Here is a 115,343-nt window from a genome sequence, read left to right on the forward strand (position 1 = left end):
GATAACCCATTGCTAATGCCGTGCCAGAAAGCCCGAACGCGACAAAATAAAATTTATGTACATGATTTTTAATTGTTTTAATAAAAAAACAGACCTGCGCATTGTCTTAACCCGTGATGAAACTTATCTTTACGGATAAGTTATTTATCTTATGGGATAGGCATGAAAGCGAATGTTGTGATTGGCGTACTGGGCACCGTGCTGGATAGACGTGGCAAGCGGGAAAATCGCTGGAGCAAATGGCGGCCTACCGTTGCGCTTTGTCAGCAGGAGGATCTTCGGGTCGACCGGCTGGAACTGATCTGTCAGCCTGATGACATCAATATGGCAAAGCGGGTAGTGGAAGATATCACCCAGGCATCACCTGCAACCGAAGTGGTGCTGCACAGCATTAAGCTGGATGATCCCTGGGATTTCGAAGAGGTGTACGGCAGCTTCCTCGACTTTGTCAGCCGCTATCCTTTTAATACCGACGCCGAAGAGTACCTGGTGCATATCACAACAGGCACCCACGTGGCACAAATCTGCTGGTTTTTACTCACCGAAGCCCGCTATCTGCCCGCACGCCTTTTACAGACCTCCCCAGCCAGCAAAGGGTCAGAGAGGCCAACCGCCCTCGGTCACTACTCCATTATCGATCTCGATCTGAACCGATACGCCACGCTGACCAGCCGTTTTCAGCGTGAACAGCAGCACTCTACCTCGTTTTTAAAATCTGGCATCGAGACGCGAAACCCTACGTTTAACAGCCTGATTGCGCAGATTGAACGTGTTGCACTGCGCTCCAGCGCACCGATATTACTGACCGGCCCAACGGGCGCCGGCAAATCTTTCCTTGCTGAACGCATCTATCAACTGCGCCATGCCCGCCACCGGCTGGCGGGTAAATTCGTGGCGGTTAACTGCGCCACTCTGCGTGGCGACAATGCGATGTCCACGCTTTTCGGCCACGTTAAAGGGGCTTTTACGGGTGCACAGCAGGCACGCGGCGGCCTGTTGCGGGAAGCCGATGGCGGCATGCTGTTTCTGGATGAGATCGCCGAGCTGGGTCTGGATGAGCAAGCGATGCTGTTGCATGCCATAGAGGAAAAACGTTTTTTCCCTTATGGCTCGGATAAAGAAGTGAGCAGTGATTTCCAGCTGGTCGCCGGTACGCATCGGGACATGCAGCAGTGGATAGCCGAAGGCCGCTTTCGTGAAGATCTGTTTGCCCGCATCAACATGTGGACGTTTCAACTGCCGGGTCTCGCCGAGCGCCGCGAAGATATTGAACCCAACCTGGAGTTTGAGCTGGCGCGTTACAGCCGGGAGCAGCAAACGCAGGTAAGATTTGATAAAGACGCAAGAAGCCACTTTCTGCGCTTTGCCTGCTCGGCAGAAGCCTGCTGGCGAGGCAATTTCCGTGAGCTGAGCGCTTCCGTGACACGTATGGCGACCCTTGCGGACCAGGGCCGCATTTCACTGGCGCTGGCAGAAGAAGAGATCGCCCGACTGCGTACCAACTGGTGCTCACAGGCCCGACTGGCTGTTCAGCCCACCCCCTCTTCAGCGCAGTACGATCTGTTTGACGAATGCCAGCTACAGACAGTACTCAGCGTCTGCCGCGCGGCAGATTCGCTTTCCGAAGCCGGCCGACGCCTGTTTGCCGTATCCCGACAGGAAAAAAAACAGCCCAATGATGCCGATCGTCTGCGTAAGTATCTGGCACGGTTTGAGCTGAAGTGGGAAGACATCAAAGGATAACGCGCCTGCCAGCCTTCGCATACTCATCCGGCATTGAAAACGCGGGTTGTTCATTTCAGGATCGCGCCAGGACTCAACGCTGCGAACATCGGGGTTAACAGTAAGAGATTTGTCAGGCTCCTCGCCTGGTGCAGTTATTTTGCTCTTTTTCGCTTCTTTTCCGCTTTGATCCTGGCTTTTTCCTCTTGGGCACGTACTTTGAGAATTTTACGCATCCGAAAAGCCAGCTTCATCAGACGCAGGTCTGTGCTGATCGGCAGGCTACGCTGAGAAGCATTAGTCCATAACACGATCATCATCACTGCCGTCATAACACCAATATAAATTAATGCCCCGACTTTATCATGACCCAGGAACAGCATTAAAAACAGCACAACATAGACGGGAATAATCCCTCTGATTTTGCTGGTGTCTTCTGCCATTTGAGTAATGGCTTCGGGCATATCTATATGCGCCGTCAGATCCGGGTGATACAACTTTTTTACGGTCTTCATATTTCGTTTAAAGACCGAATAATCTTTTCGCGTGAAGTTATTGGTAAGTATTTTTTCCCGAATAGCCGCTCGATTATCCATGCGTCAACAATCCTCAGAATTTTCATGCCTTACGTGGCCGTCTGGTAGCGGGCTGATGGTAATATCTTTTGAAAATTGACGCCAGGCGAATGTATAGCCTGTAAGGAATTGCTGCTTAAAGCCAGGGAATGATCCATATTCAGACAACGTGGCCTGCGAAGCCTTATCCTCTTATTTTTTCTTTATTTTTCAGGATAAGCATGTTTTTATGTTATCCGATGACTATACAAAACCCTTCACGGGACGACGCTGTTATCAAAACCTGCACTGGTCCTGTTGATTTCTCTTATTAAAAGACGCTATCCCTACCCCCACAAAAAAGCCAACCTTGCGGTTGGCTTCTTCGTGCATGCTCAGCATCGGGCATTGCCCTCAGCGCCTGTTGTCAGGGTTGGCGCCTCAGTGCGAATGGTCGTAATCACGATGATGCAGCTTGTTTTCAACCTTATCCTTCACTTCGCTGGCTTTCTCGCTCACCTTCTCCGTCAGGCTCTCTTTGTGGTCGCGGTTCTGCACGCCGGGTGAGGCCGTGCCTGCGGTTGCCGGTTTGCCTCGTGCCGCTGAACCCGGCAGTTCGCTATCCAGACCGCCGCGGGCATGGTCGATATCCACTTCCTGACGACGCACCGTATCATTGATAGTCTCGGTGCGGTCACTGCCATCGGTTCGCACCACCACTTCTTCTTTCACATGAGCCGTTTTGTTGATCACCGGCTGCTCATGGGTCTCCGCCACTTCGACGGTTTTCTCGGACCAGTCCACCTCTCCGGCCAGCGCGGGTTCATTTACCGAGCGGCGGAAGATGTCAGCGTGCTGCTCATGCAGCGAAATCTCTTCAGAGACGGTATCGGTCACCGTATAGCGGCGTACACGGGTAGAGCCTTCGCTGACCAGACGTTTACCCACTTCAATCTGCTCTTCAGCCAGACGCAGAATATCGGCTTCGCTCTCGTCACCGGTCAGCGAGGTGCGTCGCGGCTCTACCTGACGGTCGTTAGTCTCACCGGCAAACTGCTTACCCGCCGTCGGGTTAACGCCCGGCGCGGTTGTGCCGTTATCCAGGGTGCTCTGCATACGTGACGGGACATCCACCGAGTCATGTGAATGGAGAATCGTCATGGCGCGAGCCAGCTTCTCCTCTTCGGTGCGCAGCGTCAGAACCACGCCGCCTTTATCCATCGCCCGGGTATAGACATCCGCCTGATCTTTATCGACGGTATGGCCAAACAGGCGCTGCCAGAGGCTCGGATGGCGGACTGACTGCCCTTCCTGCTCTAAACGCTCTCCACTGATAAGACTGATGTCCCGATCGGAAAAGCCTGCTTTCACGAGATTTCTTTTCGCGGCCTCTGCCTGATTTGCAGAATCGAACAGTGTTACGATTTTTTCCTGTGCCATGATAGGTTCCTCTCTGTTAGCGGGTTTGATCGTCATCTCTCTCAACGTTCACCTGCTGCTCCCGTCGGGTCACCACTTCCTGAAAAGGAACATGTTCCTGCACTTTTCGGATGTGGATTTCCTCTTTAAGCACCAGTTTTCTGACGATTTGGATTTCTTCTTCAACTACCGGGACAATCAGTACACCGTCTTCTTCCCTGATATCGGGCATCGTCTCTACGGGTTGTGCTTTTGCTACATGCTCAACCTCAACCTTATCCCGGTTAAGCAGTGTACTGATGACCTCGTCATGCTCGGTTGTGGAACGGGTAACGCGGACATGTCCATCCACAATCTTTTGCTTCGTCAGAGCTATTTTCTCTTCAGCGAGTTTAAGCGCGACCTCTGCAGAGTTATTGTGTTCTGGCTGCCCAGCCATATTGACTCTCCCGTTAAGATTAAATATCTGCCACAACTGCCTGACACAGTGATTAAGCATGAACACTCTCGCTGATTTCGCAAGCCGGAATAATAAAATTTCCGGCGAATGAAATTTATATTCAGCCCCCTCGATTAACATCAATCAAAATAAACTCACAGTTTTTACCGCTGCGCTAAAAATATAAAAACCAGTAAAAACAAAATCCTGAAAAGAACTGGTTTCACTGGTAAATAGTTACCATTGGTTATGTGCCATCAGGATTTATGCCGATAAAAAGGCCACAAAAATTAGCGGTAACCAGGAATATTCCTGCCATAACGGGCGAGAATATTAAATAATGTTTCAGCGCCAAATCTTTATTTACACAACCATCAGGCTGCATCGGGAAATAACCCAGGCCGCGCTTTACTTCATTATTCAGCGCCATGATTACAGAAGAGTCTTAAAGTAAAATTAAATAAAAAAGTTCAGGAACTTTCTGTGCCTTTGCCTCTCTTAGCAAAACTGAATAAGCAGATACCGAGGTTGAGATGAAACAGGCACAACGCAGTGTGTGGGGATGGGGACTGGCCGCGCTTCTGGTCGCAGGCAGTGCATCAGCAGCAAGCTGGCAGGATCAGCTGAGCAGTGCAGCGTCGCAGCTCAGCCAGCAGAACAGCGGTAATACCACCAGCACCACGCAGCAGAATGGCGGGCTGTCGCTCTCCTCCATTACCAGCATGCTGGGCGGCGGCGACAAAGCGGTCAGCGCCAGTAGCATGACGAACGCGGCCGGCGTGATGCAGTACTGCGTCGAGCATAACGTGGTGAAAAACAATGTGCAGTCGGTGAAAGATCAGGTGCTGAGCAAGCTGGGCCTGACCACGCCCGCCGCGCAACAGCAGCAGACAGACTACACCCAGGGCCTGGCAGGCCTGCTGAACACCGGTAACGGTCAGCAGCTCAATCTGCAGAGCCTGAGCAACTCGCCAATGGGTGAGAAACTCAAAACCAAAGCCTGCGACGTGGTCCTGAAGCAGGGTAAAAACTTTATCTCCTGATCCTTTCTCTGCCTCCCTCTCCTCGCGGTTCAGCGGGGAGCGGGAAACTCCCCCGTGCTGTGATGCCTGACATTCCCTTAACCTGGGGTTGAGCGCTATAGTGTTGTTTTGGTTTCTACAGGACAGCACGCATGAAAGGCATCAACATCGCACTTTACTTCGACCCCGATCAGATCCAGGCCTGCGTCCACCAGCAGGACGGCAGCTATCTCAGCAAAAAATTCGAGTATGACGATGGCGTGATTGAAGAGATCTATCAGTGGCTGGATCAGTACGAACCCAACCGCACGCATATCTGTCTGATAGAAAATGAAACCGCCGAACTGCTGGCCGATGAGCTGGTCGACAGCGGCTATCGTGTTCACCAGGTCACCATGCACCAGCTGCTGAGCTGGTTCGCAGCCGAACCCCCTGCTTCCCCTGATGGCACGCCGATGCGCGCCATGCTGCGCTTCCTGGAAGAGGAGCATCCGCGCGAATATGAATCCCGCACGCCGCAGACCGAAGCGCTGATGGAGATGTTCGATGAGCTGGACGCGCTGGAGATGGTCGATGACGGCGACGACGAAGACGCTCTGCCGGGCGATCTGTTGCGCGCCATGAAGAAGCATAAAATCACCGCCAGCGCCGCGGCCCAGCGACTGCTGCCGGAAGTCAACGAACGCATCCGCGAACACCTGATGCAGTATCCCGAACTGATGACGCCTGAAATCCTGCAGGACTTCTTCCCCGAGTTGCTGGAAGCGCTGGAGCGCCCGAAACATTAATCAGGGGGATCTGACATGCTGGAGCTGATTAAAGCGGTAAGCCTGGGGCTGGTCGTGCTGCTGCCGCTGGCGAATCCGCTCACCACCGTGGCGCTGTTTTTAGGGCTGGCGGGTGACATGAACTTCCAGGAGCGCAACCGTCAGGCGCGGCAGGCGTCTCTCTACGTGTTCGCCATCATGCTGATGGCGTGGTACGCGGGCAATGCGGTGCTGAACACCTTTGGCATCTCGATTCCCGGCCTGCGTATCGCCGGTGGACTCATTGTCGCCTTCATCGGTTTCCGGATGCTCTTTCCGGCGAAGCCTGCCAGCCATTCGGTGGAAGCAAAGCAGAAACTGGATGAGCTGGACGAGGCCAAAGAGCCGGTGAACATCGCCTTTGTGCCGCTGGCGATGCCGAGCACGGCCGGGCCGGGAACCATTGCGATGATCATCTCTTCCGCCTCGACGGTGAAAAGCGGGGTCGATTTCCCCGCCTGGGTGCTGAGCGTCGCGCCGGTACTGACCTTCCTGCTGGTGAGTGTGATTTTGTGGGTCTCGCTGCGCAGCTCCGGAGCGATCATGAAGCTGGTCGGCAAAAGCGGCATTGAGGCGATCTCGCGCCTGATGGGATTTTTGCTGGTCTGCATGGGCGTGCAGTTTGTGATTAACGGCGTGCTGGAAGTGGCGCGCACCTTCCACTGATCCGGGCGTTCCCCTCTCCTGACCGGCCGGGGGGAAGCCCTTCTTCGTTACTTCAGCGTTTTACGCACTTCAGCCACCTGATCTTTACTCACGGCTGGCGCGCTGTTGCTCCAGCCCTGACGAATAAAGGTCGCCAGCTGCGCCACTTCATCATCACTCAGCCGTCCGGCAAAGCCAGGCATCGCCAGTTTTGACGGGGCCTTAGCGACAGAGGGTTGCTGCGCGCCCGCCAGGATCGTATGGATCAGACCGGTGGGGTCGCTGGCGTTGACGATCGTCGCCTGATCCAGTTCCGGAAAGACGCCCGGTGCGCCTTTGCCGGTCACGAAGTGACAGGCACCGCAGTTATCCAGATAGAGACGCTCACCTTCGCTGAGGTTTTTCGCCGCGGTAAGTTTCGCTTCCGTTGCCTGCTGCGCCTGCACGTTATACGCCTGCAGGGGCGGATTGCCGCCCAGGAACTTCAGGTAAGCGGCGATGGCGTTGAGATCGGCATCGGTCATGTGCGAACTGCTGTGCTCAATCACAGAGGTCATCTCGCCGCCCACCGCCGCCTTATCGTTACGCCCGGTCTGCAGATAATCCACGATCTCCTGCTGGCTCCAGTGCGGCAGGCCACGCAGCGACGGCACTGCCCAGTGGTTCAGGCTGCCACCTGCCAGGAATTGTTCGTCACCGCTGTCGAGGGCTTTCTCGTTCATGCCCAGGCCGCGCGGCGTATGGCAGCTGCCGCAGTGACCCAGGCTCTCCACGATATAGGCACCGCGGTTAACCTCGGCTGATGCGCCACCGATTGGCCGGAACGGCTTATCGGACGCGAACGCCCAGTTCCAGAAACGCATGCCCCAGCGCTGGCTGAACGGGAAGCTCAGATCGGTTTCGGGTGGCTGCGCTGCGCTCGGCTTTACGCCCTTCATAAAGTAGACGTAGAGCGCGTGGATATCGGCATCGCTGATTCTGGCGTAGTCGGGGTAAGGCATCGCCGGATAAAGACGGGAGCCGTCCGGCAGGATGCCTTTACGCACCGCGTCAGCAAACTGCTGCTCGCTGTAGTTACCGATGCCGTGTTGCTTATCGGGCGTGATATTGGTGGAGAAGATGGTGCCGAGGTTCGAGTTAATCGCCAGTCCGCCCGCATAGTCAGGCTTGCCCGGCAGCGAGTGGCACGCCATGCAGTCACCGAGCCGGGAGAGGTATTCACCCTGCTTAATCAGTTGTGCCTCATCGTCGGCGTGAACCGGCAGCGCAGAGAGGCTGCCCAGCAGCAGCGCGCTGCTGGCGATAAAAGAGTTAAGTTTCAGCTTATTCATGCGCTTATGCCTGTACCAGTGGGCCGGGGTTTTTCAGGTAGTGATCTTTGATCGCCTGTGCGGCCATCAGGGTAATCGCACCGATGGTGTCGGTCGGGTTCGCCTGGAAGTTCTGCGGGAAGGCGTTGCCGCCCGGCACAAAGACGTTATGCACGTCCCAGCTCTGCAGGTATTTGTTCAGCGCCGAGGTTTTCGGGTTATCGCCCATCACCGCCCCGCCCACGTTGTGGGTCGAGACATATTTGGTGATATCGAAATCCGCGCCCATCGGCAGGAAGCTCATGCTCATGCTGTCGGGGTTCAGCTCTTTAGCGATATTGCCGACGATCCCTTTCAGATGTTGCTGCAGCTTCAGCTCATTCTCTTTCCAGTTGAAGGTCATACGCAGCAGCGGCAACCCGCGGTGATCGTTGTAGTTCGGATCGAGATCCAGATAGATATCGCGGTAAGACTGACAGGTAGTGGTGATACTGATCTTCATCGAATGACCGTACCACTCCTCCAGGCCTTCCTTGTAGCCCATGCCCCAGGAGGGCGTGCCTTTTGGCAGTGCGGTGCTGATGGGCGTGCCGGTCGCTTGTGAGCTGTGGATCTTCGCGCCGCCCAGGAAGCCCAGTCCGGGGCCATCGAAGTTGCCTGGCGAGATATCGTTAAACATCTGCCCGGTCGCGCCTGCGGTGGCGTAGGGGTTAAAGTTTTTATCTTTGAAGAAGAGGGTCGCGCCGCCGTTCGACAGGAAGGCGTAGTTACGGCCGACCACGCCCTCTTCGGTTATCGGGTTGTAAGGCTTGCCGATGCCGGAGAGCAGCATCAGACGCACGTTGTAGAGCTGGAAGCTGCTCAGCACGACGATTTTCGCCGGCTGGAAGCACTCATTGCCCTGCGCATCGATGTAGATCACCCCTTTGGCGGTTTTCTTATCATCGTTCAGCACCACCTTAATCACTTCCGCGTTCACTTCATAAGAGAAGTTCGGCATGCGCTTCAGCGCATCCATCACCGCCGTCTGCGGCGACGCTTTGGAGTAGTTCAGGCAGGGATATTTGCTGCAGTAGCCGCAGTAGTTGCAGGGGGCGATCTGGTTGCCGTAAGGGTTTTTCCACGCCCGCGACACACAGGCCGACGGGTTCGGGAACGGGTGATAACCCAGTTTTTGCGCCGCCTCTTTGAACATCACATTGTTCAGCGTGTCTTCCAGCGCCGGCAGCGGATAAGGTTCAGAACGTGGCCCTTCAAACGGATCGCCGCCCGGCAGGATTTCGCCGCGCAGGTTGCCGGTGTTGCCCGACTGGCCGCAGATCAGCTCGAATTTGTAGTAATAAGGCTCGATCTCTTCCCAGCTGAAGGGGAAGTCCATCACCCGCATATCTTCCTGCAGAATGCCGGGCTTATACGCCTCGTCGACATAGGTTTTGAGCTTGATATCGGTCGGAGTGGGACGGATCAGTACCGCCGTCCAGTGCATGCCTGCGCCGCCAACGCCGGTGCCCGGCGCAAATGCGCCCCATTTACGGGTAGGCAGTGCGGTCTGGCTGCTGTTGTAGCGCACGGTGACCGCCACTTCCGCCGGGGTGGCGAACACTTTGTTGCGCACCGCATAGGCATATTCATCTGCCGGTTTCGGATAGGCGAACTCGTCATAATCGCGATCGCCGCCGCGCTCCAGGGCGCGCACCTCCAGTCCTGCCAGCGCCAGCTCAATACTCATCAGTGAGCCTGCCCAGCCGAGGCCGCAGACCACGACGTCGACTTCTTTTTTAGTAACCTGTGCCATGATAATCCTGTTTACCTGATGTGGAAGCGCCTCAGGCGCGTTCACCTTTGATGCTGACCGGGCCGAGCGGATAAGGCATGTTGTGCTGTTTGACCCACTCGGTGAAGCTGGCACGCGCGCCGGGGAAGCCGATGGCGATCCAGGCTTTCATCCCTTTATTGCCGCCATACATCGGGTCGGCCAGATAGCCATGTTTGGTATCGGAAAGCAGCTGGCTGAAGAAATGTGACGGTCTGAGATCGGCTTCGCCCAGCGCGGCAAAGTCGATCTGGTTTTTATTCACCTGCGCCAGCACCGCATCCTTCTCCTCCAGCGTCAGCGCAGCAAACGCTTTCTGATGGGTGTCATGGCACCACTGATTGAGCAGCTTTATGCCGGTCTGGTAGATCTGCTGGGGACGGAACGGGATCTGATAGCCCAGCGTCGCGGGAGCCTGGGTATTGAAAGGCCCCTGCAGGTAGATCTCACTGCCGAAGGCTTCGCTGTGCAGCTGCTGATCGATAAAGATCGGCACATTGGTTTCCAGCGCGCCCGGCGCTTTGCCTTTGCCGCCTGCCGGGATCAGACGATCGGTGGCCGCCAGGATGAACTGCCACTCGTCGGCACTGAAAAAGATCGGCCTGTAATCGGCTAACTCGGGGGCCGCCATCTCTGCCGCCTGTGCCGCCGTGATGCCCTTTAACACCAGCTCACTTAATGGCAGCGCCAGCAGTGAACCGAGCAAAAATTTACGCCTGGTGGTGGGTTTTTCTAAAAGCATATCCGCACGACTCTCATCTGCTGAATACCCCTCTTAATCGCTGATGACGCTGAAAGGCGATGCGCAGAGGGGTATTCCCCGCCGGTATTCACGCACACGGCACAGACGACGGCAGAACGGTTAAGGGCGGGTAGAATTATCTATCGGTGACAAAGAAAATATATCGGTTAAAGACCTGACAATCTTAGGGATATAAATGTGTCTGAATGTAAATTTAAAATTTACGCGCTGTCACAGCAGAAAAAGGTTATCAGACGGCACCCATTCAGCGGGCAGAAAAAAGCATCACCGGAAGAGGGAATACCGGGAAAAAACGATAAAAATCGGTTGATTAGCCATTACCCGGCAGCTATGCGGCGGGATATTTTCATATTGCCATTATCACGTTCATTGATTGATAAAAGAATTACACTTCCCTGGTTGCTGCCTTTTCTGCACGTCACGCTTCAAACAGGCCGCTTTTTTCAGGTGGTCAGTTACAGATAATGGGCTTTTGCTTCGGTGAGCAGGAATAATATTTCCGGAGCGAAAAGAATATTAAAGAAATAATCACCATCCGCCATTATATTCACCTTCCTGTCCGTCTGAACCTGACACGAATATTTGTGCAAAGCTCAGAACAAACCGGCATTTTGAGATTATCGGGCGCCCGCTAGAGTAGAGCCATTACCGACTCAGGATAACCCTCTATGCGAAAAACGCTTTTGTCCCTGTTAACGGCGCTGACTCTGGTTCATTCCGCACACGCCGCCACCCCCGCCGATACACTGGTGGTGGCCGTTCCGCTGGATGGCATCATCAGTTTTGACCCGGCGGAAAGTTTTGAAGCTATCAGTAACAGCAGCCTGCGTAATATTTACCAGCTTCTGCTGGAGCCGGATCATCACAATCCGCAGCAGCTTTCGCCGCTGGCCGCGACCCGCTGGCAGGCGGGCAAAACGCCGCACAGTCTGGTGTTTGATCTTAATCCCCAGGCCCGCTTCGCCAGCGGTAATCCGCTGACCGCTCAGGATGTGGTGTTCTCCTTAACCCGCGCGGTGAAGCTGAATAAAGCACCCTCTTTTATTCTGGGCGAGTTTGGCTGGACGCCAGAGAATATCGACCAGCAGTTCACGGTGATCAGCGACCACCAGCTTGAGCTGCGCTGGCCGGCGGGGATTGGTCGCGACCTGGCGCTGCGCCTGCTGACCGCGCCGGTTGCCTCGATTGTCGACAGCAGGCTGGTCCAACAGCACACCAGTAACAGTGACTACGGCAACGGCTGGCTGAAGGTGCACTCGGCAGGCAGCGCCGCCTACGCCATCAGGCAGTTTGTGCCGCTGCAGGCGCTGGTTCTGGAGGCCAATCCCTACAGCACCCAAAAACCGCATCTGAAGCGCGTTCTGCTGAAAGGGGTGGCCGATCCGGGCAGCCGCCGGCTGCTGATCCAGCAGGGAGATGTGGATGTCGCCTATCAGCTCGGCCCGGACCAGATCGCCGCGCTGAAGAACAGGGCGGGGGTGCGCGTCGAGGCCTTCCCGTCGAGCCTGGTTTACTACCTCGGCTTTAACACCCAAAGTCCGCAACAACCGGCGCTGGGCAATCCGGCGCTGTGGCAGGCGGCGCGCTGGCTGGTGGACTATGAGAGCCTGGCGAACCAGCTGCTGAAAGGTCAGTACCGTATTCACCAGAGCTTCCTGCCGGACGGATTTGACGGCACCCTGAATACCACGCCGTTCCACTACGATCTGAAAAAGGCACAGGAAATTCTGCAGAAAGGCGGCATTAAACCGGGCACGCATATCGCGCTGACGGTGGTCAATCAGCCGCCTTACATCGACGTGGCGCAGGCGCTGCAGGCGAGCTTCGCTAAAGCCGATGTGCAACTCGATCTTCAGCCGGTGGCGGAATCGGAGCTGTGGAGCAAAATGCGCAGCCGTGACTTCCAGGCGATCTTCTCTTACTGGGGCGCGGACTATATCGATCCCAACACCAACGCCAGCGCCTTTGCTTATAACGTGCCCGGCGGCGGCAAAACCCTGGCCTGGCGCGTCGGCTGGACGATCCCTGAACTCAGCGCGCAGACCCGCGCCGCCGCCGGGGAGAGTGACGCCGCAAAACGTCGCGGCCTTTACACGGCCCTGCAGAGCCGCGTCCAGCAGGATTCGCCGTTTGTTCTGCTGCTCCAGGGCGCAACTCAGGTCGCCGTGCGCAGCAACCTGAAGAGCCTGCAGCAGGGTATCGGCGTCAGCCTGCTCAATTTTGAAGAGGTGCAGAAGTAAAAAACCCGGCAGGGATGGCAGCCTGCCTGACATGACGCCAGTAAAAGCGAGGCCGTTGCATGACAGCGCAACGGCCCCGCTTTTGACGAATTGTTCTCCTCTTCCCTGCCCTTCGCTTGCTATCCTTCAGGCATAACCCGTTGCCCGAGAGAGGAAAATCATGACATCTCCGCTACTGATTGCCCGGACGCCTGACGTCGAACTCCATCTGTTACCGCAAATGGCGAACCGCCACGGCTTAATCACCGGCGCAACCGGCACCGGTAAAACCGTCACGCTGCAGAAGCTGGCCGAATCCTTCTCCGCCAGCGGCGTGCCGGTCTTTATGGCCGACGTGAAAGGCGATTTAACCGGCGTGGCGATGGCCGGTCAGTCCGGCGAAAAGCTTCAGGAGAGACTGGCGAAGATCGGCGTCACCGACTGGCAGCCGCAGAGCAATCCGGTGGTGCTGTGGGATATCTTCGGCGAGAAAGGCCATCCGGTGCGGGCAACCGTCTCCGATCTCGGCCCGCTGCTGCTGGCGCGCCTGCTGAACCTTAATGAGGTGCAGAGCGGCGTTCTGCAGATTATCTTCCGCATCGCCGATGATCAGGGGCTGCTGCTGCTGGACTTCAAAGATCTGCGCGCCATGACCCAGTACATCGGTGACAACGCGAAGAGCTTTCAGACCCAGTATGGCAATATCAACAGCGCCTCGATCGGCGCGATTCAGCGCGGTCTGCTGACGCTGGAGCAACAGGGTGCAGAGCACTTCTTTGGCGAACCGATGCTGGATATCGCCGACTGGATGCGCGTCGACAGCAACGGTAAAGGCGTCATCAACATCCTCTCCGCTGAAAAGCTCTACCAGATGCCGAAACTCTATGCCACCAGCCTGCTGTGGCTGCTGTCAGAGCTGTATGAGCGTCTGCCGGAAGCGGGCGATCTGGATAAGCCTAAGCTGGTCTTCTTCTTTGATGAGGCGCACCTGCTATTTACCGACGCGCCGCCGGTGCTGCTGGAGAAGATCGAACAGGTGATGCGCCTGATCCGCTCCAAAGGGGTCGGCGTCTGGTTTGTTACCCAGAACCCGGCGGATATCCCGGATCGGGTGCTGGGCCAGCTCGGCAACCGCGTACAGCACGCCCTGCGCGCTTTCACCCCCAAAGATCAGAAGGCGGTAAAAACCGCTGCAGAGACCCTGCGCGCCAATCCGGCTTTTGACAGCGCAGAGGCCATTCAGGCGCTCGGCACTGGCGAAGCACTCATCTCCTTCCTGGATGCCAAAGGCAGTCCGTCGGTCGTCGAGCGCGCCATGGTGATTGCGCCTGGTTCGCGCATGGGGCCGGTGACAGGCGATGAGCGCAACGGTCTGATCAACCATTCGCCGCTGTATGGCAAATATGACACGGAAATCGATCGGGAATCGGCTTATGAACGGCTGCAACAGGGCGTGCAGGCCGCCAGTGACAAGGCCAATGCGCCTGAAGCCAAAGGCAACACGGTGGCGGTCGATGACGGGATTCTGGGGGGATTAAAAGAGATCCTGTTTGGCAGCACCGGTCCGCGCGGCGGCAAGCGGGATGGTGTGGTGCAGACCATGGCGAAGAGCGCCGGGCGTCAGATTACTCACCAGATCATTCGCGGCGTGCTGGGCAGCCTGTTTGGCGGTCGTCGCCGCTAAAGGTGAGTGGCAGCCGGGCTGCCACCTTAACGCTACTGATGTTTCCAGTGGGTGGAGACCGGGTTGGTGACCGTGTTCTTTTCCTGCGTGTAGGTGCCGTTCTGCTGGGCAATCGCTTCACCGATATCGACAATCGCGTTCTGGATAAACACATTCTGCTTATCGCCGCGCACAAAGGTCAGCTGATGGAAGGCAGTCTTGTTACCCCAGTCGCTGGAGGGCAGCGAGATAAAGCGCACCGTGAAGGTCTCATCATCGAATTTGCCCTGCATCACGTAGACGCCGTAATGGTTTTCACCCTGCGAGATGATTTTATAGGTGCCATTGTCGTAGTAATAAATTTCGGCATCGGGAAAGGGTTTTTTGTCGTACATTTTACGGTAATGCAGGACCTGCTTAATGGTGGGCTTGCCGAAGCTGACGGTCAGATTTTTTCCATCAGCAGAGGTGGTCAGCCCTTCGGCATGCGCGCCGATACCACTCATTAACATCAACAGACTGGCGGCTGCCGTTGCGATTGCTTTCACGTGAATTCTCCTGGTCTGGTTCCATGGATAGGGTGCGTCAACGTAAGGAGACTGCCTCCGGAATGTACACCGCCGTAACTGTTTATCAGAGTGGTAATTTTTAAGGTGATTAGTTTTTAGGAACAGTCTGGTCAGCGCCTCATCCGTCCGGTTAAGACCGCATAAATCCGTGCCAGACTTAACTGTGTTTTTCGACCGGGAGAGGAGAACGTTGACCTGTTAAGCAGGCAAACTGCTAAGATCAGGATTATGGATAAACAACGCGAACTCAAACGGACCAAACGCCTGGCGCTTTCGCTGCTGCTGCTGGCCGCCCTCACCTTTGTCGTCACACTGTTTCTGCCGCCCAACTTTTACGTCAGCGGCATCAAAGCCATAGCGGAAGCCGCGATGGTCGGCGCACTGGCCGACTGGTTTGCGGTGGTGGCGCTGTTTCGCCGCGTGCCGGTGCCGTTTATTGCCCGTCATACGGCCATTATCCCGCGCAACAAAGATCGCATCGGTGAGAATCTGGGGCGCTTTGTGCAGGAGAAGTTTCTGGATACCGATTCGCTGCTGAATCTGATCCGCCGCTACGATCCCTCCACCCTGCTGGCGCAGTGGCTCAATGCGCCAGGTAACGCCGACCGCGTGGGCCGCCATCTGCTGCAGGTGATGCGCGGCTTCCTGGATCTGACCGATGACACCCGCATCCAGACCTTTATGCGTCGTGCGGTGCATCGCGCTATCGATAAGGTCGATCTCAGCCAGACCAGTGCCCTGGTGCTGGAGAGCCTGACGAAGAACAATCGTCACCAGGCGCTGCTGGACGCGGCAATCGACCAGCTGCTGAAGCTGCTGCACAAACCCACCACCCGGGAATTTATCGCTAACCAGCTGGTGCGCTGGCTGAAGCGCGAGCATCCCATCAAGGCGAAAATGCTGCCGACCGAGTGGCTGGGCGAGCACAGCGCAGAACTGGTGGCGAACGCGGTGGATTCCCTGCTGGATGATGTGGCGCTGGATCAGGGCCATGAACTGCGGCTGGGCTTTAACCGGGCGGTTGAGAAGCTCATCGTGAAGCTGCAGAGCGACCCGGAAATGACGGCCCGTGCCGACGAGATCAAAGGCTGGCTGAAAGAGGATGCCTCCTTTAACCGCTATATCGGCGAGCTCTGGAATGATATGCGCAGCTGGCTCAAGGCAGATTTCAGCAGCGAAGATTCACGCGTGCAGGAGAAAATAGGCGATGCGGCACGCTGGCTGGGCGAAACCCTGGCCACCGACCCGGCGCTGCGCGACTCAATGAATCAGCACCTGGAGCAGGCCGCCCGCAGCGTCGCGCCGGAGTTTGCCCGCTTCCTGACGCGCCATATCAGCGACACGGTGAAAAGCTGGGATGCGCGGGATATGTCGCAGCAGATAGAGCTGAACATCGGTAAGGATCTGCAGTTTATCCGCATCAACGGGACGCTGGTGGGCGGCACCATCGGGCTGATCCTCTACCTGCTGTCGCAGCTTCCCGCCGTACTGCCGGTAGTGAAAGGCTGGCTGGGCTGACGTAACCAAAAAACCTCGCCTCCCTGCGGGGTGTTTTGTTCTCTGCGTCAGGCAATAAAGAGCGGTTATGGCTGTTCCAGCGCAGGCTGCGCGACCGCCATAAACGCTTTTACCCTCTCCCGATCCACATCGTTCCACCAGACACCATCGACTTTGAGCGCACTGGCCACAATCACGGCCTGCGTGCGCGCCAGAATCTGGCAGACGTTGGCGGGCGTCACGCCCGACCCCACCAGCAGCGGTAAGGTGGTGGCGGCGCGGATCTCGTCGATTTCCTCCAGCGTGGCGCTGTCGCCGGTGCGTTGTCCGGTGGCGATAACCGCATCCGCTTCGAAGAAGTCGACATCGCGGGTCAGTTCCCGAATGGAGCGATCGGCCACTATCGCGTGGCTGCCGTGTTTAACATGGCTGTCGGCGAATACCCGGATATGTTCGGCCCGCAGCTGGCTACGGTAGCGCAGCGCTTTCGCGGCAGCCCCTTCAATAAAGCCTTCGTTGGCGATATAAGCATTCGCCCACTGATTGACGCGGATAAAATCCGCCCCGCCCGCCAGCGCGGTGGCAAAGGCAGGCAGCGCGGCATTCGCCAGCACGTTAATGCCCAGCGGCACGCCGAAACGCTCCCGCACTTTTTCCGTAATCACCGCCATCAGCGCCGGCGTTTCCGGGCCAATATCCTCAGGTTTTGAAAAAGGAATATCGCCATGATTTTCCACAATCAGGCCGTGAACCCCGCCAGCAATATAATTTTCCGCATCGCGTAATGCGCGATCAATTATCGCGCTGACAGGTTTGCCCCGATATTTTGGTGAGCCCGGGAAGGGGTCACAGTGAATAACGCCAATAACCGCTTTAGGGCGTGAAAATATCGCTTGTATTGCATCAATTTTTCCTGCTGATATAGCAACCATCGCTTCTTTATCCTGTTCGGGAAAACACTATGCGTGTTTATGTGGCTGGAAATATTACTGTCGATGAAACCTGGTCTGTTACCGATATTCCGGCTAAGGGCGCCTCTGTTCACGGTTATCAGCGATCGCAGGATATCGGCGGAAAAGGCGCGAATCAGGCGATAGTGTTATCCCGTTGCGGCATTGAAACCTGTTTAATTGCCGCGACCGGTCACGACAGCAAAGGAAAATGGATCCGTCAGCAGCTCATGAACGAGCCCGTGACGTTACTGCCCACGCAGCCCATGACCGCGTTGAGCGACACCTCGCTTATTCTGCACAGCGCCGATGGCGATAACGCCATTATTACCAGTACATCGGCGGCAGATGCGCTGGATATCAATACGCTTGGCCACCATCTGGCCAGCGCGCGTCCGGGCGATCTGCTGGTGCAGCAGGGCAATTTCTCGCCCGAAAAAACCCATGCGCTGTTCAGTCTGGCCAAATCCTGCGGCCTGATAACCGTATTTAACCCCTCACCCGTGCACGCCGCTTTTGCCTCCTGCTGGTCGCTGGTCGATATCGCCGTGGTCAATCAGCACGAAGCGCAGCAGCTGCAGCCCCGCGCAGTGAAAACGTTAGTGACCACACTGGGCAGTGCGGGCGCCTGGCTGACGCAGGGCGACCAGCGAACGTTTTGTCCGGCGCAACCCGTTAATGCCACAGATACCACCGGCGCAGGCGATACCTTTCTTGCCGTGATGCTGGCTTCCGCGATCCTGCGTGGGGGGGAAATCGATGCATTAGCACTGACGCATGCCAGTCAGGCTGCGGCGCTGACTGTCAGCCGTCATGGGACACGTCAGGCCTTCCCCACCGCAGAGGAACTCGCCGCGCTGCTCCAGTCAGGCGGCGAGCCAGCGGTTATTTAAACATTGCGCGATAACTGTCCACGTTGGCTTTGGTCACCACCGTGGCCGGGACCAGAATGGTTTTCGACACGGTTTTGCCTGCGGTAATCGCGTTCAGGGCTTTTACCGCCTCTTCACCCATCTTTTTCGGGTCCTGTTGCAGGACAGCCGTGACATAACCGCCATCAATCCCGCTGATGGCTTTGGACGTCAGATCCCAGCCAAAGACTTTGATCTCTTTCTGGCGGCCCTGGTTTTCCACCGCCGCAATCGCGCCCAGCAGTGCCGGCTCGCCGGTCGCGTAGATAGCGGTTAAATCCGGGTTACCGGTGATCAGGTTTTCTGCCGCCGTCATCGCCGTATCCTGCACGTTCTGGCCATCAACCACATCCGCGACGGTGATGCCCGGATTGCTTTTGATGGTTTCTTCAAACCCCTTCTGACGCTGGTTCTGCACGGCCGAATTCAGCGCGCCCACAATGCCCAGTCGCGCTTTGCCGCCCATATTTTTCGCCACGTAGTCGACAAAATAGTGACCAATAATTTTGCCGCCTTCCAGGTTATCCACGCCCACCTGTGCCGCCTGTGGGCCCGCCGGTAATACCGCATCAATGGCAATAACCGGTATTCTGGCGGCGGCCGCTTCTTTAATCGCTGGCATAATGCCGTTGACGTCAATCGCGTCCACCATAATGCCCTTCACACCCTGCTGAATATAGGTTTCAATGGCGTCGTTTTGAGACACTGGATTATCGTTAGCGTTAAAGATCACTAAATTTTTACCGCTGGCTTTCGCTGCTTCCTGGGCGCCATTATTCATCTGATTAAAAAACAGGGCCTGCTGATTGATCTGAACCAGCGCATAAGTGGGCGCGGCTTTCGCCAGTGAAAATAATGAACCCGCAGACAGTAAGCCGGTTGCCAGCGCAACAGCACGCAGTTTTCTGGTGTTAAATGCCATCATCTTAAAATTCCTCGTCGGGAATGAGCGATAACCAGTTGATCTCCGCATTAAAATGCAGAGGGAATAGTGTTGGCGGGCAAATATCGTCTGAATGGCTGCTTCAGCCAGAACCTGAATAATCGACTTTCTGCACACCGTCCATTATGGTGCACGTGTGAAAGGAATTAATCGGGTTTGGGAGTGACTCCCGGGTCGTGCGGTAAACTGCCTTTAACATTCGCTTCTGGCTAAATTTTGTCAAGCGATTATTTTATCGTCAGCGGGCATGGAAAAACTGTCTCTGCTGCGCGCAACTGTGTTACTGATAGCCGATTCCGGGCAAGATGGCAGGTGATATGAGTAAAAAACGGGTGCTGTTATCGGATGTGGCAGCGCTGGCCGGGCTCTCTAAAGCGACCGTATCCCGCTATATGAATCAAAGCATTATGCTGCCGCAGGAGACGATTGATCGCATTGAAGCGGCGATTCGTCAGCTGGATTATCGCGGTAACAGCCTGGCGCGTCGCCTGAGCAAGGGCGGCAGCGAAACCCTGGGGCTGGTGCTGCCCGATATTACCAATCCCTTCTTTGCCGAACTGGCAGATGCCGCCGAAGAAGCCGCCTCTGCCCATGGCTACAGCCTGGTACTCTGTATTACCCGCAACCATCCGGACAAAGAGAGTCAGTTTATCCGCTGGCTGGATACCTGCCAGGTGGATGGCCTGCTGTTTACCACCAACCATCCTGATAACGGTCTGTTACGCAAAGAGATTAACCGCCACCAGCGCATCGTGCTGCTGGATGAGGACATCCCTGGCAGCGTCGTGCCCAAAGTGTTTGCCGACAACGTTCAGGGTGGACGGATGGCTACCGAAAATCTGATTGCTGCGGGTCATCTGGATATCGCCTTTGTCGGCGGCCCGGCGGAACTGATGAGTGTACGCGAACGCTACCAGGGGTTCTGCACCGCAATGGAGCAGGCTGGCCTGCGTGTCCCGCCCGAATGGGTGATGTACGGCGAATACCAGCGTGAGTTCGGTAAACAGGCGCTGGAACAGCTGTTCAGCCGCGCAGAGCGCCCCACCGCCGTCTTTGCCGCCAGCGATTTTCTGGTACTGGGATTGATGGATGGCCTGCGCGCGCGTGGGCTCAGTGCGCCCGACGCGCTGTCGCTGGTGGGCTTTGATGATGCCACCTATGCTGACTTCACCCAGCCCCGTATATCCACCATCCGCCAGCCCGCACGTGAACTGGGCCGCACGGCCGTAGAGATCATGTTGCGTATCCTGAATGATGACCTCCCCGTCCCCGCCGAAACCCGTCTGCAGGTTGAATGGGTGGCGCGCGACTCGATACGGATCCGTTAACCACGACCCAGAATGGCGCAAAAGCGCACAATAGTGGCGCAAAAAGTGAGCGCCTTAATTTTTCCGGTTTCTGTTCAGTAAACCGGTTTACCTGAAGTCAAACGGCAAATGTGCTGTATTACAGTGAGTTAGACCCTAAGTGCCACGCCGGGTCACAGACTGGCACGGAAGCTGCACTGTCTCACCCGGCAAACAAATATCGTGTAGCGTGTTGTTCTGTGTGTTGTGGCAAAGGGTTTATCCCGCAGGTAAACCGGTTTACAAGGGCGTAAACCGTGCCGGATAACCCCTTTTTACATGCAGAGTAACGGTCCCGTTAGTGGTGATGGGAGTAATCATATGCAGCAGGCACACACTGCCCTGGCACGGGTAGAGATGGTGAATATTACCAAGACCTATGGCGCGATCCGGTCTCTGCAGGGCGTCAACCTGCAACTGGCTCCGGGTGAAGTGCTGGGTCTGGTAGGCGACAACGGTGCGGGAAAATCCACGCTGACCAAGGTGCTGTCAGGTGCGGTCGTCCCGACCAGCGGCACGATTCGTATTGATGGTGAAGAGCAGCATTTCTCTAACCCGGCGGATTCGCGCCGCTGCCATATCGAGATGGTGTATCAGGACCTGTCGCTGTGCGACACCGTCGATGTGGCAGGCAACCTGTTTATGGGACGTGAACCGATGAAGTCCATTTTCGGCATCCCGTTTCTGGACGAAGAAAAAATGCACACTGACGCGCGGGAAATGCTGAAAGGTCTGGGGATTTCTATCCCGGATACCCGACTGCTGGTGCGCAACTTATCCGGCGGACAGCGCCAGGCGATTGCCATTGCACGCGCTGCCGCCTTCGATCCCAAGGTACTGATTATGGATGAACCCACCGCCGCGCTGGCGGTCGCCGAAGTGGAGGCGGTGCTGGAGCTGATCCGCCGGGTGTCGGCGCGGGGCGTGAGCGTCATCCTGATCACCCATCGCTTACAGGATCTCTTCCTGGTGTGCGATCGCATCATGGTGATGTACGAGGGCACCAATGTGGCGGAGCGCCGCGTGGCCGAAACGGATCTGACCGAGATCGTCAATTTGATCGTGGGTGAGAAGTTTGTCGCCCGCTCGGCCGCCGCGCACTGAGCGAGGTAACAGGATGACTATTATGAATCTGAGCAGTTCCCGTATGACACAGCACTCGCTGCCGCGTCGTCTGCTGCACAACCACTCTGGCGTGGTGAGCATCGCGCTGTTTTTCGTGTTCTGCTGCGTGGTCTTTTCCCTGATCACCGGCAACTTCCTCAGCAGTGCTAACTGGCTGAATATCATTCGCCAGAGCGCGCCGCTGCTGATTGTCGCCACGGCGATGACCCTGGTGATCACCACGGGCGGGATCGATCTTTCCGTAGGATCGACGCTGGCGCTGGTCGGCGCCCTCTCCGCTATCGCGCTGAATAACTGGGGCCTGCCCTGGCCGGTGGTGTTGCTGGGCGGCTTGCTGCTGGGCGCGCTGGTGGGGGCCATTAACGGCTTCTTTATCGCTTACGAAGGCATTCCGGCCTTTATCGTCACGCTGGCAACGCTGGCGGTGGTGCGCGGCGTGGCGCTGCTGATTACCCAGGGCTACTCCATTCCCATCCCTGCCGACAGCCCGTTCGCTTTAATGGGCCGCGCCTGGGTACTGGGCGTGCCGATGCCCGCGCTGATAGGCATCGTGGCGCTGATCGTTGGCCATATCGCACTGAATCATATGCGTTTTGGGCGCTATGTCACGGCGATTGGCGCGAATGCGGAAGGCGCGCGCCGGAGCGGTATTAACACCAAAGCCGTAACCATGAAGGTCTACATCCTCAGCGGTATGGCGGCGGCGCTGGCGGGCATGATCATCACCGCGCGTCTGGGCAGCGGCTCCTCCAACCAGGGCGAAGGCTTCGAGTTGCAGGTGATCGCGGCGGTGGTGCTGGGCAGTACCAGCCTGTTTGGCGGCTTCGGAACCGTTATCGGCACGCTGCTCGGCGCGCTGTCGATTGCCATCATCCAGAACGGCCTGATTCTGTCGCATATCTCCCCGTTTTACACGCAGATCGCCACCGGTACGATTATTCTGCTGGCCATCTGGCTCAACACCCGCATTCTCAACCCGACGCGATCGGCGGCGAAAGGATAGCTGATGAAACACTCTATTTTTCGTCATCCCGATCCGCTGCCGCTGGGCATCAACAGCGGCTATGTGATGACCGTCCTTGGCCCGCTGCCGGTGAGTGAGATGGGCGTGACGCTGATGCACGAGCACATTCTGCTGGATGCCTCCGGCAAGTGGGTTCCGCCCTGCTGCTGTGGCGAGCGTCATCTGGCGGAAATGCCGGTCAGCATCGAAAACCTGGGCGAGCTGTCGCTTAATCCGCTGATCAGCCGCGATAACTGTCAGCTGTTTGATGTGGATCTGGCGATTGAAGAGCTGATGAAGTTCCGGGCACTGGGCGGCGAGACGGTGGTGGATCCCACCAATATCGGCATTGGCCGTGACCCGAAAGCGCTGCAGCGCATCGCGCGCCTGACCGGGCTGAACATCATCATGAGCACCGGGCTGTATCTGGAGCCCTCACATCCCGACTGGGTCAAATCGATCAGCATTGACGCGCTCGCTGACAGGCTGATTTACGACCTGGGCGGCAGAGAGGAGAAACCCGAGGTGCTGGCTGGCCTGATCGGCGAAATCGGTGTGTCCAGCCGCTTTACCCCTGACGAGGAGAAATCCCTGCGGGCGGCGGGCCGCGCCAGTGCCGCGACACGCGTGCCGGTTGAGGTGCATCTGCCCGGCTGGGAGCGCTTAGGCCATCGGGTGCTGGATATCCTGGAAGAAGAAGGCGCTGACCTGCGTCATGTGGTGCTGTGCCACATGAACCCCAGCTTTGCCGATAAGCGCTACCAGCGCGATCTGGCACAGCGCGGCGCCTTTCTGGAATATGACATGATCGGCATGAGCTATTACTACGCCGATGAGACCGCGCAGTCACCGTCCGATGAGGAGAATGCCCGCGCCATTCGCGAGCTGATCGATGACGGCTTTATCGAACAGATTTTGCTGTCGCAGGACGTGTTCCTGAAAACCATGCTGACCCGCTACGGCGGTCACGGCTATGGCTACATCCTTAAACATTTTGTCCCGCGCCTGAAACGCCACGGCGTCAGCGGCGAACAACTTGAAACCTTACTGATTGCTAACCCACAGCGCGTTTTTGGTGGGTAAGGGAGAACCTGAATGCAGAAGAAAATTTTACTGGTCGGCGAGTCCTGGACCAGCACGTCTGTTCACGTCAAAGGCTTCGATCAGTTTGCCACCGCCACCTGGCATAATGGCGCGACCGACTTTATGGCGGCGCTGGCCGACAGCGATTATGCCATCACCTACATGCCCGCCCATGCTGCCGCCACCGACTTTCCTTTAACCCCGGACGGGCTTCAGCAGTGGGATGCGATCATTCTGTCCGACATCGGCGCCAATACGTTGCTGCTGCACCCGGATACCTGGCTGAAGAGCCAGCGCACGGCAAATCGCCTGACGCTGATCCACGACTATGTGGCGGCGGGCGGCGCGCTGATGATGATTGGCGGCTACTTCAGTTTTCAGGGTATCAATGGCGGCGCGCGCTATCGCAACACGGCGGTCGAGAAAGTCCTGCCGGTGCGCTGCCTGGCCTGGGATGACCGCATCGAAACGCCCGAGGGCGTTTATCCCTGCGTGACCGAATCTCACGCGCTGTTCGCCGGTATGCCAGACGACTGGCCATGGCTACTGGGCTATAACGAAGTGGAGATGCACCCGGAAGGTAAACTGCTGGCGACCATCGCCGGCACGTCACATCCGCTGCTGGCGGTGCGCGAGTATCAGCAGGGTCGCTCGCTGGTCTGGACCAGCGATATGTCTGCGCACTGGCTGCCGCAGGAATTTGCTCAGTGGCCGGGTTACCGCCAGCTGTGGATCAACTGCCTGAACTGGTTAACGGTGCGCGGATGATGAGCCAGAGCCAGACGCTGGCGCAGCAGCTGTTGCGCTTTGACACCATTAATCCCCCGGGCAACGAAGCGGCCTGCATGCACTTTCTGGCAGAGTGGCTGGCGGAACGGGGCTTTGAGGTCACCCTGTCCCCCTTCGGTGAAAATCGCCTGAACCTGATTGCCCGCCTCCCTGGCCGTCAGCCCGGCCCGCAGCTGGCGTTTACCGGCCATCTGGATACGGTCCCGCTCGGCAATGCTGACTGGCAGTTCGATCCGTTTGGTGAAATCGTGGGTGACCGGCTTTACGGACGCGGTTCGAGTGACATGAAGGCCGCTGTCGCGGCTTTTGCTGTGGCCTGCGTGACGCATCAGCAGGCGATTCAGCAGGGTTCCGGCGTCGTGCTGATGATCACCGGCGGGGAGGAGACGGGCTGTGACGGCGCGCGGGCGCTGATTGCTGACGCTGACCTGCCCGATGTCGGCGCATTGATTGTCGGCGAGCCCACCGCCAACTATCCGGTTATCGGCCACAAAGGCGCACTCTGGCTACGCTGTGAAACGCGCGGGAAAACGGCCCATGGCGCGATGCCGGAACTGGGCATTAATGCCATTTATCTGGCGGCGGAGGCTCTGGGCAGGATCCAGCACTTCTCGCCTGGCGCGCCACATCCGCTGATGAAGCAGCCGACCGTTAACGTCGGACGCATTTCAGGCGGCCTGAACATTAACTCTGTGCCCGATCGCACCCAATTTGATGTGGATATCCGCAGCGCACCCAATCTGCAGCACGCCACCATTCGACAGCAACTGACAACCTTACTGGGAGAGAGCGTAACGGTGACGACGCTGGTGGATCTGCCGGCCGTACTGAGCGAAGAGAATCAGGCCTGGATTCATTCTGTTTATCAGCATTGTCAGGCGTTACATGACGCTCCGCTGACGCCGCGCATTGTGCCCTACTTTACTGATGCGTCACTGTTGTTGCCCGCACTGGGTACGCCGCCCTGCATTATCCTTGGTCCCGGCGAGCCATCCATGGCACACCAGACCGATGAATATTGCCTGCTGAGCCGGTTAGCGGAAGCGGAGCTGTTGTATGGTGCGTTGATTAACGACTGGATGAGGTCATAGAGGGGTGCCTCAGACGGCTGGACGAACAAAGGGGCGCACGGAGACCGCCATAAAAAAGGCCGCTTGCGCGGCCTTTTTTCATTCACGGTGCTTAGCGCCGCTTAATCAGCATAAACATACTGATCGCAAAGAACGCGAAGCTTGGCAGGATCGCCCCCAGCACCGGCGGCAGTCCGTAAACCAGACTCAGCGGGCCGAAAATCTGATCCAGCACGTAGAACAGGAAGCCGAAGCTGATACCGGTCACGACCCGTACCCCCATCGACACGCTGCGCAGCGGACCGAAAATAAACGACAGCGCCATCAGCATCATCACCGCCACCGACAGCGGCTGGAAAATCTTGCTCCACATATTCAGCCGGTATCGTCCTGACTCCTGGCCGCTCTGCTTCAGATACTTACTGTAGTTATAGAGACCGCGAATCGATAACGCATCCGGGTCGAGCGCCACCACGCCCAGCTTGTCGGGCGTCAGATTGGTTTTCCACTCGCCGCTCAGACTCTGCGAGCCGGTAATCTGCTTCGGATCGGTCAGGTTCGACTCATCGACCTGCGACAGTATCCAGCGCTTTTTGTCTTTATCCCAGGTCGCCGTCGCCGCATAACGCACGCTCTGTAAACGGCGCTGATCGGTAAAGTTATAGATGCTGACGCCGTCAATCTCATTGTCGCCTTTAATGCGCTCAATAAAGATGAAGTTGTTGCCATCCTTCGCCCACAGACCATTCTGCGTCGACACCAGTGCGCCGCCGTAAAGCTGCTGCGCCCGGTAGTTACGCGCCATCTGCTCGCCTGACGGCGCCACAAATTCCCCGATCGCCATGGTCAGCAGCACCAGCGGAATCGCCGTTTTCATCACCGACAGCGCCACCTGCATGCGGGTAAAGCCCGCCGCCTGCATCACCACCAGCTCACTGCGCTGCGCCAGCGCACCCAGTCCCAGCAGAGCACCCAGCAGGGCCGCCATCGGGAAGAAAATCTCAATATCTTTGGGTACGCTCAGCAGGGTGTAATAGCCGGCGCTCAGCGCGCTGTAGCTCCCCTGGCCGGTCTTACGCAGCTGATCGACGAACTTGATGATGCCGGAAAGCGACACCAGCATGAACAGCGTCAGCATTATCGTATTGAAAATCGTTTTACCGATATAGCGGTCAAGAACGCGAAACATCAGACTGACCCTCCGCGTGTAAAGCGGGCGCGAACCCGACGCATCGGCACCGTATCCCACAGGTTAAGCACTATCGCCAGCAGCAGATAGCTGATATTCACCACCCACATCCACACACCCGGATCGAGGCGGCCTTTTGCCCCGCTCGACTTCAGCGAACTCTGCAGCAGGAAGAAGATCAGATAGAGCAGCATCGCGGGCAGCATCGACAGCACGCGTCCCTGACGGGGGTTCACCACGCTGAGCGGCACCACCATCAGCGCCATTACCAGCACCGCGAACACCAGCGTCAGACGCCAGTGCAGCTCAGCCTTAAACTCAGGCGTGTTGTTGCTGAACAGGCCGGTAAAGCTCGACTGCTCTGCATCATTCGGATCGAGCGTCGCCGCCTTATAGCCCACAATCGCCTGATAGTTGGTGAAGTCGGTAATGCGGAAGTCACGCAGCAGGGCCGTGCCCTCAAAACGGGTGCCCTTATCCAGCGTTACCACCTGCGAACCATCTTTACGCTGCTCCATGTGGCCGCTGTCGGCCAGCACGACTGACGGACGCGCATTGCCTTTAGGCCGCAGCTGCGCCAGGAAAACGTTACCGAACTGGTTGCCCTTCACATCCTCGACAAACAGCACCGCGCTGCCGTCGCTGGAGGTCTGGAACTGGCCAGCGGCCATCGCCGCGGCTCCCGGGTTCGCTTTGGCATTCTGCGTTACCTCATCCTGATAGCGGGATGACCAGGGGCCGAGCCAGATAACGTTTACCGCCGCCACCAGCGAGGTAAAGAGCATCAATACCATCGCCGCTTTAACCAGCACGGCCTTACTCAGGCCGCAGGCGTGCATCACGGTAATTTCACTTTCCGTGTAAAGCCGTCCCAGCGTCATCAGGATCGCCAGAAACAGACTTAAGGGCAGTATAAGTTGTGCCATTTCAGGCACGCCGAGTCCTAACAGTGTCAGAACCAGGTTTGTCGGCACTTCGCCATCCACCGCGGCTCCCAGGATCCTGACTAACTTCTGGCAAAAGAAGATGAGTAGCAGGATAAACAGGATAGCCAGCTGGCTTTTGAGCGTTTCCCGAACCAGATATCTAATGATGATCACGCTTAGTACGCCTGTGAAAACTTGTCTTTTTGCAGGAAAATCGCTAGTTTCAACGCTTATCAGCCATTTTTCTTCATCAATGGCCGTCGTCGTAGCTAAAATTGTATGAAAAACGCGTCCGGGTGGTGAAAAAACAACATCTTGTCACCCTGATTCATTATGACCTCCAGCGGCAGAATGTCATGCTGCGACAATGAATAAATGGGTCATGAGCGCGCTACATTCTAGCGGCAGCAGCGGCCGTTGTCTTTAAGATTCAGGAGAGTGCATGGAGTTCAGTGTAAAAAGCGGAAGCCCGGAAAAACAACGCAGTGCCTGCATTGTCGTTGGCGTTTTCGAACCGCGTCGTCTGTCACCGATTGCCGAACAGCTGGATAAAATCAGTGACGGTTACATCAGTGCCCTGCTGCGCCGCGGCGAGCTGGAAGGGAAAGTGGGCCAGACACTGCTGCTGCATCATGTGCCAAATATCCTGTCTGAGCGTATTCTGCTGATTGGCTGCGGGAAAGAGCGTGAACTGGACGAACGCCAGTACAAGCAGGTCATTCAGAAAACCATTAATACGCTGAACGACACCGGCTCCATGGAGGCGGTCTGCTTCCTGACCGAGCTGCATGTCAAAGGACGCAATACCTACTGGAAAGTGCGTCAGGCGGTGGAAACCTCAAAAGAGGCGCTCTACAACTTTGATCAGCTGAAGAGCAACAAAGCCGAGCCACGTCGCCCGCTGCGCAAGCTGGTGTTCAACGTGCCGACCCGTCGCGAGCTGACCAGCGGCGAGCGGGCGATCCAGCACGGGCTGGCGGTTGCCGCCGGTATGAAAGCGGCGAAAGATCTTGGCAATATGCCGCCTAACATCTGTAACGCCGCCTATCTGGCGTCACAGGCGCGCCAGCTGGCCGATGCCTTCAGCAAAAATGTGACTACCCGCGTGATCGGCGAACAGCAGATGAAAGAGCTGGGCATGAACGCCTATCTCGCCGTCGGCGCCGGCTCGCAGAATGAGTCGCTGATGTCGGTCATTGAATACAAAGGCAATCCGGATGCTGAAGCGCGCCCGATTGTGCTGGTGGGTAAAGGGCTGACCTTTGACTCCGGCGGCATCTCCATCAAGCCTGCCGACAGCATGGATGAGATGAAGTATGACATGTGCGGCGCCGCCGCGGTCTATGGCGTCATGCGTATGGTGGCCGAGCTGAACCTGCCGCTGAACGTGGTCGGCGTGCTGGCGGGCTGTGAAAACATGCCGGATGGCCGTTCGATGCGTCCGGGTGACGTGCTGACCACCATGTCAGGCCAGACGGTCGAAGTGCTGAACACTGACGCCGAAGGCCGTCTGGTACTCTGTGATGCACTGACTTACGTCGAGCGTTTCGACCCGGAAGTGGTGATCGACGTCGCGACGCTGACCGGTGCCTGCGTAATTGCGCTGGGCCATCACATCAGCGGCCTGCTGTCGAACCACAATCCGCTGGCGCATGAGCTGATCAGCGCGTCCGAGCAGTCCGGCGATCGCGCCTGGCGTCTGCCGATGGCGGATGAGTTCCAGGAGCAGATGGAGTCCAACTTTGCCGATATGGGCAACATTGGAGGCCGTCCGGGCGGCGCGATCACCGCCGCCTGCTTCCTGGCGCGTTTCGCCCGCAAATATAACTGGGCGCACCTGGATATCGCCGGAACCGCCTGGCGCTCCGGCAAGGCCAAAGGCGCCACCGGTCGTCCGGTGCCGATGCTGTCACAGTTTCTGTTGAATCGGGCAGGATTGAACGGCGACGATTAAGCGCCCTCTTTTCTGACAGCAAGGGCGGATCTGATTCCGCCCTTGATCTTCTGATGAGCAAACCGATGAAAAACGCAACCTTCTACGTGCTGGAAACCGATGCCACTCAGGATGGCCTGAGCGCTGTTGAAGCGCTGGTGTGCAATCTGGCGGAAACACGCTGGCGGGCCGGAAAGCGGGTGCTGATTGCCTGCGAAGATGAACAGCAAGCCATTCGTCTCGACGAAGCGCTGTGGCAACGACCGGCCAATGCCTTCGTGCCGCACAACCTGGCGGGTGAAGGCCCGCGCTACGGTGCGCCGGTTGAGCTGGCCTGGCCACAGCGTCGCGGCAGTTCACCGCGCGACCTGCTGATTAGCCTGCTGCCCCACTTCGCAGATTTTGCTACTGCTTTCCATGAAGTGATAGACTTCGTTCCTTACGAAGACGCTCTCAAACAACTCGCGCGCGACCGCTACAAAGCGTATCGCAGCGTGGGTTTCCAATTGAATACGGCAGCGCCACCACAGCCGCAAACGACATAGCAGAAATGGAAAAGACATATAACCCGCAAGATATCGAGCAGCCGCTTTACGAGCACTGGGAAAAGCAGGGCTACTTCAAACCGAATGGCGACACCAGCCAGGAAAGCTTTTGCATCATGATCCCGCCGCCGAACGTCACCGGTAGCTTGCACATGGGTCACGCCTTCCAGCAAACCATCATGGACACCATGATCCGTTACCAGCGCATGCAGGGCAAAAACACCCTGTGGCAGGCGGGCACGGACCACGCGGGCATCGCCACGCAGATGGTGGTTGAGCGCAAGATTGCGGCTGAAGAGGGCAAAACGCGCCAGGATTATGGCCGCGATGCGTTCATCGAAAAAATCTGGGAGTGGAAAGCGGAATCCGGCGGCACCATTACCCGCCAGATGCGTCGTCTCGGTAACTCTGTTGACTGGGAGCGCGAGCGCTTCACGATGGACGAGGGCCTCTCCAACGCCGTTAAAGAGGTGTTTGTTCGCCTCTACAAAGAGAACCTGATCTACCGTGGCAAACGCCTGGTGAACTGGGACCCGAAACTGCGCACCGCGATCTCCGATCTGGAAGTGGAAAACCGCGAGAGCAAAGGCTCAATGTGGCATATCCGCTATCCGCTGGCGGATGGCGCTAAAACCGCCGACGGTAAAGATTATCTGGTCGTCGCCACCACCCGTCCGGAAACCCTGCTGGGCGACACCGGCGTGGCCGTGAACCCGGAAGATCCGCGCTATAAAGATCTGATCGGCAAATTCGTGATGCTGCCGCTGGTTGGCCGCCTGATCCCGATCGTCGGCGACGAACACGCGGACATGGAAAAAGGCACCGGCTGCGTCAAAATCACTCCGGCTCATGACTTCAACGACTACGAAGTCGGCCGTCGTCATCGCTTACCGATGATCAACATCCTGACCTTTGACGGCGATATCCGCGACCGCGCTCAGGTGTATGACACCAACGGCGAAGCCAGCGATGTCTGCTCCGACGACATCCCGGCCGCCTTCCAGGGCATGGAACGCTTTGCCGCGCGTAAAGCGATTGTTGCCGCGGTGGATGAACTGGGTCTGCTGGATGAGATCAAACCCCACGACCTGACCGTTCCTTACGGTGACCGTGGCGGCGTGGTGATTGAACCGATGCTGACCGACCAGTGGTATGTGCGTACCGCCCCGCTGGCGAAAGTGGCGGTTGAAGCCGTTGAGAACGGTGATATCCAGTTCGTGCCGAAGCAGTACGAAAACATGTACTTCTCCTGGATGCGCGATATTCAGGACTGGTGTATTTCCCGTCAGCTGTGGTGGGGTCACCGCATTCCGGCGTGGTATGACAACGACGGCAACGTCTACGTCGGCCGCACCGAAGACGAAGTGCGCGCGGAAAACAACCTGGCCGCCGATGTGGCGCTGCGTCAGGATGATGACGTGCTGGACACCTGGTTCTCCTCAGGCCTGTGGACCTTCTCTACCCTGGGCTGGCCGGAGAACACCGAAGCGCTGCGCACCTTCCATCCGACCAGCGTGCTGGTCAGCGGCTTCGACATTATCTTCTTCTGGATTGCCCGCATGATCATGCTGACCATGCACTTCATCAAAGATGAAAATGGCAAACCACAGGTGCCGTTTAAAACCGTCTACATGACCGGTCTGATCCGTGATGAAGAGGGTCAGAAGATGTCAAAATCCAAGGGCAACGTGATTGACCCGCTGGATATGGTTGATGGCATCTCGCTGGAAGCGCTGCTGGAAAAACGTACCGGCAACATGATGCAGCCGCAGCTGGCCGAGAAGATCCGCAAACGTACCGAGAAGCAGTTCCCGAACGGCATCGAGCCATCAGGCACCGATGCGCTGCGCTTTACGCTGGCGGCACTGGCCTCAACCGGTCGCGACATCAACTGGGACATGAAGCGCCTGGAAGGGTATCGCAACTTCTGTAACAAGCTGTGGAACGCCAGCCGCTTTGTGCTGATGAACACCGAAGAGCAGGATTGCGGACAGAATGGCGGCGAGATGACGCTGTCGCTGGCGGATCGCTGGATCCTGACCGAGTTCAACCACACGGTGAAAGCCTACCGTGAAGCGCTGGATACCTATCGCTTCGATATCGCGGCGAACATCCTGTATGACTTCACCTGGAACCAGTTCTGTGACTGGTATCTGGAGCTGACCAAGCCGGTCATGAACAGTGGCAGTGAAGCGGAGCTGCGTGGCACCCGCCACACGCTGGTTCACGTACTGGAAGCGCTGCTGCGCCTGGCGCACCCAATCATTCCGTTTATCACGGAAACCATCTGGCAGCGCGTGAAAGGCCTGAAAAACATCAGCGATGACACCATCATGCTGCAGCCGTTCCCGCAGTTTGATGCCGCGAAGGAAGATGCGGAAGCGAAAGCCGATATCGAGTGGATGAAGCAGGCGATCGTTGCCGTGCGTAATATCCGTGCGGAGATGAACATTGCGCCGAGCAAGCCGCTGGATGTGCTGCTGCGTGACTGTTCACCGGCTGCCCAGCGCCGCGTTGAAGAGAACCGTAACTTCCTGTCACGCCTGGCGCGTCTGGAAAGCCTGACCATTCTGCCGGCAGGCGAGAAAGGTCCGGTTTCGGTCACTAAAATTGTGGAAGGCGCAGAGCTGCTGATCCCGATGGCGGATCTGGTCGACAAAACCGCTGAGCTGGAGCGTCTGGCAAAAGAGCTGGTTAAGCTGGATGTGGAAATCGAGAAGATCGAGACCAAGCTGGCGAACGAAGGCTTTGTTTCACGCGCGCCGGAAGCCGTAGTGGCGAAAGAGCGCGAGCGCGTGGCAGACCTGCAACAATCAAAAGCAAAACTGATTGAACAGCAGGCGGTCATTGCGGCACTCTGATTAACAGTTTGCTCTGAAAAAACCCCGCGCAAGAGCGCGGGGTTTTTTATAGGTGAATAAGCAAGAAATAGGGTTATCCCGATTCAGGCTAAAAATAACGCCAGTTTCCCTGCGCCATCTGCACTGCCTGTTTGCGAATTAACGTCATGGCAGCAATATTCAGGTCAGTAAATTCAGAGTTTTGATTTCGGCAAAAGGCGTTACGTGTTAGTTAAATAAGAAAGAAAAAGATCGGGTTCAATCTGTCAATAACCTACAGGCATCGATTTTATTCAGGCTGCATCGTATTATTCAGATGCGTGACAGCCGCATTTAAAACCGTCACACATCTCTCTTTCCAGTACCCCCCGGAGTTGGATTTACTGAGCGCAGCCGTGCTTTTCGCAACATAAAGCGATACCTCATCCGGCGCTGGCTCAATAAACGGCACACCACAAATGGCATTAATATTTTCTTCATTGAGAAACATCAATACCTTTGCAGGGTTTGCAGGCAGGGCATAGGCCATAGCGATGTTTAAACCTTCCTGAAAAGAGGTTTGCCCTAAGAAAGGCGAACGAGTAAGAACCGGGTAGAGTCTTATCCAGTAAGCGCGTCCTTCTGAAAGATAGGCCGTTATCTGTTCATAATCTTTTTCAGAAAGTTGAGTGCTGTCGTTACTGCGCGATGCCGTCAGGACTTTGTCTGCTAAAACTTCCTCTGAGGATTTAATCTCCGCTGATGAACACATCAAAGAGAATAAAGCAATTGCCACAACAAATGGCCATTTCATTTCATAGCTTCCTTTTTTTCAGAATATTATTTTATCGCTTTTTGAAGCGTTCAACTTACCGAAGCAAAGCCAGATAGCGTTGATTTGCATCAACGAATAAAGACAGTTCTCAATACAAAGACAGCCTTATTTTCAGAAATGCGAGAAGAAAGCACTTTTATTCATAAGGCGGGTAATCATTAAAAGTAAAAAGAATTCCTGCATCGTAGTCAGAAATGTAAATGGCATTAAAAGCGTCTGAGGATTATCAGTAATATTGCTTTTAGATGACGATAATGTTACTTCTGGTAAATGTCTAACCGATTCGCATAACCCAACCCCAACATGATTCCTGACTCTCAACACCTCCAGGTGCGGCCGATTACTGCCGCCGATAATCCGCATATTGCTCATGTCATCCGCGTTGTTTCGGCGGAATTTGGCCTGACGGCTGACAAGGGCTATACCGTCTCCGATCCCCAGCTCGACCAGCTGTTTGAGCTCTACAGTGCCGATCAGAGCGCCTACTGGATTGTTGAGTATCAGGGCAAGGTGGTGGGCGGCGGAGGCGTGGCGCCTCTCGCCTGCAGTGCGCCAGACATCTGCGAACTGCAGAAAATGTACTTCCTGCCCGTGGTGCGCGGCCAGGGCTTGGCGCGCGAGCTGGCGCTGCGGGCGATGGATCATGCACGCAGCCACGGCTTCCGTCGCTGCTACCTTGAAACCACCGCCAGCCTGACCCGCGCCATCAGACTCTATGAGTCGCTGGGCTTTGCGCACATCGAGGGCGCGATGGGCTGCACCGGCCATGTGGATTGCGAAGTGCGCATGCTGAAGACCTTATAAGCCGCGCTCCACGTAACGCATATCGTTGATGGACTCGATTTTGAACTGCCCGTTATCGGTGTAGCGCAGCAGCGTCACGCTGGCATTCTTAAGCTGCTCGCGTAACGAAGTATCGCCCAGCGCCTGCAGCAGCGTGGTGATAGCCATACCGTGACTGACCACCAGCACATTGCCTCCGCCCTGCTGCTGCGCCTGCTTCGCGATTGCCGTAATACTCTCCACCATGCGCTTAGCTACCTGCTGATAGGTTTCGGCCTGGCCGGAGGATTTAACCCCTGGCAGCGATGGCGTGCCTGCGGCTTCCGCCTCATGAATCGCATCGATCATCCTGTCCATCTGAATTTTACCGGCGCTGAATGCCTCCAGCAGCGCCGTGTCGGAGGGATAACCCGCCTGAAGGGCGGCAGCGGTAATCAGATTTTTATCCAGATCGCCTTCATAAAGGCCAAATCCCACCTCGCGCAGCCCTTTCATCTCCTTCAGCACAGGCGGATTTTTCCAGTTCTTCATCACCAGCTGCGCGGTTTCTCTCGCCCGACCCGAATCGCTGGACCAGGCCGCGACGAAGGGCAACGGCTGTAAACCCCGCCCCAGTTGCTCTGCAACCGCAGCCCCGGAAGCGGTCAGCGGCGTATCGGCCCATCCCTGAGCGCGATGCACCGTGTTAAACATGGTCTTGCCATGCCGGGTCACATAGAGCATCACATCCGCGGCCCAGGCGGAGCCGGCAGTGCTGACGGAGATGAGGGCAATTAACATCAGGGTTTTCAGTTTCGTTTTCATTTTACTCTCCGGGTTAAAAAAGATTGAATTTATATTGAATGACCACTTCGGCGGATAAACTGCGGGAGCGCTGAACTTTTCCCTGACTATTCAGGCGCGGAGTCTCTTTACTGTTTTTATATGACCAGCCATAACCGGTCAGCGTAAACAGCGTCAGATTTTTAAAGGAGGGATGCTGATTACTGAACTGATTAATTAATGAAACCTCGCCAGTTCGTACAAGATTATTACGATAATGGAACTGACCATAATTAAGCTGTATTCCACTGCTGATCCCCTTTGTGATTTCATACTGACTCAGAGAGACCAGCGCCAGCTCTCTGTCACGCATATAGTCTTTGCCCGCGGAGGTCAGTGAAGTGAAACGTCCCCGGGTATTTTTAGTCAGGGGTCGGGCATAATATCCCACCGCCTGCTTTTTAGGGGCGGAGGTCCAGCCAGCAGCCAGCCTCTGCGTCCAGGCGCCCTGCTTCCAGATGGCCTCCCCGACATAGTGCCATGCCTGGTGATCAAAGGTTCTTTTGCTGGCGGGCATACTTTTATACTTTTCCAGCGCCTGGCTGCCATAGATCTGCGAAGCCAGTGACCAGTGTGGCGAGAGGGAATAGCCTGCCTCAATGACATGACGGCGCTGATAGCGTTCGGCCTCGCCAAACGCATAGGCCAGCGCGTGACCGCTATCTTTGTAGCTCAGCGCCGCGGTGTAAATGGCGTCGATTTTTTGCCGGGCCTGGGTTTGCAGCGCCAGCGTTTTACCCGAGTCGTGCCGTATGGCTTTGTTAACCATGGCAAGATCCAGCCGGGCATTCTGCCACGTCACTGCACCGCTGTAGCCGGCATAGCTGTTGCGCGACAGGCGATCCGTGGTCGTCAGCACACCGATATTTTTCAGTTCCTGCCAGCCCGCCTTCCCCTCGAACCGCAGCGCGCGGTTGCCAAGCTTCAGCTTAAGATAGCGCTGACTGAACTTGCTGAAGCCGTGCGCATCCCGCTTTTCCATGTTCCCGCCGCTGTCATAGAGCAGACCGCGCGTGGAGAAGTAGTCGCTGGCGCCCAGGCGTACGGCGCGGGTATAGGTCGCATCAAACCCGAGCAGGTCCCACTGATAACCGGAACGAAAATCGAACGTCGCGGCCTGGCCCCAGGCGTTGTGAACCGCTGTGGGCTGCGCTTCGTTCTCCTTGAGATACTTCCAGTGGTTGCGCAGTCTGAGATCGAGCGCAGCGTCACGCCATAATCCGGAGGAGGTCTGAATGCCAGACGCATTAACATTTCCCCAGCAAAGGGTCAAAAATAGCGAAACAAATAACAGAGAATAACGTTTTCCTTTCATTATGAAGTCCTTCACCTGGCGATATTAAAAATCCGTCACCCCATGACAATAAGGGTGACCTGGTGCCGTTAACCCATAAAAAAACCCGACCCACTGCCCTCTGTTAAAAAGGGCAGCGAGTCGGGTTTTGCTTAAAAAAATAACAATCCCGCACTGACTCCGGGACTATATTTATTTAAGGGCGGAAAGTCAGCGTAAAAAAGCCGTTATGTGATAGGTGGCACAAAATATCTTTGTCTGCCAGCGTGATTTAAAATAAAGCGTTACACAGCGCGTTATTTAAAACAGCGCCACGCAGGAAATATAAACGCGATCACCCAATCAGAAAAAGAGACACCCCGATCAGGGTGCCCTCAGGGATTCACCAGGCGGGTACGCCGCTGTGAAAACGCAGCTCCGTGTCCGGCTCGCTAATCAGCTTCGCCTCGACCCGGCCAATCGCCTGCACCCGTGGCGCGATATCTTTTGCCGCGATCTGCGCAGCCAGCGTCAGGTAATCCTGATAGTGGCGCGCCTCGGAGCGGAGAAGCGACAGATAGAACTTCGCCAGCTCGTCATCCAGCCAGGGAGCCAGACTGGCAAAACGTTCGCAGGATCGCGCCTCGATGTAAGCGCCGCAAATCAGCTTATCCACCAGCGTTTCCGGCTCATGGGTGATCACCTCACGCAGCAGAGATTTTGCATAGCGGCTGGAGGTGATCTTCTGATAGACCAGTCCGCGTGACTGCATAATCTCCCACACCTGATAGAAGTGATGCAGCTCCTCTTTAATCAGCAGCACCATCTTTTCCACCAGCTCATCGGCCCAGGGCAGCGCATTGCGCACGATGAAGCGTTTGGTCAGATTTTTATGGGCATTGATAAAGTCGCTGTCGCCATCTTCGCGGAAGATGAAGTCTTCATAGGGTTTCAGCCAGGCGAGAATCGCCTCGCCGCTCGGCTTGTCGGCCACATACTTACGGATTAACCATACCGCGGTCTGCGCGGCTTTCAGTTCGCACACCAGATGGTCGGTCAGCAGCAGGGTCAGGTTTTCCGGCTTGCGCGCCTCATCAATCCAGGCTTGCGGCGTGCGGCAGTGCAGAAACTGACAGATCGGTTCGAGTAGCGGTGCGTAATTCATGATGTCAGAACAGAACAGGAGAAGGTAAGAGGCGGAGAGGGCTCCGCCCGGGCGACTTAGTGGCGAACACCATCATCATCTTCATCGTCGATAGCGTCGTCATCTTCCTCTTCGGCATCGGGATCTTCGAAATAGGTGCCCCAGCCGTCATAATCGACGTTGTATTTACCGACCAGGTTAACCAGCTGCTCAACCTGCACATCGATCAGTTCCGCTTTCAGCGCCGATTCGCTGAGGATGTCAACGCACATGACGGTCGTGCCATCTTCCAGCTCCAGCTCTTCCGGCTCGGTCACTTCATAACCCAGCTTAAAGGCGTCAACGGCCGCTTTTTCCAGCGAATCAAAATTATTGCATGAGAGATGGTGCTCGATGGTATAGAGCGCATCGGGATCGCTGCCATCCTCCAGCAGTTCTTCGATAATCTGCCGCGTCTCTTCACGCTGCTCTTCCAGCAATGCTTCATATGCCATAACGATGTTCCTCTCTGAGTTCGGCAATAAACCGCTATTTTCCCACACTGCCTGTCGCGCCACTACACAAAACGACAAGTTTATTGGCACCCGCTCTTGAAAATGCATATTCATACGGTTAGATTGAATTTTAATTCACTTTAATGATTACTGGAGTGTTGTATGAGTCAGCTGTATCAGCGCCATTTCCTCAGGCTTCTGGATTTTACCCCCGCCGAAATGGATTACCTGCTTACCCTTTCCGCTGAATTAAAGCAGGCGAAAAAAAGCGCCAGCGAAGTGCAGTACCTGAAAGGCAAAAACATCGCGCTCATCTTCGAAAAAGACTCGACCCGTACCCGATGCTCTTTCGAAGTTGCCGCTTACGATCAGGGTGCTAACGTCACTTATCTCGGCCCGAGTGGCAGCCAGATCGGCCATAAAGAGTCGATGCGCGACACGGCGCGGGTGCTGGGCCGGATGTACGATGGCATTCAGTATCGCGGTTACGGTCAGGCGCTGGTTGAAACACTGGCGGAACATGCCGGTGTGCCGGTCTGGAACGGCCTGACAGACGAATTTCACCCGACCCAGCTGCTGGCCGACCTGCTGACCATGCAGGAGCACCTGCCGGGCAAAAAACTCAGCGACATGACGCTGGTCTATGTCGGTGACGCACGCAACAACATGGGTAACACCATGCTGGAAGCGGCGGCGCTGACCGGACTGGATCTGCGCCTGGTGGCCCCGGAAAGCTGCTGGCCCGAGGCGCAACTGGTGGCTGAGTGCCGTGAGGTCGCCCGTCAGACCGGCGGTACCATCACCCTCACCGACAACATTGCTGACGGCGTCAAAGGCGCAGACTTCATCTACACCGATGTCTGGGTGTCGATGGGTGAAGCCAAAGAGGTCTGGGCAGAGCGTATCGCCCTGCTGCGTGACTATCAGGTTAACCGGGCGATGCTCGATCTGACCGGCAATCCGCAGGTGAAATTCCTGCACTGCCTGCCCGCTTTCCATGACGATCAGACCACGCTGGGTCAGCAGATGGCGGAACAGTACGATCTGCCTAACGGCATGGAGGTGAGCAACGAGGTGTTTGAGTCGGCGCACAGCATTGTCTTTGACCAGGCCGAGAACCGGATGCACACCATCAAAGCAGTGATGGTGGCCACGCTGGGCCAGCGCTGATCGTCCGTCGGCAGGCGGGCTGACGCCACAGGTTGTCGCCCGCCTGCCGCCCCGGACCTCTCCGCAGCGCAAACGTTTTCCCTTGCTGCGCCATCGCGAACGGGTATAATGCGCCCCAATTTGCCGGAGGAAATATGCGACAGCACAGCGGACAATTTGACGCGCCATCACGCCTGACCGCAGGCGGTGCTGCTGTTTCTTTCGGTCATCGACCCGATCATAAAAAAGCCCCTTAAGCAGGGGCTTTTTTTTGTCCGCAATCCGGCCGCGCAGAGGAGAGAGTTATGGCTAACCCGCTATACCGCAAGCACATCATTTCAATTAACGACCTCAGTCGTGAAGAGCTGGAGCTGGCGCTGCACACCGCCGCTCAGCTGAAAGCCCATCCGCAGCCGGAACTGCTGAAGCACAAGGTGATTGCCAGCTGCTTCTTTGAGGCCTCGACCCGCACCCGCCTGTCGTTTGAAACCGCCATTCACCGTCTGGGGGCGTCAGCGGTGGGCTTTGCTGACGGCAGCAACACGTCACTGGGCAAAAAAGGCGAAACCCTGGCCGACACTATTTCCGTCATCGGCACCTATGTGGATGCGATTGTGATGCGTCATCCGCAGGAGGGCGCGGCGCGGCTGGCGACGGAGTTTTCCGGCGGCATTCCGATTCTGAACGCCGGTGACGGGGCCAATCAGCATCCGACCCAGACCCTGCTCGATCTCTTCACCATCCAGGAGACCCAGAGCCGCCTGAATAACCTGAACGTGGCGATGGTGGGGGATCTGAAATATGGCCGCACCGTGCACTCCCTGACCCAGGCGCTGGCGAAGTTTGATGGCAACCGCTTCTTCTTTATCGCGCCCGATGCGCTGGCGATGCCCGCCTATATCACCGACATGCTGGACGAGAAGAGTATCCCCTGGTCACGCCACGACAGCTTTGAAGAGGTCATGCCGCAGCTCGATATTCTTTACATGACGCGGGTGCAGAAAGAGCGGCTCGATCCGTCTGAATATGCCAACGTCAAAGCGCAGTTCATCCTCCGCGCCGCCGATCTCGCCACGGCGCGGGACAACATGAAAGTGCTGCACCCGCTGCCGCGCATCGACGAAATCACCACCGATGTCGACAGCACCCCTTACGCCTGGTATTTCCAGCAGGCGGGTAACGGCATTTATGCACGCCAGGCTCTGCTGGCACTGGTTTTAAACAGCGAACTCGCCCTGTAAGGAGATCTCATCATGACGCAGGACAACAAATTGCAGGTCGAAGCGATCAAACGCGGCACGGTCATCGACCACATTCCGGCACAGATCGGTTTTAAGCTGCTCTCTCTGTTCCGGCTGACCGAAACCGACCAGCGCATCACCATCGGTCTGAATCTGCCGTCGGGCGAGATGGGTCGCAAAGATCTGATCAAGATTGAAAACACCTTTCTCACCGACGATCAGATCAATCAGCTGGCGGTCTATGCGCCCGATGCCACGGTTAACCGCATCGACGACTATGAGGTGGTAGCCAAGATCGCCCCGACGCTGCCGGATCGCATCGAGCGGGTGCTGACCTGTCCCAACAGCAACTGCATCAGCCGCAGCGAGCCGGTCTTCTCCAGTTTTGCCGTGAAGCAGCGCGCCGACGATGTGCATCTCAAATGCAAATATTGCGAAAAAGAGTTCGCCCGCCACGTGGTGCTGGGTCACTGGTAATCGCCCTGCCCGACCTTATAATGGGCAACACCGGCGGCACCGCCGCCTGACGACATAATTAAAGGAGCCATGATGTCCCGTGAAATCAGTACTGAGAAAGCCCCTGCCGCGATCGGTCCCTATGTTCAGGGTGTCGATCTGGGCAGCATGATCATCACCTCAGGTCAGATCCCGGTTGATCCGGTGACCGGCCAGGTGGCGGATGACATTGCCGCACAGGCGCGTCAGTCGCTGGAGAATGTGAAGGCGATTGTGGAAGCGGCGGGCCTGAAAGTGGGCGATATCGTGAAAACCACGGTGTTCGTGAAGGACCTGAATGATTTTGCCACGGTCAACGCCACCTACGAGGCGTTTTTCACCGAGCATGACGCACACTTCCCGGCGCGTTCCTGTGTCGAAGTGGCGCGTCTGCCAAAAGATGTGAAGATTGAAATCGAAGCGATCGCGGTTCGTCGCTGATTCGTCCATCCGCCTCTCTCCGCCGCGCAGGCCGGAGAGAGGCGGTGACGCGCTTAACGCTTAGCCGGTCGCCACAGCCACAGTACGGCTATCGCCAGCGCAAACAGTACGCCAAACCCGACGCCCGTTGCGACAGCAGGCGCACCCGCCTTTATCGCCAGCGTATAGAGCCCCAGCATCACCAGCATCGCGCTGTTCTCACCGAGATTCTGCACCGCAATCGCGTTGCCGGAACCGACGCTCTCTTTGCCCCGCGCCTGCAGTAGCGCGTTCAGCGGCACCACAAAGAAACCGCCCAGCGCGCCAATCAGCATCAGCAGGAGATAGGCGCTGACCAGCGAATGCTGCAGCGAGAAGACGACGACCATCACGCCAATCAGAACGCCCGCGGGCATGCAGCGGCGCACCGTCTCCAGCGTCACCAGCTTCGCCGCCGCCGCCGCTCCCAGCACAATCCCGATCGCCACCATCGCATTCAGGGTGGTGGGGGTGGTGTTGTCGCTGATGCCCAGCGCCACCGGCACCCACAGCACCAGCAGGAAACGCAATGTCACGCCAGCGCCCCAGAAGAGGCTGGTGCCGAGCAGCGAGAAGCGCGTCTCTGCGTCGCGCCACAGCAGCCCAACGGCATCGAAAAAGCGGCGCACCATGACGCCCGGCCGCCAGCTCTGGCCTGGCCGCGCCGCCTGCAGTTTCGGGATAAAGAGGTTCGCAGCGACCGCAATGCCGTAGGTGAGCGCGCAGATCCCCAGCGCCGCCAGCAGATGCCAGTCCGCCAGCATTCCGCCCGCCACCGAGCCGAGCAGAATGGCGGCGATGGTCGAGCCCTCCATCAGCCCGTTGGCTTTCACCAGCTTCTCGCCGTGGGTAATCTCACCCAGGATGCCATATTTGGCCGGAGAATAGGCGGCCGCCCCCGCGCCGACCAGGGTATAGCCGATGAACGGATTGAAGCCGAAGCAGATGGTCAGCGCCCCCAGCAGCTTCAGGCTGTTGGCGAGCATCATCACCCGCCCTTTTGCCATGCTGTCCGCCACCTGACCGACAAAAGGCGCCAGCAGAATGTAGGCTGCGACAAAGAGCATCTGCAGGATCGGCTGGCTCCAGTCGGGATAGAACTGGCTTTTCAGCAGCGCCAGCGTGGCAAACAGCAGCGCGTTATCGCCGAAGGCGGAAAAGAACTGGGCGACAATCACGGCAATCATGCCGCGTGACATCAGCGGTGCAGTGCGATCAGGGCTCATGTCTGCTCCTCTTCCGCCATCTTTTTCAGCGTCACATAGTCAGGTTTGCCGCTGCCGAGCTGCGGCAGCTGTTTCACCACCCGGATGTCGCGCGGCAGCGCCAGATCCGGCGCGCCCAGCTCGCGGGCCGCTTTCTGCAGCGTGTCGCGCGCCAGTTCAGCGTCGGTGGTGAAGAGCACCAGCGCTTCGCCGCGCTGCCCATCGGGACGCAGTGAGGCGGCGTGCTGTTTGTCCGGCGACGCTTTCAGGGCGATCTGCTCGACGATCTCCAGCGACACCATCTCACCGGCAATCTTGGCAAAGCGTTTGGCACGGCCCTGAATCTGGCAGAAGCCGCCTTCATCGAAGCTGACGATATCGCCGGTGTCGTACCAGCCCGCCTCCATATTGCCTTCACCATCGTCGGCGACCGGCGCTTCGAGTACGCCAGGGTTTTCGACGCGCAGATAGCCCTTCATCACGTTTGGCCCGCGCAGCTGCAGGCGTCCGCCGTTCTCGATGCCCGGCACCGACATCAGCCGTGAATCCATGCCCGGCAGAATCCGTCCGACGGTGTGCGCCTTCGTCGCCATCGGCACGTTGATGGCGACCACCGGCGCACACTCGGTGACGCCATAGCCTTCAAGGATGCGGATACCGTACTTCTCCATATAGAGCTGGCGGGTGTTCTCCTGCAGCTTCTCGGCCCCCGCCACCACATAGCGCAGGCGGGCAAAATCGTACGGCGCGGCAAAGCGCGCATAGTTGCCCAGGAAGGTGGAGGTGCCAAACAGCACGGTGCAGTTGCGGTCATAGACCAGCTCCGGCACGATGCGATAGTGCAGCGGGCTGGGGTAGAGAAAGACCTGCGCACCGGTCATCAGCGGCGTAAACAGGCCGACGGTCAGGCCAAAGGCATGAAACAGCGGCAGCGCCGACATAAAGCGATCGCGCGGCGTGAAGTCCGCCACGGTGCGGATCTGTTCGACGTTCGCCAGCAGGCTTTTATGCGAATGCACCACCCCTTTGGGATTGCCCTCCGAGCCGGAGGTAAACAGCACCATCGCGGCATCTTCCGGCTGCTGCGGCAGCTGGGCGCGGCGCGGCATCAGCAGATGGGCGAGGATCCACAGCTTGTCCTTGCTGGTGACGGTATCTTTGAGATCTTCTAGGTAAATCCACTGCACATCGTCCAGCCCCTGCGGCAGATGCCACAGGTTGCCTTTCTCCAGGAACTGCCGTGAGGTGAAGACCGTTTTAATCTGCGCGGCGGTCAGCGCCGCCCGCATGCCGTTCACGCCTGCGGTGTAGTTAAGCATCGCCGGAACGCGACCACGCAGTGAGGCACCGAAAATCGCTGCGGCCGTCACGGTGGTATTCGGCAGCAGCAGTCCCACCACTTCACGCGGCTGACTGTAGCGCTCCAGAATCCGGCCCACGCCCAGCGACTTTTTCAGCAGTCCGTTGTAGCTGTCAGGTTTGAAACTGACATCTTCGATGCAGCGCTTAAACGCGCCGTAGCGGGTCCGGGCGGAGAGCAGCGCCTCAAACAGGGTTTCACGCGGACGCACCGCCATGCGCGCTTCCATCATGATATGGTGCAGATGCTCCCCGGCCAGCATACGCCGGTCGCGCGCCCGTTTCGCCTCCGGCATCGGAATGCGGGTGGCGGGCAGCACAGAGAGGGTGATGCGCGGGAACAGGCGGCGTTTGAACACGCCCGCCAGGCGACCAAACGGCGTGAACTCTGCGCCTTCAATCCGCATCGGCACCACGTTCGCACCCGAGCGGGCCGCGACAAAGCCCGCCCCGCTGTAGATCTTCATCAGCGAGCCGGTGACGGTAATCCGCCCTTCCGGGAAGATCACTACCGGACGGCCACTGTCGATCAGCCGCACCAGCTGCTTCAGCGCCATCGGCCGGGTCGGGTCCAGCGGCACAAAGTCGATAAACGGCCTGACCAGGCGCATAAACCAGCTTTCGCCGATGGTCGAGTAGATGGCGAAGACCGGTCTGACCGGCAAAAATAGCGCCAGCAATATGCCGTCGAGAAACGACATATGGTTCGGCGTGATCAATACCTTCTGTTTATGCAGTTCGGCGACGTCGCCACGCAGTTCGACCCGCCATAACAGGCGGAAGATGAGGCGCAAGAGTGTGAAAACCATGCCGGCTCCTTAGCATCGGGGAAAAATAGGCCCTCACGATGCAGGATTTGAGGCAGTTCGACAACAGAATTATCGCCACACCGACACCGTATCAGGGTGCCTGCCAGCCGCCGCCAAGGGCGGCAATCAGCGCCACACTGCTGACCCACTGCGTGCTCTGCAGCGTCAGCAAACTCTGCTGGGCACTCAGGCTGCTGTTCTCTGTGGTCGCCACATCCAGGTAGTTAATCATGCCCGCCTCATACTGCAGACGCGTCACCCGCGCCGAGGTCTGCGCCGCGTCGGTGGCACGCTGCTGCGCGGCAACCTCGCCCTGTAGCGTGTTCAGCTCTACCAGCTTATCTTCCACCTCCTGCATCGCGGCCAGCACTGTCTGACGATAGGTCGCGACGCTGGCATCCCAGGCTGCCCGCGCCTGATCGACCCTGGCAGAGGTCGCGCCCGCGTCAAACAGCGTGCCGCTCAGCTCTGGCCCCAGTGACCAGACGCGGTTTGGCAGCGAGAACAGCGAATGCAGCACCGAAGCGCTGACGCCCCCGCTGGCGCTCAGGGTCAGGTCGGGATAGTAACCGGCCACCGCTACCCCCACGGCGGCATTGGCGGCGGCCATGTTGCGTTCGGCGTACGCGATGTCAGGACGGCGCTGTAACAGCTCGCCCGGCAGGGCTGCCGGAATCGCGGGCAGCGTAGCGGTCAGCGGCGCGGCGGTCAGCGTGAAGTCAGCGGGGGCTTTGCCGACCAGCAGCGCAATGGCGTGTTCCATCTGCGCGCGCTGCCACTGATAATCCTGCGCCGAGGCGCTGGCGCTCTCCAGTTGCAACTGCGCCTGAGCCAGAGTCGCACGCGATGCGGTGCCCGCCTGATACTGGCTGTTAATGACGTTCAGGTAGCGCTGATAGGCATCAACGCTCTGCTGATAGCACGCGATTTTCTGATCCATGATGCGCAGCTGGAAATAGTCCTGTGCCAGCTCAGACTGGGCGCTCAGGGTAATATTGGCCAGCTCTGCTGCGCTGGCCGAGGCGCTGGCGCGATCCTCCTCCAGCGTGCGCCGCAGTTTGCCCCACAGATCTAGTTCCCAGCTGGCACTCAGCGCCGCCTGATGGCTGCTGCTGGTGGTGCGAACGCTACTGCCAGTGGCATGGCTGCCGCTGCGCGTCACGCTGCCGTCATAGCCCAGCGAAGGAAACAGTGCTGCGCGAGACTCCGCCGCCAGCGCCTGCGCCTGCCGGTACTGCGCGGCATAAGTCGCCACGTTCTGATTCGATACGCTCACCTGGCTCAGCAGCCCATCTAGCGTGGCGTCATGGTAGACCGACCACCATTTGCCTTTGCTTTTCGCATCCAGCGGCGTCGCCTGCTGCCAGCCCCGGGCCTCTTTATAGTGAACCGGCATCGCCACCGCCGGACGCTGATAGTCGGGACCCACGCTACAGCCAGCCAGCAGCAGCACAATAAACGGCATAAAAGGTTTCATGGTCAGGTTTCCGCATGGCGCAGACGGCGCCATTGACGTTGAGTGGCACGACCCAGACGATCGAGCCACAGATAAACAACCGGGGTGGTAAACAGCGTCAGCAGCTGGCTGAGCGCCAGTCCGCCCGCGATGGCGATCCCCAGTGGACTGCGCAGGTCGGCATCACCGCCGCTGCCCAGCGCCAGCGGCAACGCGCCGAAGAAGGCGGCCAGCGTCGTCATCATGATCGGACGGAAGCGCATCAGGCACGCCTGGGTAATCGCCTGCTGCGGCGACATACCCTGCCGCCGCTCCGCGTCTATGGCAAAATCGATCATCATGATGGCGTTCTTTTTCACAATGCCGATCAGCAGGATGATGCCAATCAGCGCGATCACCGTGAGCTGCGTGTTGGTCAGCAGCAGCAGTAACAGCGCGCCGACGCCCGCGGACGGCAGGGTTGAAAGAATGGTCAGCGGATGGATGTAGCTCTCGTAGAGCACGCCGAGCACGATATAGACCGCCGCCAGCGCCGCCAGAATCAGCCACGGCATGGTGGCGGTCAGCTGGGAAAAGGCAGCGGCGGTACCGGCAAAACCGGCGTGAATGGTTGACGGCAGGCCCAGCTTCGCCATCGCCTGTTTAATCAGCAACTGCGCCTGCTCCAGCGAGACGCCCTCATTGAGGTTGAATGCTACGGTACTGGTGGCGGACTGGCCCTGATGCGCCACCGACAGCGGCGCATTGCCGCCGCTGAAGCGGGCAAAGGCGGAGAGCGGCACGCGGTCACCACTGTCGTTAATCACATAGAGCTGCTGCAGCGTCTCCGGATTGGCGGTGTCGCTATCCTGCAGCGACATCACCACGTGATACTGATTCAGGGTGTGGTAGAGCGTGGCGATCTGTCGCTGACTGAACGCATTGTTCAGCAGCGTATCGAGCATTTTCACATTGACGCCCAGCCGTGTGGCGCGGTCACGATCAATGGTCAGCTCCACCTCCTGACCGCCAGTCTGCGAGTCCGAGTCCACACTGTTGAGCTGGGGGATCGCCGCCAGCGCCGCCTGTACTTTCGGCGTCCAGACCCGCAGCAGATCAAGATCGTCCGCCTGCAGGCTGTACTGATAAGTCGCGTTAGCGCTGCGTCCGCCAATGTGCAGATCCTGCGCCGCCATCAGGAACATCTGTGCCCCGGCGATGTGACTGGTTTTGCGCGTCAGCCGGTTGGCCACTTCGCTGGCCGTGGCATCACGCTGGTCAAAGTCCTTCAGCCGCACAAAGAAGTTGGCGCTGTTACGGGAGCCAAACATCCCGCTGCCCATCGACGACATTACGCTCTCAACCGCCGGATCTTCCTGAATGATTTTGGTGAACATCAGCATTTTTGGCTTCATCGCCTGAAACGAAATGTTCTGATCGGCACGCAGCGCGCCCATCAGCAGCCCGGTGTCCTGATTCGGGAAAAAGCCCTTCTGCACTACGGTGAACAGGAAAACATTGAGCAGCACGGTCAGCAGCAGGCTGAGCATGGTCAGTTTCTGATGGCGCATCACCCAGGCCAGCCCGCGTCCGTAGGCGGCCAGCAGGCGGTTCAGCTGGTTCTCAATAAACTGATAAAGCGGATGCGGCCGCTGGCTGACGGGCGGCTTCGGTTTCAGCAGGCGTGCGCAGAGCATCGGCGTCAGACTGAGCGAGACAAACAGCGAGATCAGCAGCGACACCGTGAGTGTGACAGCAAATTCGCGGAACAGCCGCCCGACAATGCTGCCCATCAGCAGAATCGGGATAAACACCGCGATCAGCGATACGGTCATCGACAGCACGGTAAAACTCACCTCCTGCGCCCCGCGCAGCGCCGCCCGCAGCGGACTCAGCCCGCGCTCAATGTGACGGGTGATGTTCTCCAGCACCACAATCGCATCATCCACCACGAAGCCGGTGGCGATAATCAGCGCCATCAGCGACAGGTTATCCAGGCTGTATCCCAGCAGGTACATCACCGCACAGGTGCCGATCAGCGACACCGGCAGTGCCAGTGCCGGAATGATCACTGCCTGCAGATTGCGCAGAAAAATAAACACCACCGCGATGACCAGCAATACCGCGATCAGCAGCGTCTCTTCAGTGTCATACAGCGAGGCGCGCACGCCGGGCGAACGGTCAACCACCACCTTCAGCTGGCTGTCAGCGGGCAGGCTCTTTTCCAGCCGCGGCAGCTGCGCTTTTATTGCGTCGATGGTTTCCAGCATGTTAGCGCCCGCCTGACGTTTAATGCCGATCATCACCGCAGGCGTAGCATTGAGGAATCCCGCCTGATAGCGATCTTCCACCGAGTCATAGACCGTGGCGACGTCACGCAGCCGCACCGCTTTGCCCTGCTGCCAGGTGATGAGCAGATCGCGGTAGCTGGCGGCCTTCTCCAGCTGGCCGTTGCTGTCCACCAGCCACGACTGGTCACTGCCCTGTAAGATCCCTTTGGGCAGATTGGTGGTGCTGTCGGCGACGGCGGCGCGCACCGTCTCCAGCGAGATGCCGTAGTGGGTCAGCTTCAGCGGCTGCAGATCAATCCGCACCGCGGGTAAGGCGCTGCCCATCAGCGACACTTCGCCGACGCCCTGTACCTGCCCCATCGCCTGTTCGATTTTGCTCTCCGCCAGATCGTAAAGCTCGCCGGGCGTGCGGGTCGCAGAGGTCAGCGCCAGCATCACAATCGGCGCGTCTGAGGGGTTAGCTTTGCGATAAGTCGGCAGCGAGGCCATGGCGCTCGGCAGCAGGCTGCGCGCCGCGTTGATCGCCGCCTGCACGTCGCGCGCCGCGCCGTTGATATCGCGGTCCAGCTCAAACTGCAGGATGATGCTGCTGGAGCCCTGCGAGCTGCTGGAGGTCATCTCGCTGATACCGGCAATCTGCCCGAGTGAACGCTCCAGCGGGGTCGCGACGGTGGCCGCCATGGTCTCCGGGCTGGCCCCCGCCAGGCTGGCGCTGACCATGATAGTCGGGAAATCGACCTGCGGCAGCGGTGCCACCGGCAGCAGCCGGTAACCCAGCGCACCGAGCAGCAGGATCGCCAGCGTCAGCAGCAGCGTCGCCACCGGACGAAAGATAAATAGCCGTGTCAGGTTCATTGCCCGCTCCGCGCCTGCTGCTGACGGCGTTTCACCCAGGCGTTGCCGCGCTGCGCCAGCCCGTCAAACCAGAGGTAGATGACCGGCGTGGAGAAAAGCGTCAGCACCTGACTGACAATCAGCCCGCCGACAATCACCAGCCCCAGCGGCTGTCGCAGCTCGGCACCCGAGCCGGAGGCGAGCATCAGCGGCAGCGCGCCGAGCAGCGCCGCCATCGTTGTCATCAGAATCGGGCGGAAGCGCAGCAGGCAGGCCTGATGAATCGCCTCACGCGCGCTGAGATGCTGCTGATGTTCCGCCTCCAGCGCGAAATCGATCATCATAATGGCGTTCTTTTTCACGATGCCGATCAGCAGGATGACGCCAATCAGCGCAATCAGGCTGAACTCCGTGCCCGCCAGCAACAGTGTCAGCAGCGCGCCCACCGCCGCCGACGGCAGCGTAGAGAGAATCGTGACCGGATGGATAAAGCTTTCGTAGAGGATGCCGAGCACCACATACATGGTGATCAGCGCCGCCAGAATCAGCCACAGCGTGTTGCCGGTGGCGCTCTGGAATGCCGACGTTTCGCCCTGGTAACGCAGCGTGGTGCTCTCTGGCAGCTGCAGCTGCTGCCGCACGTCGGCGATTGCCCGCTGGCCATCCTCCAGCGAGTAGCCTGGATTCAGGTTGAAGGAGATCATCACCGCCGGGAACTGATTCAGCCGCATGTGCATCAGTGATCCGGTTCGCTGACGAATTGTGGCGATAGCGGTGAGTTTTACCATGCCGCTGCCGGACGTGGTGCTCTCCGTGGCTGAGGATGAGGATGAGGTGGTTGATGACGTCGTGCTGCTGGATGACGACGTGGAACTGCTGCTGGTGGACGGCTGCAGATAAACATCATCAAACGACGCCGGCCCTTGCTGGAAGGCCGGCGCCACTTCCAGCACTACCCGATACTGATTCGACTGGGTAAAAATGGTCGAAACCAGACGCTGACCAAAGGCGTTATAGAGCGCCGTGTCCACGTCCGATGCGGTAATGCCGAAGCGCGCCGCTTTGTCCCGGTTCAGCTCCACGTAAGAGACGCGCCCCTGATCCTGCAGGTTACTTACCACGCCATTAAACTCGGGCCGCTGCTGCAATGCCGCCACCAGTTTCGGCGAGGCGCTGACCAGATTTTCACTGTCAGCGTCGTCCAGGGTGAACTGATACTGACTCGGCGAGACCTGGTCGTTGACGGTGAGATCCTGCGCGGGCTGCAGATAGAGCCGGATACCCGGCACGCTGGCGGTCGCCTGGTTCAGCTGGCTGATCACCTCGCTGGCGCTGAAATCGCGGGAGCCAAATGGCTTAAGGTTAATCTGCAACCGGCCGCTGTTGAGGCTGGTGTTGGTACCGTCGATACCGATGGTCGATGAGACACTCTCTACCGCCGGATTTTTCAGGATCAGTGCTGAGAGCGCCTGCTGCCGCGCAGCCATCGCGTTAAATGAGACATCCTGTGAGGCGACGGTGACGCCCTGAATCAGCCCGGTATCCTGGGTCGGGAAGAAACCCTTCGGCACCATCAGATAGAGCAGCGCCGTCAGCCCGAAGGTCGCCAGCGCCACCAGCAGCGTCAGTTTCTGATGATTGAGCACCACGGTCAGCAGCCGGTCATAGCCGCGCACCAGCCGGTCGAACAGCGCGCCGCCCTTGCGGGCAAAGGTAGACTGCTGCTCTGGCGGAATGTGGCGCAGCAGATACGCGCACAGCATTGGGGTCAGCGTCAGCGACACCCCCATTGACACCAGGATCGCCACCGCCAGCGTAATCGCAAACTCCCGGAACAGCCGCCCGACCACATCGCCCATAAACAGCAGCGGGATGAGCACCGCAATCAGTGAAAAGGTCAGCGAGATGATGGTGAAGCCAATCTGCTGTGAGCCTTTCAGCGCCGCCTCCATCGGCGACTCGCCCTGCTCCAGCCTGCGCGAAATGTTCTCCACCACCACGATGGCGTCATCAATGACAAAACCGGTAGCAATGGTCAGCGCCATCAGCGACAGATTATTCAGGCTGAAGCCCGCCAGATACATCACGCCAAAGGTGCCGACCAGCGACAGCGGCACCGCCACGCTGGGGATCAGCGTGGCGGCTACGTTGCGCAGGAACAGGAAGGTCACCATCACCACCAGCGCAATCGACAGCATCAGCTCAAACTGTACGTCGCTGATTGAGGCGCGAATGGTCTGAGTGCGGTCGGAGAGAATCGTCATCTTCACCCCGTCCGGCAGCGCGGCCTGCAGTGCGGGGAGCTGTGCCTTGATGTTGTCCACCACCTGAATCACGTTCGCACCCGGCTGGCGCTGCACGCTGATGACAATCGCGGGCTGGTTGTTAGCCCATGCGGACTGGAAGCTGTTCTCTGGCCCCTGTTCGATATGGGCGATATCTTTCAGGCGCAGCGCCGCACCGTTCTCATAAGTGATGATCAGGTTGCCGTACTCTTCGGCGGTACGCAGCTGATCGTTAGCGTCGATGGTGACCGAATGATATTTGCCATCAAAGCCGCCTTTAGAGCCATTGACGTTGCTGTTGCCGATCAACGTATTCACCGCCTCCAGTGTCAGATGATGCGCCGCCAGCGCCTGCGGATTCATCTGCACCCGAATGGCGGGCTGATGACCGCCCGCCAGCGTCACCATTCCGACGCCGGAAATCTGCGACAGTTTCAGCGCCACCCGGGTATTCACCAGGTCCTGCACCTCGGTCAGCGGCAGCGTGCCGGAGCTGGCTGCCAGCGTCACCACCGCGCTGTCCGCCGGGTTAACCTTTTTGTAGGTCGGCGGATTAGGCAGATCGTCGGGCAGCAGGTTATTTGCCGCGTTGATGGCCGCCTGTACCTCCTGCTCGGCGACATCCAGCGACAGATCGAGGCTGAACTTCAGGGTAATGATCGACGAGCCGCTGGCGCTGGTGGAGCTCATCTGGCTCAGACCCGCCATCTGTCCTAACTGGCGCTCCAGCGGTGAGGTGACCGATGACGCCATCACATCCGGGCTGGCACCCGGATAGAGCGTAGTGACCTGAATAGTCGGATAGTCGACCTGCGGCAGCGCCGAGGTCGACAGGAATTCATAGGCAAAGATGCCCGCAATCAGCACGCCGACCATCAGCAGAATGGTGGCGACCGGACGCAGAATAAACAGGCGAGACGGGTTCATTTTGACACAGCACCGGCAGCAGGCGTCTCATCGGCCAGCGTGACCTTGCTGCCGCTGGTCAGACGATCGATCCCTTCAGTCACCAGCCGATCCCCCGGCGAGACGCCGCTGAGGATCGCCTGCTGGTCGTCGCCGAACGCGGGGCCGGTGGTGACCGCTTTGCGCGTGACGGTGTGATCCTGATTGATCACAAAGACAAAGCTGCCGTCGCTGCTCAACTGCAGCGCCTGCGCCGGGATCACCGTCGCGTCTTTGAGCATCCGGGTCTGCAGCCTGATATTCACAAACTGGTTAGCAAACAGCGCTTCATCCTGGTTGGCAAACACCGCTTTCAGCGCCACGGTGCCGGTAGCCGTGTCGATCTGATTGCTGATGAACTTTACTTCGCCGCTGGCGAGCTGGTGCTGGTTGTCCTGATCGAACAGCGTGGCGGGCAGGCTCTGCCCCTGATGCAGCACGCTGACCAGCGCCGGGAGGTTGCTTTGTGGCACGCTGAAGGTGACGGCGGCGGGCTGCATCTGAGTGATGGTCACCAGACCGGTGCTGCTGGAGCTCTGCACCATGTTGCCGGGATCGACCTGACGCAGACCGACGCGCCCGCTAATCGGGGCGGTAATCCGGGCATATTCAATGCTCAGCCTGGCGCTGGCGATCTGTGCCTGATCGGCGGCGACCGCGCCGCGATACTGTCCGACGGTGGCGATCTGACTGTCGAGATCCTGGCGCGCCAGCGCATCCTGTGCCGCCAGTTTGCGGTAGCGCGCGAGCGTCAGCTCGGCGCTTTTCAGCAGCGCCTGGTTTTCGCTGAGTTCACCCCTGATACTGGTTAAGCGTTGCCTGAAAGCTGCGCGGGTCGATCTGGGCCAGCAGCTGTCCGGCGCTGACCTTCTGCCCTTCGGTAAAGAAAATCTGCTCAAGCTGGCCATCAACGCGGCTGGTGACCGTCACGCTGGCGCTGGGGATCACCGTGCCCAGCGCATCCAGCCACACGGGCACATCGGCCTTACTGGCAACCCCGCTGTGGACCAGGGTTGCACCTCCCCCCATCGTGCCGTGCGCACCCGGTTTATTCCCGGAACCCGATAAGAGCAGACGCCAGAGAATGCCAGCCACTATCGTGGCCACCAGCAACAAAAGCAGCCACTTAAGCCCGGAAGTACGCGCCGGGCGAGAAAAGTGAGTCATCGTTAAACTCTTCAGCTAAGCAAAAAAGAAATCCCGGAATGTGCGGAATGCGGCATGGAGAAACGGCAGTGAAGCGTGAACTGCCCGATTTCAGGGGAGCTATTATCCGTGAAAGGTGACGCGCCTTTCCATTGGCAAACTGTCAGGGTTTCGTTAAGAACGATGAGGATTAGCAGGCGTTTTTACGCTCTCCCTGGCCGCATGCAGGCAAAAAAAAACCCACGCTTCTGCGTGGGTTGGTGTAATAACAGGGTCTCACCGCCGAAGCGGTGTTGTTTTCACACCCATCAATACCTCTGGGATCGCTATCGTCGCACTGATTTACCCTGCGGTGACAGCGTGAAAACGCAACCGAATTCGGGGAAGTGCAACGAGGTGTGAAAATTAGCCACCCCGCGCTTACACTCTGATTTGTCTAGGATTTATCTGAAGAACCGGTGACCGGCTTGCTGTAGATCGCGTCCGGCGCGATGTTCATGTGCTTCAGCACCGGTCCCATGATATTGCCGAACACCGGTGCAGCCACCGAGCCACCGAAGTGATCGCCCGCCGTCGGATGGTTAATCATCACCACCAGCGCCACTTCAGGATGACTGGCGGGCGCGAGACCGGCGGTGTAGTTGACGTAGCCGCCATCATATTTGCCGCTGGTGCCCATCTTTTCCGCCGTACCGGTTTTGGTTGCCAGCCGGTAGCCCGGCACCGCCGCCTTCACCCCGGTGCCGCCCGGCAGCACGTCGCTTTCCAGCATATGGACCACCTCTTTGACCGTTTCCGGATTCGCAACCTGCTTGCCCAGAACCGGCGGCGTCACGCGGGTGATCGACAGCGGACGGTAGACGCCATAGGAGCCGAGCGTGGCGTATTCACGGGCAATCTGCAGCGGCGTGACGCGCAGACCATACCCGAACGAGAAGGTGGCGCGTTCGATATCGGCCCAGCGGGCGCGATGCAGCGGGAAGTAACCCACACTTTCGCCGGTCAGGCCTAAGCCGGTTGGTTTACCCAGTCCGAACGCATGATAGGTGTTGACCAGCGCTTCGGCGGGCATCGCCAGCGCCATATGCGAGACGCCGATGTCACTCGACTTCTGCAGGATGCCGGTCATGGTCAGGCGCGGCCAGTGGCCGACGTCGCGGATCAGGTGCCCGTTAACCCGATAAGGCGTGGTGTCGATCACCGAGTCGGGCCGAACCAGATGGCGCTCCAGCGCCTCCATGACCACTAACGGCTTGACGGTCGACCCCGGTTCGTAGCTGTCGTTGATGGCCGAGTTACGCATCTGCGCCGGCGTGGCCCCTTCATAGTTGTTGGGGTTGAACGACGGATAGGAGGCCATCGCCAGAATCTCGCCGGTGTCGATCTTCACCAGCACGGCGGCGCCGGAATCCGCCTTGTTGAGCAGCACGCCGTCGCGCAGTTTGCTGTAGAGGGTGTACTGATCGTATTTGTCGATGCTGAGCTGCACCGTTGGCGGCTGCGTTGGCGGCTGATAGTTAATCATCGAGATAATGTTGCCCGCCGCATCCTGGCGATAGACCTCTTTGCCCGGCTCGCCCTGCAGCACCTTATCAAAGCCTTTTTCCAGCCCGTTCAGACCGACGTTATCGGCGCCAACGATGCCGATGAGCGGCGCAGAGGCTTCGCTCATCGGATAGAAGCGGCTGTCATCATAGACTTCGCTGATCCCCTTCAGCTTCAGCTCTTTAATATCTTTGGCGATCCCCAGTTCGATTTTGCGCCCCAGGTAGAGAAAGCGGCGTTTCGGGTTGGCGGTGATCTGCGCGGCCAGCACTTCGGGACGGGTATTCAGCGCCGCGGCAAGGTAGGCCCATTTGGCACTGGTAAAATCGGGGTTGCTCTCCAGCACGCGCTGCGGATCGGCGATCACATCGCGCGACGGCACGCTGAGCGCCAGGGCTTCGCCGTTACGATCCAGCAGGGTGCCGCGACTGGTAGGCAGCGTGACGGTTCGCAGCGATCGCTGATCCGCTTCGTGCTCCAGCATCGGCTGATTCAGGAACTGCAGGTCTGCGACGCGCGCCAGCAGCACCACCAGACAGGTCATCACACCCAGGCAGATCAGCCGGAATCGGAAAGGGTTAAAGGGGGCTTTTATCTGGTCTTTTCCCAGTAGTTTTTTAATCCGGGGCATGGCGTTCCGCTGCGCAAAATAAAGAAAAGGGGCTAAGCCAGCAGTTATAAAGAAAGCGCGGTCCGGATAACAGGAAAACTGTGTATCAGTTCGTTATCGGACACCGGTTGGCGGCAAAAAAAAACCTGCGCATCTGCGCAGGTTGGTGTAATCAAGAAAATCTATTGATGTTCACCCATCAATACCTCTGGGACCCTGACTGTAGCAAGGGCGATTGATCGGCTGCCATCACTCAAACGCAACAGTTACCGGCAAAATGTAACCAGCCATGAGATCTTTACGCTATTCTGCAATCCTGATGTTTTTTGATTTCCACCAGGCAACTCATGGCGTTTGGCCCCTGGGTCAGCGACGAGGTGCTGATGTCGAGCGTAAGGACGTTAGGGTTCCCTGCGCGATCGTAAGGCTGCCACGCCTGGCCAAAGCCAGGATCAAACCAGGCTCCGGTGGCGATGATCACCACGCCCGGCGTAACCCCGTCGGTGATCCGCACACCCGCCAGCATCACCCCGCGAGCGTTGCTCACCTCGATCTCATCGCCCTCTGCCAGCCCGCGTGCCGCCGCATCCTGCGGATGCATGTAAAGCGTTTCGTGGCCGGCGGTTTTATTCCCCTGCACCGTATCGGTGGCGTCCAGCTGACTGTGCAGCCGGTCGGCAGGCTGAATGGAGATCATGTGCAGCGGATAGTCGCGGCTGACCGGCGATCCCAGCCACTCCTGCGGCTCACGCCACTCCGGATGCCCGGCGAAATCGTCCAGCTGATAATCCGCAATGGTCTGGCTGAACAGCTCGATTTTGCCGCTGGCCGTTTTAATCGGATTCGCCTGCGGATCGGCCCGGAAATCCTCCATAAACTGATAAGGCTTGCCGCCTTCGGGGATTTCCACAAATCCGCGCTGCCAGAACTCATCAAATTCCGGAAAATCGATCCCTTTACGCTGATGTGCCGTGGCGCACTGCTGATAGAGATGCGCAATCCACTGCATCTCGTTGCGCCCTTCGGTGAAGGTGTCGCGGTACCCCAGGCGCTCCGCCAGGTCAGCAAAGATATCGAAGTCGTTGCGCGCCTGATGCTGCGGTTTAATCGCCTGATGCATTGCCAGCACAAAGCGGTCGCGTGACGAGCCGCCGATGTCGTTGCGCTCCAGCGTGGTGGTCGCGGGCAGGACGATGTCCGCCATCCGGGCGGCAGGCGTCCAGACGATATCCTGCACCACCACCGTATCGGGCCGCTGCCAGCCCGCCACCAGCCGGTTCAGCTGCTGATGATGATGGAAAGGATTGCCGCCCGCCCAGTGCACCATGTGAATGTCGGGATAGTGCAGCGTCTCGCCCTGAAAACGGTAAGGCTGACCGGGATTGAGCAGCATATCGCTGATCCGGGCCACCGGAATCGACAGCCCGGCGGGGTTAGGACCGGTGCTCATCATCGGGGCAGGCCCCTCCTGACGCGGGTTACCGACGCTGTTCATCGAGCCGTGACCAAATGAGAAACCGGCCCCCGGCAGACCCGGCTGACCGAGCATCGACGACAGCGCAATCATCATCCAGTAAGGCTGCTCGCCGCGATGGGCGCGCTGAACCGAATAGGAGCAGGTCATAAAGCTGCGCTTGCCGATCAGCTGCTGCGCCAGCTGCACAATACGATCGGCCGGAATGCCGGTAATGCGGCTGGCCCAGCCGGCGGTTTTCGCCACGCCATCCGTTTCGCCCAGCAGATAGGCACGCAGCTGCGGCCAGCCGGAGCAGTGACTGGCGAGAAACGCCTCATCCACTGCGCCACGCTGGTTGATCTCATACCCCAGCGCCAGCATCAGTGCCACGTCGGTATTAGGGCGAATCGGAATCCACTCGGCGTTTACAAATTCCGGGCAGTCATCGCGCATCGGACTGATGTTAATCACCGGCGTGCCTCTGGCCGCCAGCTGCTGCAGCGCCGGTTTCAGGCTGTGCTGCCCCGCCCCGCCGGAGGCGACCTGAGCGTTTTTCAGCGCCAGTCCCCCGAACGCGACAAAAATCTCAGCATGTTCGACCACCTGCGGCCATTCGGTCACGCGGCCGGTCAGTGGCATATAGGTGCCAATCACATAGGGCAGGAAGAACTGCGCGGCTCCCCAGCTGTAGTTGCCCTGCTGATCGACACCGCCGCCGCCCTGAAAATAGAAGCGACGCACCAGGGTGCGGGCGTGGTTAACGCGACCGGCCGATGACCAGCCGTAGGAACCGTTGAAAATGCCTGAGGCACCGTAGCGCTCACGGACGCGGCGATTCTCTTCCGCCACCAGGTCCAGCGCGGTCTCCCAGTCAACGGCAACAAAGTCTTCACGGCCACGCAGCGTGCGGTCGCTGTTTTCGCGTGACTTCAGCCACGAGCGCCGCACCATCGGCTGACGGATGCGTTTGTCGGAATAGACCAGTTCAGGAATGGTGTGGATCATCGGTGACGGATCGGCATCGGCGAAGAAAGGTTCGCAGCCCGTCAGGCGATCGTTTTCAGTGACGGCGGTAAAGGCGCCCCAGTGCGCCAGGTGTGGCACTTTGGTTTTCATCGTTGTTTTTCACGGTAGCCAGGGGGGACAGGGAGCATAACATGGGGCGGCCTCTCAGCAGAAGATGTGCCTGCGGGTCCGATTTTGCCCCTTTTTGCGACGACGCTGGCATTCTGTCGGGTTGATGTGTCTGCCCTTTTCCGTAACACTGATGCGATGTGTAAACGTTTTCCCCCGGACAGGTCAACGCATGGCTACCATAAAGGATGTTGCGCGACTGGCTGGCGTTTCTGTCGCCACAGTCTCCCGTGTAATCAATAATTCTCCCAAAGCCAGCGACAGCTCCCGACAGGCCGTAGGCCAGGCGATGGAGCAGCTTCAGTATCACCCGAATGCCAACGCACGCGCGCTGGCGCAGCAATCGACCGAAACGCTGGGTCTGATTGTGGGCGACGTCTCCGACCCCTTTTTTGGCGCCATGGTGAAAGCCGTGGATGAGGTCGCAGGCGACACCGGTAACTTCCTGCTGATTGGTAACGGTTACCATAATGAGCAAAAAGAGCGGCAGGCAATTGAACAGCTGATGCGCCACCGCTGTGCGGCGCTGGTGGTTCACGCCAAGAAAATTCCCGATGCGGAGCTGGAAGTGCTGATGAAGCAGGTGCCCGGTATGGTGCTGCTGAACCGGCTGATAAAAGGTTTTGAAAAGCGCTGTATTGCGCTCGACGACCGCTACGGCGCCTGGCTGGCGACCCGCCATCTCATCCAGCTTGGCCACCAGAATATCGCTTTTATCTGTTCGACCCACACCATCTCTGATGCCGAAGATCGCCTGCAGGGCTACTACGATGCGCTGAAGGAGCATGGCCTGCCCTGCAGCGATCGGCTGGTCACCTGGGGCGAACCGGATGAGGTGGGCGGTGAGCAGGCGATGACAGAATTGTTAGGGCGCGGCAGGAACTTTACCGCTGTCGCCTGCTACAACGACTCCATGGCGGCAGGCGCGCTGGCGGTGCTGAGCGACAACGGCGTGCGCGTGCCGGAAGAGATGTCGCTGATTGGCTTCGATGATGTGCTGGTGTCGCGCTATGTGCGTCCGCGCCTCACCACCGTGCGCTATCCGATTGTCACCATGGCGCAGCAGGCGGCTCAGCTGGCGCTGGCGCTGGCCAACGACCAGCCGCTGCCGGAAGTCACCCATATGTTCAGCCCGACGCTGGTGCGCCGCCATTCGGTAAGCGGCCCCGCCTGACGTCACGGCGGCGGGTCCGGCGCATCCGCGCTTCCCGCCGCTCCCCCGCGCCTGACGGTAACCTGCCCTCTCTTTTTATATCCGCCAGCACGATCCACTATGTAGAGCCTTCTTTGTTTCAGGTCAAAACCGCGCGCATTAATTTCCGGAAATCACTACATGTAGGGAATAGAATTCTCAGAACCCCAATATGTGGTTCATGGAGAGAAAAATGGCGACGGTGGTAATCAAACGTGATGGGTGCCGGACAGGCTTCGATGCGCAGCGTATTGAGCATGCGGTGTTGGCGGCGGCACGGGCCGTAAAGGTCGATGACAGCGCCTGGTGCGCGCAGGTCGCTGAGCGCGTCGCGGCGCAGCTGGCCAATCGTCCGGAAGTGGATATCGGTGAGATTCAGTGCGCAGTCGAAGAGACGCTGATGGCGGGCCCCTGGCCGCAACTGGCTCGCGCCTATATTGAATACCGTCACGATCGCGATGTGGCCCGCGATCGGCAGAGCCAGTTGCATCACGCCATTCGCGGGCTGGTCGATCAGACCAACGCCGCGCTGCTGAATGAGAATGCCAACAAAGACAGCAAAGTGATCCCGACGCAGCGCGACCTGCTGGCCGGGATCGTGGCGAAGCACTATGCGCAGCAGCAGATCCTGCCGCGCGATGTGGTGCTGGCGCACGAGCGCGGCGAGATCCACTACCACGATCTCGACTACTCCCCCTTCTTCCCGATGTTCAACTGCATGCTGATCGATCTCAAAGGCATGCTGACCAACGGTTTCAAAATGGGCAATGCCGAGATCGAGCCGCCCAAATCGATCGCCACCGCCACCGCCGTGACGGCCCAGATCATCGCGCAGGTCGCCAGCCACATTTACGGCGGCACCACCATCAATCGCATCGATGAGGTGCTGGCGCCGTTTGTTAAGCAGAGCTATGCCCGGCATCTGGCGATCGCGGAACAGTGGCAGATCCCGCAGGCAGAAGCGTATGCGCGCCAGCGCACCGACAAAGAGTGCTATGACGCCTTTCAGTCGCTGGAGTATGAGGTGAATACCCTGCACACCGCCAACGGACAGACCCCGTTTGTTACCTTTGGTTTTGGTCTGGGAACGGACTGGGCAGCCCGCCTGATCCAGCAGTCAATTCTGCGCAACCGCCTGGCCGGACTCGGTAAAAACCGTAAAACCGCCGTCTTTCCTAAACTGGTGTTCACCATTCGCGAAGGCGTTAACCGGCGTGCAGGCGACGTTAACTATGACATCAAACAGCTGGCGCTGGAGTGTGCCAGCAAACGGATGTATCCCGACATCCTCAACTACGATCAGGTGGTGAAAGTCACCGGCTCGTTTAAAACCCCGATGGGCTGCCGCAGTTTTCTTGGCGTCTACGAAGAGAACGGCGAACAGATCCATGAGGGCCGCAACAATATCGGGGTGATCAGCCTCAATCTGCCGCGCATCGCGCTGGAAGCGGGCGGCGATGAAGCGCGCTTCTGGCAACTGCTGGATGCGCGTCTGCTGCTGGCGAAGCGGGCGCTGATGACGCGGGTGGCGCGACTGGAGAAAACCAAAGCGCGCGTGGCCCCCATCCTCTACATGGAAGGGGCCTGCGGTGTCCGGCTCAACGCCGATGATGAGGTGGGGCCGATTTTCCGCAATGGCCGCGCCTCCCTGTCGCTGGGCTACATCGGCCTGCATGAAACCCTGAATGCCCTCAGCGGCGGCCAGAAGCACCCCTATGATGACGCGGCGCTGCGCGCCAAAGGGGTGGAGATCATCGCCTATCTGCGCGCTGCCACCGATCGCTGGAAAGCCGAAACCCATTACGGCTTCAGCCTCTACAGCACGCCGAGTGAGAATCTCTGTGACCGCTTCTGCCGTCTGGACGCGGCACAGTTTGGTCTGGTGGCGGGCGTGACGGACAAGGGCTACTACACCAACAGCTTCCATCTCGACGTTGAGAAGAAGGTGAATCCCTACGATAAAATCGACTTTGAAGCGCCCTATCCACCGCTGGCGAATGGCGGATTCATCTGTTACGGCGAATACCCGAACGTGCAGCACAACCTCAGGGCGCTGGAGGATGTCTGGGACTACAGCTACGACCGCGTGCCCTACTACGGCACCAATACCCCGATTGATGAGTGCTACGACTGCGGCTTCAACGGCGAGTTCACCTGCACCAGCCGCGGCTTTACCTGTCCGCAGTGCGGCAATCACGATCCGGCGCGCGTCTCCGTCACCCGGCGGGTCTGCGGCTATCTCGGCAGCCCGGATGCGCGGCCCTTTAACGCCGGAAAACAGCAGGAAGTACAGCGCCGGGTGAAACATCTGGCAGAAGGACCGCTGGGATGATGCATATCCATCGCTACTACGATGTGGATATCGTGAATGGCCCTGGAACCCGCTGCACGCTGTTTGTCGCCGGTTGTGAACATCAGTGTCGTGGCTGCTACAACCAGAGTACCTGGCGAACCGACTCCGGCGTGCCTTTTACGCTGGCGATGGAGGAGCAGCTGCTGGCGGATTTGCAGGACACGCGCATTCCGCGTCAGGGATTGTCGCTGAGCGGCGGCGATCCGCTGCATCCGCACAACGTGCCGCACATTCGCCGTCTGGTGAAGCGGGTGCGCCAGAGCTGTCCCGGTAAAGATATCTGGCTCTGGACCGGTTACCGGATGCAGGAGCTGAATGCCGCGCAGCGCGCCGTGCTGATCTATCTCGACGTGCTGATTGATGGCCGTTTTGTCGAAGAGGAGAAGGATGCCTCGCTGCCCTGGCGCGGCAGCCGCAATCAGATCCTCTGGCAGCTACGCTGAGTGACGCGGGATGTCGCCCGACTCAATGATAGTGACACTTTCGCCCGCTGGCGTGAACGCCTGCTGATGCAGACAGCGGGCCACGTCACGTGCGCTCACCGCCCGCCAGTGACCCGGCAGCAGAGAAAAGAGCGGGGCCATCAGGCGCTCCCCCGGACGCGTCTGCGCCCGCTCGCCCAGCAGTAACGAAGGCCGTACCAGCGTCAGGTGCGGCCAGCCCTGATGGCGCAATGCGTTTTCCATTTCGCCTTTCACGCGACTGTACAGGAAAGGTGAGTGACGGCTGGCACCGTGGGCGCTCACCACCAGCATCTGTTTTGCCCCCAGCCGCAGTCCGCTCAATCCGCTGTCCACCACCAGGGTGTAATCGACGTGAATAAACGCCGCTTTGCTGCCCGCCTGCCGGCGCGTGGTGCCCAGACAGCAGAACACCGTATCCAGCGAAGACTCCAACGGCCCGAGCACATCGGTCAGATCGGCCTCCACCGGATTGACCACCTTACGCAGGACAGGCAGCGGACGACGGGTTGGCGCGATAATCTCATCGACGCGCGAATCCTCAATCAGTAAGCGCAGCAGATGCGACCCGACTAAGCCGGTGGCTCCGGTCAGTAATACGCGATTCATCTCAGATTCATCCTTATTTCACTGCTGACAGCTTAAAAGATAGCTGATCTTAACGGTCTGGCTTGCGTTCTCGCCCATAGCGACCAGGCTTAAACCCTGATCCGGAAAGCGCGCCTCGCGCTCCACTGCTTTAAGGAGGAAACAAAATGAGCAAGAAAGTTGCGGTTTTGATTACCGATGAATTTGAAGACTCAGAATTTACGTCACCTGCTGAGGTCTACAAACGCGCCGGGTTTGAGGTAGTGACCATTGAGAACCAGGCCGGAAATGTCGTAAAAGGCAAAAAAGGCGAAGCCGAAGTGACCATCGATCGCAGCATTGACGACGTCAGCCCGGCTGAGTTTGATGCGCTGCTGCTGCCAGGCGGTCACTCGCCGGATTCGCTGCGTGGCGATGACCGCTTTGTCGCCTTCACCAAAGAGTTCGTTGCCAGCGGCAAGCCTATCTTTGCTATCTGCCACGGCCCCCAGCTGCTGATCAGCGCCAACGGCGTGCGTGGTCGCAAGATGACCACCGTAAAAGCCGTTGCCATCGACCTGATCAACGCCGGTGCCGACTTCCATGATAAGGAAGTGGTGGTTGACGGCGATAAGCTGGTGACCAGCCGCACCCCGGCCGATTTACCCGCCTTCAATCGCGAATCTCTGCGTATCCTCGAAGCGCTGTAAATCCGTTGCGCCCTTTTCGCTGAAAAGGGCGTTTCAGCTTTCCCGCCGCCAGCTGATCTTCTTACCAAATCCCAGCGCATTGTCGGTCATCTTCACCTCATCAAGCTGAATCTCCCACAGCGGTGCTGAGACTTTGCGCGACACCGGAAACCGTTTCTGATAGGCGGCTCTGGCGACCTTCTCCGTTTCCTCCTCCAGCCGCACAATCCGGCCACGATACTGCACCCCTTTTATCAGCAGCACGCTTCTGGGCTGGCCATTGACGGTGCCCGCGACCTGCGGATTCTTCAGCATCAACGCCCCGTGACGGGTGTCGGGCTCGGTCATAATCCAGAACACCATGCGCGCTTCATCGAAGACGTAGTAGCAGTTGGCGCACCAGAGTTGGTCGTCGGCGGCAGAGCAGAGAGAAAGCACATGTTGCTTTCGGAGATAGCGAACCAGATGGGCGTGATCGGACAAGGTAAACTCCTGGCGATGCACCGGAGCGTGAAGCGCGCTACACTGCCCGGCACCTTTTTTTGGGAAATGATTGCGAATGAGTCAGCAGTGGCAACTCTACATCGTCCGTACGGCGAAAGGGAGCCTGTACACCGGCATCACCACGGATGTGATGCGCCGGTTTGATCAGCACCAGACCGGACGCGGCGCCCGCGCGTTGCGCGGCAAAGGTCCGCTGGCGCTGGTGTTTCACTGTGATGCAGGTGACCGTGCCAGCGCCTCCAGACTGGAGTATCAGGTCAAGCAGCTGACCCGTCAGCAGAAACTCCAGTTAGTGGCGGGTCAGCCTGTCAGCTTGGAGAGCTGGCTGGGTATTACAGCAGGCGATTAAAGGGCTCAGCGAAGTCGATCTCCCCGTCTGCGCCCTCAAACGCCGTCTCTGCCAGGCGATAGACCTGGAACGTCGCCTCGCTGTCCGGCCAGCGGCTCTGCAGGCCGACGCGGGCGGCCGGTTCAAAGCCAAAGCGGCTGAAGAATGCCGGATCGCCCAGCACGACCACCGCGCTGTAACCGAACTCGTTGAGGGTATCCAGTCCTTCATAAATCAGTTTGCTGGCAATGCCCTGCCCGCGCAGCGTCTCATCCACCGCCAGCGGGGCCAGCGCCACCCAGCCACGATCTTCACCTTTAACGCTGACCGGACTGAATGCAGCATAACCCAGCACCTGTCCCTCATCGTCAGTGGCGACCACGCCTAAGGTTAACAGGCCATCTTCGCGCAGCGACTGCGTCAGTTCCGCCTCGGCGGGCGACGTGAAACAGCGTCTGAGCAGCGTGTCGATGCCTGCGGCATCCACGCCAATTTCGCTACGGATCAGCATAGGGCACCTGCGCGTGCCTGTCCGGCCTTCGCGTCCTGTTTCATCCCGGCGTCGACAAAGGCCGCCATCTGCTGAATTGCCGTGCGTAACGCGGTGGGCATAGCCTCGGGTTCAATAGCATCCATTACGTTCTTCACCTCAAGTCCCAGCTCAGTGTCCCCTTCAATCACCAGACGGCGTTGAAAGAAGAGCATGTCGGGATCTGCTTTACGTGCTGCCACCAGCAACAAATCATTGGCATTGCCCCGAAACCAGACATCCGCTTCGGACTGTTGCAATACCACCAGCCGGCCGTCCTGCAGCGTGGTAATCCATTGCAGATTGAGATCGGCAATCCCGATACCCAGCAGGCGACCTTCCAGAAAGTCTAACTCACCTTCAGCTAAAGCATGACGAAATTGCCAGTTTAAGAGTTGTTGCAGAAGCCGCTTCTTGACCGGGAATGGGGTAAGCGCTGCGGGTAAGCCTAAGATTTCCGGAGCCTTTTTTACAAAATGGGCATGAATCCGCTTTAACACTTTTGTCCCTCCCTTCAGAAAATTTTACGTATATTGCCATATCCGTTTCGACACACCTCATCCGGGATCAATAAAAATCGCGCTCCCGGGAGGAAAAAAAGCCGCACCGGTGGGGAGGAACGGAAAATTCACTGCCCCAAATCAATACGCCTCCCGGCGCAGATGCCTAGACTCGACGCCCATCTGCATGTTGAGAGGAACACCTATGGAACTGCTCTGCCCGGCAGGCAACCTGCCCGCAGTGCGCACCGCCGTCGAGAATGGCGCGGATGCGGTCTATGTGGGGCTGAAAGATGACACCAACGCCCGCCACTTCGCGGGCCTGAACTTCACCGACAAAAAGCTGGCCGAAGCGGCTCGCTATCTGCATCAGCATCGCCGCAAACTGCATGTGGCAATCAATACCTTCGCCCATCCGGACGGCATGGGACGCTGGCAGCGGGCCATTGATGTGGCGGCGCAGAACGGGGCCGACGCGCTGATCCTCGCCGATATCGCCACGCTGGAGTATGCGGCGACGCACTATCCCCAGGTGGAGCGCCATCTCTCCGTGCAGGCGTCAGCCACCAATCTGGAGGCGATTCGCTTTTATCATCGCCACTTTAACCTGCAGCGTGTGGTGCTGCCGCGGGTGCTCTCTCTGCATCAGGTAAAGCAGCTGGCGCGCAGCACGCCGGTGCCGCTGGAGGTGTTCGCGTTTGGCAGCCTGTGCATTATGGCGGAAGGCCGCTGCTACCTCTCCTCCTGGCTGACCGGTGAGTCGCCTAACAGCGCCGGTGCCTGTTCTCCGGCGAAATTTGTGCGCTGGCAGCAGACGCCGCAGGGTATGGAATCCCGCCTGAACGAAGTGCTGATCGATCGCTACGCGGCGGATGAAAGCGCGGGTTACCCGACCCTGTGCAAAGGACGGTATGAGGTCAGCGGCCAGCGTTATCACGTGCTGGAAGAGCCCACCAGCCTGAACACGCTGGAGCTGCTGCCGGAGCTGCTGCGGGCCGGGGTCGCCTCGGTCAAGATCGAGGGTCGCCAGCGCAGCCCCGCCTATGTTGCTGACGTCGCGCGCGTCTGGCGTCAGGCGATCGATCGCTGTCAGGCCCAGCCGGAACAGTTTGAGGTGGCGCCCCGGTGGATGCAGACGCTGGGCGATCTCTCTGAAGGCACGCAAACCACGCTGGGTGCTTATCACCGTGAATGGCAATAAGGAGTCATGATGCAATATGCCGTCGGGCCGGTGCTCTGGTACTGGCCAACCCCCACGCTGGAGGAATTTTACCAGCAGGCTGCCCGCAGTAGCGCGGAGATTATTTACCTCGGCGAAGCGGTGTGCAGTAAACGCCGCGCGACGCCTTATGGCCGCTGGATGGAGATGGCCCGTGACGTCGCGGCCAGCGGCAAACAGGTCGTGCTGAGCACCCTGGCGCTGCTGCAGTCCCCCTCTGAACTGAAAGAGCTGCAGCGTTATGTCGAAAACGGCGAGTTCCTGATTGAAGCGAATGATATCGGCACGGTTAACATGGCCGCTGAGCGCCACCTGCCCTTTGTGGCAGGCCCGACGCTGAACGTCTACAACGCTGACACCCTGCAACTGCTGGTCAGGGAGGGGATGACGCGCTGGTGTATGCCGGTCGAGATGTCACGCGACTGGCTGCTGCAGCTGCTGGAACAGTGCGAAACGCGCGGTATCCGGCAGCAGTTTGAGGTGGAGGTGATGGGCTACGGTCATCTGCCGCTTGCGCTCTCGGCGCGCTGCTTTACCGCCCGCTCGGAAAACCGCGCGAAGGATGATTGCGAAACCTGCTGCATCAACTATCCGACAGGCCGCCGCGTCAGCTCGCAGGAGGGGCAGCCGGTGTTCGTGCTCAACGGCATTCAGACCATGAGCGGCTACTGTTACAACCTGGGGAACGATCTGGCGGGGATGCGGGAGTGGGTCGACTGCGTCCGGCTCTCTCCGCAGGACAGCACCACGCTGGCAGAGATAGACCGTTTCCGGGCCAATGAGAATGGTCAGGCTCCGTTAATGGTCGCGAAAGGCTGCGATTGCAATGGTTACTGGCGCAAACTGGCGGGTATGACGCTGGCATCCTGAGTAAAAGCACATACCGGCTATATTCCTGCTGAGGTTAGCAGTTTTAATATAAGGAATGATGCGTAATACTAAATGATGCAGACTTTAATGCCTGCGCCATACAACGGGAGTAGTCATGTCTGATAAAAAACCTCTTCGCCTGTCCGTGCTGGATCTCGCGCCGATCCCTCAGGGTGCGACCGCGCGGGATGCGTTCCACAATTCGCTGGCGCTGGCGCGCCAGGCTGAAAAACTGGGCTACCAACGCTACTGGCTGGCTGAACATCACAACATGACGGGGATTGCCAGTGCTGCGACGTCGGTGCTGATCGGCTATCTGGCGGCCAACACCGAGACGCTGCAGCTGGGATCGGGCGGCATTATGCTGCCTAACCATGCGCCGCTGGTCATTGCCGAGCAGTTTGGCACACTGGCTTCTCTCTATCCCGGCCGTATCGATCTCGGCCTGGGTCGTGCGCCCGGCTCTGACCAGCGTACGATGATGGCGCTGCGTCGTCATCAGGCCAGCATGCACGCCGACACCTTTCCTGAAGATGTGGCTGAACTGATTAACTGGTTTGATGCGGAAGCGGATGCACAGCCGCCGGTGCAACCGGTGCCCGGCCTCGGCCTGAAGATCCCGGTCTGGCTGCTCGGCTCCAGCCTCTACAGTGCGCAACTGTCAGCCCGGATGGGTCTGCCGTTTGCCTTTGCCTCACATTTTGCGCCGGATCAGCTGTTCCAGGCGCTGCACGTCTACCGCGAAAACTTCCAGCCTTCGGCGCGACTCGACAAGCCGTATGCCATGGTCTGCATCAACGTGATCGCCGCTGACAGCGAGCGTGAGGCACGCTTCCTGTTTACCTCGCAGCAGCAGCAGTTTATTAACCTGCGCCGCGGCAAACCGGGCCCGTTACCAGCGCCGGTTGAGAACATGGATAACCTCTGGTCACCGTCAGAGCAGTATGGGGTTCAGCAGGCGCTCAGCATGTCGCTGGTCGGCGATGGGGATAAGGTGCGTCACGGGCTGGCGTCACTGATGCGTGAAACCCAGGCGGATGAGATCATGGTCAACGGCCAGATTTTTGACTCCGCGGCGCGCCTGCGCTCCTTCGCCATTGCGATGGAAGCCGCCAAAAGCCTGTAGTCAGTTCTGCGGTGGGGGTGCAGTTTCCGCGCTCACCGCCAGCTGACGACTGTCCCTGGCCGGGGATTGCCCATAAAGACGGCGATACTCCCGGCTGAACTGTGACGCACTCTGATACCCTACACGATAGCCTGCCGTCCCGGCATCCAGCTTTTCCACCATCATCAGCCGTCGCGCCTCATTCAGCCGCAGCTGTTTCTGATACTGCATCGGCGTCATTGCCGTGACCGCTTTGAAGTGATGATGCAGCGAAGAGATGCTCATGCCGACGCTGCTGGCGAGCTGGTCAATCTTCAGCGGCTGATGAAAATTCTCCCGCAGCCAGCGGGCCGCCTGCGCCACCCGGTTACCCGGCCGCTCAGCCAGCGCCATATTCAGAATGCGCGATCCTTCCGGTCCGGTCAGGAGCCGATAGAAAATCTCCTGCTCGATCAGCGGGGCGAGCGCCGGGATATCCTCAGGATGGTCAAGCAGCCGCACCAGCCGCGCTACCGCTTCCACCAGCCACGGCGACATCTTGTGCACGGTGATGCCGCGTTCGTTGCGGGCCGTGGCGGGTGACAGCGTCGGGGGAAACTGGTCGAGGTAGCGCATCAGCCGGGATTCATTGATGGCGATGCCAATCCCCAGGTTAGGTTTTTCCGGCGTGGCGACCGTGACGCAGGCGCGCACCGGCATATCCAGCGTCACCAGCAGCAGATCGCCCGGGCCATAATGCAGCACCTCATCACCGATGTGCAGCGCCTTGCCGCCCTGTGCGACCAGCGCGAAACTGGCCCATTGGGCAAAGTGCACGGGCTTCGTTGGTGCGGAGCTGCGCCCAAAGAACAGGTAGTCAATGGCACTCGCGTGCCGTCCATCCTCCGGCGCATGCCGCGCAATCAACCGGGCCAGCGCCTGCCACGTATCATTCTCTGTCACCGGGTCATCTCCCTTCATCATCTCAGCCGATATTACCTGAGCCGGTGCGCCATGCCTGTGTCGCAACGACACTTTTGCAGGATCGGGCAAAAAGCTTGCAGGATTGCGCTACCCGGATGGGTCACCGGCGCGCATAGTCTGTCAACGCAATCATTACGGCGGAGATCAGGATAATGAAGGCACTACAGAATAAAATCGCGCTGGTAACGGGAGCATCAAAAGGCATTGGTGCTGCTATCGCCATCGCCTTTGCGACGGCGGGCGCACGGGTGATCGTCAATTATCAACAGGATGAGGTGGGGGCGGCTGACGTGGTCAGCGACATTCTTGCCCTGGGCAGTGACGCAGTGGCGGTGCAGGCGGATATCTCTGTGCAGCAGGACGTGGAACGGCTGTTTGCAACCACCGTCGCCTGTTTCGGCGCGCCAGACATCGTGGTGAATAACGCGGGCCGCTTTCATCACGGCGCTTTTGAGGCGCTGACCCAGGAGGAGATGCAGCAGCAGATCAACGTTAACCTGCTTGGCACGCTGCGGGTCTGTCAGCAGGCGATTCATCACTTTCCTGCCCATGGCGGTACCCTTATCAACCTCAGCGCCCTGAGCAGCCAGAACAGCACGCCGGGTTCCGTGCTCTGGGCGGCGACCAAGGGCGCGGTGGATACCCTGACACAGGGGCTGGCGCGCGAACTGGGTGCCAGAAACATTCGGGTTAACGCCCTGGCACCGGGAATGATTCTGACAGAGGGATTGCTGGCGGCGAAGAGGATGAGCCCGCAGCTTAAAGCGCAACTGCTGGCCGCCACGCCGCTGGGGCGTTTTGGTCTGCCGGAAGATGTGGCACAGGTGGCGCTGTTTCTGGCCTCGGAGGAGTCCGCCTGGGTCAGCGGCGAGCGCGTCATCATCAGCGGCGGAGCCTGATCGGCATAAAAAAAGGGAAGCCAGTGGCTTCCCTTTTTGTTACGACATGAAGTCGTTATGCGTCACGACGACGTGGTGCGGCTGCGCCATCTTCACGACGTGGACCACGGCCGCCTTCGCGGTTAAAGCTGCGACCGCCTTCACGACCACCGTCACGGCGCTCAGAAGAGAAACGACGACCACCTTCACGGTTGCCAGCGCCTGGGCCATTGCGACGATCGCCACCGGCCGGACGACGGTCACCACGACCTTCGTTTGGCTGAGCATCACCCAGTAACTGCATATTCATCGGCTTGTTCAGAATACGTGTACGGGTGAAGTGCTGCAGCACGTCGCCTGGCATGCCTTTCGGCAGCTCGATAGTCGAGTGGTTACCGAACAGCTTGATGTTACCGATGTAACGGCTGCTGATGTCGCCTTCGTTAGCGATCGCGCCAACGATGTGACGAACTTCAACACCATCATCGCGACCCACTTCGATGCGGTAGAGCTGCATCTCGCCAACGTCACGACGTTCGCGACGTGGACGGTCGCCATCACGGCTGTCACGTGGACCACGCGCTTCGCGGCCGTCACGACGGCCATCACGATCGTCACGATCGCGGTATTCACGACGTGGCGGACGTGGCGCTTCCGGTGGCAGAATCAGAGGACGTTCGCCCTGTGCCATCTTCAGCAGTGCCGCGGCCAGCGTTTCCAGATCCAGTTCGTCTTCTGGCTGCATTTTAGTCAGCAGAGCACGGTACTGATCCAGATCGCTGCTTTCCAGCTGCTGCTGAACTTTCGCGGCAAACTTCGCCAGACGACGCTGACCCAGCAGTTCTGCGTTAGGCAGTTCAACTTCCGGAATAGTCAGCTTCATTGTACGTTCGATGTTGCGCAGCAGACGACGCTCGCGGTTCTCAACGAACAGCAGCGCGCGGCCAGCACGACCGGCACGACCGGTACGGCCGATACGGTGAACGTATGATTCTGCATCCATCGGGATGTCGTAGTTAACAACCAGGCTGATGCGCTCAACGTCCAGGCCACGGGCCGCAACGTCAGTCGCAATCAGGATATCGAGACGACCATCTTTCAGGCGCTCCAGCGTCTGCTCACGCAGTGCCTGGTTCATGTCACCGTTCAGCGCGGCGCTGTTGTAGCCACTGCGCTCCAGCGCTTCTGCAACTTCCAGGGTCGCGTTTTTGGTACGTACGAAGATAATCGCCGCATCAAAATCTTCCGCTTCCAGGAAGCGAACCAGTGCGTCAGTTTTACGACCGTAAGCGGTCCAGTAGCTCTGGCTGATGTCAGGACGCGTGGTCAGGCTTGACTGAATACGCACTTCCTGTGGATCTTTCATGAAGCGTTTCGTGATGCGACGAATCGCTTCTGGCATGGTGGCAGAGAACAGAGCGGTCTGGTGACCTTCCGGGATCTGCGCCATGATGGTTTCAACGTCTTCGATGAAGCCCATACGCAGCATTTCGTCCGCTTCGTCCAGCACCAGGCCGCGCAGGTTAGAAAGGTCTAACGTGCCGCGTTTCAGGTGGTCCAGCAGACGGCCAGGCGTACCCACAACAACCTGTGGTCCCTGACGCAGTGCACGCAGCTGCACGTCATAACGCTGGCCGCCGTACAGGGCAACCACGTTCAGGCCACGCATGTGTTTAGAGAATTCGGTGACAGCTTCAGCAACCTGAACCGCCAGTTCGCGGGTCGGTGCCAGCACCAGGATCTGAGGTGCTTTGACAGAAGGGTCAATGTTGTTTAACAGCGGCAGAGAGAACGCCGCAGTTTTACCACTCCCGGTCTGCGCCATACCTAACACGTCACGGCCCGCCAGCAGGTGAGGAATACACTCAGCCTGGATTGGGGAAGGCTTTACGTAGCCCATGCCATTCAGTGATTCAAGGATGTCGGCGTTCAGGCCAAGGTCAGCAAAAGTGGTTTGAATATCAGTCATGTAGTACACGTGCCTCTTAGATTGCGGCGGCCAGTCTACATAACTCGTCGTGAAAACTTTCAGTCATTTTCATCAAAAAGTGTGAACCGGCTCAAATTAGAAGTTTTGACGAACAGAAAAGCCCTCATCCCTGAAGATGATGACTTTACAGGTGTTACGGGCAAATTTAGTTCGTCAGCTATTGCTGGTCAGATTCTGATAAATCGTCTTGTGCCTGGCCGAGTTGCGCCAGTTCCAACAATGCGTATCGGTGTTCAACAAAGTTATTGACGTTGTTGGCCACCGCCAGTTTGAACAACGCTTTCGCGTCGTCCTTCTCCCCCAGACTTAGGTAGTACTTACCTAAATAGAAGTTGGTTTCACTGAGATGTTCAGCGAGCGAGGTGTTATCCGTTGCGTCCGCCTTGAGACTTTCCATCAACGTTTTCTCGTTGATATCTCCAAGGTAGAACTCGACAATATTCCATCCCCATTGGTCTCTGACCGCTTTGTCATGACGCTGTTGAAGCGCGACTTTTGCCTTGTCGGCATCCATCTCACGTTCAGCCAGATAGAGCCACAGACTGCGGAAAGGATCGTTAGGATCGTCTTGATAAAACGCCAGCAGATCATCTTGCGCTAACTTGTATCGACCGCCGTAATAGAGGGCGATACCACGGTTTAAATGCGCATAGTTGTAAGTTGGATCAAGCTCAAGTACAGAATCGAACGCTTCATAGGCGGCATCAAAGTTGCCCGCCTGCGTTAAATATATGCCTAAGTAGTTAAACACTTCGGGCATATCTGGTCTTATAGACAGCGCTTGCGAAAAATCGTTCCGCGCTAATGCCCGCAGACCTAAACTATCATACAACACTCCGCGCTCATATAACAGCTGTGCGCGTTCATCATCGGTGAGAGCGCGACTGGCAAGTATTTGTTCCATGCGCGCCAGTATCACTTCCTGCTGCAGTGTGGGCTGTAACGGCACTGCAAGAACTTCGTTCTTACGCCAATTGGAGTTGCTGCATCCTGCCAGCGTTAAAGCTGTCGCAACAAAACACCAGCGCAGAAAAGGCTTCATTTCCCACTCCCGAATACAAACATTGGGATAACCATCCTGTCATCCGCCTGCTGTGCACAAGGATTCCCGCCCTCGCGATGACACAAACGCCCCTCTCTGCCAGGCAAAGAGGGGCAAATCAGCAACGACTTATTCAGCGGCAGGTGTGGTCACCGCTACAGCTTCTTCAGCCTGCGGCTTAGATTCTGTCGCTTCTTTGATGCTCAGACGTACGCGGCCCTGGCGATCGACTTCCATCACCTTCACCGGCACTTCCTGACCCATCTGCAGATAGTCAGTCACTTTCTCAACGCGCTTATCGGCGATTTGTGAAATGTGAACCAGACCTTCTTTACCACCGCCGATGGCGACGAAGGCACCGAAGTCAACGATACGGGTCACTTTACCACTGTAAATGCGGCCCACTTCGATCTCTGCGGTAATCTCTTCGATACGACGGATCGCTTCTTTCGCTTTCAGACCATCGGTCGCAGCGATTTTCACGGTGCCGTCATCTTCGATTTCGATCGTTGTGCCGGTCTCTTCGGTCAGTGCACGGATCACTGAGCCGCCTTTACCAATCACATCTTTGATCTTGTCAGAGCTGATCTTGATGGTGTAGATGCGCGGTGCGAATTCAGAAATCTCAGTACGTGGCGTGCTGATAGCCTGTTCCATAACGCCCAGGATGTGCAGACGCGCACCCTTGGCCTGGTTCAGCGCTTCCTGCATGATTTCACGCGTGATGCCTTCGATTTTGATGTCCATCTGCAGCGCGGTGATACCTTCACGGCTACCGGCTACTTTGAAGTCCATGTCGCCCAGGTGATCTTCGTCGCCCAGGATGTCAGACAGAACAACAAACTTCTCATCTTCTTTCACCAGACCCATTGCAATACCTGCAACAGCGGCTTTGATTGGCACACCCGCATCCATCAGCGCCAGTGAGGCACCGCAGACAGAGGCCATTGAAGAGGAGCCGTTAGATTCGGTGATTTCAGACACCACACGCACGGTGTAAGGGAAATCTTCCGCTTTCGGCATAACCGCTAACACACCGCGTTTCGCCAGACGGCCGTGACCAATTTCACGACGCTTCGGCGAACCGACCATGCCGGTTTCACCGACAGAGTACGGAGGGAAGTTGTAGTGGAACAGGAAGCTGTCAGTGCGCTCGCCCATCAGCTCATCCAGGTTCTGCGCATCGCGGGTGGTACCCAGCGTTGCTGTTACCAGCGCCTGCGTTTCACCACGGGTGAACAGGGATGAACCGTGAGTACGTGGCAGCACGCCAGTACGCACGTCCAGACCACGGATCATATCCTTTTCGCGGCCATCGATACGCGGCTCGCCGTTCAGGATACGGGTACGAACAACGTTCTTTTCCAGGCTATGGACGATGTCGCTGATTTCAGCGCTATCCAGCGTCTCATCTTCAGCCAGCAGCGCAGCAATGGTTTCGTCTTTGATGACGCCAACCTGCGTGTAACGCTCCTGCTTGTCGGTGATGCGGTAAGCATCGCTGATGCGCGCTTCTGCCAGTGCAGCAACGCGTGAAATCAGTGGGGTGTTGGCGGCTTCTGGCTGCCAGTCCCAGCGTGGTTTGCCCGCTTCAGCAACCAGCGCGTTGATGTTTTCGATAACCACCTGCTGCTGATCGTGGCCAAAGACCACGGCGCCCAGCATCTGCTCTTCTGACAGGATCTCAGCTTCAGATTCCACCATCAGAACGGCATTCTGCGTACCGGCAACCACCAGGTCCAGACGAGACTGTTTCAGCTCATCCGCTGTCGGGTTCAGAACGTATTGATCGTTGATGTAACCAACACGCGCAGAACCGATTGGGCCATTAAACGGCAGACCCGAGAGTGACAGCGCGGCAGAAGCACCGATCATCGCAACGATGTCAGGATGAACCTGTGGGTTTACAGAAACCACGGTCGCAATGACCTGAACTTCGTTAACGAAACCTTCCGGGAACAGCGGACGAATCGGGCGGTCAATCAGACGCGCAATCAGCGTTTCGCCTTCGCTTGGGCGGCCTTCACGACGGAAGAAGCTGCCTGGGATACGACCAGCAGCGTAGGTACGCTCCTGATAGTTCACGGTCAGTGGGAAGAAGTCCTGACCGGGTTTAGTTTTTTTCTGGCCGACGACAGTGACGAACACCGCAGTATCGTCCATGCTCACCATAACAGCAGCAGTCGCCTGGCGCGCCATCATGCCGGTTTCCAGCGTGACGGTATGTTGACCATATTGGAATTTGCGTACGATCGGATTCAGCAAAATCAAAGTCCTTAACTTCGGGGCAAGGCTATCTGTAGCCCGCCATTGATTACCAATCTCCAGCTGCATCCTCGCGACTAATGACAACCCTCGACCGCCCCTGCGGTAAAGCCTCTCATTAGCCGCGCGAAATTCTGCAAACTAAAGATCACACTAAGCAACAATACATCAGTTTGGCCCGGATTGCTGCCGATTGCTCAAAAAAAGGGGCCATAAAGGCCCCCTTTTCATGAAACTCGCACAAATCTGATCGTCTGCTGCACGCCGCGTTAATCGCTGCATGACGCCCTGACGACCCGATTTTTCAGACTTAGCGACGCAGACCGAGGCTTTCGATCAGGCTGCTGTAGCGCGCAACGTCTTTACGCTTCAGGTAGTCCAGCAGCTTACGACGCTGAGATACCATGCGCAGCAGACCGCGACGGCTGTGGTGGTCTTTTTTGTGCTCAGAGAAGTGACCCTGCAGATGGGTGATCTGCGCGGTCAGCAGGGCAACCTGAACTTCAGTTGAACCGCTGTCGTTAGCACCACGGCCATATTTAGCAACGATCTCTGCTTTAGCTTCTACGCTTAGAGACATAATAAACTCCGGTATAAAATGAATGTATGGGTGCCGATCTCTAATTCAGCATCCCGCTTTTAAAGCCGCGCTATTCTACTCTGCGCCCGATAGCAACGCAAATGCCCCATCAGCGAAAAGTGAGGGCGCAACTTAATCCTGATACTCTACCACTAAGCGACGGGGTGCCAGGCGGCCATCGTCGGCAATTTCAGCCATCCCGATGAACTTACGCGCCTCACCTTCCGACACCCTGACCAGCCCCTGCGCGGGCGCCTGACTGGCCTGAACCGGCTGACCCTGGCGGAAAAACGCAGCCACAGCAGGCGGGATGTTCACTTCCGGGAAATCGGACGCAGGACTGTCCATTGGCAACAGCAGCGGATCGAGCTGCGTTTCCAGAGGAATGCCGGCTTCTGTCGCTTCCGCCAGCAGGGTGTTGAGCTGTTCCAGCGTCACCATCCTTTCATACGGATAACGAGCAACCTGAACGCGACGCAGCATGATGACATGCGCTCCGCATCCCAGCTTCTCACCGAGATCGTCGATGATGCTGCGGATATAGGTGCCTTTCGAGCAGTGAATTTCCAGCTCCAGCTCGTTATCCTGCCAGCGAATAAACTGCAGTTCGTAAACCGTGATTGGACGCGGTTCACGCGCAATCTCAATGCCCTGACGCGCATATTCATACAGGGGACGTCCCTGATGCTTCAGCGCCGAAAACATTGAGGGCACCTGCAGGGTCTCACCGCGGAAGCTCTCCAGCGCGCTGTCGAGGTCAGCCTGACTGAAGGTGACCGGACGTGTCTGAACGAGGTTGCCATCGGCATCTGACGTGTCGGTCCGCTCACCCAGCCGCGCAATCACGCGGTAGCGCTTGTCGGAATCCAGCAGATACTGTGAAAACTTGGTCGCTTCACCCAGGCAGATCGGCAGCATGCCGGTTGCCAGCGGGTCAAGCGCGCCGGTATGGCCTGCGCGGTTAGCGTTAAAGATACGCTTCACCTTCTGCAGGACATCGTTCGACGAGACGCCTTGCGGCTTATCCAGCAGCAACACGCCATGGACGTCGCGGCCGCGACGACGCGGACGACTCATTACGCCTCCTCGTCATCGCCGGTGGCGTCAGAGCCACGGCGCTCGGCATCGTTTTTCACGACGCTTGTGACGAGATTGGACATGCGCATCCCTTCAACCAGGGAGTTGTCGTAGAAGAACGTCAGCTCCGGCACGATACGCAGACGCATCGCTTTACCCAGCAGAATGCGGATGTAGCCTGACGCTTCTTTCAGCGCTTTCAGACCCTGTTTTACCGCGTCCTCATCCTGGTCATTCAGGAAAGTGACGAACACTTTTGCGTAGGCGAGATCGCGTGACACTTCAACGCCTGATACGGTGACCATCATGCCCAGACGCGGATCTTTGATCTCACGCTGCAGGATCATCGCAATCTCTTTTTGCAGCTCTTGTGATACGCGCTGCGGGCGACCAAATTCTTTCGCCATCATTATTTCTCCCAAATAATTCGGGAGGCCAGAGGCCTCCCAAATTGCAACACATCAGCAGTCGATTACTCGATGGTGCGTTTAATTTCGATGATTTCAAACACTTCGATCATATCGCCAACGCGAACGTCGTTGTAGTTCTTCACGCCGATACCGCACTCCATGCCGTTACGCACTTCGTTGACGTCATCTTTAAAGCGACGCAGGGATTCCAGCTCGCCTTCGTAAATCACCACGTTATCACGCAGGACACGGATTGGGTTGTGACGCTTGATGTTACCTTCCGTCACCATACAACCGGCAATCGCGCCAAACTTCGGTGATTTGAACACGTCGCGGACCGCAGCCAGACCGATGATCTGCTGTTTGTACTCTGGTGCCAGCATGCCGCTCATCGCCGCTTTTACTTCGTCAATCAGGTTATAGATGACGGAGTAGTAGCGCAGATCCAGGCTTTCAGCGTCAATGACGCGACGCGCAGAGGCATCGGCACGTACGTTGAAGCCCAGGATGATGGCGTTAGAGGCAGCCGCCAGGGTCGCATCGGTCTCGGTGATCCCGCCCACGCCTGAACCGACAATCTTCACCTTCACTTCGTCGGTAGAGAGTTTCTGCAGGGAGTCAGAGATCGCTTCCACAGAACCCTGAACGTCCGCTTTCAGAACGATGTTCAGTTCAGACACTTCGCCTTCGGTCATGTTGGCAAACATGTTCTCAAGCTTAGATTTCTGCTGGCGAGCCAGTTTAACTTCGCGGAATTTGCCCTGACGATAGAGCGCCACTTCACGTGCTTTCTTCTCGTCACGTACCACGGTCGCTTCATCACCCGCAGCCGGCACGCCGGAGAGGCCCAGAATCTCAACCGGGATAGACGGACCCGCTTCCATGACTTCACGACCCAGTTCATCGCGCATTGCACGAACACGGCCATATTCGAAGCCACACAGGACGATGTCGCCTTTGTTCAGCGTACCTTCACGAACCAGCACGGTTGCAACCGGACCGCGACCTTTGTCGAGGAACGATTCGATAACCACGCCGCTCGCCATGCCGGCACGGATAGCCGTCAGCTCCAGGACTTCCGCCTGCAGCAGGATAGCGTTAAGCAGGTCATCAATGCCGGTACCCGCTTTCGCAGAGACATTAACGAACATGTTTTCGCCGCCCCACTCTTCCGGAATGATTCCGTACTGGGTCAGTTCGTTTTTAACGCGATCCGGATCCGCTTCTGGCTTATCGCACTTGTTCACCGCAACCACAACCGGCACTTTGGCCGCTTTGGCGTGCTGAATAGCTTCGATGGTCTGAGGCATCACGCCATCGTCTGCGGCAACGACCAGGATAACGATATCGGTCGCCTGCGCACCACGTGCACGCATCGCGGTAAACGCGGCGTGGCCCGGGGTGTCCAGGAAGGTGATCATACCGTTGTCGGTTTCAACGTGGTAAGCACCGATGTGCTGAGTAATGCCGCCCGCTTCGCCAGAGGCGATTTTGGTCGAGCGGATATAGTCCAGCAGTGAGGTTTTACCGTGGTCAACGTGACCCATGATGGTAACCACCGGCGCGCGAGCTTCCTGCGCGGCATCGGTGTCACGATCGTCCATTACCGCCTCTTCCAGCTCGTTTTCACGACGCAGGGTCACTTTGTGGCCCATCTCTTCTGCGACGAGCTGTGCGGTTTCCTGGTCGATGACCTGGTTAATGGTCGCCATCGCGCCCATCTTCATCATCGCTTTAATGACCAGAGAACCTTTCACCGCCATTTTGTTCGCCAGTTCGGCTACGGTGATGGTTTCGCCAATCACAACATCGCGGTTTACGGCCTGAGCGGGTTTGTTGAAGCCCTGCTGCAGTGCGCTTGGTTTACGATGTTTGCCACCTTTACCGCCGCGAACCTGTGCACGCGCTTCTTCGCGGTCAGTTTTCGCTTCGGAATGTTTGTTGCCTTTTTTCGCCGGACGCGTTGCTTTCGCCGTGGTACGCGCACGCGCACGGCCAGCTTCTACCTGACGGTCGTTTTCATCTTCCGCCTGACGGGCATGGGTTGAAGTGGTGACGTGATAGTCGCCTTTATCCTCTTCTTCCGGCTTTTCCCACTCGGCTGATTTCTCTTCAGCCAGACGGCGGGCTTCTTCGGCTACGAGGCGGGCCGCCTCTTCGAGCTTACGGCGAGCTTCTTCTTCCGCTTTACGCTTCAGTTCAGCTGCTTCAGCTTCGCGACGGGCTTTGTCAGACTGCGCAGCCCTGGTCACTTCGTCGGTAGGTTGATTTGTCACTTTGTCATTTTCCGCTGCTGCACGTTTGGCCTTCTCAGCGGCTTCGCGCCTGGCTTTATCTTCGGCTTCACGTTGCGCTTTCTGTTCAGCTTCGCGACGGGCTTTCTCTTCAGCCTCGCGTTGCGCCTGCTCTTCCGCTTCACGCTGCGCCTCGGCTTCAGCTTCTGCCTGAGCTTGCTCAGCCTCTGCATCACCCTTCACATAGGTACGCTTTTTGCGGACTTCAATTTGCACCGATTTACTTTTACCCCCGGTGCCTGGAATATTCAAGGTGCTGCGCGTTTTACGCTGCAGCGTCAGCTTAGCTGAACCGACCTGACCGTGTTCACGGTTCAGATGAGATAGTAAGGTTTCTTTCTCTTGCTGGGTCACGGCGTCATTTTCAGACTTAGGGATCCCCGCATCAGCAAATTGCTGTACCAGGCGATCGACCGGAGTCTGAATTTCTGCGGCCAGCGATTTTACGGTTACATCTGTCATGCTGTTCCTTCCTGTTATTACGCGTCATCGCCGAACCAGCAGATATTACGTGCGGCCATAATCAGCGCGCCGGCTTGTTCATCAGACAGGCCTTCAATATCCGTCAGATCGTCAACACCTTGCTCAGCGAGATCTTCCAGCGTGCAAACGCCTTTCGACGCCAGGCGGAACGCCAGCGCACGATCGAGACCTTCAAGGTTCAGCAGGTCCTCAGCAGGATCCTGATTACCAAGGCTCTCTTCTTTCGCCAGTGCCAGGGTGGTTAACGCATTTTTTGCTCGTTCACGCAGGGCTTCAATGGTCTCTTCGTCGAGGCCGTCGACTTCCAGCAGCTCGTTGATAGGCACATAGGCCAGCTCTTCCAGCGAGGAGAAGCCCTCTTCCACCAGTACGGTGGCGAACTCTTCGTCGATGTCGAGATGTTTCGTGAACATATCGATCGCTGCATGTGCTTCAGCCTGATGCTTAGCCTGCAGATCATCGACGGTCATCACGTTCAGCTCCCAGCCACTCAGCTGTGATGCCAGACGCACGTTTTGGCCGTTACGGCCGATCGCCTGAGCCAGATTGCCAGCTTCGACGGCGATATCCATGGTGTGGTTATCTTCATCAACCACGATTGACGCCACATCGGCCGGGGCCATGGCGTTGATAACAAACTGCGCCGGGTTATCGTCCCAGAGCACGATATCGATACGCTCGCCGCCCAGTTCGCTGGAAACAGCCTGAACACGCGCGCCGCGCATGCCCACACAGGCACCCACCGGATCGATACGTTTGTCGTTGGTTTTGACTGCAATTTTCGCACGCGAACCCGGATCGCGGGCAGCGGCTTTAATTTCAATCAGTTCTTCGCCAATTTCTGGCACCTCAATGCGGAACAGTTCGATCAGCATTTCCGGTTTGGAACGTGTTACGAACAGCTGCGCGCCACGCGCTTCCGGGCGAACGGAGTAGAGCACGCCACGGATACGGTCGCCTGGACGGAAGTTTTCACGCGGCAGCATGTCTTCGCGCAGAATGACCGCTTCAGCATTGTTGCCTAAGTCGAGGGAGATGTTGTCGCGGTTAACTTTCTTCACCACGCCCGTGATAATTTCGCCTTCCTGCTCACGGAACTGATCAACCACCATTGCGCGCTCAGCTTCGCGCACTTTCTGCACGATAACCTGCTTAGCGGTCTGGGTGGTGATACGGTCAAAGGTGACCGATTCAATCTGATCTTCGACATAATCGCCCAGATTGAATGCTTCATCTTCGAAGCGGGCCGCATCCAGCGTGATCTCGCGCGTCGGCTGAGTCACCTCTTCTACGATTTCCCAGCGGCGGAAAGTATCGAAGTCGCCACTGCGGCGATCAATGCTGACGCGTACCTCAATTTCCTGCTCGTACTTTTTCTTGGTCGCAGTCGCCAGCGCGCTCTCCAGCGCTTCGAAGATTTTCTCACGCGGCAGGGCTTTTTCGTTAGAAACGGCTTCTACAACAGCTAAGATCTCTTTGTTCATCCTGGTTAGCCTCAATCCGGACTTTTAAAAGTGGGGGACCAGGTTCGCTTTCTGAATATTACTCAGCGCGAACACTACATCGTTACCCTCAACATGCACCGTGATCATCTCGCCATCAACTGACTTGATGATTCCCTGCCATTTACGGCGGTTCTGAACGGCCATACGCAGCACCAGAGTCACTTCCTCACCCATAAAGCGGGTGTAGTGTTCTGCGGTAAACAGAGGACGATCGAGTCCCGGTGAAGAGACTTCAAGGTTGTAAGGAACGGTAATGGGATCTTCTACATCCATTACGGCGCTTACCTGGTGGCTGACATCGGCGCAATCATCGACATTGATGCCATCTTCACTATCAATATAGATGCGCAGAATAGATGTGCGACTACGAACGAATTCAATGCCAACCAGTTCGTAACCCAGCGCTTCTACCGGAGCCGATACCAACTCTGTCAATTTTTGCTCTAATGTGGACAAGCCCACCCCCAAGACATAAAAAAAGGGCCTATAGCCCAGTATTACGATTCGCTAATAACAAAAAACCCCGAATATTCGGGGCTTTTAGTCACTGGACCCTGTCTGCCGCAATGCGGCCCGGACTCCATCCAAAGAATTTTCTTTCAAAAATCAGCCGTGAATGCGTCCGTCGATGCACACAGTATATTTGAAAAATAACTCAAAGGGAAAGTGGTTGCGGGGGCCGGATTTGAACCGACGACCTTCGGGTTATGAGCCCGACGAGCTACCAGGCTGCTCCACCCCGCGTCCGAAAACGTGGCGAATATTACGCCAGACCTGCATAAAATGCAAGTGATACTACGATTTGGTACCGAGGACGGGACTTGAACCCGTAAGCCCAATCGGGCACTACCACCTCAAGGTAGCGTGTCTACCAATTCCACCACCACGGCACTACACTGACCACAACGATGCGTTGTGTTGACGACCTTACTTAGGAATATCGCTGCCCGGTGTAACCGGTTGAGCTGGCTTTTCAGTCTGTTGAGAAGACTGCGCCGGCGCAGAAAGATTTTCCCACTCGCTTCCTTTCGAGGCTTTATTGCTGTTCAGATTACCCAGAACCAGGCTGATGATGAAGAACAGAGCCGCTAAGATGCCAGTTGTGCGCGTCAGGAAGTTACCTGAACCCGAAGAACCAAACACCGTACCGGATGCGCCTGCACCGAATGAGGCTCCCATATCAGCGCCTTTGCCTTGCTGCAGCATGATCATACCTACGAGGGCGATCGCTACAATAAGGAAAACAACTAAAAGAGCTTCGTACATATTCAACCTGTTCCTTGCACGATAATCGTACAGTTAAAGCTTCAGCCAGTATTGATGGGGAGTCTCGTCATCACCCATCAGAAGCGGGTGTGAATACTAACCAAAGGCGCATAGCTCTGCAAGTGCAATTTTCACCACCTAAACTGATTGCAGAAAAAAGCGCCATCCCGGTGATTTTACAGGCAGTTCCGCCTGCTGCGAACTGCCTGCAGGCGTTTTAAACCGCCTTGACCTGGTCGGCGATCAGATTAGCCAGCTCTGTTACCTTCGCCTCATCCTCGCCCTCAACCATCACCCGAATCAACGGCTCAGTGCCTGACTTACGCAGTAACACGCGTCCGCGCCCCGCCAGGGCTTTTTCCGCCTCTGCCGTTGCGGCTTTGACCGCCTCGCTTTGCAGCGGATCGTGCTCACCGGCAAAGCGGACGTTAACCAGCACCTGTGGCAGCATCTTCATGCCGCTGCAGAGGTCGTGCAGGCTCATGTGATTACGTACCATCGCAGTAAGTACTTGCAAACTTGCAACGATACCGTCGCCGGTGGTGGTTTTATCCAGCAGGATAACATGACCGGAGTTCTCCGCGCCGAGACGCCAGCCCTTCTCCTGCATCTTCTCCAGCACATAGCGGTCGCCCACTTTGGCGCGGGTAAACGGGATGCCGAGCTGCTTCAGCGCCAGCTCCAGGCCCATATTACTCATCAGGGTGCCGACCACGCCACCGCGCAACTGCCCCTGACGCAGGGCTTCACGCGCGATGATATAGAGGATCTGGTCACCGTCGACTTTGTCACCCAGATGGTCAATCATCATGATGCGATCGCCGTCGCCATCATAGGCCAGGCCGATATCCGCCTTCTCTGCCAGAACACGCTGCTGCAGCAGTTTGAGGTCGGTCGCCCCACACTCTTTGTTGATGTTCATGCCGTCCGGCTGAACACCGATGGCAATCACGGTCGCCCCCAGCTCACGCAGCACGTTCGGCGCGATGTGGTAGGTGGCCCCGTTGGCACAGTCGACCACAATTTTCAGGCCATTCAGGTTCAGTTCGCTGGGGAAAGTGCCCTTACAGAATTCGATGTAACGTCCCGCGGCATCGACGATGCGGCTGGCACGGCCTAACTGCGCAGACTCTACGCAGGTAATCGGCTTCTCCATCTCCAGCTCAATCGCTTCCTCGACATCATCCGGCAGCTTTGTCCCTTCGGAAGAGAAGAACTTAATGCCGTTGTCATCAAACGGGTTGTGCGAGGCAGAGATCACAATGCCCGCCTCAGCGCGGAAGGTGCGGGTCAGGTAGGCAATGGCCGGGGTCGGCATTGGGCCGGTAAAGGCCGCCGTCAGGCCCGCCGCGGCGAGCCCCGCTTCCAGCGCTGATTCCAGCATGTAGCCTGAGATACGCGTATCTTTTCCGATGATGATCTTCTTTGAACCGTGGCGCGCCAGCACTTTCCCGGCGGCCCAGCCCAGCTTCAGGACGAAATCGGGGGTAATAGGGGCTTCACCGACTTTGCCGCGAATGCCATCTGTACCGAAATATTTGCGATTACTCATGTTTATCCTTTTGCTCTTCGGGTCGCTTCGACCACGCGCATTGCTTCAGCCGTCTCTTTCACATCATGCACGCGAATAATCTGCGCGCCCTGCATGGCTGCAATCACCGCGCAACTCAGGCTGCCGGTTAAACGCTGTGACGGGCCGACATTTAACAGCTGGCCAATCATCGATTTACGGGACATTCCCACCAGCAGCGGCAGACCGAAGTGGTGAAAATCGCCCAGATGGGCCAGCAGTTCATAATTGTGGCTGAGATTCTTACCGAAACCGAAGCCCGGGTCGAGTATCAGCCGTTCTTTTTTGATACCCGCCGCTTCACAGCGCGCAATCTGCTGAGCGAAGTAAGTGTCCACTTCGCTTAAAATGTTGTCGTAAGCGGGAGCCTGCTGCATGGTGCGGGGCTCGCCCTGCATATGCATCAGACAGACGGGCAGATCGGTCGCCGCGGCCGCCTTCAGCGCGCCGGGTTCAGAGAGCGAACGCACGTCATTAATGATGTGAGCACCCACTCGCGCGGCTTCGCGGATAACCTCTGCTTTAGAGGTGTCTACGGAAATCCAGACTTCGAACCGCTGGGCAATGGCATCGATGACGGGAATGACTCGCTCCAGCTCCTCTTCCACACTCACCTCATCCGCGCCGGGACGGGTGGATTCCCCGCCGACATCGATAATGGTGGCACCTGCATTGACCATCTCATTGGTATGGGTCAGTGCATCGACCAGCGCGTTATGTTTACCCCCGTCAGAAAAAGAGTCCGGCGTGACATTCAGAATGCCCATCACATGAGGAAAAGATAAATCGAGATGGGAATCACGGGCGAACAACTTCATGGCGGAAACTCCTTACGGGTCACTATCCGGATGTAAAAAACCCCGGACCAGCCGGGGTTTTGTCTGACGAGATAACGTCTTATTTATTGTACTGCTCTGACATGGTGTTGCCTGGGTTTGGCGTACGCGGTTCATCGACCGGACGCGGCGCCTTCGGCGTACCGTTGCTGTCTGAGTTGCTGCCGGGATCTTCCCAGCCCGCTGGCGGACGCACTTCGCGGCGCGCCATCAGGTCGTCGATCTGCGGTGCGTCGATGGTTTCATACTTCATCAGCGCATCTTTCATTGCGTGAAGGATGTCCATGTTCTCACCCAGGATGCGACGGGCACGCTGGTAGTTGCTGTCGATCAGGTGCTTCACTTCCTGGTCGATGATACGGGCCGTTTCATCAGACATGTGTTTCGCTTTGGCAACAGAACGGCCAAGGAACACTTCACCCTCTTCTTCTGCATAGAGCAGCGGACCCAGTTTGTCCGAGAAGCCCCACTGCGTGACCATATTGCGTGCCAGGTTGGTCGCGACTTTAATGTCGTTCGACGCACCGGTAGAAACATGTTCTGCGCCGTAGATGATCTCTTCTGCCAGACGACCGCCGTACAGGGTCGAGATCTGGCTTTCCAGTTTCTGACGGCTGGCGCTGATCGCGTCGCCTTCAGGCAGGAAGAAGGTCACACCCAGCGCACGGCCGCGTGGGATAATCGTCACTTTGTGCACCGGATCGTGCTCTGGTACCAGGCGACCGATGATCGCGTGGCCCGCTTCATGATAAGCCGTCGACTCTTTCTGCGATTCGGTCATGACCATAGAGCGACGTTCCGCACCCATCATGATCTTGTCTTTGGCTTTTTCGAACTCAACCATCGACACCACACGCTTGTTGGAACGGGCTGCAAACAGTGCGGCTTCGTTGACCAGGTTGGCAAGGTCAGCACCGGAGAAGCCAGGCGTACCACGCGCAATGATGGCGGCATCGATGTCGGTTGCCAGCGGCACACGACGCATATGCACTTTCAGAATCTGCTCACGACCACGGACATCAGGCAGACCCACCACGACCTGGCGGTCAAAACGACCTGGACGCAGCAGCGCCGGGTCCAGTACGTCAGGACGGTTCGTCGCGGCGATAACGATAATACCTTCGTTACCTTCAAAACCATCCATCTCCACCAGCATCTGGTTCAGCGTCTGTTCACGTTCATCATGACCTCCGCCTAAACCGGCACCACGCTGACGACCGACGGCGTCGATCTCATCGATAAAGATGATGCAGGGCGCGGCTTTTTTGGCCTGTTCGAACATGTCGCGCACACGGGATGCACCGACACCGACAAACATTTCCACAAAGTCAGAACCGGAGATGGTAAAGAAAGGCACCTTAGCTTCACCGGCAATCGCTTTTGCCAGCAGGGTTTTACCGGTTCCCGGTGGCCCCACCATCAGCACGCCTTTAGGAATTTTACCGCCCAGCTTCTGGAAACGGCTCGGCTCACGCAGGTACTCAACCAGCTCACCCACTTCTTCTTTCGCTTCGTCACAACCGGCTACGTCAGCAAAAGTGGTTTTAATCTGGTCTTCCGTCAGCATGCGGGCTTTGCTTTTGCCGAAGGACATCGCGCCCTTACCGCCGCCGCCCTGCATCTGACGCATAAAGAAGATCCACACACCGATCAGCAGCAGCATCGGGAACCACGAAATGAAGATGGAAGCCAGCAGGCTCGGCTCTTCCGGCGGTTCGCCAACCACTTTGACGTTTTTGGTCAAAAGGTTATCGAGCAACTTAGGATCGTTGACAGGAATGTAGGTGGTGTATTTATTGCTGTCTTTTTTAATAACGTTAATTTCACGCCCGTTAATACGTGCCTCGCGGACCTGATCCTGGTTCACTTCCGACAGGAAGGTTGAATAATCAACCCGACGGCCATTCGACTCGCTGGGCCCAAAGCTCTGGAATACTGACATCAGCACGACCGCGATGACTAACCAGAGAATCAGGTTTTTCGCCATGTCACTCAAGGGATTAACCTCATATTACAACGGTGTTAACAGATAGCGTAGGGTACTATAGATCCTGCATACATGGAATCGCAGCTCAGCTGCGGACAACTCCAGCAATTTGGTTATAGTTTGCGCCCAGTCGCCACAATGTACACTTCACGTGAACGTGACCGTGAAGCGTCCGGCTTACGAATTTTCACTTTCGTAAACAGGGAGCGAATTTCCCGCAGGTATTCATCGAAGCCATCTCCCTGAAACACTTTCACTACAAAACTTCCGCCGGGTGCCAGGATATCCCGACACATCTCCAGCGCCAGCTCGACCAAATACATCGACCGGGGAATATCTACGGCAGGTGTACCACTCATATTCGGCGCCATATCGGACATGACAACCTGAACTTTCTCTTCGCCAACGCGCTCAAGCAGCGCATTGATCACCGATTCTTCACGAAAATCGCCCTGAAGGAAATCGACACCGACTATCGGATCCATTGGCAGGATATCACAGGCAATGATGCGCCCTTTGTTCCCGATTTGCTGTACAACATACTGCGACCAGCCACCGGGTGCAGCACCCAGATCTACCACGGTCATACCGGGTTTGAAAAGCTTGTCACCCTGTTGTATTTCATCAAGTTTAAACCAGGCACGCGAACGCAACCCTTTTTTCTGCGCCTGAAGTACATATTTATCGCTAAAGTGTTCCTGAAGCCAGCGGCTCGAGCTGGCCGAACGCTTTTTACCCGTCATAATATTTCCAGTTAAATCGTCATCGTAGCGATAAACCTGCACGCAGTGGGTTGCGCCGATTTGGTGATATACCCGAGATGGCGGTAGAATGAACCGTTTTCAATCCCTGAGTAAGTAAAAAACTACGATGAATCTAAGTACCAAACAAAAACAGCACCTCAAGGGCCTCGCCCATCCGCTCAAGCCGGTCGTTATGCTGGGTGGCAATGGCCTGACTGAAGGCGTGCTGGCCGAAATCGAGCAGGCTCTGTCGCATCACGAACTGATCAAGGTGAAAATCGCCTCGGAAGATCGTGAAACGAAACAGCTGATCGTTGACGCTATCGTGCGTGAGACCGGTGCCAGCAACGTACAGGTGATCGGCAAAACGCTGGTGCTGTATCGCCCCTCTAAGGAGAGCAAAATTTCTCTGCCACGCTAAGTGGGCAAAGAAAGTGCCATGCTCCCACCTCAGATAAAAGGCCGCATTGCGGCCTTTTTCCTTTCTTTACATTGTGCTTTAGCGCTTTTCAAAGCGTAGCAACACTTTAAAGGTATTCCACCTTCAGGATCTCATACTCAACGTCGCCGCCTGGGGTTTTAATGATGGCGACATCATCCGCCTCTTTACCCACCAGGCCACGCGCCATTGGCGAATTGACAGAAATCAGATTTTGCTTAAAGTCCGCCTCGTCATCGCCGACGATGCGATAAGTCGCCTCTTCGTCGGTTTCGATATTCAGTACGGTTACCGTTGCGCCAAAAATCACGCGTCCGGTTTTAGGCATCTGCGTTACGTCGATAACCTGCGCATTAGAGAGTTTGGCTTCAATCTCCTGGATGCGGCCTTCGCAGAACCCCTGCTCTTCACGCGCAGCGTGATATTCCGCATTCTCTTTTAAATCGCCATGTTCGCGTGCTTCAGCGATAGAGGCGATAATGCGCGGGCGCTTCACGGTTTTCAGCTCGTTCAGCTCTTCGCGCAATCTTTCAGCGCCTCTCAACGTCATCGGAATCTGATTCATTTAAGCTCCTCGCCATCTTTCCTGTTTAACGGTGTCATCCTGACTGGTGACTGCAGAAAAAAGCGTTCTGCGGCGCATTAGCCCGTTTTTTGCAAATAAAAGAATCCTGACCCGGAGATGCTTCCAGGCCAGAAAAGAGTTTTGCAATTTGATACGTATTTTACCCCAGAGTTCCCTGCGGGTCATCGTTTACTTTGCACCGCCCAGCGACGTAGTATTGACGCCCTCACCTGCCAGTTACCGCGAGATTATGCGATTTTCACGACTTGTTACCGGATTAAGCTGCGCATTTATGCTGCAGGCACAAGCAGCGCCAGTTGATGAATACATGCAGTACCTGCCAGACGGCGCCAATCTGGCGCTGATGGTGCAGAAAGTGGGCGCATCAACCCCGATCATCGATTACCACGGCAAACAGATGGCCCTGCCCGCCAGTACCATGAAAGTGGTGACGGCGCTCGCGGCGTTGCTGGAACTGGGCGGCGATTACCGTTTTCAGACCACCTTTGAGACCCGTGGCTCTATCGTGGATGGCACGCTGAACGGCGATTTAGTCGCCCGTTTCGCCGGCGATCCCACCTTAAGCCGCCAGGATCTGCGCAATATGGTGGCGGCGATAAAGAAGCAGGGCATTAACCATATCAAAGGCAACCTGGTGATTGATACCTCCGTGTTTGCCAGTCACGACATGGCTCCGGGCTGGCCATGGAACGATATGACCCAGTGCTTCAGCGCCCCGCCAGGGGCCGCCATTGTGGATAAGAACTGCTTCTCGGTGTCGCTCTACAGCGCCAGTTCGCCGGGCGAAAACGCGTTTGTCCGCATCGCCTCCTACTATCCGGCACACATGTACAGTCAGGTTCGCACCCTGGGCCGCAACAGCGGCGAAGGGCAATATTGCGAACTGGATGTGGTTCCGGGTGAACTGAACCGTTATACCCTGACCGGCTGTATGCGTCAGCGTGCAGAGCCGCTGCCGCTGGCCTTTGCCGTGCAGGATGGCGCGGCCTGGGCGGGCGAGATCCTCAAGGCGGAACTGCGCGCGTCAGAGATCGACTACAGTGGCCATCTGGTTCGTCAGACACAGGTCACCGAACCGGGCACCGTGCTCGCCTCCACCCAGTCTGCGCCGCTGCATACGCTGCTGCACACCATGCTGAAGAAGTCAGACAACATGATTGCTGATACGGTGTTCCGCACCATCGGCCACCACTACTTCAATGTGCCTGGCACGTTCCGCGCCGGTCAGGACGCCGTACGCCGCATCCTGAAAGCCAAAGCCAACATCGATATGGGCAACAGCATTCAGGTGGATGGTTCCGGTCTGTCACGCCATGACCTGATCTCGCCGCAGACCATGATGCAGGTTTTGCAATTCATTGCGAAGAATGACAATACGCTGGATTACATTTCGATGCTGCCGCTGGCGGGTTATGACGGCACGCTGCAGTATCGCGGCGGGCTGCATGAAGCGGGACTGGATGGCAAAGTCTCGGCGAAAACCGGTTCCCTGCAGGGGGTCTATAACCTGGCGGGCTTTATCACCACCTCCAGCGGTGCGCGGGTTGCCTTTGTCCAGTTCCTCTCCGGCTATGCGGTTCCGCCAGAGGATCAGCGTACCCGCCGTATTCCGCTGGTGCGTTTTGAGAGCCGGCTCTACCGCGATATCAATCAGAACAACTGATGCGCGCGTAACAAAAAACGCAGCGGGTCATCGACCTGCTGCGTTTTAATCGTCTTCTCCGGACGGCGTTGCGACAGCCTCTCCCCCGTTCAGTCACGGCGGCCAGCCATCTCCCGACCCGGTTATCACTGCATCAATCAGAAGCGGGTGTTCACACTCATGTACCAGGTGCGGCCCGACTCATTGAAGGTGTTGGCCCCTGCCCCGTAGAGGTAAGCGCCGGTTCGCGTATTACCCGTAGTCTGTGCATTGCCCTGACGGAAGTGACGCTTGTCGAACAGGTTATCGACGCCTGCGGTAACGCTGACAGAGGCGTTAATGTCATAGGTGCCACTCATGCCGAGCACCGAATAGGGGCTGACCTGATCGGTTGCACTGCCGGTGACGGCGTTACCTTTATAGTCATACTTCTTCGGGACCTGCTTGCCATACCAGGTCAGGGTGGTCTGCAGGGAGAGATCCGCCATCGCCTGCCAGCTCAGCGTAGAGTTGAGCGTATATTCCGGAATCACTGACAGACGGTCCCCGGTCTCTTTGTTCTTACTCTGCAGCATGTAAGTGAAGTTGTTGTTCCACGTCACGCTGTCGGAGAAGGGAACGTTGATCGTGCCTTCCACGCCTTCGACCAGGGCTTTCGGCACGTTTTCCCATTTGTAGATGTCCGTTTTACCGTTAGAGGTGGTGCCGGTTGGCACCCTGCCCGCGTCGATCTTGTTGCGGTAGTCGTTACGGAACCAGGTCAGTCCGGCCTGATAGCCGTCACGCTTCCACTCCAGCCCAATCTCCTTGTTGATGCTGTTTTCTGCTTTCAGATCATCATTCCCCATCAGGTAGCAGGCTCCGGTACTGGCGGCGCAGCCCTGGCCGTTGCTGTAGAGCAGATAGTTGGGGTTGGTCTGATAGAGGCTCGGCGCTTTATAAGCACGGGCGATACCCATTTTCAGGGTCAGCTCATCGCCCAGCCCCTGAGACAGGTTGAGCGACGGACTCCAGTTATCGCCCACGATCGAGTGATGATCAAAACGCACTCCCGGCGTCAGCATGGTGCTGTCAGTCAGCTCAATGTTGTCTTCGGCAAACAGCGAGAAAATCTCCGCCTGAGAATAGGGAGAGCGGCCGGTGGTGGCGATCCCCGGAATGGAACCGTAACTGGCAGCCTGCGTGGTTGACGACGGATCTTTCATCCGCTGCTGATTCCACTCGGTGCCAAAGGTCGCCGTCTGATTCACCAGCCACTCAAACGGCACGCTGATCTCACTGTGCAGCAGCAGATCATCCAGCTGGATGGTGTTGAAATGGCTGTCGGAGAAGATGCCCTCCGTCCCGCCCGCCAGCCCCTCGTTCAGCCGGGAGTTACGGGTATTCTCATACTGCGCATACGTATTGGTACTGACGCCATTGTCCCAGGTACCGGTCCACCTGACAGAGACATTCTGCCGATAGAGCCGGTTAGTCTCATCACCATATTTACTTTTCACCAGATCACTGGTGTTGGTGTTCTGCGTATCCCCGGCGTAGAGGTTGCCCTGACGGCTGAAACCGGCTCCCACTTCCAGCGCCTGCATCGGCGCAAAGGCCCAGCGCAGCAGACCATGAATGTCTTTGTTGACTGCGCCTTCCCGGCCCGCCGGATACGATCCGGCATAGCTTCCGGTACGGGCGGCGGCGTGCCCTTCATTGATGTCATACGCATCTGCCTGCGTTTTTGCCAGCCCGCCATAAAGGCGGAAGCTGACATCATCCCCCAGCGGCCCCTCAAGGCTGAAGTTAGTGCGTCGGGAGGCCCCCTCATCCTTATGCTCCGGCACGTTGTAGTAGGCGCTCCACGAGCCGTGCCACTGATGATCCATCTCTTTTCGGGTAATGATGTTGACCACGCCGCCCGCCGCCCCGTTACCGTAACGGGCCGCTGCCGGGCCGCGGATCACCTCGATGTGATCGATGATCTCTGGCGGCACCCAGTTGCTGTCGCCGCGCGTGTCACGCTCGCCACGCCAGCCCAGCCGGACGGCATTACGGCTGGTCACCGGCAGACCATCAATCAGGATCAGGGTATTTTCCGGGCCCATGCCGCGGATATCGATCTGACGATTGTTGCCGCGCTGACCGCTGGTGGAGTTACCGGTCAGATTGACGCCCGGCATGGTACGGATGATTTCGGCGACATCGCGCGCCGGCGGGTGCTTTTTGATTTCGTCGGCGGTAATGGTCGAGACACCCGGCGCCTGCAGCGTCTGCTCGGCGGCGGTCACCATCATGGTGCTGTCGTTAAGGCTGTCTGACGCGGTGTTGTTAAGCGCCGGATCGCTGCTGCTGGCCGCCACGGCACCGGCAGAGATGAGAGAGGCGGTGAAACCCAGTTCAATCATAATGGCCAGTGAAAGCCGCGATAACTTTTTCATTTTTCTGTTCCTGGACGACCAGCAGGGATGCCACTGCCAGCGCGCCGGTAAAAAGGTAATGTCCCTGATCCCCTTCCTGCCCGGCTGATTTCAGCACCGCGAGACACCCCGCTGAAAGCCGGTGCGGCAGAGAAAATGCACACACGCCCTGACGAGCGGAAACACCCTATTGCAAATGCAAATAATTATCAATACTATTATTTATATCATTTATGGCACAGATTTCGTCTGTTCGAACGATGGCGCGTATGACCTGGTTAAACGAAGAAACCGGCAGTGAACGCTGGTGGCAACAGCAGCAGCAGCGGGGGATTCCGCTGATTGAACCGGGTGACGCGGGCACCTGTCAGGTCACCTTTTTCTGGCGCGATCCGCAGGGCGACACACAGAGATCGGACACCCGCCGCGTCTGGATCAACATTACCGGCGTGACCGATCATCATCACGCCGCCGCCCCTGTTTCACTCTCTCCGTTGCCCCACACCGATGTCTGGTGGTGGCAAACCACCCTGCCCGCTGACTGGCGTGGCAGCTACTTTCTGATCCCGGATACGCAGGCTGAGCCGTTTACCGGCCAGAGCGATGCGCAGGCGTTACGGCAGTGGTGGAAGCAGAAATTTCCGCAGGCGCAAAACGACCCGCTCAATCCGCTGCGTGGCTGGGCGGGCGGGCGCGGCATGTCACACTCGCCGCTGCACCTGCCTCATGCGCCTGACCAGCAGGTCTGGCGGGCGGTCGATGAAGGCCGCGCCGCCGCAATACCGCTGCAACACTTTCTGTGGCGCAGCAAACGGCTGGGAAACCAGCGTCAGATCTGGATCTGTGTGACCGGCGAGGCCGATGCTGGCGCGCGTCCGCTGGCACTGCTGCTGGATGGACAGTTCTGGGCGCACAGCATGCCGGTTGCCGGTCCGCTTCAGCAGCTCACCGCGGCAGGCGAACTGCCCCCGGCGGTCTATGTCATGATCGACATCATCGATCGCGAACATCGCACGCGCGAGCTGACCTGCAACCCTGACTTCTGGCTGGCCGTTCAGCATGAGCTGCTGCCGCAGGTTGCGCACCAGTCTCCCTGCCGTATCGACAGCGACCGCACGCTGGTGATCGGCCAGAGTTTTGGCGGCCTCGCTGCCGCTTACGCCACGCTGACCTGGCCCGACACCTTTGCCGGTGCCGTCAGCCTTTCCGGCTCTTTCTGGTGGCCCGGGCGCGACGATCCCAGCGGCTGGCTGCCGCAGCAGTTACAGCAGGGCCTGCTGCAGGCACCGCCACGGCGCTTTTATCTGGAAGCGGGTCGGCGCGAGCGGCTGATTCTGGCCGCAAATCAGCAGTTCCAGCGCGATCTGACCGATGCCGGACATCAGGTCAGCTATCACCCGGTGGAAGGCGGTCACGATGCACTCTGCTGGCGCGGCGGGCTGCTGACCGGCCTGAAAACCCTGTGGCCATCATCCTCATTCGCTTAACGTCCGCCGCCTGCCCGCCACTGCAGGGTGCCACGGGCAGAATCGGGGCGTCAGCGCGCTCCGCGATGGTGGTCAGGAGACTGATATGCAACAACCACACCCTTTTGACGACCCGCAGCAGGCGTGTCTGGTACTGAAGAACGCTCGTCAGCAATACAGCTTATGGCCCACCTTTTGTGCGATCCCGGCCGGGTGGCAGCCGGTATGGGGCCCCGCGCCACAGGCACACTGCCTGACGTGGCTGAATGAACACTGGCACGATATCCGTCCCGTCACCGCAGAAGCCAGCCGGAGCGATCATGTCTGAACTCCCCCTGACACCACAGAAAGCGCTGCCGCTGGTGGCTGCCCAGCCCGGTATCTGGATCGCTGACCAGCTCTCGCCCTATAGCAATGCCTACGCCGTGGCACATTTTGTGGAGCTGCGGGGCGCACTGGACAGCGCGCTGCTCTCCCGCGCTATCGTGGCGGGCATGCAGGAGGCGGACACCCTGAACATGGCTTTTGGCGAGCGGGACGGCGAGCCGCTGCAGTGGCCTGTCGCGCAGCATTTCCGCTTACCCGAGGTGATCGATCTGCGCGCCGCCGCCGATCCGCACGCCGCCGCGCGGGCGCGGATGCAGGAGGATTTGTCGGGCGATCTGCGGGTGCTGAGCGGTGCGCCGCTCTGCCATCACAGCCTGCTGCGACTGGGTGAGGAGCAGTGGTACTGGTATCAGCGCTACCATCATCTGGTCGTGGATGGTTTCAGCTTTACCGCCCTGACCCGCCGTATCGCCGATCTCTACAGCGCCTGGCAGCGCGGCGACACGCCGCCGCCGACGCCGTTTGTGCCGTTCAGCGAGGTGGTTGAGGAGTATCAGCGCTATCAGCAATCGGCAGCCTGGCAGCGCGACCGCCAGTTCTGGCTGGAGAAAGGCGCAGCGTTACCTGCCCCCGCCTCCCTCTCCCCGCTGCCGCTGGCCGGTCAGCGCGCCAGCACAGATCTGCGGCGTCACAGCATCACGGTGGATCGAAGCGCCTTTCAGAAGCTGCTTGAGCACACCGGGCAGCAGAACCTCAGCGCGGCAGATACGGCCGTGGCGCTGGTGGCGCTGTGGCTGGCGCGTCTGACCGGTCAGAACGATTTTGCCGCCGGTTTCATCTTTATGCGCCGCATCGGCTCGGCGGCGCTCTGCGCCACCGGTCCGGTGATCAACGTGCTGCCTCTGGCAGTGCATTACGATCCGGCCCAGCCGCTGGCAGCTCTGGCGGCCCGGCTGGCGGGTGAAGTCAGAAAAATGCGTCGTCATCAGCGCTATGACGCAGAGCAGGTGCAGCGCGATCTGGGTCGTCACGGCGACAACGATCCGCTTTACGGGCCGGTGATTAACCTGAAGATGTTCGACTACCAGCTCGATTTCGCCGGCACAGCGGGCATCACCCATCAGCTGGCGTCCGGCCCGGTTCGCGATCTGGAGATGGCTATCTATCTGAACGATCAGGGCGACCTGACGCTGACGCTGCTGGCTAACGCGCAGCGTTACAGTGACGCCCTGGTGCAGCAGCATGCCCGCCGTTTTGATCGGCTGCTCTTCCAGCTCGCCAGCCAGCCTGCGCGTGCCTGTGGCGAGCTGGATATGCTGATGCCGGACGAGCACCGGCAGCTGGCGGCGATCAATCAGACCGCCGTGACGCTTCCCCCGGCCACGCTGAGCAGCCTGCTGCTGCTGCAGGCTGAACGAACGCCGCAGGCACCGGCGCTGACCGATGCGTCGCATCAGCTCAGCTATCAGCAGATGCAGCAGCAGGTCGCCGCGCTGGGACAGCAGCTGATCGCCCGGGGTGTGGCGCGGGGAGATATTGTCGCCGTGGCGCTGCCGCGCTCCGTGTTTTTATCGCTGGCGCTGCAGGCGATCGTCAGCGTGGGGGCCACCTGGCTGCCGCTCGACACCGGGTATCCCGACGACCGATTAAAGATGATGCTGGCAGACGCCACGCCAAAAGCGCTGATCACCCGCCGTGAACTGGCTGACCGGCTGGCGGCGCTCTCGCCGGTCACACCGCTGTTTTACGACACGCTGTTAACCCCCGCTGAGGCGATGCCGTCGCAGGCGCCCTCCCCGCAGGATGGCGCGTACCTCATCTACACCTCCGGCTCAACCGGGCGGCCAAAGGGCGTGCTGGTCAGTCACGCCGCGATCGTCAACCGCCTGCTATGGATGCAGGATCGCTATCCGCTGGGTCAGGATGATGTGGTGTTACAGAAGACGCCGGGCAGCTTTGATGTCTCCGTCTGGGAGTTCTTCTGGCCCCTGATCGCCGGTGCACAGCTGGTGATGGCGCCGCCCGATGCGCACCGCGACCCGGAGGCGCTGAGGCAGCTGTTTGCCCGCTACCGCGTGACCACCACCCACTTTGTTCCGTCGATGCTGGCCGCCTTTTTCGCTGCGCTGCAGGAGGAGACGGCGGCAGCCTGCTGTGCCACCCTGCGTCGGGTCTTCTGCAGCGGTGAAGCACTGCCCGCCGCGCTGTCGCGTCAGTGGCAGACGCTGACCGGGGTGCCGCTGCATAACCTCTATGGCCCGACCGAAGCGGCGGTGGATGTCAGCTACTATCCGGCCTCCGGCGCAGAGCTGGCCGCCGTTGAAGGCGCCAGCGTACCGATTGGCTTCCCGGTCTGGAACACCGGCCTGCGGATCCTGGATGCCCGTCTGCAGCCGGTGCCGCCGGGCATTGCCGGCGATCTCTGGCTGACCGGCGTCCAGCTGGCGCACGGCTATCTGGATCGTCCCGACCTCACGGCCAGCCGCTTTGTGGCCGATCCCTGGGGTGACGGCACCCGGATGTACCGCACCGGCGACGTGGCACGCTGGCTGCCGGATGGCGCAGTGGAGTATCTGGGCCGCAGTGACGATCAGCTTAAAATTCGCGGACAGCGCATTGAGCTGAATGAGATCGATCTGGCGATGGCCGCCCTGCCGGGCATTGAGCAGGCGGTGACGCACGCGGCCGTGCTGGCCGGCGGCGGCGATCTGCAGGGTGATGCCCGACAGCTGGTCGGTTATGTCGTCGCCAATGAGACGATTGACGCGGACGCCCTGCGCCAGCGGCTGGCCACCCGGCTGCCCGCACACATGGTGCCGGTGGCGATTGTTCAGCTGGCGAGCCTGCCGCTCAGCAGCAACGGCAAGCTCGATCGTAAAGCCCTGCCGCTGCCACAGACCCAGGCCAGAATCGCCGGGCGCGCGCCCTGCCCCGGACTGGAAAGCACGCTGGCTCAGGCGTTTGCTTCGCTGCTGGAGCGCGAGTCGGTCAGCGCACAGGATGACTTTTTCTTGCTGGGAGGGCATTCGCTGCTGGCGATGCGGCTGGCGGCGCGGCTGCGCCGGACGCTGGATCAGCCGGTGTCGGTGGGGCAGATTATGGTGGCCCCTACGGTGGAACAGCTGGCGGCCCTGCTCAGCGGCCCCTCTGCCGGGGCGGCCCGCGCCGGGTTTGAGACGGTATTGCCGCTGCGGCGCAGCACGGGCCCGACGCTGTTCTGTTTCCATCCCGCTTCCGGTTTTGCCTGGCAGTTCAGCGCATTAACGCGTTATCTGGACCCGCGCTGGTCGCTGCTGGGCATTCAGTCACCCGACCTCACCAGCCCGCTCAGCCAGGCGCTGCATCTTGATGCGGTGTGTGATGCTCATCTGGCGACGGTGCGACAGCAGCAGCCTCAGGGGCCTTACTATTTCCTGGGCTACTCGCTGGGCGGCACGCTGGCACAGGGGATTGCCGCGCGGCTGGAAGCGGAAGGCGAAACCGTTGCCTTCCTCGGGCTGCTCGACACCTGGCCGCCGGAAACGCAAAACTGGGATGCACGGCGCGGCGAGAACGTGCTGGATCCGGCGGTGCTGGAGGAGGTTAACCGCGAGCGCGAGCAGTTTATCGCGACGCAGCGTCAGCAGGCGGGTGAAGGTATGGAGGCGCTGTTCACCACCATTGAGCGCAATTACGCCCGTTCCGTGCGGCTGCTGGCCACGGCGCGCAGTGCCCGTTTCAGCGGACAGGCGACGCTGTTTCTGGCGCAACAGACGCAGCAGCCCGGTCAGGATGCACGTCGCGCCTGGGCACCTTACCTCGGCGGTCTGACGATCTGGCCGCTGGACTGTGCCCATGTAGAGATCGTCTCACCCCGCCTGTTTGAACAGATCGGTCCCCGCCTGCAGCAGATACTGGCGTCGCTGAATCCGTAACCGCCTTCTCCTGCGGAGAGGGTGCCGGTCAGCCTCTTCCGCACGGCACAATCATCGGGGTGCCGGCTACCGGATCGCGGATGATGACGCAGCGCAGGCCGTAGATCGCTTCAATCAGCGCTGGCGTCACAATCTCCGCCGGTTTCCCTTCAGCGATGATTTTTCCGTCACGCATCGCAATCAGGTGGCTGGCGTAACGGCACGCCTGATTAAGATCGTGCAGCACCACCACCAGCGTGCGGCCATGCTGCTGATTGAGATCCTGCATCAGCTCCAGCAGCTCAATCTGATGTGTAATATCCAGCCAGGTGGTGGGTTCGTCGAGCAGCAGTAACGGAGTTTCCTGCGCCAGCACCATCGCGATCCAGACCCGCTGCCGCTGACCGCCGGAGAGCGTATCTACCGGCTGGGCGGCCAGATCGGCCACCCCGGTGGCCTGCATCGCCTGCTGCACCGCCGCCTCATCTTCCTGTCGCCAGCGTCCGAACAGCGTCTGGTGCGGATAACGTCCGCGTGCCACCAGTTCACTGACGCTGATCCCTGCGGGCGCACTGGAACTTTGCGGCAGCAGCCCCAGCCGCCGCGCCACCTCTTTGGTGGCATACCGGGCGATCGTCTGACCATCCAGCAGCACCTCGCCCTGCAGCGGCTTCACCAGCCGGCTCAGGGTGCGCAGCAGTGTCGATTTCCCGCAGGCGTTAGGCCCGATGATGACGGTCAGTTCACCGTCGGGGATCGCGACCGAGAGATGCTCCGCCACGATCTTTTTGTCGTAACCCAGCGTCAGCGCCTTACCCTGCAAACGTGTTTTCTCTCTCACTGGCGTCGCGCCTCCCGTATCAGCAGAGCAATCAGATAGAGTCCGCCCAGGCTGACGGTAATGACACCGACCGGCAGCTGATAAGGCAGGAAAAGGTGCTGTGCGGCGTAGTCTGCGGCGATTAACAGCAGCGCTCCGCACAGCGCAGCCAGCGGCAGTGCGCCTTTGCCCCCCCCGCAGAGACGCCGTGCAATCTGCGGCGCCAGCAGCGCAATAAAAGAGAGAGGCCCGGCCAGCGCGGTTGAGGCCGCAGTCAGGATCACGCCTGTCAGCATCAGCATGACGCGGCTGCGTTCCACCGGAACCCCTAAGGCGCAGGCGGTGTCATCGCCCATCTCCAGCAGACGCATGCGCCGGGCCAGCATTCCCGTTGCCAGCAGCGCCAGCAGCAGCACAACCGTCACGGGAAACGTCTTCGCCCAGGTGATGCCGTTAAGTGAACCGGCGCTCCAGAGCCCGGCGCTCAGTGCCGCCTCCAGGGAGGCGCTGATAATCAGCCAGCTGTTGAGCGCCATCAGCAGCGCCCGCACGCTGATGCCGACGATAATCAGACGAAAGGTCTCTACGCCGTTGCGCCAGCTGAACAGCCAGACCACCGCTGCCGTAAGCAGCCCGCCCGCCAGTGCCGCGAGGGTCAGGCCCGCCATGTTTTGCTGAAACAGCACCAGCGCGACCAGCACCCCGCTGTATGCCCCGGTGTTGAAACCGAGAATATCGGGGCTGCCCAGCGGGTTACGCAGCAGTGACTGAAAAATCGCGCCACTGACGCCCAGCGCGGCCCCCAGCAGCAGCGCCATCGTGACGCGCGGCAAACGCCACTCCAGCACAATCAGCTGAACATTGCGCGCCGCCTCCCCGCTGAAGAGCGTCCACAACTGCTGCACAGAGAGGGAGGGGGTGCCGTGTGTCAGCCCCATAAACGCCAGGATGCCGCAGGCCACCAGCAGCAAAAGCGCATTGATTATGATGCGTTTCATCACAGCCCTCTTCCCGGCCGGCGGCGAACCAGCACAATCAGCATCGGCGCACCGAGAATGGCGGTCACAATCGACACGCGCAGCTCGCCCGGCACCAGCAGCCGTCCCAGGATGTCGGCGGCCAGCAGCAGGCAGGGGGTCATCACAAGGGTTCCCGGCAGCAGCCAGCGATGGTCGTTGCCCAGCAGCCAGCGTGCCAGGTGTGGCGTCATTAAGCCAACAAAGGCGATGGGGCCGACGGCGGCCGTCGCCGCGCCGCTCAGCAGCGCAATCGCCAGCAGGCCCGTCAGCTGCGTTCGCACCACGCGGGTGCCCAGTGCGGTCGCCATATCACCGCCCATGCTCAGGCTGTTCAGTGAACGTGCCAGCAACAGTGCCAGCACGCTGCCGACAGCGACGGCCGGCAAGGTGGCGCGCAGAATCGCGAAACTGCGGATATCCAGCGAGCCGCTATGCCAGAAACGCAGGTGATCGTAAATATCAGGATTGAGCAGCGACAGCCCGGACGTTAATCCCTCCAGCACCGCACCCAGCGCTACCCCCGCCAGGGTCAGGCGCACCGGACTGACCCGACCGCCGCCTACGGCGCCGGTCAGCGCCACCAGCAGAGAGGCCAGAAGTGCACCGGCAAAGGCGAAGCCCAGCCAGTCAGCCGGGGAGTCTGCACCGGTCAGGGCGATCCCCAGTACGACCGCAAAACCCGCACCGGCGTTAACCCCAAGAATGCCGGGATCGGCCAGAGGATTTCGCGTCAGGCTCTGCATCAGCGCACCCGCCAGCCCCAGGCTGCATCCGGCCAGCACCCCCGCCAGGGTGCGCGGCAGCCGGGCGTCACGCACGATGACACAATCGACGCGGGTGCAGTCGGTGAACAGGGCCTGAGTGACCTCATGGAGGGGAATGGATTTGGCGCCCAGCATCAGACTGAGCGCGAAAAGTAGCAACAGCAGCATCCCTGAACCTGCTATTGCGCGACATTGACGCATAACGTTTAAGCCTTCATCAGAAGAGTCACAGAGAAACCCATGCGATTAAGCGACCGATAAGCCTCATCATTTCTGCAGGTTATCCCGTCTCTCAGACGCCACGACCGTTAACAAACAGCGTCTCCAGCCGCGTCAGCAGATTGCTGGCGCTGTAGTAGTCAAGGCGGAAGCTATCCAGCCCCAGTGCATAGACCGCCCTGCTTTTTACTGCCGGGGTCTGCGCCAGGAAAGGGTTGCTCATCACCTGTGCAGTGGTGTTATCGTCGGCGGCAAACAGCAGGTAAGTCTGACCATTCAGGCCCGCCGCCAGATTTTCACCTGACAGCTGAAGAATATCTTTGCGCGTTCCCATACTGTGCCCGGCGTGAAGGCTGGCGGGCGGCGTCGCCAGCGTGAAGCCCAGCTGCTGCAGTAACCTGGCCTGCGCTGACGCTGCCGTCCACAGGTTCACGGCCCGCCCGTCGCCGTTCCAGACCATCGCGGAAACCGGCTGCGGCGGCAGCGTCAGCTTCGCCTTCAGCGCCTTTTCGCGTGCCTCAAAAGCGTTTATCCGTGCGGCCGCTTCCGCCTCATGCCCCGTCGCCTTGCCCAGCAGCGTCACCAGCTGCTGCCAGCTTTTATCGTCATAATTGACCACCAGCACCGGCGCAATTGCCGCAAGCTGATCGACCAGTCTGATGGCTGAATCGTTGCCGGTGGCGCTGACCACAATCAGATCCGGCGCTTCGGCAGCAATCGCTTCTGCACGGGGTTCGCCAATGTAGAGACGCTTCACGCCGCGCTGTTTCGCCACCGCGCCCCACTGCCGGAAATAGCCCTGCTCATCCGCCAGGCGACTGCCGGGGGCGGTGGCCCCGCTGGCGACCACTGGCGCATTAATGGCCAGCAGCGATCCGGTCAGGGTCACGCTGGTTGAGACGATTCGGGTCGGTGCCTGCGTCAGGGTAAGATCGCCACTGGCCCCGGTAATGGTGCGCGGCCAGCCCGTCCCGGCCACCGCGCTGACACTGAGCAGGCTGCTCAGAAAAAACAGCACGATCGCCCTGCTAACCCTCTGTTTATTCATACGTTCTTTTCCACACTCGTTCAGATAAGGTCGGCGGCTGTTTATGCTGATCTGACCCGGAGCAGCAGCCGAAGCGCCGCATATGGATTGACAGATCCGGCCAATCCACGTAGCTTAACGCCTAATAATACAAATGATAATCATTATTAGTTATCTTATCATTTCCGGGTGAAAAGTATGGCCGAATCACGCGCATTTGAACATCCCCTGTTGCACGATTTTGCGGCACTCTGCCAGGGTTTCCTGTTTACCTCGCCCTGGCAAAGCCTCACCACACAGGGCTGCTTTACGACGCTGACCACGCCAGTCAGACAGGGTGAACAGCTGACAGGGGATTTTCAGCAGCAGCTTCAGCACCACTTTACCTCGGCCAGAAAGCAGGGCATTGCGCACCCCATCGTGGCAGGCGCCATCCCCTTTGACGTGACGCAGCCCGCCGCACTGTTTATCCCGGAGTCCTGGCAGCGCTTTAACCGTGACGATCTGATCGCCCGGGCCTCACTGGCAGACGCCGATCTGCCCGTGATTCGTCGCCGCACGGCGTTGCCGGATCAGGCGCGCTTTACCGACATGGTGGCGCAGGCAGTTGCCGCCACGCGCCGGGGCGACCTGAAGAAAGTGGTGCTGTCGCGGCTGATGGAGATCGTGGCTGAACAGCCGGTTGATACGGCTGCTCTGATGCAGCGCATCGTGGTGCAGAACCCCGGCAGCTATCACTTTCATCTGCCCCTGCCCGGCGGCGGCGCGCTGGTGGGAGCCAGCCCGGAACTACTGATTCGAAAACAGGGTCGCCTGTTCAGCTCCTGTCCCCTGGCCGGCTCGGCCGCACGCAGCCGCGATCCGCAACGCGATCGGGCCTCCGGCGACAGCCTGATGCAGTCGGCGAAGGATCGTCATGAACATCAGCTGGTGACAGATGCGATGCGCGCCACCCTGCAGCCGCGCAGCCGTTTGCTGTCGGTGCCTGAAACACCCTCTCTGCTGACCACGGCCACCCTCTGGCATCTCGCCACGCAGATCCGAGGCGAAGTGCTGGACGAGCGCGAAAATGCACTCTCCCTCGCCTGCCTGCTGCATCCGACGCCGGCGCTCAGCGGCTTTCCTCATCAGCGTGCGCAGGCCCTGATCCAGCGCCTTGAACCGTTTGAGCGTCAGCTGTTTGGCGGCATCGTCGGCTGGTGTGACGACCGGGGCAATGGCGAATGGGTCGTCACCATTCGCTGCGGCACGGTGAAGGGGTCGCGGGTACGGCTGTTTGCCGGTGCGGGCATCGTGACGGATTCACAACCTGAAGCAGAGTGGCGTGAAACCGGCGTCAAACTCGACACCCTGCTTCGCGCTTTTGGATTGCAATAAAGGAACCTGCATGACGATCTCCTACAGCCGCTGGCCGGACGACCTGGCCGCCCGTTACCGTGAAAAAGGCTACTGGCTCGACCTGCCGATGACCGACATACTGGATCGCCACCGCGACAACGATAGCGTGGCGGTGATTGAGGATGACAGGCGGTTGACCTACCGCCAGCTGGCGGCACTGAGTGACAACCTGGCGGCGGCGTTACAGCGGCGTGGCCTGAAACGGGGTGATACGGCGCTGGTGCAACTGGGCAACGTGGCCGAATTTTACCTGACGCTGTTTGCCCTGTTTAAACTCGGTGTGGCGCCGGTGAATGCCCTGTTCAGCCATCAGCGCACCGAACTGACCGCCTACGCCAGCCAGATTTCGCCCCGCCTGGTGATTGCTGACCGCACGCATCCGCTGTTTGCCGATGACGCTTTTATTGCGCAGCTCCGCCACGATCACCCCTCACTGCAGCAGGTGATCCTGCGCCATGCCTCACCGCCGGAACAGAGCCTTGAAGCGCTGCTGGCCGAACCGGCCGGTGCGTTTATGGCCACGCCGACCGCGGGCGACGAGGTAGCCTTTTTCCAGCTCTCTGGCGGCAGTACCGGCACGCCAAAACTGATTCCGCGCACCCATAACGACTACTACTACAGCATCCGTGAAAGTGACGCGATCTGTGGCGTCACTGCCGATACCCGCTATCTCATCGCCCTGCCCGCCGCCCACAACTTCCCGCTGAGTTCGCCGGGCGCGCTGGGCGTCTTTTACGCAGGGGGACAGGTTATTTTGGCCGCCGATCCCAGCGCGACAGCCTGCTTTCCCCTGATTGAGAAACATCAGGTGACCGATACCGGCCTGGTTCCGCCTGCCGCCAGCCTCTGGCTGCTGGCACTTCAGGAATCGGACAGCAAGGCGGTACTGGCCTCCCTGCAGCGCATGCAGGTGGGGGGCGCTAAGCTGGGCGAAACGCTGGCTGCACGCATACAGCATGAGATCGGCTGCACCCTGCAGCAGGTCTTTGGCATGGCCGAAGGACTGGTGAACTACACCCGGCTGGATGATGATCCGCAGACCATCCTCACCACACAGGGACGCCCGATCTCCCCGGATGATGAGGTCTGGGTTGCCGACGAGCAGGGTCATCCTCTGCCCGTGGGGGCCACCGGTCGTCTGATGACACGCGGCCCCTACACCTTTCGCGGCTACTACAACAGTCCGGAACACAACGCCGCCAGTTTCGACGAACGGGGCTTTTACTGTTCCGGTGACCTGGTTGAGATCACCCCTGACGGCAACCTTATCGTGCAGGGTCGGGAGAAAGATCAGATTAACCGGGGTGGCGAGAAGATCGCCGCGGAAGAGATTGAAAACCTGCTGCAGCAACACGCCGACGTGATCCACGCGGCACTGGTCTCCATGAGCGATCCGCTGCTGGGTGAAAAAAGCTGCGCGTTTATCGTCACCCGTCAGCCGGTAAAACCGGTGGCGCTGCGGCGCCACCTGCGTGAACTGGGCGTCGCAGAATTTAAGCTTCCTGACCGCATTACCTGCGTAGATGCCCTGCCACTGACCCCGGTCGGCAAGGTCGATAAAAAACGTCTGCGCCAGCATCTTGCCGATCAACACGCGTAAGCCCGATCTGTCCGGAGAATTTTTATGACTATTCCACAACTGACCTCCTATCCACTGCCCGCAGCCACCGAGTTGCCGAATAACCGCGTGAAATGGGTGCTGGAGCCGGGCCGGGCCGCCCTGCTCATCCACGATATGCAGCGCTATTTTCTCAGCTTCTGGGGGGAGAACAGCCCGCTGATTGAGCAGGTCGTCGGCAATATTGCCCGCCTGCGTCGCTACTGCAAAGCGCAGGGCATTCCGGTGTTTTACACCGCCCAGCCGACGGCACAGAGCGATGCGGATCGCGCCCTGCTCAACGATATGTGGGGACCGGGCCTGAATAAGCATCCCGACCAGCAGAGGATCGTGGCGGCGCTGGCCCCCGACGAGGACGACCAGGTGCTGACTAAGTGGCGCTACAGCGCCTTTCATCGCTCCCCGCTGGAGGCGATCCTGAAGGAGACGGGCCGCGATCAGCTGATTATCACGGGCGTCTATGCCCATATCGGCTGCCTGACCACCGCCACGGATGCCTTTATGCGTGATATCCAGCCGTTTATGGTGGCCGATGCGCTGGCTGATTTCAGCCGCGAGGAGCATATGATGGCGCTGACTTACACCGCCGGCCGCAGCGGAAAAGTGGTAATGACGGCTGATATGATGCCGATCCCTCTCAGCAAAGCGGATCTGCGCGCGCTCGTCCTGCCGCTGCTGGAGGACGATGAGGTGCCGGAGGATGATGAAAACCTGATCGATTATGGTCTGGATTCGGTGCGCGTCATGGCGCTGGCGGCACGCTGGCGTCAGGTTCACCGGGATATCGACTTTGTTACGCTGGCGAAAAATCCGAGCATCGATGGCTGGTGGGCACTGCTGTCGCGGGAGCTCACTCAATGAGCCACACCTTCGACTTCAGCGGTCGCGTTGTCTGGGTAACCGGAGCTGGTCAGGGCATTGGTTATCAGAGTGCGCTGGCCTTTCATCGGGCAGGCGCGCGGGTGGAAGCCTTTGACCTGCAGTTTGCGCGGCAGGATTATCCGTTTCGCTGTCATCGCCTGGATGTGGCCGATCCGGATCAGGTAGAAACGATCTGTCAGCACGTGCTGGCAACGCAACCGCGCATTGATGTGCTGGTCAACGCGGCGGGCATTTTGCGCGTCGGCGCCACCGATGCGCTCTCCTTCGCTGACTGGCAGGCGTGCCTGAACGTCAATGCGGGCGGCGCCTTTAACCTGTTTCAGCAGACGCTGCCGCGCTTTCGCCAGCAGCGCGCCGGGGCCATCGTCACCGTGGCGTCTAATGCGGCGCACGCGCCGCGAATCGGCATGTCGGCCTACGGCGCATCGAAAGCGGCACTGCGCAGCCTCTGTCTGACCGTGGGGCTGGAAATGGCCCCTTTTGGCGTTCGCTGTAACATCGTTTCACCCGGCTCCACCGACACCGCGATGCAGCGCAGCCTGTGGCAGACCCCCGGCGGCGAGCAGGAAATGATCGCCGGTTTTCCGGATCAGTTTAAGCTGGGGATCCCGCTGGGCAAGATCGCGCAGCCGCAGGAAATTGCGGCCACCGTGCTGTTTCTCGCATCAGACCTGGCCAGCCATGTGACCCTGCAGGATATCGTGGTCGACGGCGGCGCAACTCTGGGAGCCTGAAAATGTCTGCGATCTGGAAACGATCCTTCGACCTTCCCGCCCTGAATGCACTGGGCGAGCAGTCGCTGGTCGCCCATCTCGGGATCGTCTTTACCGTGATAGGCGAGGATTACCTGGAAGCGACGATGCCGGTGGATGCGCGCACGCACCAGCCATTTGGCCTGCTGCATGGCGGGGCCTCCGTGGTACTGGCGGAGTCGATGGGCTCTATGGCCGGGTATATGGCGGTGGAAGAAGGCAGCAGCGTGGTGGGTGTCGAAGTCAATGCCAGCCATCTGCGTGCGGTGTCAGCCGGGACAGTGCGGGGGATCTGTCGCCCCCTGCATCTGGGCAGACGCAGTCAGAGCTGGCAGATCGAGATCCGTAACGGCCGGGATCAGTTGTGCTGCAGTGCGCGACTCAGCGTAGCGGTGATGAGAAGCTGAAAAAATAAAGCCCCCCTTTCGGTCGGAAAGAGGGGCTTTGCCGGTCAGCCTGTGGCCGCGTCGTGGTTAGCGCTGATAGATAATTTCGACGCCTTCGTCGTCTTCATCATCCCAGTCGTCATCCCACTCTTCATCTTCCACTTCTGTCGCATTTTCAAGGGTTTCTTTGTGGTAATCGTCCCACATGAACTCCACTTTCTCCGGCTGCTTCTCTTCAAGCTCGGCTTCTTTCGGGTTGGCGTTGATGAAGCTCATCACATCCCAGCAGAGTTCGTTGACGCCGGTACGGCTGGCGGCAGAGATCAGGTAATACTTATCTTCCCAGCCCAGCGCCTCAGCGACCGCTTTAGCACGTGCCTGCGCTTCTTCTTCACCAATCAGGTCCACTTTGTTGAAGACCAGCCAGCGCGGTTTGTTGAACAGCTTCTCGCTGTACTTTTCCAGTTCGCCAAGAATGATGCGGGCGTTTTCAACCGGATCGCTTTCATCGATCGGATCGATGTCGATCAGGTGCAGCAACACGCGGCAGCGCTCCAGGTGCTTCAGGAAGCGGATCCCGAGACCGGCACCCTCAGCGGCGCCTTCAATCAGGCCCGGAATATCGGCCACGACAAAGCTCTGCTCGCTGTCCATACGTACCACGCCCAGGCTTGGCACCAGGGTGGTAAACGGATAGTCCGCCACTTTTGGCTTGGCGGCCGACACGGCGCGAATAAAGGTGGATTTACCGGCATTCGGTAAGCCCAGCATGCCGACGTCCGCCAGCAGCATCAGCTCAAGCTGCAGGTCGCGCTTCTCACCCGGGGTTCCCATGGTTTTCTGGCGCGGGCTGCGGTTCACTGACGATTTAAAACGGGTGTTGCCCAGGCCATGCCAGCCGCCTTTACCGACCATCAGTTTCTGGCCGTGACGCGTCATGTCGCCTAAGGTCTCGCCGGTTCCCTGGTCGATAACCCGGGTGCCGACCGGAACTTTGATTTCGATATCTTTACCGCGTTTACCGGTACAGTCGCGGCTCTGGCCATTCTGCCCGCGTTCAGCGCGGAACGATTTCTCGAAACGATAATCGATAAGGGTATTGAGGTTTTCATCGGCGATCAGATAAACGTCGCCGCCGTCACCGCCATCACCCCCGTCAGGGCCGCCTTTCGGGATATATTTTTCGCGGCGGAAGCTGACGCATCCATTACCGCCATCACCCGCGACGACCAGAATTGTCGCTTCATCAACAAACTTCATTTTCAATCTCCGTCACACAATCGCCTGCAGCACTCTGCAGACGGGTCCGCCAGGGTCTTCTGCGCTGACCAGCGGCGGATAAATCAGGACTGGCTGTCGCCAGTGTGTACATAAAGTGTACAGCAAACTTCAGTGAGGCGTCGCTTTTACCGCGACAGAGCGCAGAATGTAAAAAGCCCCGCAGGAGCTGCGGGGCCTTTAATTCGTGCGTTCAGACGTTAACCGTCTGCGTCACGACAACCTTACTCAGCAACGATGCTGATGTATTTACGGTTGTTCGGACCTTTAACTTCGAATTTTACTTTGCCGTCTGCGGTAGCGAACAGGGTGTGGTCACGACCACAACCTACGTTGCTGCCTGCGTGGAATTTGGTGCCACGCTGACGAACGATGATGCTACCTGCCAGAACAGATTCACCACCAAAACGCTTAACACCCAGACGTTTTGCATTGGAGTCACGACCATTTCGAGTCGAACCACCAGCCTTTTTATGTGCCATTTGTCAGATCTCCTCTTACGCCGTGATACCAGTGATTTTCACATCAGTGAACCACTGGCGATGGCCAGCCTGCTTACGGTAGTGCTTACGACGACGAAACTTAACGATCTTAATTTTCTCGCCACGACCGTGAGCAACAACTTCTGCCTTGATCATACCGCCTGAAACCAGTGGCGCGCCGATTTTCACGTCTTCGCCATTAGCAATCATCAGAACCTGGTCAAACTCGATGGTTTCACCGGTTGCGATGTCCAGCTTTTCCAGGCGAACGGTCTGACCTTCGCTTACTCGGTGTTGTTTACCACCACTTTGGAAAACCGCGTACATATAAAACTCCGCTTCTGCGCTTGCCTTTTAGTTCATCAGGCGGCGCGCTAAATATTCACAATAGGGCGCGAATTCTACGCAAAACTCCAGAAGAAGACAAGAGCACTTTGCACACTCTTGCAGAAAAAAAACACAGGCTGAACGCAACCGTTTCTCAGGCTGAAAATTCAAGTACAATCAGTAACAGATTACCTGAACGCTGGCTGGGTAAAAGCACTTACCATGGCAGAGATAACGAGTCATAGCTGAAAAGACGAATGAACTTAGAACAGATCAACGAATTAACCGCACAGGATATGGCTGCCGTTAACCAGACCATCCTCGACCAGCTGAATTCAGATGTCTCGCTCATCAACCAGTTGGGCTACTACATCATCAGTGGTGGGGGTAAGCGTATCCGTCCCATGATTGCCGTGCTCTCCGCACGCGCCATGGGCTACAAGGGCGACCTGCACGTGACCAATGCGGCGCTGATCGAATTTATCCACACCGCCACGCTGCTGCATGACGATGTCGTGGATGAATCCGATATGCGTCGTGGCAAAGCGACCGCGAACGCGGCGTTTGGCAATGCGGCAAGCGTGCTGGTCGGGGATTTTATTTACACCCGCGCCTTCCAGATGATGACCAGCATGGGGTCGCTGCGTATCCTGGCGCTGATGTCAGAAGCGGTCAACGTGATCGCTGAGGGCGAAGTCCTGCAGCTGATGAACGTGAACGATCCTGACATCACCGAAGAGAGCTACATGCGCGTGATTTACAGCAAGACCGCGCGCCTGTTTGAAGCCGCGTCGCAGGCTTCTGCGATCCTGGCTGACGCCACGCCGGAAGAGGAGAAAGCGCTGCAGGATTATGGACGCTATCTGGGCACGGCTTTCCAGTTAATCGACGATTTGCTGGATTACAGTGCGGACGGAGAGACGCTGGGTAAAAACACCGGCGACGACCTGAGCGAAGGGAAACCGACGCTGCCGCTGCTGCATGCAATGCAGAACGGCTCACCTGAGCAGGCGAAGATGATCCGCGAAGCCATTGAGCAGGGTAATGGCCGCCATCTGCTGGAACCGGTACTGGAAGCGATGCACCAGTGCGGCTCGCTGGAGTGGACCCGCACCCGCGCCGAACAGGAAGCGGACAAGGCGATTGCCGCTCTGCGCATTCTGCCTGAATCACCCTGGCGCAGTGCGCTGGAGTCGCTGGCGCATATGTCAGTTCAGCGCGATTTCTGATTCCCTACGGAGCCTCCCTGGCTCCGTTTCTCCTCCCCGCTCTCACTTCTTTATGTTCGCTCATTGCTGTTGCATGCCTTTTGCGGGCTGTCACACAGACCCGACACTGACGCCAAATATTACTGGAAATTAATGGAAACTATTTGCTATAAAAAACGCTTACTTTCCAGATAACAGTAAAAAGGTAAGCCAACGTCCCGGTGGACGACACAAAGACAAGGAGAACGGGTTATGCAAAAAAGGATGGAAGACTGGCACCCGGCTGACATTATCGCAGCCCTGCACAAACGCGGTACGACGCTGGCCGCACTGTCACGCTCGGCCGGCCTCAGCTCATCAACACTCGCGAATGCGCTGACGCGCCCGTGGCCAAAAGGCGAATGGCTGATCGCCGAGGCGATCGAGGTGCATCCCAGCGAGATCTGGCCCAGCCGCTACTACGATCCTGACACGCACCGCCTGCTGGATCGCAAAAAACGTATCCGGATCCCCGCCGATCTTTCCGGCACGCCCTGAGATCGACAGGCGAAAAAAAACCAGCCCCGCAAAGGGCTGGTTCTTTCAGCGCATACCTGAGATTACTCTTCGCTGACGCGCTCGATATTCGCACCCATCGCTTTCAGCTTATCTTCGATATGCTCATAGCCACGATCGATGTGATAAATGCGATCGACGAATGTCGTGCCTTCCGCGATACAGCCAGCCAGAACCAGGCTGGCAGAAGCACGCAAATCGGTCGCCATCACCTGCGCACCGGACAGGGTTTCCACCCCGTGACAGATCGCGGTGTTGCTCTCGATCTCCGCATGGCCGCCCATACGAATCAGCTCCGGGATGTGCATGAAACGGTTTTCGAAAATGGTTTCGGTAATCACGCCGGTGCCTTCCGCCACCATATTCAGCAGGGTGAACTGCGCCTGCATATCGGTCGGGAAACCCGGGTGTGGCGCGGTGCGCACATTGACCGCTTTAGGGCGTTTGCCGTGCATATCGAGACTGATCCAGTCTTCGCCGGTTTCGATATCGGCACCGGCGTCACGCAGCTTAGAGAGAACCGCATCCATCGTATCGGGCTGAGCCTTGTGGCACATCACTTTGCCGCCTGAAATGGCGGCTGCCACCAGGAAGGTGCCGGCTTCGATGCGGTCCGGCAGAACGCGGTAAACACCGCCGCCCAGACGCTCGACGCCTTCGATGGTGATCTTGTCAGTGCCTGCGCCGCTAATGCGGGCACCCAGCGTGTTAAGGAAGTTGGCGGTATCGACAATTTCCGGCTCCCGCGCCGCATTCTCAATCACGGTGGTGCCGGTCGCCAGGGTTGCCGCACTCATAATAGTGACGGTTGCGCCGACGCTGATCTTGTCCATGACAATCAGCGCGCCCTTCAGGCGGCCGTTGACGGACGCCTTGACGTAGCCCTCTTCCAGCTTAATCTCGGCACCCAGCTGTTCCAGGCCGGTGATATGCAGGTCAACCGGACGCGCACCAATCGCGCAGCCGCCCGGCAGCGAAACCTGACCCTGACCAAAACGCGCCACCAGCGGGCCCAGCGCCCAGATGGAGGCGCGCATGGTTTTCACCAGATCGTAAGGCGCACAAAATACATCGACCGCGCTGGCATCGACATGCACAGAACCGTTGCGCTCCACCTTCGCACCCAGCTGGCTCAGCAGCTTCATGGTGGTATCAATGTCGCGCAGCTTTGGCACATTCTGGATCTCTACCGGCTCTTCAGCCAGCAGGGCAGCAAACAGAATAGGTAGCGCGGCGTTCTTCGCCCCGGAAATGGTTACTTCACCACTTAAGCGGGTGGGGCCTTGCACACGAAATTTGTCCATTAACACGGCTCTCAATTAACTAGCTAAAGATGGGACTCGCTTACCACGAGTGCACCACGCTGAGGGATCAGAAACCGTTGAGTTTACGGTCGCGCGCCCATTCAGCGGGAGTATAGGTTTTGATAGAGACAGCATGAATGCGGTTGTCCGCGATGTATTCCATCAGCGGCGCGTAGACAGCCTGCTGTTTTTTCACGCGGCTCAGCTCGCCAAACAGTTCGCCTACGGCGATCACCTGAAAATGGCTGCCATCGTTGCTCATCACATGCACTTCATCTAAAGGCAGCGCTGCCATCAGCACGGCCTGAATTTCACTGTTTTCCATTGTGCTTAACTTCACTTAATAATAATAAGGCTGACATAGTAGAGGAAAGCGGCTGACTCTTAAATACGCAAAAGCCCCTGTTGAAAACAGGGGCTTAGCATAACAAGCGGAAATCAGGCGCTTTTATCCGCAGAAACAATAATCTGTTGCAGATTGTAAAGCGTAATCAGCGACTGCAGTTTGTCGCTGATACCGGCAAAGCGCGGGGTGCTCCCCTGCGCCCGTGCGATTTCCCGCAGGTGCACCAGCAGAGCGAGGCCGGAAGAGTCAACCCGGTTCAGCGCCGCGACGTCGATCGTCTCGACGCCGCGAATCAGCGTTTCACGCTGCTGCCAGAGGCCCATCAGGGTGTCGCGATCCAGCTCGCCTTTCAGTAATAGCGTGCTGGCTTCGCGCTCCCAGCGTAACGATTCGTGCATTATTGTTGTTTATCCAGCGTGATTGGCTGTGACGCAGACGATTTGAGCTGCGCCGTCAGACCATCGATACCTTTGGTCCGTAACAGATCGCTCCACTCATTCTGCTTGGTGGTGATCATGCTGACGCCTTCGGCAATCATGTCATAAGCCTGCCAGTTGCCAGTCTGGCTGTTTTTACGCCACTGAAAGTCGAGGCGAACCGGCGGACGGCCATTGGGATCGATGATAGTGACGCGAATCGCCACAATTTTGGCGTCGCCCAGCGGCTGCTCAGGCTGGATCTGATAGCTCTGGCCGTTATAGAGGGCCAGTGCCTGGCCATAAGCCTGGGCCAGATAGTCGCCAAAAGCGCTGAAGTAAGCTTCGCGCTGAGCCGGTGTTGAGTCACGATAGTAGCGACCCAGCACTAATGCGCCCGCATATTTGATCTGCACGTAAGGCAGCAGTTCCTGACGCACAATCTGACGCAGGTAGTTGGGGTCCTGCTTGATTTTTGGCTGCTCATTTTTCAGACGGCTGAAGGTCTTTTGCGCCGCTTCGTTCATCAGCTTGTAGGGATTGCTCTGGTCGGCTGCCGTTGCCGTCAGCGGGACCGCAACCACCAGCATGGCAATCATCAGTAAACGTTTAAACATGGTATGCCCTCTTTTTTAAGGTTGAGCCGGTTCCGCAGGCGCGGCACTGCTGCCATCCTGCGCATCCTTGCCCTCATTTTTTTGTTTGTTGTCGCCGCTCTTGTAAAGGAACTGACCGATCAGATCTTCAAGCACCATCGCC

101 protein-coding genes, 2 tRNA genes and 1 pseudogene (1 of these 104 running past the window's edge) are annotated in these 115,343 nt (G+C 58.3%); 44 read left to right on the forward strand and 60 right to left on the reverse strand.

Annotation, left to right across the window (positions count from 1 at the left end):
* Positions 1-162: 162 nt before the first annotated feature.
* Entirely contained in the window at positions 163-1,743 is a 1,581-nt protein-coding gene (gene rtcR / locus OXR04_RS09145; protein ID WP_267369755.1) for an RNA repair transcriptional activator RtcR, read from the forward strand.
* A gap of 134 nt (positions 1,744-1,877) precedes the next feature.
* Here rtcR and OXR04_RS09150 read toward each other — a convergent pair whose 3' ends face one another.
* The 4 genes from OXR04_RS09150 to OXR04_RS09165 all read right to left on the reverse strand — a co-directional run bounded on the left by OXR04_RS09150 (position 1,878) and on the right by OXR04_RS09165 (position 4,564).
* A complete protein-coding gene (locus tag OXR04_RS09150; protein ID WP_267369754.1) occupies positions 1,878-2,318 on the reverse strand; it encodes a hypothetical protein in 441 nt (146 codons plus the stop codon).
* 399 nt (positions 2,319-2,717) lie between these two features.
* Positions 2,718-3,716 (reverse strand): YsnF/AvaK domain-containing protein, encoded by a 999-nt coding sequence (locus tag OXR04_RS09155; RefSeq protein ID WP_150028693.1) that lies wholly within the window; start codon positions 3,714-3,716, stop codon positions 2,718-2,720.
* 16 nt (positions 3,717-3,732) lie between these two features.
* Entirely contained in the window at positions 3,733-4,134 is a 402-nt protein-coding gene (locus tag OXR04_RS09160) for a DUF2382 domain-containing protein (protein ID WP_046101279.1), read from the reverse strand.
* Positions 4,135-4,381: 247 nt separating this feature from the next.
* The gene (locus OXR04_RS09165) at positions 4,382-4,564 is read right to left on the reverse strand and encodes a hypothetical protein (protein ID WP_267369753.1); all 183 of its coding nucleotides are present in this window, start codon (positions 4,562-4,564) and stop codon (positions 4,382-4,384) included.
* 103 nt (positions 4,565-4,667) lie between these two features.
* On the opposite strand from OXR04_RS09165, the gene OXR04_RS09170 reads away from it, so the two are divergent.
* From OXR04_RS09170 to OXR04_RS09180, 3 genes are all read left to right on the forward strand, one after another.
* Positions 4,668-5,177, forward strand: a complete 510-nt coding sequence (locus OXR04_RS09170; protein WP_009092330.1) for a DUF2501 domain-containing protein — start codon at positions 4,668-4,670, stop codon at positions 5,175-5,177.
* A 131-nt stretch (positions 5,178-5,308) separates the two neighbouring features.
* A complete protein-coding gene (locus OXR04_RS09175; protein ID WP_046101128.1) occupies positions 5,309-5,944 on the forward strand; it encodes a hypothetical protein in 636 nt (211 codons plus the stop codon).
* Positions 5,945-5,959: 15 nt separating this feature from the next.
* Positions 5,960-6,628: a MarC family NAAT transporter gene (locus OXR04_RS09180; protein WP_267369752.1), complete on the forward strand. Its 669-nt coding sequence runs from the start codon at positions 5,960-5,962 to the stop codon at positions 6,626-6,628.
* A 47-nt stretch (positions 6,629-6,675) separates the two neighbouring features.
* Here the strand turns inward: OXR04_RS09180 and OXR04_RS09185 are convergent, their stop codons facing one another.
* The 3 genes from OXR04_RS09185 to OXR04_RS09195 are packed head-to-tail and all read right to left on the reverse strand — an operon-like array spanning position 6,676 to position 10,472.
* Positions 6,676-7,938: a cytochrome c gene (locus tag OXR04_RS09185; protein ID WP_267369751.1), complete on the reverse strand. Its 1,263-nt coding sequence runs from the start codon at positions 7,936-7,938 to the stop codon at positions 6,676-6,678.
* A 4-nt stretch (positions 7,939-7,942) separates the two neighbouring features.
* Positions 7,943-9,712 (reverse strand): GMC family oxidoreductase, encoded by a 1,770-nt coding sequence (locus OXR04_RS09190; RefSeq protein WP_267369750.1) that lies wholly within the window; start codon positions 9,710-9,712, stop codon positions 7,943-7,945.
* A 31-nt stretch (positions 9,713-9,743) separates the two neighbouring features.
* The gene (locus tag OXR04_RS09195; protein WP_267369749.1) at positions 9,744-10,472 is read right to left on the reverse strand and encodes a gluconate 2-dehydrogenase subunit 3 family protein; all 729 of its coding nucleotides are present in this window, start codon (positions 10,470-10,472) and stop codon (positions 9,744-9,746) included.
* A 198-nt stretch (positions 10,473-10,670) separates the two neighbouring features.
* Between OXR04_RS09195 and OXR04_RS09200 the strand changes: the two genes are divergently transcribed.
* The 3 genes from OXR04_RS09200 (at position 10,671) to OXR04_RS09210 (ending at position 14,396) form a co-directional block, all read left to right on the forward strand.
* A complete protein-coding gene (locus tag OXR04_RS09200; protein ID WP_267369748.1) occupies positions 10,671-10,958 on the forward strand; it encodes a hypothetical protein in 288 nt (95 codons plus the stop codon).
* Positions 10,959-11,161: 203 nt separating this feature from the next.
* Positions 11,162-12,733: an ABC transporter substrate-binding protein gene (locus OXR04_RS09205; protein WP_267369747.1), complete on the forward strand. Its 1,572-nt coding sequence runs from the start codon at positions 11,162-11,164 to the stop codon at positions 12,731-12,733.
* Between the two features lie 160 nt (positions 12,734-12,893).
* Entirely contained in the window at positions 12,894-14,396 is a 1,503-nt protein-coding gene (locus OXR04_RS09210) for a helicase HerA-like C-terminal domain-containing protein (RefSeq protein WP_058957600.1), read from the forward strand.
* A 32-nt stretch (positions 14,397-14,428) separates the two neighbouring features.
* On the opposite strand, the gene OXR04_RS09215 is transcribed toward OXR04_RS09210, so the two are convergent.
* Complete coding sequence (locus OXR04_RS09215) at positions 14,429-14,923, reverse strand: hypothetical protein (RefSeq protein ID WP_267369746.1); 495 nt, start codon at positions 14,921-14,923, stop codon at positions 14,429-14,431.
* A 249-nt stretch (positions 14,924-15,172) separates the two neighbouring features.
* Between OXR04_RS09215 and OXR04_RS09220 the strand changes: the two genes are divergently transcribed.
* A complete protein-coding gene (locus OXR04_RS09220; RefSeq protein WP_267369745.1) occupies positions 15,173-16,462 on the forward strand; it encodes a DUF445 domain-containing protein in 1,290 nt (429 codons plus the stop codon).
* A 65-nt stretch (positions 16,463-16,527) separates the two neighbouring features.
* Here OXR04_RS09220 and OXR04_RS09225 read toward each other — a convergent pair whose 3' ends face one another.
* Positions 16,528-17,373: a BtpA/SgcQ family protein gene (locus OXR04_RS09225; protein WP_058957603.1), complete on the reverse strand. Its 846-nt coding sequence runs from the start codon at positions 17,371-17,373 to the stop codon at positions 16,528-16,530.
* 29 nt (positions 17,374-17,402) lie between these two features.
* On the opposite strand from OXR04_RS09225, the gene OXR04_RS09230 reads away from it, so the two are divergent.
* The gene (locus tag OXR04_RS09230; RefSeq protein ID WP_267369744.1) at positions 17,403-18,284 is read left to right on the forward strand and encodes a ribokinase; all 882 of its coding nucleotides are present in this window, start codon (positions 17,403-17,405) and stop codon (positions 18,282-18,284) included.
* On the opposite strand, the gene OXR04_RS09235 is transcribed toward OXR04_RS09230, so the two are convergent.
* The gene (locus OXR04_RS09235; RefSeq protein WP_150028702.1) at positions 18,277-19,227 is read right to left on the reverse strand and encodes a substrate-binding domain-containing protein; all 951 of its coding nucleotides are present in this window, start codon (positions 19,225-19,227) and stop codon (positions 18,277-18,279) included. The two genes, OXR04_RS09230 and OXR04_RS09235, sit on opposite strands and share 8 nt — an antisense overlap.
* 323 nt (positions 19,228-19,550) lie before the next feature.
* On the opposite strand from OXR04_RS09235, the gene OXR04_RS09240 reads away from it, so the two are divergent.
* The 6 genes from OXR04_RS09240 (at position 19,551) to OXR04_RS09265 (ending at position 25,682) form a co-directional block, all read left to right on the forward strand.
* Positions 19,551-20,573 carry a LacI family DNA-binding transcriptional regulator gene (locus OXR04_RS09240; RefSeq protein WP_267369743.1) on the forward strand — a complete coding sequence of 341 codons (1,023 nt, stop codon included), beginning with the start codon at positions 19,551-19,553 and terminating at the stop codon, positions 20,571-20,573.
* A gap of 375 nt (positions 20,574-20,948) precedes the next feature.
* Entirely contained in the window at positions 20,949-21,695 is a 747-nt protein-coding gene (locus OXR04_RS09245; protein ID WP_167428931.1) for an ATP-binding cassette domain-containing protein, read from the forward strand.
* 22 nt (positions 21,696-21,717) lie between these two features.
* Complete coding sequence (locus tag OXR04_RS09250; RefSeq protein WP_162484734.1) at positions 21,718-22,719, forward strand: ABC transporter permease; 1,002 nt, start codon at positions 21,718-21,720, stop codon at positions 22,717-22,719.
* Positions 22,720-22,722: 3 nt separating this feature from the next.
* Positions 22,723-23,802, forward strand: a complete 1,080-nt coding sequence (locus tag OXR04_RS09255) for a phosphotriesterase-related protein (protein ID WP_267369742.1) — start codon at positions 22,723-22,725, stop codon at positions 23,800-23,802.
* A 12-nt stretch (positions 23,803-23,814) separates the two neighbouring features.
* Entirely contained in the window at positions 23,815-24,570 is a 756-nt protein-coding gene (locus tag OXR04_RS09260) for a glutamine amidotransferase (RefSeq protein ID WP_267369741.1), read from the forward strand.
* Complete coding sequence (locus OXR04_RS09265) at positions 24,570-25,682, forward strand: M20 family metallopeptidase (RefSeq protein ID WP_267369847.1); 1,113 nt, start codon at positions 24,570-24,572, stop codon at positions 25,680-25,682. Before OXR04_RS09260 ends, OXR04_RS09265 begins: the two co-directional genes overlap by 1 nt.
* Before the next feature lie 91 nt (positions 25,683-25,773).
* On the opposite strand, the gene lptG is transcribed toward OXR04_RS09265, so the two are convergent.
* Positions 25,774-26,850, reverse strand: coding sequence for an LPS export ABC transporter permease LptG (gene lptG / locus OXR04_RS09270; RefSeq protein ID WP_009092354.1), 1,077 nt, complete (start codon positions 26,848-26,850; stop codon positions 25,774-25,776).
* Complete coding sequence (lptF, locus tag OXR04_RS09275) at positions 26,850-27,950, reverse strand: LPS export ABC transporter permease LptF (protein WP_058957610.1); 1,101 nt, start codon at positions 27,948-27,950, stop codon at positions 26,850-26,852. Before lptF ends, lptG begins: the two co-directional genes overlap by 1 nt.
* Before the next feature lie 268 nt (positions 27,951-28,218).
* Here lptF and pepA point away from each other — a divergent pair, with 268 nt between their 5' ends.
* The 3 genes from pepA (at position 28,219) to OXR04_RS09290 (ending at position 33,115) form a co-directional block, all read left to right on the forward strand.
* Entirely contained in the window at positions 28,219-29,730 is a 1,512-nt protein-coding gene (gene pepA / locus OXR04_RS09280; RefSeq protein WP_267369740.1) for a leucyl aminopeptidase, read from the forward strand.
* Positions 29,731-29,795: 65 nt separating this feature from the next.
* Positions 29,796-30,254: a DNA polymerase III subunit chi gene (locus tag OXR04_RS09285; RefSeq protein ID WP_009092358.1), complete on the forward strand. Its 459-nt coding sequence runs from the start codon at positions 29,796-29,798 to the stop codon at positions 30,252-30,254.
* A gap of 5 nt (positions 30,255-30,259) precedes the next feature.
* Complete coding sequence (locus tag OXR04_RS09290; protein WP_046101111.1) at positions 30,260-33,115, forward strand: valine--tRNA ligase; 2,856 nt, start codon at positions 30,260-30,262, stop codon at positions 33,113-33,115.
* Between the two features lie 268 nt (positions 33,116-33,383).
* Here the strand turns inward: OXR04_RS09290 and OXR04_RS09295 are convergent, their stop codons facing one another.
* Positions 33,384-33,887: a hypothetical protein gene (locus tag OXR04_RS09295; protein WP_267369739.1), complete on the reverse strand. Its 504-nt coding sequence runs from the start codon at positions 33,885-33,887 to the stop codon at positions 33,384-33,386.
* Between the two features lie 324 nt (positions 33,888-34,211).
* On the opposite strand from OXR04_RS09295, the gene OXR04_RS09300 reads away from it, so the two are divergent.
* The gene (locus OXR04_RS09300; protein WP_140028783.1) at positions 34,212-34,712 is read left to right on the forward strand and encodes a GNAT family N-acetyltransferase; all 501 of its coding nucleotides are present in this window, start codon (positions 34,212-34,214) and stop codon (positions 34,710-34,712) included.
* Here OXR04_RS09300 and OXR04_RS09305 read toward each other — a convergent pair.
* The 4 genes from OXR04_RS09305 to rraB all read right to left on the reverse strand — a co-directional run bounded on the left by OXR04_RS09305 (position 34,707) and on the right by rraB (position 38,424).
* On the reverse strand, positions 34,707-35,495 hold the full coding sequence (locus OXR04_RS09305; RefSeq protein WP_167428869.1) for a histidine phosphatase family protein: 789 nt from the start codon (positions 35,493-35,495) through the stop codon (positions 34,707-34,709). The genes OXR04_RS09300 and OXR04_RS09305 overlap by 6 nt on opposite strands.
* Before the next feature lie 13 nt (positions 35,496-35,508).
* Complete coding sequence (locus tag OXR04_RS09310; protein WP_267369738.1) at positions 35,509-36,828, reverse strand: hypothetical protein; 1,320 nt, start codon at positions 36,826-36,828, stop codon at positions 35,509-35,511.
* A gap of 361 nt (positions 36,829-37,189) precedes the next feature.
* Positions 37,190-37,951 carry a tRNA isopentenyl-2-thiomethyl-A-37 hydroxylase MiaE gene (miaE, locus tag OXR04_RS09315; protein WP_267369737.1) on the reverse strand — a complete coding sequence of 254 codons (762 nt, stop codon included), beginning with the start codon at positions 37,949-37,951 and terminating at the stop codon, positions 37,190-37,192.
* 56 nt (positions 37,952-38,007) lie between these two features.
* The gene (gene rraB / locus OXR04_RS09320) at positions 38,008-38,424 is read right to left on the reverse strand and encodes a ribonuclease E inhibitor RraB (protein ID WP_009092365.1); all 417 of its coding nucleotides are present in this window, start codon (positions 38,422-38,424) and stop codon (positions 38,008-38,010) included.
* A 162-nt stretch (positions 38,425-38,586) separates the two neighbouring features.
* Here rraB and argF point away from each other — a divergent pair, with 162 nt between their 5' ends.
* The 4 genes from argF to ridA all read left to right on the forward strand — a co-directional run bounded on the left by argF (position 38,587) and on the right by ridA (position 41,750).
* The gene (gene argF / locus OXR04_RS09325) at positions 38,587-39,594 is read left to right on the forward strand and encodes an ornithine carbamoyltransferase (RefSeq protein WP_140028780.1); all 1,008 of its coding nucleotides are present in this window, start codon (positions 38,587-38,589) and stop codon (positions 39,592-39,594) included.
* A gap of 284 nt (positions 39,595-39,878) precedes the next feature.
* Entirely contained in the window at positions 39,879-40,814 is a 936-nt protein-coding gene (gene pyrB / locus OXR04_RS09330) for an aspartate carbamoyltransferase (protein WP_009092369.1), read from the forward strand.
* A gap of 12 nt (positions 40,815-40,826) precedes the next feature.
* Positions 40,827-41,291, forward strand: a complete 465-nt coding sequence (pyrI, locus tag OXR04_RS09335) for an aspartate carbamoyltransferase regulatory subunit (protein WP_009092371.1) — start codon at positions 40,827-40,829, stop codon at positions 41,289-41,291.
* A gap of 72 nt (positions 41,292-41,363) precedes the next feature.
* Positions 41,364-41,750 carry a 2-iminobutanoate/2-iminopropanoate deaminase gene (gene ridA, locus OXR04_RS09340; RefSeq protein ID WP_058957616.1) on the forward strand — a complete coding sequence of 129 codons (387 nt, stop codon included), beginning with the start codon at positions 41,364-41,366 and terminating at the stop codon, positions 41,748-41,750.
* Between the two features lie 53 nt (positions 41,751-41,803).
* Here the strand turns inward: ridA and lplT are convergent, their stop codons facing one another.
* The 8 genes and pseudogenes from lplT to OXR04_RS09380 form a co-directional block, all read right to left on the reverse strand.
* Complete coding sequence (gene lplT, locus OXR04_RS09345) at positions 41,804-42,994, reverse strand: lysophospholipid transporter LplT (protein ID WP_009092375.1); 1,191 nt, start codon at positions 42,992-42,994, stop codon at positions 41,804-41,806.
* Positions 42,991-45,141 carry a bifunctional acyl-ACP--phospholipid O-acyltransferase/long-chain-fatty-acid--ACP ligase gene (gene aas, locus OXR04_RS09350; protein WP_267369736.1) on the reverse strand — a complete coding sequence of 717 codons (2,151 nt, stop codon included), beginning with the start codon at positions 45,139-45,141 and terminating at the stop codon, positions 42,991-42,993. Before aas ends, lplT begins: the two co-directional genes overlap by 4 nt.
* Positions 45,142-45,232: 91 nt before the next feature.
* Entirely contained in the window at positions 45,233-46,618 is a 1,386-nt protein-coding gene (locus OXR04_RS09355) for an efflux transporter outer membrane subunit (RefSeq protein WP_267369735.1), read from the reverse strand.
* A 2-nt stretch (positions 46,619-46,620) separates the two neighbouring features.
* Positions 46,621-49,722 carry an efflux RND transporter permease subunit gene (locus OXR04_RS09360; protein ID WP_267369734.1) on the reverse strand — a complete coding sequence of 1,034 codons (3,102 nt, stop codon included), beginning with the start codon at positions 49,720-49,722 and terminating at the stop codon, positions 46,621-46,623.
* On the reverse strand, positions 49,719-52,913 hold the full coding sequence (locus OXR04_RS09365; RefSeq protein ID WP_267369733.1) for an efflux RND transporter permease subunit: 3,195 nt from the start codon (positions 52,911-52,913) through the stop codon (positions 49,719-49,721). The genes OXR04_RS09360 and OXR04_RS09365 overlap by 4 nt, the downstream gene beginning before the upstream one ends.
* Positions 52,910-54,098 (reverse strand): annotated as a pseudogene (locus OXR04_RS09370) (efflux RND transporter periplasmic adaptor subunit). Before OXR04_RS09370 ends, OXR04_RS09365 begins: the two are co-directional and overlap by 4 nt.
* A gap of 415 nt (positions 54,099-54,513) precedes the next feature.
* Positions 54,514-56,253: a penicillin-binding transpeptidase domain-containing protein gene (locus OXR04_RS09375; protein ID WP_265137359.1), complete on the reverse strand. Its 1,740-nt coding sequence runs from the start codon at positions 56,251-56,253 to the stop codon at positions 54,514-54,516.
* 277 nt (positions 56,254-56,530) lie between these two features.
* A complete protein-coding gene (locus tag OXR04_RS09380; RefSeq protein ID WP_267369732.1) occupies positions 56,531-58,804 on the reverse strand; it encodes a molybdopterin guanine dinucleotide-containing S/N-oxide reductase in 2,274 nt (757 codons plus the stop codon).
* A 190-nt stretch (positions 58,805-58,994) separates the two neighbouring features.
* Between OXR04_RS09380 and galR the strand changes: the two genes are divergently transcribed.
* The 3 genes from galR (at position 58,995) to nrdG (ending at position 62,810) form a co-directional block, all read left to right on the forward strand.
* Positions 58,995-59,996, forward strand: coding sequence for an HTH-type transcriptional regulator GalR (galR, locus tag OXR04_RS09385; protein ID WP_009092386.1), 1,002 nt, complete (start codon positions 58,995-58,997; stop codon positions 59,994-59,996).
* 211 nt (positions 59,997-60,207) lie between these two features.
* The gene (gene nrdD / locus OXR04_RS09390) at positions 60,208-62,346 is read left to right on the forward strand and encodes an anaerobic ribonucleoside-triphosphate reductase (RefSeq protein WP_009092387.1); all 2,139 of its coding nucleotides are present in this window, start codon (positions 60,208-60,210) and stop codon (positions 62,344-62,346) included.
* Entirely contained in the window at positions 62,343-62,810 is a 468-nt protein-coding gene (gene nrdG / locus OXR04_RS09395; RefSeq protein ID WP_046101097.1) for an anaerobic ribonucleoside-triphosphate reductase-activating protein, read from the forward strand. Before nrdD ends, nrdG begins: the two co-directional genes overlap by 4 nt.
* Here the strand turns inward: nrdG and OXR04_RS09400 are convergent.
* The gene (locus OXR04_RS09400) at positions 62,802-63,437 is read right to left on the reverse strand and encodes an NAD(P)H-binding protein (protein ID WP_267369731.1); all 636 of its coding nucleotides are present in this window, start codon (positions 63,435-63,437) and stop codon (positions 62,802-62,804) included. The genes nrdG and OXR04_RS09400 overlap by 9 nt on opposite strands.
* A 146-nt stretch (positions 63,438-63,583) precedes the next feature.
* Here OXR04_RS09400 and OXR04_RS09405 point away from each other — a divergent pair, with 146 nt between their 5' ends.
* Positions 63,584-64,105 (forward strand): type 1 glutamine amidotransferase domain-containing protein, encoded by a 522-nt coding sequence (locus OXR04_RS09405; RefSeq protein WP_009092391.1) that lies wholly within the window; start codon positions 63,584-63,586, stop codon positions 64,103-64,105.
* Between the two features lie 33 nt (positions 64,106-64,138).
* Here the strand turns inward: OXR04_RS09405 and OXR04_RS09410 are convergent, their stop codons facing one another.
* A complete protein-coding gene (locus OXR04_RS09410; RefSeq protein WP_058957625.1) occupies positions 64,139-64,567 on the reverse strand; it encodes a YhbP family protein in 429 nt (142 codons plus the stop codon).
* A gap of 76 nt (positions 64,568-64,643) precedes the next feature.
* Here OXR04_RS09410 and OXR04_RS09415 point away from each other — a divergent pair, with 76 nt between their 5' ends.
* Positions 64,644-64,937 carry a GIY-YIG nuclease family protein gene (locus OXR04_RS09415; protein WP_009092393.1) on the forward strand — a complete coding sequence of 98 codons (294 nt, stop codon included), beginning with the start codon at positions 64,644-64,646 and terminating at the stop codon, positions 64,935-64,937.
* On the opposite strand, the gene OXR04_RS09420 is transcribed toward OXR04_RS09415, so the two are convergent.
* On the reverse strand, positions 64,921-65,427 hold the full coding sequence (locus tag OXR04_RS09420) for an N-acetyltransferase (protein WP_140923223.1): 507 nt from the start codon (positions 65,425-65,427) through the stop codon (positions 64,921-64,923). The genes OXR04_RS09415 and OXR04_RS09420 overlap by 17 nt on opposite strands.
* Positions 65,421-65,945: an SCP2 domain-containing protein gene (locus OXR04_RS09425; RefSeq protein WP_009092395.1), complete on the reverse strand. Its 525-nt coding sequence runs from the start codon at positions 65,943-65,945 to the stop codon at positions 65,421-65,423. The genes OXR04_RS09420 and OXR04_RS09425 overlap by 7 nt, the downstream gene beginning before the upstream one ends.
* Before the next feature lie 205 nt (positions 65,946-66,150).
* Here OXR04_RS09425 and OXR04_RS09430 point away from each other — a divergent pair, with 205 nt between their 5' ends.
* The 3 genes from OXR04_RS09430 (at position 66,151) to OXR04_RS09440 (ending at position 69,160) form a co-directional block, all read left to right on the forward strand.
* Positions 66,151-67,146: a peptidase U32 family protein gene (locus OXR04_RS09430; RefSeq protein WP_058957627.1), complete on the forward strand. Its 996-nt coding sequence runs from the start codon at positions 66,151-66,153 to the stop codon at positions 67,144-67,146.
* Positions 67,147-67,155: 9 nt separating this feature from the next.
* On the forward strand, positions 67,156-68,034 hold the full coding sequence (locus tag OXR04_RS09435) for a U32 family peptidase (RefSeq protein ID WP_046101093.1): 879 nt from the start codon (positions 67,156-67,158) through the stop codon (positions 68,032-68,034).
* A 115-nt stretch (positions 68,035-68,149) separates the two neighbouring features.
* A complete protein-coding gene (locus tag OXR04_RS09440; protein ID WP_267369730.1) occupies positions 68,150-69,160 on the forward strand; it encodes a luciferase-like monooxygenase in 1,011 nt (336 codons plus the stop codon).
* Here the strand turns inward: OXR04_RS09440 and OXR04_RS09445 are convergent, their stop codons facing one another.
* On the reverse strand, positions 69,161-70,081 hold the full coding sequence (locus OXR04_RS09445; RefSeq protein ID WP_346274704.1) for an AraC family transcriptional regulator: 921 nt from the start codon (positions 70,079-70,081) through the stop codon (positions 69,161-69,163).
* 173 nt (positions 70,082-70,254) lie between these two features.
* Between OXR04_RS09445 and OXR04_RS09450 the strand changes: the two genes are divergently transcribed.
* Positions 70,255-71,001, forward strand: a complete 747-nt coding sequence (locus OXR04_RS09450; protein ID WP_046101091.1) for a glucose 1-dehydrogenase — start codon at positions 70,255-70,257, stop codon at positions 70,999-71,001.
* Positions 71,002-71,056: 55 nt separating this feature from the next.
* On the opposite strand, the gene OXR04_RS09455 is transcribed toward OXR04_RS09450, so the two are convergent.
* The 16 genes from OXR04_RS09455 to rlmE all read right to left on the reverse strand — a co-directional run bounded on the left by OXR04_RS09455 (position 71,057) and on the right by rlmE (position 89,028).
* Positions 71,057-72,949, reverse strand: coding sequence for a DEAD/DEAH family ATP-dependent RNA helicase (locus tag OXR04_RS09455; RefSeq protein ID WP_267369728.1), 1,893 nt, complete (start codon positions 72,947-72,949; stop codon positions 71,057-71,059).
* A 178-nt stretch (positions 72,950-73,127) separates the two neighbouring features.
* A complete protein-coding gene (nlpI, locus tag OXR04_RS09460; protein ID WP_009092404.1) occupies positions 73,128-74,012 on the reverse strand; it encodes a lipoprotein NlpI in 885 nt (294 codons plus the stop codon).
* Between the two features lie 129 nt (positions 74,013-74,141).
* Positions 74,142-76,277 (reverse strand): polyribonucleotide nucleotidyltransferase, encoded by a 2,136-nt coding sequence (pnp, locus tag OXR04_RS09465; protein WP_267369727.1) that lies wholly within the window; start codon positions 76,275-76,277, stop codon positions 74,142-74,144.
* Between the two features lie 310 nt (positions 76,278-76,587).
* Positions 76,588-76,857, reverse strand: a complete 270-nt coding sequence (gene rpsO / locus OXR04_RS09470; RefSeq protein WP_003851063.1) for a 30S ribosomal protein S15 — start codon at positions 76,855-76,857, stop codon at positions 76,588-76,590.
* A 132-nt stretch (positions 76,858-76,989) separates the two neighbouring features.
* Positions 76,990-77,934 carry a tRNA pseudouridine(55) synthase TruB gene (gene truB, locus OXR04_RS09475; protein ID WP_058957632.1) on the reverse strand — a complete coding sequence of 315 codons (945 nt, stop codon included), beginning with the start codon at positions 77,932-77,934 and terminating at the stop codon, positions 76,990-76,992.
* Positions 77,934-78,341, reverse strand: coding sequence for a 30S ribosome-binding factor RbfA (gene rbfA / locus OXR04_RS09480; protein WP_009092407.1), 408 nt, complete (start codon positions 78,339-78,341; stop codon positions 77,934-77,936). The genes truB and rbfA overlap by 1 nt, the downstream gene beginning before the upstream one ends.
* Before the next feature lie 65 nt (positions 78,342-78,406).
* Positions 78,407-81,100 (reverse strand): translation initiation factor IF-2, encoded by a 2,694-nt coding sequence (gene infB / locus OXR04_RS09485; RefSeq protein ID WP_009092409.1) that lies wholly within the window; start codon positions 81,098-81,100, stop codon positions 78,407-78,409.
* Positions 81,101-81,117: 17 nt separating this feature from the next.
* Positions 81,118-82,605, reverse strand: a complete 1,488-nt coding sequence (gene nusA / locus OXR04_RS09490; protein WP_009092410.1) for a transcription termination factor NusA — start codon at positions 82,603-82,605, stop codon at positions 81,118-81,120.
* Between the two features lie 24 nt (positions 82,606-82,629).
* Entirely contained in the window at positions 82,630-83,082 is a 453-nt protein-coding gene (rimP, locus tag OXR04_RS09495) for a ribosome maturation factor RimP (RefSeq protein WP_009092411.1), read from the reverse strand.
* A gap of 211 nt (positions 83,083-83,293) precedes the next feature.
* Positions 83,294-83,370, reverse strand: a tRNA-Met gene (locus OXR04_RS09500).
* Positions 83,371-83,429: 59 nt separating this feature from the next.
* Positions 83,430-83,516, reverse strand: a tRNA-Leu gene (locus OXR04_RS09505).
* A 37-nt stretch (positions 83,517-83,553) separates the two neighbouring features.
* Positions 83,554-83,892 carry a preprotein translocase subunit SecG gene (gene secG, locus OXR04_RS09510; RefSeq protein WP_009092412.1) on the reverse strand — a complete coding sequence of 113 codons (339 nt, stop codon included), beginning with the start codon at positions 83,890-83,892 and terminating at the stop codon, positions 83,554-83,556.
* A 217-nt stretch (positions 83,893-84,109) separates the two neighbouring features.
* A complete protein-coding gene (gene glmM, locus OXR04_RS09515) occupies positions 84,110-85,444 on the reverse strand; it encodes a phosphoglucosamine mutase (RefSeq protein WP_009092414.1) in 1,335 nt (444 codons plus the stop codon).
* A 2-nt stretch (positions 85,445-85,446) separates the two neighbouring features.
* Positions 85,447-86,280 (reverse strand): dihydropteroate synthase, encoded by an 834-nt coding sequence (gene folP, locus OXR04_RS09520; protein ID WP_267369726.1) that lies wholly within the window; start codon positions 86,278-86,280, stop codon positions 85,447-85,449.
* A gap of 79 nt (positions 86,281-86,359) precedes the next feature.
* Positions 86,360-88,285, reverse strand: a complete 1,926-nt coding sequence (gene ftsH, locus OXR04_RS09525; RefSeq protein ID WP_009092418.1) for an ATP-dependent zinc metalloprotease FtsH — start codon at positions 88,283-88,285, stop codon at positions 86,360-86,362.
* 113 nt (positions 88,286-88,398) lie between these two features.
* On the reverse strand, positions 88,399-89,028 hold the full coding sequence (gene rlmE, locus OXR04_RS09530; RefSeq protein WP_009092419.1) for a 23S rRNA (uridine(2552)-2'-O)-methyltransferase RlmE: 630 nt from the start codon (positions 89,026-89,028) through the stop codon (positions 88,399-88,401).
* A 127-nt stretch (positions 89,029-89,155) separates the two neighbouring features.
* Between rlmE and yhbY the strand changes: the two genes are divergently transcribed.
* On the forward strand, positions 89,156-89,449 hold the full coding sequence (gene yhbY, locus OXR04_RS09535; RefSeq protein ID WP_009092420.1) for a ribosome assembly RNA-binding protein YhbY: 294 nt from the start codon (positions 89,156-89,158) through the stop codon (positions 89,447-89,449).
* Between the two features lie 106 nt (positions 89,450-89,555).
* Here yhbY and greA read toward each other — a convergent pair whose 3' ends face one another.
* The gene (greA, locus tag OXR04_RS09540) at positions 89,556-90,032 is read right to left on the reverse strand and encodes a transcription elongation factor GreA (RefSeq protein ID WP_009092422.1); all 477 of its coding nucleotides are present in this window, start codon (positions 90,030-90,032) and stop codon (positions 89,556-89,558) included.
* A gap of 250 nt (positions 90,033-90,282) precedes the next feature.
* Here greA and dacB point away from each other — a divergent pair, with 250 nt between their 5' ends.
* A complete protein-coding gene (dacB, locus tag OXR04_RS09545) occupies positions 90,283-91,716 on the forward strand; it encodes a serine-type D-Ala-D-Ala carboxypeptidase (protein WP_267369725.1) in 1,434 nt (477 codons plus the stop codon).
* Between the two features lie 137 nt (positions 91,717-91,853).
* On the opposite strand, the gene OXR04_RS09550 is transcribed toward dacB, so the two are convergent.
* Positions 91,854-94,118: a TonB-dependent siderophore receptor gene (locus tag OXR04_RS09550; protein WP_267369724.1), complete on the reverse strand. Its 2,265-nt coding sequence runs from the start codon at positions 94,116-94,118 to the stop codon at positions 91,854-91,856.
* Between the two features lie 239 nt (positions 94,119-94,357).
* Between OXR04_RS09550 and fes the strand changes: the two genes are divergently transcribed.
* The 3 genes from fes to OXR04_RS09565 all read left to right on the forward strand — a co-directional run bounded on the left by fes (position 94,358) and on the right by OXR04_RS09565 (position 99,804).
* Positions 94,358-95,584 (forward strand): enterochelin esterase, encoded by a 1,227-nt coding sequence (fes, locus tag OXR04_RS09555; RefSeq protein ID WP_267369723.1) that lies wholly within the window; start codon positions 94,358-94,360, stop codon positions 95,582-95,584.
* Between the two features lie 85 nt (positions 95,585-95,669).
* Positions 95,670-95,891 (forward strand): MbtH family protein, encoded by a 222-nt coding sequence (locus tag OXR04_RS09560; protein ID WP_267369722.1) that lies wholly within the window; start codon positions 95,670-95,672, stop codon positions 95,889-95,891.
* Positions 95,884-99,804, forward strand: coding sequence for an enterobactin synthase subunit F (locus tag OXR04_RS09565; RefSeq protein ID WP_267369721.1), 3,921 nt, complete (start codon positions 95,884-95,886; stop codon positions 99,802-99,804). Before OXR04_RS09560 ends, OXR04_RS09565 begins: the two co-directional genes overlap by 8 nt.
* A 28-nt stretch (positions 99,805-99,832) precedes the next feature.
* Here OXR04_RS09565 and OXR04_RS09570 read toward each other — a convergent pair whose 3' ends face one another.
* From OXR04_RS09570 to fepB, 4 genes are all read right to left on the reverse strand, one after another.
* Positions 99,833-100,624 (reverse strand): ATP-binding cassette domain-containing protein, encoded by a 792-nt coding sequence (locus OXR04_RS09570; RefSeq protein WP_267369720.1) that lies wholly within the window; start codon positions 100,622-100,624, stop codon positions 99,833-99,835.
* Complete coding sequence (fepG, locus tag OXR04_RS09575) at positions 100,621-101,601, reverse strand: iron-enterobactin ABC transporter permease (protein WP_267369719.1); 981 nt, start codon at positions 101,599-101,601, stop codon at positions 100,621-100,623. The genes OXR04_RS09570 and fepG overlap by 4 nt, the downstream gene beginning before the upstream one ends.
* Complete coding sequence (gene fepD, locus OXR04_RS09580) at positions 101,601-102,587, reverse strand: Fe(3+)-siderophore ABC transporter permease (protein ID WP_154928596.1); 987 nt, start codon at positions 102,585-102,587, stop codon at positions 101,601-101,603. Before fepD ends, fepG begins: the two co-directional genes overlap by 1 nt.
* Before the next feature lie 91 nt (positions 102,588-102,678).
* A complete protein-coding gene (gene fepB, locus OXR04_RS09585; protein WP_140923236.1) occupies positions 102,679-103,653 on the reverse strand; it encodes a Fe2+-enterobactin ABC transporter substrate-binding protein in 975 nt (324 codons plus the stop codon).
* Between the two features lie 177 nt (positions 103,654-103,830).
* Here fepB and OXR04_RS09590 point away from each other — a divergent pair, with 177 nt between their 5' ends.
* From OXR04_RS09590 to OXR04_RS09610, 5 genes are read left to right on the forward strand one after another with little or no spacing between them, the layout of a single operon-like run.
* Complete coding sequence (locus tag OXR04_RS09590; RefSeq protein WP_267369718.1) at positions 103,831-105,009, forward strand: isochorismate synthase; 1,179 nt, start codon at positions 103,831-103,833, stop codon at positions 105,007-105,009.
* A 10-nt stretch (positions 105,010-105,019) separates the two neighbouring features.
* Entirely contained in the window at positions 105,020-106,630 is a 1,611-nt protein-coding gene (locus tag OXR04_RS09595; RefSeq protein WP_267369717.1) for a (2,3-dihydroxybenzoyl)adenylate synthase, read from the forward strand.
* Between the two features lie 24 nt (positions 106,631-106,654).
* Positions 106,655-107,509, forward strand: coding sequence for an isochorismatase (locus OXR04_RS09600; RefSeq protein WP_267369716.1), 855 nt, complete (start codon positions 106,655-106,657; stop codon positions 107,507-107,509).
* Positions 107,506-108,264: a 2,3-dihydro-2,3-dihydroxybenzoate dehydrogenase gene (gene dhbA, locus OXR04_RS09605; protein WP_167431932.1), complete on the forward strand. Its 759-nt coding sequence runs from the start codon at positions 107,506-107,508 to the stop codon at positions 108,262-108,264. Before OXR04_RS09600 ends, dhbA begins: the two co-directional genes overlap by 4 nt.
* 2 nt (positions 108,265-108,266) lie before the next feature.
* Positions 108,267-108,689, forward strand: coding sequence for a hotdog fold thioesterase (locus OXR04_RS09610; RefSeq protein ID WP_009092446.1), 423 nt, complete (start codon positions 108,267-108,269; stop codon positions 108,687-108,689).
* A 66-nt stretch (positions 108,690-108,755) separates the two neighbouring features.
* On the opposite strand, the gene cgtA is transcribed toward OXR04_RS09610, so the two are convergent.
* The 3 genes from cgtA to rplU form a co-directional block, all read right to left on the reverse strand.
* Complete coding sequence (gene cgtA, locus OXR04_RS09615; RefSeq protein ID WP_009092447.1) at positions 108,756-109,928, reverse strand: Obg family GTPase CgtA; 1,173 nt, start codon at positions 109,926-109,928, stop codon at positions 108,756-108,758.
* A gap of 242 nt (positions 109,929-110,170) precedes the next feature.
* A complete protein-coding gene (rpmA, locus tag OXR04_RS09620) occupies positions 110,171-110,428 on the reverse strand; it encodes a 50S ribosomal protein L27 (protein WP_009092448.1) in 258 nt (85 codons plus the stop codon).
* Between the two features lie 15 nt (positions 110,429-110,443).
* Positions 110,444-110,755 (reverse strand): 50S ribosomal protein L21, encoded by a 312-nt coding sequence (gene rplU, locus OXR04_RS09625; RefSeq protein ID WP_008925416.1) that lies wholly within the window; start codon positions 110,753-110,755, stop codon positions 110,444-110,446.
* Positions 110,756-111,012: 257 nt separating this feature from the next.
* On the opposite strand from rplU, the gene ispB reads away from it, so the two are divergent.
* Positions 111,013-111,984 (forward strand): octaprenyl diphosphate synthase, encoded by a 972-nt coding sequence (gene ispB, locus OXR04_RS09630; protein WP_009092450.1) that lies wholly within the window; start codon positions 111,013-111,015, stop codon positions 111,982-111,984.
* 231 nt (positions 111,985-112,215) lie between these two features.
* On the forward strand, positions 112,216-112,500 hold the full coding sequence (locus OXR04_RS09635) for a helix-turn-helix transcriptional regulator (protein ID WP_033736431.1): 285 nt from the start codon (positions 112,216-112,218) through the stop codon (positions 112,498-112,500).
* A gap of 62 nt (positions 112,501-112,562) precedes the next feature.
* Here OXR04_RS09635 and murA read toward each other — a convergent pair whose 3' ends face one another.
* The 5 genes from murA to mlaD all read right to left on the reverse strand — a co-directional run.
* On the reverse strand, positions 112,563-113,822 hold the full coding sequence (gene murA, locus OXR04_RS09640) for a UDP-N-acetylglucosamine 1-carboxyvinyltransferase (protein WP_009092454.1): 1,260 nt from the start codon (positions 113,820-113,822) through the stop codon (positions 112,563-112,565).
* A gap of 67 nt (positions 113,823-113,889) precedes the next feature.
* A complete protein-coding gene (gene ibaG / locus OXR04_RS09645) occupies positions 113,890-114,147 on the reverse strand; it encodes a BolA family iron metabolism protein IbaG (protein ID WP_009092456.1) in 258 nt (85 codons plus the stop codon).
* A gap of 113 nt (positions 114,148-114,260) precedes the next feature.
* Positions 114,261-114,566, reverse strand: a complete 306-nt coding sequence (gene mlaB, locus OXR04_RS09650; protein WP_046101075.1) for a lipid asymmetry maintenance protein MlaB — start codon at positions 114,564-114,566, stop codon at positions 114,261-114,263.
* On the reverse strand, positions 114,566-115,201 hold the full coding sequence (gene mlaC, locus OXR04_RS09655; protein WP_009092458.1) for a phospholipid-binding protein MlaC: 636 nt from the start codon (positions 115,199-115,201) through the stop codon (positions 114,566-114,568). Before mlaC ends, mlaB begins: the two co-directional genes overlap by 1 nt.
* 15 nt (positions 115,202-115,216) lie before the next feature.
* Positions 115,217-115,343, reverse strand: the end of a protein-coding gene (gene mlaD / locus OXR04_RS09660) for an outer membrane lipid asymmetry maintenance protein MlaD (RefSeq protein ID WP_009092459.1). It continues 419 nt past the right edge of the window; only the last 127 of its 546 coding nucleotides appear in the window; its start codon lies off the right edge, out of view; it ends in the stop codon at positions 115,217-115,219.

Origin of the sequence: Pantoea sp. GM_Pan_3, assembly GCF_026541045.1 — a bacterium.
Taxonomy (GTDB): Bacteria; Pseudomonadota; Gammaproteobacteria; order Enterobacterales; family Enterobacteriaceae; genus Pantoea; species Pantoea anthophila.

Excerpts from the sequence above, each read along its gene's own strand:
- OXR04_RS09405 (WP_009092391.1), top strand. The coding sequence starts at position 63,584 with ATGAGCAAGAAAGTTGCGGTTTTGATTACCGATGAATTTGAAGACTCA.
- OXR04_RS09300 (WP_140028783.1), top strand. The coding sequence starts at position 34,212 with ATGATTCCTGACTCTCAACACCTCCAGGTGCGGCCGATTACTGCCGCC.
- fepB (WP_140923236.1), bottom strand. The coding sequence starts at position 103,653 with ATGAATAAACAGAGGGTTAGCAGGGCGATCGTGCTGTTTTTTCTGAGC.
- glmM (WP_009092414.1), bottom strand. The coding sequence starts at position 85,444 with ATGAGTAATCGCAAATATTTCGGTACAGATGGCATTCGCGGCAAAGTC.
- OXR04_RS09180 (WP_267369752.1), top strand. The coding sequence starts at position 5,960 with ATGCTGGAGCTGATTAAAGCGGTAAGCCTGGGGCTGGTCGTGCTGCTG.
- truB (WP_058957632.1), bottom strand. The coding sequence starts at position 77,934 with ATGAGTCGTCCGCGTCGTCGCGGCCGCGACGTCCATGGCGTGTTGCTG.
- OXR04_RS09255 (WP_267369742.1), top strand. The coding sequence starts at position 22,723 with ATGAAACACTCTATTTTTCGTCATCCCGATCCGCTGCCGCTGGGCATC.
- lplT (WP_009092375.1), bottom strand. The coding sequence starts at position 42,994 with ATGAGCCCTGATCGCACTGCACCGCTGATGTCACGCGGCATGATTGCC.
- OXR04_RS09185 (WP_267369751.1), bottom strand. The coding sequence starts at position 7,938 with ATGAATAAGCTGAAACTTAACTCTTTTATCGCCAGCAGCGCGCTGCTG.
- OXR04_RS09205 (WP_267369747.1), top strand. The coding sequence starts at position 11,162 with ATGCGAAAAACGCTTTTGTCCCTGTTAACGGCGCTGACTCTGGTTCAT.
- nlpI (WP_009092404.1), bottom strand. The coding sequence starts at position 74,012 with ATGAAGCCTTTTCTGCGCTGGTGTTTTGTTGCGACAGCTTTAACGCTG.
- OXR04_RS09230 (WP_267369744.1), top strand. The coding sequence starts at position 17,403 with ATGCGTGTTTATGTGGCTGGAAATATTACTGTCGATGAAACCTGGTCT.
- OXR04_RS09455 (WP_267369728.1), bottom strand. The coding sequence starts at position 72,949 with ATGACTGATATTCAAACCACTTTTGCTGACCTTGGCCTGAACGCCGAC.
- pyrI (WP_009092371.1), top strand. The coding sequence starts at position 40,827 with ATGACGCAGGACAACAAATTGCAGGTCGAAGCGATCAAACGCGGCACG.
- OXR04_RS09290 (WP_046101111.1), top strand. The coding sequence starts at position 30,260 with ATGGAAAAGACATATAACCCGCAAGATATCGAGCAGCCGCTTTACGAG.
- OXR04_RS09240 (WP_267369743.1), top strand. The coding sequence starts at position 19,551 with ATGGCAGGTGATATGAGTAAAAAACGGGTGCTGTTATCGGATGTGGCA.
- rraB (WP_009092365.1), bottom strand. The coding sequence starts at position 38,424 with ATGGCATATGAAGCATTGCTGGAAGAGCAGCGTGAAGAGACGCGGCAG.
- OXR04_RS09360 (WP_267369734.1), bottom strand. The coding sequence starts at position 49,722 with ATGAACCTGACACGGCTATTTATCTTTCGTCCGGTGGCGACGCTGCTG.
- murA (WP_009092454.1), bottom strand. The coding sequence starts at position 113,822 with ATGGACAAATTTCGTGTGCAAGGCCCCACCCGCTTAAGTGGTGAAGTA.
- OXR04_RS09210 (WP_058957600.1), top strand. The coding sequence starts at position 12,894 with ATGACATCTCCGCTACTGATTGCCCGGACGCCTGACGTCGAACTCCAT.
- OXR04_RS09450 (WP_046101091.1), top strand. The coding sequence starts at position 70,255 with ATGAAGGCACTACAGAATAAAATCGCGCTGGTAACGGGAGCATCAAAA.
- OXR04_RS09435 (WP_046101093.1), top strand. The coding sequence starts at position 67,156 with ATGCAATATGCCGTCGGGCCGGTGCTCTGGTACTGGCCAACCCCCACG.
- ibaG (WP_009092456.1), bottom strand. The coding sequence starts at position 114,147 with ATGGAAAACAGTGAAATTCAGGCCGTGCTGATGGCAGCGCTGCCTTTA.
- OXR04_RS09175 (WP_046101128.1), top strand. The coding sequence starts at position 5,309 with ATGAAAGGCATCAACATCGCACTTTACTTCGACCCCGATCAGATCCAG.
- aas (WP_267369736.1), bottom strand. The coding sequence starts at position 45,141 with ATGGTTTTCACACTCTTGCGCCTCATCTTCCGCCTGTTATGGCGGGTC.
- OXR04_RS09250 (WP_162484734.1), top strand. The coding sequence starts at position 21,718 with ATGAATCTGAGCAGTTCCCGTATGACACAGCACTCGCTGCCGCGTCGT.
- OXR04_RS09380 (WP_267369732.1), bottom strand. The coding sequence starts at position 58,804 with ATGAAAACCAAAGTGCCACACCTGGCGCACTGGGGCGCCTTTACCGCC.
- rplU (WP_008925416.1), bottom strand. The coding sequence starts at position 110,755 with ATGTACGCGGTTTTCCAAAGTGGTGGTAAACAACACCGAGTAAGCGAA.
- OXR04_RS09365 (WP_267369733.1), bottom strand. The coding sequence starts at position 52,913 with ATGAACCCGTCTCGCCTGTTTATTCTGCGTCCGGTCGCCACCATTCTG.
- OXR04_RS09150 (WP_267369754.1), bottom strand. The coding sequence starts at position 2,318 with ATGGATAATCGAGCGGCTATTCGGGAAAAAATACTTACCAATAACTTC.
- OXR04_RS09190 (WP_267369750.1), bottom strand. The coding sequence starts at position 9,712 with ATGGCACAGGTTACTAAAAAAGAAGTCGACGTCGTGGTCTGCGGCCTC.
- mlaC (WP_009092458.1), bottom strand. The coding sequence starts at position 115,201 with ATGTTTAAACGTTTACTGATGATTGCCATGCTGGTGGTTGCGGTCCCG.
- miaE (WP_267369737.1), bottom strand. The coding sequence starts at position 37,951 with ATGAATTACGCACCGCTACTCGAACCGATCTGTCAGTTTCTGCACTGC.
- OXR04_RS09160 (WP_046101279.1), bottom strand. The coding sequence starts at position 4,134 with ATGGCTGGGCAGCCAGAACACAATAACTCTGCAGAGGTCGCGCTTAAA.
- ispB (WP_009092450.1), top strand. The coding sequence starts at position 111,013 with ATGAACTTAGAACAGATCAACGAATTAACCGCACAGGATATGGCTGCC.
- OXR04_RS09220 (WP_267369745.1), top strand. The coding sequence starts at position 15,173 with ATGGATAAACAACGCGAACTCAAACGGACCAAACGCCTGGCGCTTTCG.
- OXR04_RS09170 (WP_009092330.1), top strand. The coding sequence starts at position 4,668 with ATGAAACAGGCACAACGCAGTGTGTGGGGATGGGGACTGGCCGCGCTT.
- nusA (WP_009092410.1), bottom strand. The coding sequence starts at position 82,605 with ATGAACAAAGAGATCTTAGCTGTTGTAGAAGCCGTTTCTAACGAAAAA.
- OXR04_RS09430 (WP_058957627.1), top strand. The coding sequence starts at position 66,151 with ATGGAACTGCTCTGCCCGGCAGGCAACCTGCCCGCAGTGCGCACCGCC.
- rpmA (WP_009092448.1), bottom strand. The coding sequence starts at position 110,428 with ATGGCACATAAAAAGGCTGGTGGTTCGACTCGAAATGGTCGTGACTCC.
- infB (WP_009092409.1), bottom strand. The coding sequence starts at position 81,100 with ATGACAGATGTAACCGTAAAATCGCTGGCCGCAGAAATTCAGACTCCG.
- rlmE (WP_009092419.1), bottom strand. The coding sequence starts at position 89,028 with ATGACGGGTAAAAAGCGTTCGGCCAGCTCGAGCCGCTGGCTTCAGGAA.
- OXR04_RS09260 (WP_267369741.1), top strand. The coding sequence starts at position 23,815 with ATGCAGAAGAAAATTTTACTGGTCGGCGAGTCCTGGACCAGCACGTCT.
- ftsH (WP_009092418.1), bottom strand. The coding sequence starts at position 88,285 with ATGGCGAAAAACCTGATTCTCTGGTTAGTCATCGCGGTCGTGCTGATG.
- OXR04_RS09310 (WP_267369738.1), bottom strand. The coding sequence starts at position 36,828 with ATGAAAGGAAAACGTTATTCTCTGTTATTTGTTTCGCTATTTTTGACC.
- OXR04_RS09400 (WP_267369731.1), bottom strand. The coding sequence starts at position 63,437 with ATGAATCGCGTATTACTGACCGGAGCCACCGGCTTAGTCGGGTCGCAT.
- OXR04_RS09415 (WP_009092393.1), top strand. The coding sequence starts at position 64,644 with ATGAGTCAGCAGTGGCAACTCTACATCGTCCGTACGGCGAAAGGGAGC.
- galR (WP_009092386.1), top strand. The coding sequence starts at position 58,995 with ATGGCTACCATAAAGGATGTTGCGCGACTGGCTGGCGTTTCTGTCGCC.
- nrdD (WP_009092387.1), top strand. The coding sequence starts at position 60,208 with ATGGCGACGGTGGTAATCAAACGTGATGGGTGCCGGACAGGCTTCGAT.
- ridA (WP_058957616.1), top strand. The coding sequence starts at position 41,364 with ATGTCCCGTGAAATCAGTACTGAGAAAGCCCCTGCCGCGATCGGTCCC.
- fes (WP_267369723.1), top strand. The coding sequence starts at position 94,358 with ATGGCGCGTATGACCTGGTTAAACGAAGAAACCGGCAGTGAACGCTGG.
- OXR04_RS09225 (WP_058957603.1), bottom strand. The coding sequence starts at position 17,373 with ATGGTTGCTATATCAGCAGGAAAAATTGATGCAATACAAGCGATATTT.
- cgtA (WP_009092447.1), bottom strand. The coding sequence starts at position 109,928 with ATGAAGTTTGTTGATGAAGCGACAATTCTGGTCGTCGCGGGTGATGGC.
- OXR04_RS09440 (WP_267369730.1), top strand. The coding sequence starts at position 68,150 with ATGTCTGATAAAAAACCTCTTCGCCTGTCCGTGCTGGATCTCGCGCCG.
- OXR04_RS09265 (WP_267369847.1), top strand. The coding sequence starts at position 24,570 with ATGAGCCAGAGCCAGACGCTGGCGCAGCAGCTGTTGCGCTTTGACACC.
- fepD (WP_154928596.1), bottom strand. The coding sequence starts at position 102,587 with ATGCGTCAATGTCGCGCAATAGCAGGTTCAGGGATGCTGCTGTTGCTA.
- OXR04_RS09155 (WP_150028693.1), bottom strand. The coding sequence starts at position 3,716 with ATGGCACAGGAAAAAATCGTAACACTGTTCGATTCTGCAAATCAGGCA.
- OXR04_RS09420 (WP_140923223.1), bottom strand. The coding sequence starts at position 65,427 with ATGCTGATCCGTAGCGAAATTGGCGTGGATGCCGCAGGCATCGACACG.
- OXR04_RS09235 (WP_150028702.1), bottom strand. The coding sequence starts at position 19,227 with ATGATGGCATTTAACACCAGAAAACTGCGTGCTGTTGCGCTGGCAACC.
- OXR04_RS09295 (WP_267369739.1), bottom strand. The coding sequence starts at position 33,887 with ATGAAATGGCCATTTGTTGTGGCAATTGCTTTATTCTCTTTGATGTGT.
- yhbY (WP_009092420.1), top strand. The coding sequence starts at position 89,156 with ATGAATCTAAGTACCAAACAAAAACAGCACCTCAAGGGCCTCGCCCAT.
- argF (WP_140028780.1), top strand. The coding sequence starts at position 38,587 with ATGAGTCAGCTGTATCAGCGCCATTTCCTCAGGCTTCTGGATTTTACC.
- OXR04_RS09550 (WP_267369724.1), bottom strand. The coding sequence starts at position 94,118 with ATGAAAAAGTTATCGCGGCTTTCACTGGCCATTATGATTGAACTGGGT.
- OXR04_RS09375 (WP_265137359.1), bottom strand. The coding sequence starts at position 56,253 with ATGCCCCGGATTAAAAAACTACTGGGAAAAGACCAGATAAAAGCCCCC.
- OXR04_RS09600 (WP_267369716.1), top strand. The coding sequence starts at position 106,655 with ATGACTATTCCACAACTGACCTCCTATCCACTGCCCGCAGCCACCGAG.
- nrdG (WP_046101097.1), top strand. The coding sequence starts at position 62,343 with ATGATGCATATCCATCGCTACTACGATGTGGATATCGTGAATGGCCCT.
- OXR04_RS09165 (WP_267369753.1), bottom strand. The coding sequence starts at position 4,564 with ATGGCGCTGAATAATGAAGTAAAGCGCGGCCTGGGTTATTTCCCGATG.
- rbfA (WP_009092407.1), bottom strand. The coding sequence starts at position 78,341 with ATGGCGAAAGAATTTGGTCGCCCGCAGCGCGTATCACAAGAGCTGCAA.
- OXR04_RS09305 (WP_167428869.1), bottom strand. The coding sequence starts at position 35,495 with ATGAAAACGAAACTGAAAACCCTGATGTTAATTGCCCTCATCTCCGTC.
- dhbA (WP_167431932.1), top strand. The coding sequence starts at position 107,506 with ATGAGCCACACCTTCGACTTCAGCGGTCGCGTTGTCTGGGTAACCGGA.
- OXR04_RS09560 (WP_267369722.1), top strand. The coding sequence starts at position 95,670 with ATGCAACAACCACACCCTTTTGACGACCCGCAGCAGGCGTGTCTGGTA.
- secG (WP_009092412.1), bottom strand. The coding sequence starts at position 83,892 with ATGTACGAAGCTCTTTTAGTTGTTTTCCTTATTGTAGCGATCGCCCTC.
- fepG (WP_267369719.1), bottom strand. The coding sequence starts at position 101,601 with ATGAAACGCATCATAATCAATGCGCTTTTGCTGCTGGTGGCCTGCGGC.
- OXR04_RS09355 (WP_267369735.1), bottom strand. The coding sequence starts at position 46,618 with ATGAAACCTTTTATGCCGTTTATTGTGCTGCTGCTGGCTGGCTGTAGC.
- OXR04_RS09285 (WP_009092358.1), top strand. The coding sequence starts at position 29,796 with ATGAAAAACGCAACCTTCTACGTGCTGGAAACCGATGCCACTCAGGAT.
- OXR04_RS09195 (WP_267369749.1), bottom strand. The coding sequence starts at position 10,472 with ATGCTTTTAGAAAAACCCACCACCAGGCGTAAATTTTTGCTCGGTTCA.
- OXR04_RS09595 (WP_267369717.1), top strand. The coding sequence starts at position 105,020 with ATGACGATCTCCTACAGCCGCTGGCCGGACGACCTGGCCGCCCGTTAC.
- dacB (WP_267369725.1), top strand. The coding sequence starts at position 90,283 with ATGCGATTTTCACGACTTGTTACCGGATTAAGCTGCGCATTTATGCTG.
- pyrB (WP_009092369.1), top strand. The coding sequence starts at position 39,879 with ATGGCTAACCCGCTATACCGCAAGCACATCATTTCAATTAACGACCTC.
- greA (WP_009092422.1), bottom strand. The coding sequence starts at position 90,032 with ATGAATCAGATTCCGATGACGTTGAGAGGCGCTGAAAGATTGCGCGAA.
- OXR04_RS09610 (WP_009092446.1), top strand. The coding sequence starts at position 108,267 with ATGTCTGCGATCTGGAAACGATCCTTCGACCTTCCCGCCCTGAATGCA.
- mlaB (WP_046101075.1), bottom strand. The coding sequence starts at position 114,566 with ATGCACGAATCGTTACGCTGGGAGCGCGAAGCCAGCACGCTATTACTG.
- rpsO (WP_003851063.1), bottom strand. The coding sequence starts at position 76,857 with ATGTCTCTAAGCGTAGAAGCTAAAGCAGAGATCGTTGCTAAATATGGC.
- OXR04_RS09635 (WP_033736431.1), top strand. The coding sequence starts at position 112,216 with ATGCAAAAAAGGATGGAAGACTGGCACCCGGCTGACATTATCGCAGCC.
- lptG (WP_009092354.1), bottom strand. The coding sequence starts at position 26,850 with ATGTTTCGCGTTCTTGACCGCTATATCGGTAAAACGATTTTCAATACG.
- OXR04_RS09590 (WP_267369718.1), top strand. The coding sequence starts at position 103,831 with ATGGCCGAATCACGCGCATTTGAACATCCCCTGTTGCACGATTTTGCG.
- pepA (WP_267369740.1), top strand. The coding sequence starts at position 28,219 with ATGGAGTTCAGTGTAAAAAGCGGAAGCCCGGAAAAACAACGCAGTGCC.
- rtcR (WP_267369755.1), top strand. The coding sequence starts at position 163 with ATGAAAGCGAATGTTGTGATTGGCGTACTGGGCACCGTGCTGGATAGA.
- folP (WP_267369726.1), bottom strand. The coding sequence starts at position 86,280 with ATGAAGTTGTTCGCCCGTGATTCCCATCTCGATTTATCTTTTCCTCAT.
- OXR04_RS09565 (WP_267369721.1), top strand. The coding sequence starts at position 95,884 with ATGTCTGAACTCCCCCTGACACCACAGAAAGCGCTGCCGCTGGTGGCT.
- OXR04_RS09245 (WP_167428931.1), top strand. The coding sequence starts at position 20,949 with ATGGTGAATATTACCAAGACCTATGGCGCGATCCGGTCTCTGCAGGGC.